This window comes from Bacillus taeanensis (assembly GCF_003318295.1).
In the GTDB taxonomy this organism is placed as follows: Bacteria; Bacillota; Bacilli; order Bacillales; family UBA6769; genus Maribacillus; species Maribacillus taeanensis.
In genome coordinates this window covers 57,672-173,014 of the sequence record NZ_QOCW01000007.1, presented here as the reverse complement: position 1 = coordinate 173,014, position 115,343 = coordinate 57,672, and the positions used below count along the sequence as shown (strand labels likewise).

Annotated in this window: 115 protein-coding genes, 1 tRNA gene and 1 pseudogene (1 of these 117 only partly in view); 34 read left to right on the top strand and 83 right to left on the bottom strand. The window is 35.6% G+C overall.

The window, feature by feature from the left end; translation table 11 throughout:
* Positions 1-89: 89 nt before the first annotated feature.
* The 5 genes from lpdA to DS031_RS09170 all read right to left on the bottom strand — a co-directional run bounded on the left by lpdA (position 90) and on the right by DS031_RS09170 (position 6,217).
* Positions 90-1,499 (bottom strand): dihydrolipoyl dehydrogenase, encoded by a 1,410-nt coding sequence (gene lpdA, locus DS031_RS09190; protein WP_113805768.1) that lies wholly within the window; start codon positions 1,497-1,499, stop codon positions 90-92.
* A 3-nt stretch (positions 1,500-1,502) separates the two neighbouring features.
* Positions 1,503-2,798, bottom strand: coding sequence for a dihydrolipoamide acetyltransferase family protein (locus DS031_RS09185; protein ID WP_113805767.1), 1,296 nt, complete (start codon positions 2,796-2,798; stop codon positions 1,503-1,505).
* Between the two features lie 214 nt (positions 2,799-3,012).
* Positions 3,013-3,990 (bottom strand): alpha-ketoacid dehydrogenase subunit beta, encoded by a 978-nt coding sequence (locus DS031_RS09180; RefSeq protein ID WP_113805766.1) that lies wholly within the window; start codon positions 3,988-3,990, stop codon positions 3,013-3,015.
* Positions 3,991-3,993: 3 nt separating this feature from the next.
* Positions 3,994-5,079 (bottom strand): pyruvate dehydrogenase (acetyl-transferring) E1 component subunit alpha, encoded by a 1,086-nt coding sequence (pdhA, locus tag DS031_RS09175; protein ID WP_113805765.1) that lies wholly within the window; start codon positions 5,077-5,079, stop codon positions 3,994-3,996.
* Between the two features lie 466 nt (positions 5,080-5,545).
* Positions 5,546-6,217, bottom strand: a complete 672-nt coding sequence (locus DS031_RS09170; RefSeq protein WP_113805764.1) for a YkyA family protein — start codon at positions 6,215-6,217, stop codon at positions 5,546-5,548.
* 297 nt (positions 6,218-6,514) lie between these two features.
* On the opposite strand from DS031_RS09170, the gene def reads away from it, so the two are divergent.
* The 3 genes from def (at position 6,515) to rnjA (ending at position 9,419) form a co-directional block, all read left to right on the top strand.
* Positions 6,515-7,063: a peptide deformylase gene (def, locus tag DS031_RS09165; protein ID WP_113805763.1), complete on the top strand. Its 549-nt coding sequence runs from the start codon at positions 6,515-6,517 to the stop codon at positions 7,061-7,063.
* A 476-nt stretch (positions 7,064-7,539) separates the two neighbouring features.
* Positions 7,540-7,749: a DNA-dependent RNA polymerase subunit epsilon gene (locus tag DS031_RS09160; RefSeq protein WP_113805762.1), complete on the top strand. Its 210-nt coding sequence runs from the start codon at positions 7,540-7,542 to the stop codon at positions 7,747-7,749.
* Positions 7,750-7,751: 2 nt separating this feature from the next.
* Positions 7,752-9,419: a ribonuclease J1 gene (rnjA, locus tag DS031_RS09155; protein ID WP_113805761.1), complete on the top strand. Its 1,668-nt coding sequence runs from the start codon at positions 7,752-7,754 to the stop codon at positions 9,417-9,419.
* A gap of 35 nt (positions 9,420-9,454) precedes the next feature.
* Here the strand turns inward: rnjA and DS031_RS09150 are convergent, their stop codons facing one another.
* The 4 genes from DS031_RS09150 to DS031_RS09135 form a co-directional block, all read right to left on the bottom strand.
* Positions 9,455-10,114 (bottom strand): potassium channel family protein, encoded by a 660-nt coding sequence (locus DS031_RS09150; protein WP_113805760.1) that lies wholly within the window; start codon positions 10,112-10,114, stop codon positions 9,455-9,457.
* Between the two features lie 107 nt (positions 10,115-10,221).
* The gene (locus DS031_RS09145; RefSeq protein ID WP_113805759.1) at positions 10,222-11,241 is read right to left on the bottom strand and encodes a cytochrome d ubiquinol oxidase subunit II; all 1,020 of its coding nucleotides are present in this window, start codon (positions 11,239-11,241) and stop codon (positions 10,222-10,224) included.
* A 25-nt stretch (positions 11,242-11,266) separates the two neighbouring features.
* Positions 11,267-12,619 (bottom strand): cytochrome ubiquinol oxidase subunit I, encoded by a 1,353-nt coding sequence (locus DS031_RS09140; protein ID WP_425451949.1) that lies wholly within the window; start codon positions 12,617-12,619, stop codon positions 11,267-11,269.
* A 268-nt stretch (positions 12,620-12,887) separates the two neighbouring features.
* Positions 12,888-13,430: a peroxiredoxin gene (locus DS031_RS09135; RefSeq protein WP_113805758.1), complete on the bottom strand. Its 543-nt coding sequence runs from the start codon at positions 13,428-13,430 to the stop codon at positions 12,888-12,890.
* A 385-nt stretch (positions 13,431-13,815) separates the two neighbouring features.
* On the opposite strand from DS031_RS09135, the gene DS031_RS09130 reads away from it, so the two are divergent.
* Entirely contained in the window at positions 13,816-14,655 is an 840-nt protein-coding gene (locus tag DS031_RS09130; RefSeq protein ID WP_113805757.1) for a mechanosensitive ion channel family protein, read from the top strand.
* A gap of 33 nt (positions 14,656-14,688) precedes the next feature.
* Here the strand turns inward: DS031_RS09130 and DS031_RS09125 are convergent, their stop codons facing one another.
* The 7 genes from DS031_RS09125 to corA all read right to left on the bottom strand — a co-directional run bounded on the left by DS031_RS09125 (position 14,689) and on the right by corA (position 21,370).
* A complete protein-coding gene (locus DS031_RS09125) occupies positions 14,689-14,931 on the bottom strand; it encodes a YkuS family protein (protein ID WP_113805756.1) in 243 nt (80 codons plus the stop codon).
* 170 nt (positions 14,932-15,101) lie between these two features.
* On the bottom strand, positions 15,102-16,226 hold the full coding sequence (locus DS031_RS09120; RefSeq protein WP_113805755.1) for an N-acetyldiaminopimelate deacetylase: 1,125 nt from the start codon (positions 16,224-16,226) through the stop codon (positions 15,102-15,104).
* A gap of 88 nt (positions 16,227-16,314) precedes the next feature.
* Positions 16,315-17,034 (bottom strand): 2,3,4,5-tetrahydropyridine-2,6-dicarboxylate N-acetyltransferase, encoded by a 720-nt coding sequence (dapD, locus tag DS031_RS09115; protein ID WP_113805754.1) that lies wholly within the window; start codon positions 17,032-17,034, stop codon positions 16,315-16,317.
* A gap of 71 nt (positions 17,035-17,105) precedes the next feature.
* The gene (locus DS031_RS09110) at positions 17,106-17,978 is read right to left on the bottom strand and encodes a transcriptional regulator CcpC (RefSeq protein ID WP_113805753.1); all 873 of its coding nucleotides are present in this window, start codon (positions 17,976-17,978) and stop codon (positions 17,106-17,108) included.
* Positions 17,979-18,012: 34 nt separating this feature from the next.
* Complete coding sequence (locus DS031_RS09105; RefSeq protein WP_245947298.1) at positions 18,013-19,542, bottom strand: MDR family MFS transporter; 1,530 nt, start codon at positions 19,540-19,542, stop codon at positions 18,013-18,015.
* Positions 19,543-19,707: 165 nt separating this feature from the next.
* Positions 19,708-20,148 (bottom strand): cyclic-di-AMP-binding protein CbpB, encoded by a 441-nt coding sequence (gene cbpB, locus DS031_RS09100; protein ID WP_113805752.1) that lies wholly within the window; start codon positions 20,146-20,148, stop codon positions 19,708-19,710.
* Between the two features lie 145 nt (positions 20,149-20,293).
* On the bottom strand, positions 20,294-21,370 hold the full coding sequence (gene corA, locus DS031_RS09095; protein ID WP_113805751.1) for a magnesium/cobalt transporter CorA: 1,077 nt from the start codon (positions 21,368-21,370) through the stop codon (positions 20,294-20,296).
* Between the two features lie 126 nt (positions 21,371-21,496).
* Between corA and DS031_RS23570 the strand changes: the two genes are divergently transcribed.
* On the top strand, positions 21,497-21,649 hold the full coding sequence (locus DS031_RS23570; RefSeq protein ID WP_181833073.1) for a hypothetical protein: 153 nt from the start codon (positions 21,497-21,499) through the stop codon (positions 21,647-21,649).
* Between the two features lie 45 nt (positions 21,650-21,694).
* Here the strand turns inward: DS031_RS23570 and DS031_RS09090 are convergent, their stop codons facing one another.
* From DS031_RS09090 to DS031_RS09055, 8 genes are all read right to left on the bottom strand, one after another.
* On the bottom strand, positions 21,695-22,102 hold the full coding sequence (locus DS031_RS09090) for an NUDIX hydrolase (protein WP_113805750.1): 408 nt from the start codon (positions 22,100-22,102) through the stop codon (positions 21,695-21,697).
* 17 nt (positions 22,103-22,119) lie between these two features.
* The gene (locus DS031_RS09085) at positions 22,120-23,964 is read right to left on the bottom strand and encodes a 2-aminoethylphosphonate aminotransferase (protein ID WP_113805749.1); all 1,845 of its coding nucleotides are present in this window, start codon (positions 23,962-23,964) and stop codon (positions 22,120-22,122) included.
* Positions 23,957-25,087 (bottom strand): phosphonopyruvate decarboxylase, encoded by a 1,131-nt coding sequence (gene aepY / locus DS031_RS09080; protein ID WP_113805748.1) that lies wholly within the window; start codon positions 25,085-25,087, stop codon positions 23,957-23,959. The genes DS031_RS09085 and aepY overlap by 8 nt, the downstream gene beginning before the upstream one ends.
* A complete protein-coding gene (aepX, locus tag DS031_RS09075; RefSeq protein ID WP_113805747.1) occupies positions 25,084-26,679 on the bottom strand; it encodes a phosphoenolpyruvate mutase in 1,596 nt (531 codons plus the stop codon). Before aepX ends, aepY begins: the two co-directional genes overlap by 4 nt.
* Before the next feature lie 181 nt (positions 26,680-26,860).
* On the bottom strand, positions 26,861-27,529 hold the full coding sequence (locus tag DS031_RS09070; protein ID WP_113805746.1) for a DUF2642 domain-containing protein: 669 nt from the start codon (positions 27,527-27,529) through the stop codon (positions 26,861-26,863).
* Positions 27,530-27,650: 121 nt separating this feature from the next.
* On the bottom strand, positions 27,651-28,664 hold the full coding sequence (locus DS031_RS09065) for an LSm family protein (RefSeq protein WP_113805745.1): 1,014 nt from the start codon (positions 28,662-28,664) through the stop codon (positions 27,651-27,653).
* A 167-nt stretch (positions 28,665-28,831) separates the two neighbouring features.
* Positions 28,832-29,428: a hypothetical protein gene (locus DS031_RS09060; protein ID WP_113805744.1), complete on the bottom strand. Its 597-nt coding sequence runs from the start codon at positions 29,426-29,428 to the stop codon at positions 28,832-28,834.
* 211 nt (positions 29,429-29,639) lie between these two features.
* A complete protein-coding gene (locus DS031_RS09055; RefSeq protein ID WP_245947296.1) occupies positions 29,640-30,641 on the bottom strand; it encodes a spermine/spermidine synthase domain-containing protein in 1,002 nt (333 codons plus the stop codon).
* 267 nt (positions 30,642-30,908) lie between these two features.
* Between DS031_RS09055 and speD (DS031_RS09050) the strand changes: the two genes are divergently transcribed.
* On the top strand, positions 30,909-31,277 hold the full coding sequence (gene speD / locus DS031_RS09050; RefSeq protein WP_113805743.1) for an adenosylmethionine decarboxylase: 369 nt from the start codon (positions 30,909-30,911) through the stop codon (positions 31,275-31,277).
* Positions 31,278-31,371: 94 nt separating this feature from the next.
* Here speD (DS031_RS09050) and DS031_RS09045 read toward each other — a convergent pair whose 3' ends face one another.
* From DS031_RS09045 to DS031_RS09030, 4 genes are all read right to left on the bottom strand, one after another.
* Entirely contained in the window at positions 31,372-32,454 is a 1,083-nt protein-coding gene (locus DS031_RS09045; protein WP_113805742.1) for a Y-family DNA polymerase, read from the bottom strand.
* Positions 32,455-32,593: 139 nt separating this feature from the next.
* Complete coding sequence (locus DS031_RS09040; RefSeq protein WP_113805741.1) at positions 32,594-33,574, bottom strand: ABC transporter permease; 981 nt, start codon at positions 33,572-33,574, stop codon at positions 32,594-32,596.
* Positions 33,567-34,478 (bottom strand): ABC transporter ATP-binding protein, encoded by a 912-nt coding sequence (locus tag DS031_RS09035; protein ID WP_113805740.1) that lies wholly within the window; start codon positions 34,476-34,478, stop codon positions 33,567-33,569. The genes DS031_RS09040 and DS031_RS09035 overlap by 8 nt, the downstream gene beginning before the upstream one ends.
* The gene (locus tag DS031_RS09030; protein WP_245947295.1) at positions 34,468-35,271 is read right to left on the bottom strand and encodes an SGNH/GDSL hydrolase family protein; all 804 of its coding nucleotides are present in this window, start codon (positions 35,269-35,271) and stop codon (positions 34,468-34,470) included. Before DS031_RS09030 ends, DS031_RS09035 begins: the two co-directional genes overlap by 11 nt.
* 198 nt (positions 35,272-35,469) lie before the next feature.
* Between DS031_RS09030 and DS031_RS09025 the strand changes: the two genes are divergently transcribed.
* Positions 35,470-35,724 carry a hypothetical protein gene (locus DS031_RS09025; protein WP_113805739.1) on the top strand — a complete coding sequence of 85 codons (255 nt, stop codon included), beginning with the start codon at positions 35,470-35,472 and terminating at the stop codon, positions 35,722-35,724.
* A gap of 49 nt (positions 35,725-35,773) precedes the next feature.
* Here the strand turns inward: DS031_RS09025 and speD (DS031_RS09020) are convergent, their stop codons facing one another.
* The 4 genes from speD (DS031_RS09020) to DS031_RS09005 form a co-directional block, all read right to left on the bottom strand.
* Complete coding sequence (gene speD / locus DS031_RS09020; protein WP_113805738.1) at positions 35,774-36,586, bottom strand: adenosylmethionine decarboxylase; 813 nt, start codon at positions 36,584-36,586, stop codon at positions 35,774-35,776.
* Between the two features lie 219 nt (positions 36,587-36,805).
* Positions 36,806-37,423 carry an SCO family protein gene (locus tag DS031_RS09015; RefSeq protein WP_113805737.1) on the bottom strand — a complete coding sequence of 206 codons (618 nt, stop codon included), beginning with the start codon at positions 37,421-37,423 and terminating at the stop codon, positions 36,806-36,808.
* A 74-nt stretch (positions 37,424-37,497) separates the two neighbouring features.
* Positions 37,498-39,612 (bottom strand): heavy metal translocating P-type ATPase, encoded by a 2,115-nt coding sequence (locus tag DS031_RS09010; protein ID WP_113805736.1) that lies wholly within the window; start codon positions 39,610-39,612, stop codon positions 37,498-37,500.
* 23 nt (positions 39,613-39,635) lie between these two features.
* The gene (locus DS031_RS09005; protein ID WP_425451952.1) at positions 39,636-39,932 is read right to left on the bottom strand and encodes an ArsR/SmtB family transcription factor; all 297 of its coding nucleotides are present in this window, start codon (positions 39,930-39,932) and stop codon (positions 39,636-39,638) included.
* Positions 39,933-40,185: 253 nt separating this feature from the next.
* Between DS031_RS09005 and DS031_RS09000 the strand changes: the two genes are divergently transcribed.
* From DS031_RS09000 to DS031_RS08990, 3 genes are all read left to right on the top strand, one after another.
* A complete protein-coding gene (locus tag DS031_RS09000) occupies positions 40,186-40,470 on the top strand; it encodes a thiamine-binding protein (RefSeq protein WP_113805734.1) in 285 nt (94 codons plus the stop codon).
* Between the two features lie 84 nt (positions 40,471-40,554).
* Complete coding sequence (locus tag DS031_RS08995) at positions 40,555-41,469, top strand: mechanosensitive ion channel family protein (protein ID WP_113805733.1); 915 nt, start codon at positions 40,555-40,557, stop codon at positions 41,467-41,469.
* A 204-nt stretch (positions 41,470-41,673) separates the two neighbouring features.
* Positions 41,674-42,072, top strand: coding sequence for an SET domain-containing protein (locus tag DS031_RS08990; RefSeq protein ID WP_113805732.1), 399 nt, complete (start codon positions 41,674-41,676; stop codon positions 42,070-42,072).
* Between the two features lie 99 nt (positions 42,073-42,171).
* Here the strand turns inward: DS031_RS08990 and DS031_RS08985 are convergent, their stop codons facing one another.
* The 4 genes from DS031_RS08985 to DS031_RS08970 all read right to left on the bottom strand — a co-directional run bounded on the left by DS031_RS08985 (position 42,172) and on the right by DS031_RS08970 (position 45,621).
* Positions 42,172-43,128, bottom strand: a complete 957-nt coding sequence (locus DS031_RS08985) for a TRM11 family SAM-dependent methyltransferase (RefSeq protein WP_245947293.1) — start codon at positions 43,126-43,128, stop codon at positions 42,172-42,174.
* 150 nt (positions 43,129-43,278) lie between these two features.
* On the bottom strand, positions 43,279-43,911 hold the full coding sequence (locus tag DS031_RS08980) for a YczE/YyaS/YitT family protein (protein WP_113805731.1): 633 nt from the start codon (positions 43,909-43,911) through the stop codon (positions 43,279-43,281).
* A gap of 677 nt (positions 43,912-44,588) precedes the next feature.
* Positions 44,589-45,152: an RNA polymerase sporulation sigma factor SigH gene (gene sigH, locus DS031_RS08975; RefSeq protein ID WP_425451951.1), complete on the bottom strand. Its 564-nt coding sequence runs from the start codon at positions 45,150-45,152 to the stop codon at positions 44,589-44,591.
* A 397-nt stretch (positions 45,153-45,549) separates the two neighbouring features.
* Positions 45,550-45,621 (bottom strand) — tRNA-Val (locus tag DS031_RS08970).
* 270 nt (positions 45,622-45,891) lie between these two features.
* On the opposite strand from DS031_RS08970, the gene DS031_RS08965 reads away from it, so the two are divergent.
* The 3 genes from DS031_RS08965 to DS031_RS08955 all read left to right on the top strand — a co-directional run bounded on the left by DS031_RS08965 (position 45,892) and on the right by DS031_RS08955 (position 47,983).
* A complete protein-coding gene (locus DS031_RS08965) occupies positions 45,892-46,452 on the top strand; it encodes a hypothetical protein (RefSeq protein WP_113805729.1) in 561 nt (186 codons plus the stop codon).
* A gap of 198 nt (positions 46,453-46,650) precedes the next feature.
* Positions 46,651-47,373 carry an alpha/beta hydrolase gene (locus DS031_RS08960; protein WP_113805728.1) on the top strand — a complete coding sequence of 241 codons (723 nt, stop codon included), beginning with the start codon at positions 46,651-46,653 and terminating at the stop codon, positions 47,371-47,373.
* 94 nt (positions 47,374-47,467) lie between these two features.
* Entirely contained in the window at positions 47,468-47,983 is a 516-nt protein-coding gene (locus tag DS031_RS08955) for a YjcG family protein (protein ID WP_113805727.1), read from the top strand.
* A gap of 108 nt (positions 47,984-48,091) precedes the next feature.
* Here the strand turns inward: DS031_RS08955 and DS031_RS08950 are convergent, their stop codons facing one another.
* From DS031_RS08950 to DS031_RS08940, 3 genes are all read right to left on the bottom strand, one after another.
* Positions 48,092-48,313: a hypothetical protein gene (locus tag DS031_RS08950; protein WP_113805726.1), complete on the bottom strand. Its 222-nt coding sequence runs from the start codon at positions 48,311-48,313 to the stop codon at positions 48,092-48,094.
* An 85-nt stretch (positions 48,314-48,398) separates the two neighbouring features.
* The gene (locus DS031_RS08945) at positions 48,399-48,911 is read right to left on the bottom strand and encodes a CotO family spore coat protein (RefSeq protein ID WP_113805725.1); all 513 of its coding nucleotides are present in this window, start codon (positions 48,909-48,911) and stop codon (positions 48,399-48,401) included.
* A gap of 139 nt (positions 48,912-49,050) precedes the next feature.
* A complete protein-coding gene (locus tag DS031_RS08940) occupies positions 49,051-49,857 on the bottom strand; it encodes a UTP--glucose-1-phosphate uridylyltransferase (protein ID WP_113805724.1) in 807 nt (268 codons plus the stop codon).
* A gap of 228 nt (positions 49,858-50,085) precedes the next feature.
* On the opposite strand from DS031_RS08940, the gene DS031_RS08935 reads away from it, so the two are divergent.
* The 3 genes from DS031_RS08935 to DS031_RS08925 all read left to right on the top strand — a co-directional run bounded on the left by DS031_RS08935 (position 50,086) and on the right by DS031_RS08925 (position 53,373).
* Positions 50,086-51,366, top strand: coding sequence for a UDP-glucose dehydrogenase family protein (locus DS031_RS08935; protein ID WP_113805723.1), 1,281 nt, complete (start codon positions 50,086-50,088; stop codon positions 51,364-51,366).
* 141 nt (positions 51,367-51,507) lie between these two features.
* Complete coding sequence (locus DS031_RS08930) at positions 51,508-51,804, top strand: alpha-helical endospore appendage domain-containing protein (protein ID WP_245947291.1); 297 nt, start codon at positions 51,508-51,510, stop codon at positions 51,802-51,804.
* 75 nt (positions 51,805-51,879) lie between these two features.
* On the top strand, positions 51,880-53,373 hold the full coding sequence (locus DS031_RS08925) for a glycosyltransferase family 2 protein (RefSeq protein WP_113805721.1): 1,494 nt from the start codon (positions 51,880-51,882) through the stop codon (positions 53,371-53,373).
* Positions 53,374-53,444: 71 nt separating this feature from the next.
* Here DS031_RS08925 and DS031_RS08920 read toward each other — a convergent pair whose 3' ends face one another.
* Together DS031_RS08920 and DS031_RS08915 are read right to left on the bottom strand one after the other, a co-directional pair.
* Positions 53,445-54,239: a GT-D fold domain-containing glycosyltransferase gene (locus DS031_RS08920; protein WP_113805720.1), complete on the bottom strand. Its 795-nt coding sequence runs from the start codon at positions 54,237-54,239 to the stop codon at positions 53,445-53,447.
* Positions 54,240-54,338: 99 nt separating this feature from the next.
* Positions 54,339-56,219 (bottom strand): glycosyltransferase family 4 protein, encoded by a 1,881-nt coding sequence (locus DS031_RS08915; protein ID WP_181833072.1) that lies wholly within the window; start codon positions 56,217-56,219, stop codon positions 54,339-54,341.
* Between the two features lie 192 nt (positions 56,220-56,411).
* On the opposite strand from DS031_RS08915, the gene DS031_RS08910 reads away from it, so the two are divergent.
* Positions 56,412-56,774 (top strand): alpha-helical endospore appendage domain-containing protein, encoded by a 363-nt coding sequence (locus DS031_RS08910; protein ID WP_113805718.1) that lies wholly within the window; start codon positions 56,412-56,414, stop codon positions 56,772-56,774.
* Positions 56,761-57,222, top strand: coding sequence for a hypothetical protein (locus DS031_RS08905; RefSeq protein ID WP_113805717.1), 462 nt, complete (start codon positions 56,761-56,763; stop codon positions 57,220-57,222). Before DS031_RS08910 ends, DS031_RS08905 begins: the two co-directional genes overlap by 14 nt.
* A gap of 27 nt (positions 57,223-57,249) precedes the next feature.
* Here DS031_RS08905 and DS031_RS08900 read toward each other — a convergent pair whose 3' ends face one another.
* A complete protein-coding gene (locus tag DS031_RS08900) occupies positions 57,250-57,561 on the bottom strand; it encodes an alpha-helical endospore appendage domain-containing protein (protein WP_113805716.1) in 312 nt (103 codons plus the stop codon).
* Positions 57,562-57,754: 193 nt separating this feature from the next.
* Between DS031_RS08900 and DS031_RS08895 the strand changes: the two genes are divergently transcribed.
* From DS031_RS08895 to DS031_RS08875, 5 genes are all read left to right on the top strand, one after another.
* Complete coding sequence (locus DS031_RS08895; RefSeq protein WP_113805715.1) at positions 57,755-58,780, top strand: hypothetical protein; 1,026 nt, start codon at positions 57,755-57,757, stop codon at positions 58,778-58,780.
* 15 nt (positions 58,781-58,795) lie between these two features.
* A complete protein-coding gene (locus DS031_RS08890) occupies positions 58,796-59,890 on the top strand; it encodes a glycosyltransferase family 4 protein (protein ID WP_113805714.1) in 1,095 nt (364 codons plus the stop codon).
* Positions 59,887-60,666, top strand: coding sequence for a HipA family kinase (locus tag DS031_RS08885; RefSeq protein WP_113805713.1), 780 nt, complete (start codon positions 59,887-59,889; stop codon positions 60,664-60,666). Before DS031_RS08890 ends, DS031_RS08885 begins: the two co-directional genes overlap by 4 nt.
* A gap of 177 nt (positions 60,667-60,843) precedes the next feature.
* Complete coding sequence (locus tag DS031_RS08880; protein ID WP_113805712.1) at positions 60,844-61,788, top strand: glycosyltransferase family protein; 945 nt, start codon at positions 60,844-60,846, stop codon at positions 61,786-61,788.
* Positions 61,789-62,035: 247 nt separating this feature from the next.
* Entirely contained in the window at positions 62,036-63,100 is a 1,065-nt protein-coding gene (locus DS031_RS08875) for a hypothetical protein (RefSeq protein WP_113805711.1), read from the top strand.
* A gap of 88 nt (positions 63,101-63,188) precedes the next feature.
* Here DS031_RS08875 and DS031_RS08870 read toward each other — a convergent pair.
* The 4 genes and pseudogenes from DS031_RS08870 to mgtE form a co-directional block, all read right to left on the bottom strand.
* Positions 63,189-63,473: pseudogene (locus DS031_RS08870) on the bottom strand (SDR family oxidoreductase); the annotation flags it as partial.
* Between the two features lie 22 nt (positions 63,474-63,495).
* Positions 63,496-63,639 carry a hypothetical protein gene (locus tag DS031_RS23565; protein WP_181833071.1) on the bottom strand — a complete coding sequence of 48 codons (144 nt, stop codon included), beginning with the start codon at positions 63,637-63,639 and terminating at the stop codon, positions 63,496-63,498.
* Positions 63,640-63,765: 126 nt separating this feature from the next.
* Positions 63,766-65,619, bottom strand: coding sequence for a monovalent cation:proton antiporter family protein (locus DS031_RS08865; protein WP_113805710.1), 1,854 nt, complete (start codon positions 65,617-65,619; stop codon positions 63,766-63,768).
* Positions 65,620-65,647: 28 nt separating this feature from the next.
* Positions 65,648-67,012 carry a magnesium transporter gene (gene mgtE, locus DS031_RS08860; RefSeq protein ID WP_113805709.1) on the bottom strand — a complete coding sequence of 455 codons (1,365 nt, stop codon included), beginning with the start codon at positions 67,010-67,012 and terminating at the stop codon, positions 65,648-65,650.
* Positions 67,013-67,316: 304 nt separating this feature from the next.
* Between mgtE and DS031_RS08855 the strand changes: the two genes are divergently transcribed.
* Together DS031_RS08855 and prpE are read left to right on the top strand one after the other, a co-directional pair.
* The gene (locus DS031_RS08855; protein WP_113805708.1) at positions 67,317-68,504 is read left to right on the top strand and encodes an FtsW/RodA/SpoVE family cell cycle protein; all 1,188 of its coding nucleotides are present in this window, start codon (positions 67,317-67,319) and stop codon (positions 68,502-68,504) included.
* A 112-nt stretch (positions 68,505-68,616) separates the two neighbouring features.
* On the top strand, positions 68,617-69,354 hold the full coding sequence (gene prpE, locus DS031_RS08850; protein ID WP_113805782.1) for a bis(5'-nucleosyl)-tetraphosphatase PrpE: 738 nt from the start codon (positions 68,617-68,619) through the stop codon (positions 69,352-69,354).
* 36 nt (positions 69,355-69,390) lie between these two features.
* Here the strand turns inward: prpE and DS031_RS08845 are convergent, their stop codons facing one another.
* The 4 genes from DS031_RS08845 to DS031_RS08830 are packed head-to-tail and all read right to left on the bottom strand — an operon-like array spanning position 69,391 to position 72,217.
* Positions 69,391-70,284 carry an RluA family pseudouridine synthase gene (locus DS031_RS08845; protein WP_113805707.1) on the bottom strand — a complete coding sequence of 298 codons (894 nt, stop codon included), beginning with the start codon at positions 70,282-70,284 and terminating at the stop codon, positions 69,391-69,393.
* Between the two features lie 46 nt (positions 70,285-70,330).
* Positions 70,331-71,125, bottom strand: a complete 795-nt coding sequence (locus tag DS031_RS08840; RefSeq protein WP_113805705.1) for an NAD kinase — start codon at positions 71,123-71,125, stop codon at positions 70,331-70,333.
* A gap of 51 nt (positions 71,126-71,176) precedes the next feature.
* Positions 71,177-71,815 (bottom strand): GTP diphosphokinase, encoded by a 639-nt coding sequence (yjbM, locus tag DS031_RS08835; RefSeq protein WP_113805704.1) that lies wholly within the window; start codon positions 71,813-71,815, stop codon positions 71,177-71,179.
* Positions 71,816-71,836: 21 nt separating this feature from the next.
* The gene (locus DS031_RS08830) at positions 71,837-72,217 is read right to left on the bottom strand and encodes a UPF0738 family protein (protein ID WP_142675762.1); all 381 of its coding nucleotides are present in this window, start codon (positions 72,215-72,217) and stop codon (positions 71,837-71,839) included.
* Positions 72,218-72,391: 174 nt separating this feature from the next.
* On the opposite strand from DS031_RS08830, the gene DS031_RS08825 reads away from it, so the two are divergent.
* From DS031_RS08825 to DS031_RS23560, 4 genes are all read left to right on the top strand, one after another.
* On the top strand, positions 72,392-72,988 hold the full coding sequence (locus DS031_RS08825; protein ID WP_113805700.1) for a CYTH domain-containing protein: 597 nt from the start codon (positions 72,392-72,394) through the stop codon (positions 72,986-72,988).
* A gap of 146 nt (positions 72,989-73,134) precedes the next feature.
* On the top strand, positions 73,135-73,527 hold the full coding sequence (locus DS031_RS08820) for a globin domain-containing protein (protein ID WP_113805699.1): 393 nt from the start codon (positions 73,135-73,137) through the stop codon (positions 73,525-73,527).
* Positions 73,528-73,542: 15 nt separating this feature from the next.
* Positions 73,543-74,466, top strand: coding sequence for a ClpXP adapter SpxH family protein (locus DS031_RS08815; protein ID WP_425451948.1), 924 nt, complete (start codon positions 73,543-73,545; stop codon positions 74,464-74,466).
* Positions 74,467-74,747: 281 nt separating this feature from the next.
* Positions 74,748-74,924 (top strand): hypothetical protein, encoded by a 177-nt coding sequence (locus tag DS031_RS23560; protein WP_181833070.1) that lies wholly within the window; start codon positions 74,748-74,750, stop codon positions 74,922-74,924.
* 37 nt (positions 74,925-74,961) lie between these two features.
* On the opposite strand, the gene pepF is transcribed toward DS031_RS23560, so the two are convergent.
* The 4 genes from pepF to mecA all read right to left on the bottom strand — a co-directional run bounded on the left by pepF (position 74,962) and on the right by mecA (position 80,574).
* Positions 74,962-76,776: an oligoendopeptidase F gene (gene pepF, locus DS031_RS08810; RefSeq protein WP_113805697.1), complete on the bottom strand. Its 1,815-nt coding sequence runs from the start codon at positions 76,774-76,776 to the stop codon at positions 74,962-74,964.
* A 206-nt stretch (positions 76,777-76,982) separates the two neighbouring features.
* On the bottom strand, positions 76,983-78,065 hold the full coding sequence (locus DS031_RS08805; RefSeq protein WP_113805695.1) for a competence protein CoiA: 1,083 nt from the start codon (positions 78,063-78,065) through the stop codon (positions 76,983-76,985).
* 101 nt (positions 78,066-78,166) lie between these two features.
* Positions 78,167-79,690: a cardiolipin synthase gene (cls, locus tag DS031_RS08800; RefSeq protein ID WP_113805693.1), complete on the bottom strand. Its 1,524-nt coding sequence runs from the start codon at positions 79,688-79,690 to the stop codon at positions 78,167-78,169.
* 212 nt (positions 79,691-79,902) lie between these two features.
* Positions 79,903-80,574, bottom strand: a complete 672-nt coding sequence (mecA, locus tag DS031_RS08795; protein WP_113805691.1) for an adaptor protein MecA — start codon at positions 80,572-80,574, stop codon at positions 79,903-79,905.
* Positions 80,575-80,955: 381 nt separating this feature from the next.
* On the opposite strand from mecA, the gene DS031_RS08790 reads away from it, so the two are divergent.
* Positions 80,956-81,630 (top strand): TerC family protein, encoded by a 675-nt coding sequence (locus DS031_RS08790; RefSeq protein ID WP_113805780.1) that lies wholly within the window; start codon positions 80,956-80,958, stop codon positions 81,628-81,630.
* Positions 81,631-81,668: 38 nt separating this feature from the next.
* On the opposite strand, the gene spxA is transcribed toward DS031_RS08790, so the two are convergent.
* The 3 genes from spxA to DS031_RS08780 form a co-directional block, all read right to left on the bottom strand.
* Complete coding sequence (spxA, locus tag DS031_RS08785) at positions 81,669-82,064, bottom strand: transcriptional regulator SpxA (protein ID WP_113805690.1); 396 nt, start codon at positions 82,062-82,064, stop codon at positions 81,669-81,671.
* A gap of 226 nt (positions 82,065-82,290) precedes the next feature.
* On the bottom strand, positions 82,291-82,419 hold the full coding sequence (locus DS031_RS24430; RefSeq protein ID WP_281269110.1) for a hypothetical protein: 129 nt from the start codon (positions 82,417-82,419) through the stop codon (positions 82,291-82,293).
* Between the two features lie 83 nt (positions 82,420-82,502).
* Positions 82,503-83,057 (bottom strand): GNAT family N-acetyltransferase, encoded by a 555-nt coding sequence (locus tag DS031_RS08780; protein WP_113805688.1) that lies wholly within the window; start codon positions 83,055-83,057, stop codon positions 82,503-82,505.
* A gap of 169 nt (positions 83,058-83,226) precedes the next feature.
* Between DS031_RS08780 and DS031_RS08775 the strand changes: the two genes are divergently transcribed.
* Positions 83,227-83,409: a hypothetical protein gene (locus tag DS031_RS08775; protein ID WP_113805687.1), complete on the top strand. Its 183-nt coding sequence runs from the start codon at positions 83,227-83,229 to the stop codon at positions 83,407-83,409.
* Positions 83,410-83,493: 84 nt separating this feature from the next.
* Here DS031_RS08775 and tkt read toward each other — a convergent pair whose 3' ends face one another.
* From tkt to yneA, 4 genes are all read right to left on the bottom strand, one after another.
* A complete protein-coding gene (tkt, locus tag DS031_RS08770; RefSeq protein WP_113805685.1) occupies positions 83,494-85,485 on the bottom strand; it encodes a transketolase in 1,992 nt (663 codons plus the stop codon).
* A 262-nt stretch (positions 85,486-85,747) separates the two neighbouring features.
* Positions 85,748-85,984, bottom strand: a complete 237-nt coding sequence (locus DS031_RS08765; RefSeq protein WP_113805683.1) for a DUF896 domain-containing protein — start codon at positions 85,982-85,984, stop codon at positions 85,748-85,750.
* A gap of 42 nt (positions 85,985-86,026) precedes the next feature.
* Positions 86,027-86,698 (bottom strand): YneB family resolvase-like protein, encoded by a 672-nt coding sequence (locus DS031_RS08760; protein ID WP_113805682.1) that lies wholly within the window; start codon positions 86,696-86,698, stop codon positions 86,027-86,029.
* Between the two features lie 12 nt (positions 86,699-86,710).
* A complete protein-coding gene (yneA, locus tag DS031_RS08755) occupies positions 86,711-87,010 on the bottom strand; it encodes a cell division suppressor protein YneA (RefSeq protein ID WP_181833069.1) in 300 nt (99 codons plus the stop codon).
* A 160-nt stretch (positions 87,011-87,170) separates the two neighbouring features.
* Here yneA and lexA point away from each other — a divergent pair, with 160 nt between their 5' ends.
* Complete coding sequence (gene lexA, locus DS031_RS08750; protein ID WP_113805679.1) at positions 87,171-87,791, top strand: transcriptional repressor LexA; 621 nt, start codon at positions 87,171-87,173, stop codon at positions 87,789-87,791.
* A 65-nt stretch (positions 87,792-87,856) separates the two neighbouring features.
* Here the strand turns inward: lexA and glnA are convergent, their stop codons facing one another.
* From glnA to spoVK, 5 genes are all read right to left on the bottom strand, one after another.
* Positions 87,857-89,191, bottom strand: a complete 1,335-nt coding sequence (gene glnA, locus DS031_RS08745) for a type I glutamate--ammonia ligase (protein WP_113805677.1) — start codon at positions 89,189-89,191, stop codon at positions 87,857-87,859.
* Positions 89,192-89,291: 100 nt separating this feature from the next.
* Positions 89,292-89,699 carry a MerR family transcriptional regulator gene (locus DS031_RS08740; RefSeq protein WP_113805675.1) on the bottom strand — a complete coding sequence of 136 codons (408 nt, stop codon included), beginning with the start codon at positions 89,697-89,699 and terminating at the stop codon, positions 89,292-89,294.
* 130 nt (positions 89,700-89,829) lie between these two features.
* Positions 89,830-91,098, bottom strand: coding sequence for a methionine gamma-lyase family protein (locus DS031_RS08735; protein ID WP_113805674.1), 1,269 nt, complete (start codon positions 91,096-91,098; stop codon positions 89,830-89,832).
* A 33-nt stretch (positions 91,099-91,131) separates the two neighbouring features.
* Positions 91,132-92,379 (bottom strand): GTPase HflX, encoded by a 1,248-nt coding sequence (hflX, locus tag DS031_RS08730; RefSeq protein ID WP_113805673.1) that lies wholly within the window; start codon positions 92,377-92,379, stop codon positions 91,132-91,134.
* Between the two features lie 212 nt (positions 92,380-92,591).
* Complete coding sequence (gene spoVK / locus DS031_RS08725) at positions 92,592-93,530, bottom strand: stage V sporulation protein K (protein WP_113805671.1); 939 nt, start codon at positions 93,528-93,530, stop codon at positions 92,592-92,594.
* Between the two features lie 409 nt (positions 93,531-93,939).
* Between spoVK and DS031_RS24425 the strand changes: the two genes are divergently transcribed.
* Positions 93,940-94,065, top strand: a complete 126-nt coding sequence (locus DS031_RS24425) for a hypothetical protein (protein WP_281269109.1) — start codon at positions 93,940-93,942, stop codon at positions 94,063-94,065.
* A gap of 6 nt (positions 94,066-94,071) precedes the next feature.
* Here DS031_RS24425 and DS031_RS08720 read toward each other — a convergent pair whose 3' ends face one another.
* Positions 94,072-94,947: a DUF4349 domain-containing protein gene (locus DS031_RS08720; protein ID WP_113805669.1), complete on the bottom strand. Its 876-nt coding sequence runs from the start codon at positions 94,945-94,947 to the stop codon at positions 94,072-94,074.
* Positions 94,948-95,168: 221 nt separating this feature from the next.
* Here DS031_RS08720 and DS031_RS08715 point away from each other — a divergent pair, with 221 nt between their 5' ends.
* Positions 95,169-96,161 (top strand): tyrosine-type recombinase/integrase, encoded by a 993-nt coding sequence (locus DS031_RS08715; protein ID WP_245947289.1) that lies wholly within the window; start codon positions 95,169-95,171, stop codon positions 96,159-96,161.
* 43 nt (positions 96,162-96,204) lie between these two features.
* Here the strand turns inward: DS031_RS08715 and hfq are convergent, their stop codons facing one another.
* From hfq to DS031_RS08635, 16 genes are all read right to left on the bottom strand, one after another.
* Positions 96,205-96,432 (bottom strand): RNA chaperone Hfq, encoded by a 228-nt coding sequence (gene hfq, locus DS031_RS08710; RefSeq protein WP_113805667.1) that lies wholly within the window; start codon positions 96,430-96,432, stop codon positions 96,205-96,207.
* 30 nt (positions 96,433-96,462) lie between these two features.
* Entirely contained in the window at positions 96,463-97,404 is a 942-nt protein-coding gene (miaA, locus tag DS031_RS08705; RefSeq protein ID WP_113805665.1) for a tRNA (adenosine(37)-N6)-dimethylallyltransferase MiaA, read from the bottom strand.
* 14 nt (positions 97,405-97,418) lie between these two features.
* On the bottom strand, positions 97,419-99,350 hold the full coding sequence (mutL, locus tag DS031_RS08700; protein WP_113805778.1) for a DNA mismatch repair endonuclease MutL: 1,932 nt from the start codon (positions 99,348-99,350) through the stop codon (positions 97,419-97,421).
* 18 nt (positions 99,351-99,368) lie between these two features.
* Complete coding sequence (gene mutS, locus DS031_RS08695; RefSeq protein WP_113805663.1) at positions 99,369-102,005, bottom strand: DNA mismatch repair protein MutS; 2,637 nt, start codon at positions 102,003-102,005, stop codon at positions 99,369-99,371.
* A 50-nt stretch (positions 102,006-102,055) separates the two neighbouring features.
* A complete protein-coding gene (locus tag DS031_RS08690) occupies positions 102,056-103,264 on the bottom strand; it encodes a putative amidoligase domain-containing protein (RefSeq protein ID WP_113805661.1) in 1,209 nt (402 codons plus the stop codon).
* 99 nt (positions 103,265-103,363) lie between these two features.
* Positions 103,364-103,933 carry an outer spore coat protein CotE gene (locus tag DS031_RS08685; RefSeq protein ID WP_113805659.1) on the bottom strand — a complete coding sequence of 190 codons (570 nt, stop codon included), beginning with the start codon at positions 103,931-103,933 and terminating at the stop codon, positions 103,364-103,366.
* A gap of 223 nt (positions 103,934-104,156) precedes the next feature.
* Positions 104,157-104,576: a YlbF/YmcA family competence regulator gene (locus DS031_RS08680; RefSeq protein WP_113805657.1), complete on the bottom strand. Its 420-nt coding sequence runs from the start codon at positions 104,574-104,576 to the stop codon at positions 104,157-104,159.
* Positions 104,573-106,123, bottom strand: a complete 1,551-nt coding sequence (miaB, locus tag DS031_RS08675) for a tRNA (N6-isopentenyl adenosine(37)-C2)-methylthiotransferase MiaB (RefSeq protein WP_113805655.1) — start codon at positions 106,121-106,123, stop codon at positions 104,573-104,575. Before miaB ends, DS031_RS08680 begins: the two co-directional genes overlap by 4 nt.
* Before the next feature lie 153 nt (positions 106,124-106,276).
* Positions 106,277-107,143 carry a 2-oxoacid:ferredoxin oxidoreductase subunit beta gene (locus DS031_RS08670; protein ID WP_113805653.1) on the bottom strand — a complete coding sequence of 289 codons (867 nt, stop codon included), beginning with the start codon at positions 107,141-107,143 and terminating at the stop codon, positions 106,277-106,279.
* Positions 107,144-108,889 carry a 2-oxoacid:acceptor oxidoreductase subunit alpha gene (locus DS031_RS08665; RefSeq protein WP_113805651.1) on the bottom strand — a complete coding sequence of 582 codons (1,746 nt, stop codon included), beginning with the start codon at positions 108,887-108,889 and terminating at the stop codon, positions 107,144-107,146.
* A 212-nt stretch (positions 108,890-109,101) separates the two neighbouring features.
* Positions 109,102-110,022 (bottom strand): dipeptidase, encoded by a 921-nt coding sequence (locus DS031_RS08660; protein ID WP_113805649.1) that lies wholly within the window; start codon positions 110,020-110,022, stop codon positions 109,102-109,104.
* Between the two features lie 191 nt (positions 110,023-110,213).
* Positions 110,214-110,474, bottom strand: coding sequence for a stage V sporulation protein SpoVS (gene spoVS, locus DS031_RS08655; RefSeq protein WP_003328863.1), 261 nt, complete (start codon positions 110,472-110,474; stop codon positions 110,214-110,216).
* Positions 110,475-110,577: 103 nt separating this feature from the next.
* Positions 110,578-111,372 (bottom strand): TIGR00282 family metallophosphoesterase, encoded by a 795-nt coding sequence (locus DS031_RS08650; protein ID WP_113805647.1) that lies wholly within the window; start codon positions 111,370-111,372, stop codon positions 110,578-110,580.
* 144 nt (positions 111,373-111,516) lie between these two features.
* Positions 111,517-113,079: a ribonuclease Y gene (gene rny, locus DS031_RS08645; protein WP_113805646.1), complete on the bottom strand. Its 1,563-nt coding sequence runs from the start codon at positions 113,077-113,079 to the stop codon at positions 111,517-111,519.
* A 293-nt stretch (positions 113,080-113,372) separates the two neighbouring features.
* Positions 113,373-114,419 (bottom strand): recombinase RecA, encoded by a 1,047-nt coding sequence (gene recA, locus DS031_RS08640; protein ID WP_113805644.1) that lies wholly within the window; start codon positions 114,417-114,419, stop codon positions 113,373-113,375.
* 116 nt (positions 114,420-114,535) lie between these two features.
* Positions 114,536-115,343, bottom strand: partial view of a DEAD/DEAH box helicase gene (locus DS031_RS08635; protein WP_113805642.1) — the 3' portion only. It continues 773 nt past the right edge of the window; 808 of the gene's 1,581 nt are visible here — the last part of the coding sequence; its start codon lies beyond the right edge, outside the window; it ends in the stop codon at positions 114,536-114,538.

The following is a 115,343-nucleotide window of genomic DNA, read 5'->3' as shown; positions in this document are numbered from 1 at the left end:
AAATCGAACCTTTAATTGTTATTGAGATACAGCATTCGAGAACTTTATATAAAAAAACCATGAGCAGACTGCTCATGGTTTTTGTGTTTTTATTTTACAATATGAATTGGGCTTCCAATTGCTACTTCAGCCGCTTCCATTGTAATCTCACCAAGAGTTGGGTGAGCGTGAATAGTAAGGGCGATATCTTCTGCCGTCATACCAGCTTCGATTGCTAAACCAAGCTCTGCGATCATATCAGATGCACTTGGACCCGCGATTTGCGCACCAAGTACTAGACCATCTTCTTTTCTCGTTATAAGCTTCATAAAGCCATCCGTATCGTTTAATGATAATGCACGACCATTTGCGGCAAAGGGGAATTTAGATGCTTTTACATCATAACCCGCTTCTTTTGCTTCCGCTTCTGTATATCCTACAGATGCAAGTTCTGGGTCTGAGAATACAACCGCTGGAATTGCAAGGTAGTCAATTTCAGCAGGCTCACCACTAATTGCTTCTGCAGCAATTTTACCTTCATAAGAAGCTTTATGTGCAAGTGCTGGACCTTCAACAATGTCACCAATCGCATAAATGTTTGGTACGCTTGTACGGCACTGTTTATCAATCTTAACAAGACCGCGCTCTGTTAACTCCACACCTACTTGCTCTAAACCAAGCTCATCAGTGTTTGGACGACGACCAACCGTAACTAGTACGTAATCTGCTTCAAACGTTTTTGTTTCACCTTTTACTTCAGCCGTTACTGTTACACCATCAGCTGTTTCTTCCACACCTTGAGCCATTGCGTTTGTAAAGATTTCAACGTTTTTCTTTTTTAAACGGCGAGAAACAAGTGTGCTCATTTGTTTCTCAAATCCTGGTAAAATTTGATCAGAACCTTCAAGGATTGTTACTTCAGTACCGAAGTTTGCATATGCAGTACCAAGCTCAGTACCGATGTAACCTCCACCGATTACAACCATTTTCTTAGGAATTTCTTTAAGCGCTAATGCACCTGTTGATGAAATAACGCGCTCGCTCCATTTAAAAGATGGAATCTCAATTGGAGTAGAACCTGTCGCAATAATACAGTTATTAAACTTATATGTTTGAGAACTTTTCTCATCCATAATACGCACTGTATTTTGATCTACGAAATACGCCTCACCACGGATGATTTCAGCTTTGTTTCCTTTTAAAAGTCCTTCAACACCGCCAGTTAATTTATTAACAACGCTGCTTTTCCATTCCTGAACTTTAGAAAAGTCAACTGTTACATTTTCAGCTGAAATTCCCATTTCATCAGAATGCTTCGCATGCTCAACGCGGTGTGCTGCGTTAATAAGAGCTTTTGAAGGAATACAACCAACGTTTAAACAAACGCCGCCTAAGTTTCCTTTTTCAACGATTGCTACTTTTTGACCTAACTGCGCTGCGCGAATTGCCGCAACATATCCACCTGGACCTGCACCAACAACAAGAGTATCTAATTCAATCGGAAAATCGCCTACTACCATTATTTACGCCTCCATTACTAGTAATTGTGGATCATTCAATAGACGCTTAATATGATTTAAAGCGTTTTGAGCAGTTGCACCATCAATAATACGGTGGTCAAAGCTTAAAGATAAAGCTAATACTGGTGCAGCTACAATTTCACCGTCACGTACGATCGGTTTTTCAGCAATACGACCAATACCAAGGATTGCTACTTCTGGGTGGTTGATAACTGGAGTAAACCATTGACCGCCAGCAGAACCAATGTTTGTAATTGTGCATGATGCACCTTTCATTTCTTCACCAGATAACTTACCGTCACGAGCTTTTCCAGCAAGCTCATTAATTGTGTTTGAGATGTTAAAGATTGAGTTGCGATCCGCATCTTTTACAACAGGAACAAGAAGTCCTTTGTCAGTGTCAGCTGCAATACCGATATTGTAATAATGCTTGTGAATAATTTCATCTGCTTTATCATCAATAGACGTGTTAAGAGCTGGATACTCACGTAATGCAGATACTAATGCTTTTACTACATATGGTAAGTACGTTAACTTAATACCTTTATCCGCAGCGACTTGTTTAAATTTCTTACGGTGTGCCACAAGTGCTGTTACATCAACTTCATCCATTAATGTAACATGTGGAGCTGTATGCTTAGAGTTAACCATTGCTTTTGAAATTGCTTTACGGATACCGCTCATTTTTTCACGAGTTTCCGGATATTGACCTGCAGGAACTGCTTGTGCTGCTGCAGGAGCCGCTTTTGTTTCTTCTGCTGCTGGGGCTTGTTTTTCTTCTGTTACAGCTGTATCTTGGGCTGGAGCAGCACCGCCAGATAAGAAGCTGTCAATATCATCTTTTAAAACGCGTCCATTACTACCAGTACCCTGTACTTGACGAATGTTAACACCTTTTTCACGCGCATATTTACGAACAGATGGCATTGCAATCACACGAGCCGACTCATCCACTTCTGCAGATGCAGCAGGTGCTGTTTTTGCTGGAGCTGTTTCTTCTGCTTTTGGCTCTTCTGCTTTTTCTTCAGCTGCTGCTGGTGCACTGCCGCTGTCTTCGTAGCCTTCTGCTTCAAATGTAACAACCACATCGCCAACAACTACTACTTGACCTTCTTCAGCTTTTACTTCAAGTACTTTTCCGTCTACTGGAGATGGAATTTCTACAACTGCTTTATCATTTTGTACTTCCGCAATGATGTCATCTTCTTTAACTTCATCACCTGGTTTAATAAACCATTTTACAATTTCACCTTCATGAATACCTTCACCGATATCCGGCATTTTAAATTCAAAAGCCAAAATGTTCGCCTCCTATTTATCAACAGTGTTTTATTCTTTCAAAGTATCATTCAAATGACTGCCTTCTATGTAATCTTTCTAAGAAGGATAGGGAAAAGAGGTTGACTTAGGTAGGGTTAACCCTCCTCAAATCCATACAAGATATCGCAGTTTTTCACAAAGAGTAACTTATATATTGTTTGAGAAGGGTCTGATCCTTTTTTAAGTCAGCCTCTTAGAAATTGATTACAGCTTTAGCTTTTTCCACGATATCTTTATAGTCAGGTAACCATACCTCTTCTGCTTCAGCAAATGGGAACACAGTATCCGGTGCTGTTACACGAAGAACAGGCGCCTCTAAACTTAAGATGCAGCGATCATTGATTTCTGCAACAACATTTGCAGCAATACCTGCTTGTTTTTGTGCTTCTTGAACAACAATGGCACGATTTGTTTTTTCAACAGATGCTACAATTGCATCGATATCTAATGGGCTTACAGTACGAAGGTCAATTACTTCTGCACTAATTCCTTCTTTTTCTAACTCTTCAGCCGCTTTAAGTGAAGAATGTACCATTGCACCGTAAGTGATGATGGATACATCTGTACCTTCACGTTTCACGTCTGCTTTTCCAAGCTCAATTGTATATGCTTCTTCAGGCACTTCACCGCGGAATGAACGGTATAATTTCATGTGCTCTAAGAAAATAACCGGGTCATTATCACGAATAGAAGCAATTAATAAACCTTTTGCATCATAAGGAGTTGAAGGAATAACTACTTTCAGCCCAGGCTGTTGTGCCATTAAACCTTCTAAGCTGTCTGCATGTAATTCTGGTGTTTTAACGCCGCCGCCAAATGGAGAACGAACTGTAATTGGCTGTGTATACGTGCCGCCAGAACGATAACGAAGACGAGCCATTTGACCAGAAATAGAATCCATTACTTCATATACGAAACCGAAGAATTGAATTTCTGGAACAGGACGGAATCCTTGTAACGCAAGACCGATCGCTAAACCGCCGATTCCTGATTCTGCAAGAGGTGTATCGAATACACGATCTTCACCAAATTCAGCTTGTAAGCCTTCAGTCGCACGGAATACACCACCGTTTAGCCCAACGTCTTCACCAAATAAGAGCACATTTTCATCGTTTTTTAGTTCTGTGCGTAACGCATCAGTGATTGCTTGAATCATTGTCATTTGCGCCATGTCTTACTTCGACTCCTTTGCTTTGTATTCTTCCATTTGTTCTTGTAAATTTTGTGGAAGTTCTTCAAACATCATGCTCATTAAATCTGTAACTTTTTGTTTAGGAGTTTGGTCAGCTTTCTTGATCGCTTCTTTAATCTCCTCTTTTGCTTTTTCTACTACTTTGCTTTCTTCTTCTTCAGACCATAAGCCTTTTGCTTCTAAATACTTACGGAAACGTACTAGTGGATCTTTCTTTTCCCACTCATTGTCAAGCTCTTCAGAACGATAACGAGTTGGGTCATCTCCAGCCATTGTATGTGGACCATAACGATATGTTAATGTTTCAATTAATGTTGGACCTTCACCATTGATCGCGCGCTCACGAGCTTCTTTTGTTGCCGTATAAACAGCAAGAACGTCCATACCGTCAACTTGAATGCCATGAATTCCAGCAGCAACCGCTTTTTGTGCAATTGTTTTTGCAGCAGATTGCTTTTCAACTGGTGTAGAGATTGCAAAACGGTTATTTTGCACAACGAAGATTGCAGGAGCACTAAATGCACCAGCAAAGTTCATTCCTTCATAGAAATCACCTTGTGAAGCACCACCGTCTCCAGTATAAGTAATTGCAACAGCTTTTTTACCGCGTTTTTTAAGACCTAATGCAATACCAGCTGTTTGAATGATTTGTGCACCGATAATGATTTGCGGGCTAAGCGCATTTACGCCTTCTGGGAATTGATTTCCGTGGAAATGTCCGCGTGAGAATAAGAAAGCTTGGTATAACGGTAAACCGTGCCAAATAATTTGCGGAACATCACGGTAACCAGGTAAAATCCAATCTTCTTTATCAAGGGCATATTGGCTTCCTAATTGTGAAGCTTCCTGTCCTGCTGTTGGTGCGTAGAAACCTAAGCGACCTTGACGGTTTAAAGAAATTGAACGTTGATCTAAAATTCGTGTATAAACCATACGGCTCATTAACTCTTTTAATTCCTCATCAGAAAGATCAGGTGCTGCGTCTTTATTAACGATTTCTCCTTCTTCATTAAGGATTTGGAACGTTTCAAATTGGCTTTCAATTTGCTCTAGGGTCTTTGTACCCATACCTTCCACCTCTTCCTTTCATAAATAAAAATTGTTATTATGATTCCAGCAATATTTCATGTATTACCTTCATGCTACATCATTAGATTAACCAATATAAGAAAATACATGACATCCTATGAATCACTATTAAGTAAATTTGTAAACGAACAGTCTTTATAACCGTGGCTTATGTACCCATTAAGTTGGATGTTAAACATGCTTTTATATAATAGATGTTCGTTTTAGAAACTGTATTATAAAAAAAAGATTTTTTATTAATACAATATCCTGTTCTATTTCATCTTACAATATACGCTTCCAATAAGTCAATGTCTTTGTTTATTTCGATTATTAAAATTTACCAAACATCTGTGATAGTACTGTATTAGTTTATTTTGTCGAACTGTATTAATATGTGTTTCATCATCTTTCCTTCTATTTAAAAGCTATAATAAATAAACAAGGAGAAGCAACCTAAGACAGGTTAGTTCTCCTTGTTTTCTTCAAACGCGACATTTAAATTCGCTTTTTGATAAAAAGTTTGTTTTGCTTGATTATATAAATTCGTATACTTAGTAAAAGCATTATTTTGCTGAATCACTTTTTCATACTGCTTATTTATTTTTTGGAGCTGTAAATCAAGTTCTTCAGCTGTTAGTTCTTTGCTTTGAAGCATTTCATATAATTCTTTATCGAACGCAATCGATTTTTGATATTCTTTGTGGAGCTGCTCATATGCATCATAACGCTTTTGGACATTCTCTTCTAATTTACCTGCTTCTTTTTTTACAGCTTCTTCATCAATTTTTTCAATTAATGGACTAACATTTTTAAATTCTTTAAATGCGAGCGTTAGGCTTTCTTTTTCTTTATCAATTAATTGTTCCCGATTCTCAGCATGTTTGAGTGCTTTCTCTGATAGTTCTTTAATTTTGTCATACTCTTCTAAAGATAGCTGAACAATTTCATTGTAAAGTTCTTGTTCTTTTTTTTCTGCTTCTACAAGTAATGATTGTTGTTCTTTAAACGCCGCTTCAAGTTCCACCGATTTTTCAAGATGCTCATACATTTCTTCTTCAGGTGAACTCGCACAGCCTGTTAAAAGCGTGGAAATAGCCATTACCGCAGCTAACATTAACATTGCTTTCTTCGTCATTACTACTCCCCCTTAGTTACGATGAATATCCATACTTTACCATGATATCGTTTTATAATACACATGACAATAATAAGCTTGTTTTCTTAACAATATTTATAATGAGATCATTTCAGAACTTTAAACACTTGTTTTATCTAAACTTCATTAGTGAACATCGTCTCTCTCAGCCCTTTAAGATGTATGGATATAATTTTTCTTACTTGCATTTTCCCTTTTATCTCCGTATGGTAAACTATACATAATTAACTACTTTCTTTTTTAGAGATGGATTAGTAAGCAAGGAGTGACTAAAAAATGATTACAATGAAAGATATTGTGAAAGATGGTACACCCGTCTTAAGAGAAGTTGCAGAAGAGGTAGCATTACCTGCTTCAGAAAAAGATAAAGAAACGTTAACAAAAATGCTTGAATATTTAATAAACAGTCAGGATCCGGAACTCGCTAAAAAATATCAACTGCGTTCAGGAATTGGCTTAGCAGCCCCTCAAATTGGCATTAATAAACGCATGTTTGCTGTTCACTTAACAGATGAAAATGGCAAGCTATACAGCTATGGATTATTTAACCCTAAAATTGTCAGTCACTCAGTGGAACAAACATACTTAGAAGGCGGCGAAGGCTGTTTATCAGTGGATGAGGATATTCCTGGAATTGTTCCTCGTTATGCACGAATCACTGTAACAGCAGTTGATCTTGATGGAAACCCTGTGAAGCTTCGTTTAAAAGGGCTTCCTTCTATTTGCTTTCAACACGAAATTGATCATTTAAATGGTGTGATGTTTTATGATCATATTGATAAAAATGATCCCTTTAAAATCCCAGAAAACGCAACAAAGTTATAATTCTTCTATAATAAGTTTTCATAACAAAGAAGCATCCCCCTAAAGGGATGCTTCTTTGTTATGTTAAAAAAGCAATTCCAATTCACCTAACGATATTCTTCATCTTACTTCTTCCACTAATTACCGGACATTTTTTTATAATTATGTAAATACTACAAATAAATAGAGAAAAGGAGGTCTTCTCTAATGATCCGGCGCTTAAAGAAAAAATTTCTTGAACGATGGAAAGATTTATTTAATAAAAATCGTCGTCCTGAATTTTAAACAACGTGAAGTTGACTTTATCCTAAAAAACTAATTTTTTAGGATAAAGTCAACTTCTTAAAATCTGTTATTAAAACTTGCAATTTTTAGATGCAAATAAGAAAATAATGTTAGTAAAACTGGAATGTTTAAATAAAAACATGAAAAACAATCCAATTTCCTTTATAATATACAAAGACAATCTTTTAGTTACAGTTAAGGAGAGGTTATAAATGATTTTTAAAGTATTTTATCAAGAAACATTAACAGAAGTGCCGGTACGGGAGCGGACAAACGCACTTTATGTTGACGGAGAGTCTGAGCGTGATGTGCGTCGAAAACTAGCACCTCGAAAATTAAACATTGAATTTGTACAAAAGCTTAACGGAAAATTTCTTGAATATGAACAAGAAAATGCAAAATTTGAATTGGAGAATTTATAATTATGAAATTTGTTAAAAACCATCATACAGCAGTATTCGCACTAGGCGGATTAGGAGAAATCGGAAAGAATACATATGCCGTACAATTTCAGGACGAAATTATTCTAATTGATGCCGGTGTTAAATTTCCAGAAGATGAACTATTAGGAATTGATTATGTGATTCCTGATTATTCATACCTTATAAAAAACGAAGAGAAAATTAAAGGACTTTTCCTTACACATGGACATGAAGACCATATTGGCGGCATTCCTTTTCTATTAAGAGAAATTAACATTCCTATCTATGGAGGAAAGCTTGCCATTGCACTTGTCCGCAACAAATTAGAAGAACACGGTTTATTAAGAAAAGCACGTCTCTATGAAATTCAGGAAGATGATGTAATTAAATTTAGAAAAACGGCTGTCAGCTTTTTTAGAACAACTCACAGTATTCCCGATTCATATGGAATCGTTGTAAAAACACCTCCAGGCAATGTTGTGCATACAGGTGACTTTAAGTTTGATTTTACACCTGTTGGAGAACCAGCAAATTTAACAAAGATGGCTGAAATTGGCCGTGAAGGGGTACTATGCCTTTTATCTGATAGCACAAATAGCGAAATCCCTGAATTTACAATGTCTGAACGTCGTGTTGGAGAAAGCATTCAAGATATTTTCCGCAAAGTGGACGGCCGTCTTATCTTTGCAACATTTGCTTCTAACATTCATCGCCTTCAGCAAGTAGTAGAAGCAGCGGTCGCAAACAATCGGAAAGTGGCTGTGTTTGGAAGAAGTATGGAAGCAGCAATAACAATTGGACAAGAACTCGGCTATATTCAAGCGCCGAAAAACACATTTATTGATGCTTCTCAAATCAATAAATTACCAGACAACAAAATTACAATTATTTGTACAGGAAGCCAAGGTGAACCAATGGCAGCTTTATCTCGTATTGCTAATGGTACACACAGACAAATTCAGATTATCCCTGGGGATACGGTCGTCTTTTCTTCCTCCCCTATTCCTGGAAATGCGGTTAGTGTAAGTAAAATTATTAACCAGCTTTATCGTGCCGGTGCGGAAGTAATTCACCATAAACTAAGTGATATTCATACATCTGGTCACGGCGGACAGCAGGAACAAAAATTAATGCTTCGACTTATAAAACCAAAATACTTTTTACCAATTCATGGGGAATATAGAATGCTAAAAATGCATACAAAACTTGCAGAGGACTGCGATATCCCTAAAGAAAACTCCTTTATTATGGATAATGGTGAAGTATTGTCATTAGGAGAAGATGAAGCATATATTGCCGGCAAAATCCCTTCAGGATCTGTTTATGTTGATGGGAGTGGAATTGGCGATATCGGAAACATTGTGCTTCGTGACCGTAAAATTTTATCAGAAGAAGGGCTTGTTATCGTCGTTGTAAGTATTAATATGAAAGAATTCAAGATTGTTTCAGGACCAGATATTATTTCGCGTGGTTTTGTGTATATGCGTGAATCTGGCGACCTGATTAACGACGCACAAGATCTATTAGCCAAACACTTAAACCGGGTAATGGAAAAACGGACCTCTCAATGGTCTGAGATTAAAAATGAAATAACAGATATCCTTTCCCCATTTTTATATGAAAAAACGAAGCGCCGTCCGATGATTTTACCAATCATCATGGAAATCTAATTTTAAAAAAGGTTGAGCATTCGCTCAACCTTTTTTTAATCAAGAAGCTGCTTTTCAAAGCGAGTAATATCTTTATCAGCACCAATAATAATTAAAATATCTCCTTTATTTATTTGTTGATTTGCTTGAGGAGATACAATCACTTCTTCGCCCCGTTTAATCGCGACAATGTTTGCACCGTAATTAGCGCGCACATCAAGCTCTATTAATGTTTTCCCATTCATTTTAGCACTTGCGATTAACTCGACAATACTATGTTCATCAGATAGCTCTAAATAATCTAAAACACTATTTGAAACCATATTGTGGGCAATCCGCTCTCCCATATCACGCTCAGGGTGAACAATTTGATCAGCTCCAATCTTTTTTAATACCTTTTCATGATAATCATTTTGGGCTTTTACAGTTATTTTTTGAACACCTAATTCTTCGAGAATAAGCGTTGTTAATATACTTGCTTGAATGTTATCGCCAATCGCAACGATAACATGCTCAAAATTACGAATTCCTAAATTTTTTAACACTGTTTCATCTGTTGAATCAGCAATCACAGCATGGGTTGCAATCGATGAATATTCATTGATTCGTTCTTCATCTTTATCAATTGCTAATACTTCCATTCCTTGACGGCTGAGCGCTCGGCAAATACTGCCGCCAAATCGCCCGAGTCCAATTACTGCAAATTGTTTTCTCACAAGTATTCCTCCAATATTTCACCTATCATTCGTGTCATACAAAATTATATCATAACCGTTCTTTCTCATGTACAAGAAAAGCTGAGCACGTACGCACTCAGCTTCTTTTACTTTCCTTTATTCCCTTTAACATAATCCGCATCAAATAAAAACAACCTCATCAGTAAAAATAAGGATGGAATCAGCAGGAAGAGCCCTGCAATAAACACCACAACAAGCGCCCAGCCCATTGTTGTATTTACAGAGGCTGAATAAATTGTAATGTATGGATAAAGAATATATGGGAGATGTGACAATCCATATCCGAAAAAAGCAAAAAAGAACTGCAGCATTACAAAAATAAAAGCTGTTCCATACCGCTTTCGGTTAAAAATAAAATACGTAGCAGCCATAAAGCAAATTAACGATAATATGAACATCCAAGCATAATTAAGTATGTTTGCAAAATGTTCAGGGTTATGACGTTGGAGAGCAACAAATACAAGAACACTTGCAAAAATGGTTGGCGCACTCCAAAACATTGCAAATTTTCTCAATACTTCTAATGCCTGTTTATCCTGTGCTTTATCAGCGTAATAAGCTAAAAAAGAAGCACTAATAAATAAAACAGATACAACAGCTAACAGAACAACAGACCAAGAATAAAAGTTTGTAAATAAATTCCCAGCCTTAAACACGACTTGATCCCCTACTTCTTCAACAAAACCGCCTTCGGAAATTGTTAAGCCGGTTGATAAAGAAGCAGGTATTAACAGCCCTGTCGCTCCATATAAAAATGAATAGATATTATTTTCTTTTGCTCCATAGTTTGCAAATGCGTAAAAAGAACCCCTTACTGCGAGAAGAATTAAAGAAATGCTTCCAGGAATAAGCAGCGCTGTTCCAAAATAGTAAGCCGTGTCTGGAAAGAAGCCAATTAAACCAACGAAAAAAAACACGAAAAATACATTTGTTACTTCCCAAACCGGTGATAAATACCGGCTTATAATCTTATTAATAAGATGATCTGTTTTTGTCACCTTTCCATAATAGCTAAAAAACCCGGCCCCAAAATCAATGGACGCTGTAATTAAATAACCATATAAAAAAATCCACAAAACGGTAATCCCAATTAATTGAAGCTCCATACGTCCTCCTCCTTTCTTCCGTCACTTAATGAAATGGTGTCTCATTATTTGTTGAATGTGAAGCTTCCTCAAATTCAACTTCTGCAGGATTATCTTTAAACATTTTTCTTAACACCGTAATACAAATCACGGCGAGTACAATATACAGCAGTAAAAACAAGATCAGCATGGTCCCTACATGATCTGCTGTTGTGGCAGCATGTCCTGTTTCCATGACTTGATATAAAATCCACGGCTGCCTTCCAACTTCAGAAAAAATCCAACCGAATTCAATCGCAAACATGGACAGCGGTCCGCCTAATACAATAAGAAAAAGAAACCATTTGTTATGAAGATTAAACCTTGTAAATTTTCTTAACACAATATATAAAAATGAAATAAACGCTAAATACATCCCAATCATTACCATTAAATCAAACAAATAATGGATAAACAATGGCGGAATTTCATTTTCTGCAAACTCCTCTAAGCCAATAACTTCTGAATTTGGATTGCCATGCGCTAATATACTTAATAACTTTGGAAGTGTGACTGCATATTTGATCTCATTATTTTCATCTAAAATCCCGCCAACAATGAGACCTGCTCCTTCTTCTGTTTCAAAATGCCATTCAGCCGCCGCCAATTTTTCTGGTTGATATTCTGCAAGGTATTTCCCTGCAAAATCTCCTACTAAAACTGTTGCCACAGCAAATATAAAACTTGCAACCATTGTAAGCTTCAATGCTTTTTTATAATAAGCTCCTGTTCGCCCTTTCAAAATAAGAAATGCCGTAATTGCCGCAAGTACAAATGCTGATGTTAAATAAGCAGTTGCTAATACATGAGAAACTTTTGTTGGTGTAGCTGGATTAAACATTGCCACAAGCGGTTGAATATCTGTTAAAACGTCATTTTCTATTTTAAATCCTCTCGGCGCATTCATAAAGGCATTTACAGTAGAAATAAAAAAGGCTGACATTGATGATCCAATCACTACTGGAATTGAGATTATCCAATGATAAATTGGCTTTTTAAACCGATCCCATGTGTAAATATAGATGCCTAAAAAGATTGCTTCAAAGAAAAAAGCAAATGTCTCCATAAATAATGGTAAACTAATAACCTGTCCTGCCACCTGCATAAAACTCGGCCACAATAATGAAAGCTGCAGCCCAATTGCCGTCCCTGTTACAACGCCGATCGCTACCGTAATCACAAATCCTCTTGTCCATCTTCTTGCTAATAATAAATAGTGAGGATCATTTCGTTTAATGCCAATCCATTCGGCAACACTTATCATTAGCGGCACACCAACTCCAAGTGTGGCAAAAATAATATGAAAGCCAAGCGTCAAACTTGTAAGCAGCCGACTAAGCATAACATTATCCAATTCCACTCTTTTCAACCCCTTTTCCCAATCCTATAAAAAGAAACATACTGTATACCTTACCCTTATTATAATCATTCATAAACGTTTGAAGAGGTAAAGAATATGACGATTTTATAGTTATACAGTGAAGACTTTGTGACAATTATCACAAAGTCTAATAAAAAAATCAATATGTATTTATTAAATTGCTGGAAAATATCGGAAAAGGTATATACATCACTAAAAAACACAGCAGAATAACCTTCTACTGTGTTTTTACTCTTACTTCATTGAATTATAAAGTATTTTGACCTGGTTTCCAGTTTGCTGGGCAAAGTCCGCCAGTTTGAAGTGCTTGAAGCACACGCAGTACTTCATCAACGTCACGACCAACATTATTGTGGTTAATTGTAGAATGCATTAATTCACCTTCAGGGCTGATGATGAATAATCCACGAAGGGCAATACCTTCTTCTTCAATTAAAACGCCATAGTCCTTTGCTACTTTATGATTTGTATCTGCAGCTAATGGATAGTTTAATTCGCCTAATCCATTGTCATCACGAGACGTGTTAATCCACGCTAAGTGCGTGTGGATTGTATCCGTGGATACACCAACTACTTCTGCATCAAGATCTTCAAACTCCTCATACCGATCACTTAATGCCGTAATTTCTGTTGGACATACGAATGTAAAGTCCATTGGATAGAAATATAATACTGTCCACTTATCATTTTTCATGTTCTCTTCAAGACTTACCTTACCAAATTCTTTATTTGTCATTACAGCATCCATCTCAAAACGCGGTGCTTGTTTACCGACCATACGCTCTGCCATATGTATATCCCTCCTATCAATCTTATCCTTTGTAATAGAGCCGATTCATATAATTTCAATTATAATGGACTAGTTATTTTTAGTCAGTCTTAAATTATAATTAGTTTAAATTACTTGAATAAGCTGAATGAATTCGATACTTTAGTAAATATACCCTTTATTTAAATTTTTAATCATTATAAGATAAATTTTATGGTTATTAATTGAAAATATTAAGATGAGAGTGTTATTACTTGAAAGATGTATTTTTTATTCGTTATACTATAAAACGTTATGCTTAATCTTTATTCTCTTCTTGCACCACATAAAAGCTCTTTCGAGGAATGCTTTTGATTAGAGAATAAGGATCATATTTAGAAAGAGAAAGAGAAGGAGATGGAACCGAATGAACGATTGGATACGCAATATTGATTGGGGAGAAATATTTGTAGCAGTTGGAATTATCGCTCTGCAGTTAATTGCTATTTTTATTGCTTTTACGATTGCAAAATCAATTGGAAGCAAGCTGATTAAAAATGCTTTTAATCGCTTTTCAGAGAAAGAAAACATGTCTGTCGGACGCGCTGAAACGCTGCAGCGTTTAACGTTAAGTATTCTTTCTTATGTATTAGGATTTATCGTAATTGTGATCGTTTTTGAAATTTTTGGATTAGATGTAAAAGGTTTAATCGCCGGTGCCGGTATTCTTGGTTTAGCAATCGGCTTTGGTGCTCAAGGACTTGTTAGTGATGTTGTAACTGGGTTTTTCTTACTGCTTGAAAAACAGCTTGAAGTTGGTGATTATGTTACAACAGCAGGTTATGACGGCATCGTCGAAGAAGTAGGCTTACGAACGACAAAAATTCGCAGTTTTGATGGAACATTAAATTATATTCCAAACCGTGAAATCTCAAGTCTCAGCAACCATTCACGCGGCAATATGCGAGCACTTGTTGATATTGGTATTTCTTATGATGATAACATTGATAAAGCGATTGAAGTGATGCAGCAAACGTGCGACAAGGTCGCGGCTGAAGAAGAAGCGATTGTAGAAGGGCCCAGCGTATTGGGTGTACAAACACTCGGTGCCTCTGATGTTGTACTTCGCGTGATTTGTAAAACAGAAAATATGCAGCAATGGGCTGTTGAACGTAAACTTCGTCAAGCCTTAAAACAAGCATTAGACGAAAATGGTATCGAAATTCCATATCCACATCAAGTAAATATTACAAAAGAGAAGGCATGATTTAAAAAGGAACAGCGTGAGCTGTTCCTTTTTTTACTGAAAACGGCTTTCAACTTGTTGACATACTTCATCAGCACTTAAACCGCGCGCATCAATAACTGAGCCTTGAGCGGCAACGTTTTGAATACCCATTACATTTTCATCTTGCCCACTTACAACACAGCAGTCACAGCCATTTGCATCTTGTTCCTGTTTTAAATCAATGACTTCATGTCCTTTGCTTTGCAGTGCTGCTTTTACTTGTCCTAGTGATTGTTCTACACCAATTTTCGCCATTATTTGTTCCTCCTTTTCATCCTTAACAGTATGAAGCGAAAGCGCTTCCTAACCGTTACTTTACCCAGGATGATTTTTTCTTATGCTTCTAGAAGAAAAGACAATAAAAGAAACAAGAGGGAAAAAAGAAGATAAAAATAAAAAGCATCTTGCCTTTCTACTAATTCACTTTAATTGGAAGCTTTTTCTGTTAAATAATGAGATAATAGGGAAACTGCTGTTTCAATTGCACCCTCATCCGGCTTTAAGCGAGATGAATGAAGACCATGTTCTGATTGAACACCTAACCAAAACATAAAACCGGGAATCTCCTTTAAGAAATAACCAAAGTCCTCTCCAGTCATTGCTTCTTTGCATTCAACAAGCTCTACATTAGATAGCTTTTTTACAGTATTCATAAATTCTCGAGTTAACTTTTTTTCATTAAAAACTTGGTAATAATTTGAGCCGTAATCAATCGCTGCCCTGCAGTCAAATCCTTGTTCAATTCCTAATACAAGAGCTTCAATGCGTTTTTTCACTTTACTCATTGAGTCACTTGATAACGTACGAATTGTTCCTTCAATCCGCGCTTTTTCTGCAATAATATTTTGCTTTGTACCGCCTTCGATTTTACCAATGGTTACAACTGCTGAATCTAACGGATCAATGTTACGAGAGATAATTGTTTGCAGCTGGGTAACAAGATGACTTGCCGCTACCACCATATCATTTGATTTATGAGGATAAGCAGCATGGCCTCCTATTCCTTTAAGATCAATAAACAGTTCAGATGTATTTGCAAACAACAGACCTTCTCTTGTTGCTACTGTTCCAACAGGATATTCAGGAGCAATATGCAGCGCAGCGATCATATCCGGCTTCCATTCTTGAAATTCTTTACTCTCAAGCATCGGTAAAGCACCGCCTGGACCTTCCTCTGCTGGCTGAAAAATAAATAATAAATCATCGTCAACAGCGTGATTAGCAAAGTAGTGTAAGACACCTAAGCCAATTGTCATATGAAAATCGTGGCCGCATGCATGCATATTTCCTTCATGTGTTGATTGAAAATCATAACCTGTTTCTTCTGTGATTGGCAAACCATCAATATCAGCACGGTAGCCAATCGTTTTCTTTGGGTTCTTTCCTTTTACTTTCACTAAAATACCGGTTTTCCATGTTTTCACTTCTAATCGCTCATTATTAAACGACTCGATTGTCTTTAAAAGGAATTGCTGGGTTTTCACTTCTTCAAATCCAAGCTCTGGAATTTGATGAAGCTCTCGCCTAATGTCAATTAAATTGAGACTCATCAAAAATCTCTCCTTTTCTATAAATAAAGTGCCAGACACCTCCTAATGGAGAAGCCAGGCACTTATAAAACAACAGCTGTATAATTAATTATTCAGCATTTAATTGGCGAAGTTCTTGCTTAATTTCAGTTTTTGATTTGGTTTTTTCATCAATTTCTTTAATAACACGTGCTGGCGTTCCTGCTACTACTGTATTTGCCGGCACATCATCTGTAACAATTGCTCCTGCAGCAACTACTGCTCCCTTACCAACTGTTACTCCTTCTAAGATTACCGCGTTAGCACCAACTACTACCTCGTCTTCAATAACAACTGGCTTCGCTGAAGGAGGCTCAATTACTCCCGCAAGCACTGCGCCCGCACCGATATGACAATTTTTCCCTACTGTTGCACGACCACCCATTACAACATTCATATCAATCATTGTACCTTCACCGATAACAGAGCCAATGTTAATAGACGCTCCCATCATAATTACAGCGTTTTTACCAATCTCAACTTGATCACGGATAATCGCACCCGGCTCAATACGTGCTGGAATATCTTTTAAATCTAATAATGGAATTGCAGAGTTACGGCGGTCATTTTCAACTACAAAATCTTCAATCTTTGCTGCATTTTCATCAATTGCCGTTTTAATTTCTTTCCACTCTCCGAACAATACGCCTGTATTTCCTTGGATAAATGATTTTGTTTTTTCACCAAAGTTAATACCTTCTAATTCACCTTTAATATGTACTTTGACTGGTGTTGCTTTTTCACTGTTTTGAATAAATGAAATAATTTCATTTGCGTCCATCATTTTCATGATTTTTTCCTCCTCTTTTTTGTCGATGTTCCTATTTTATCTTAAATAATCTTTCACGTTAAGTCCAATTTTTAAATTTTTTTTGATTCTGCTACTAAATTAATAAACGCTTTTACCTGTTTTAATTGTGTAAGCGATTCATGAGTCAACAGCCATGTTTCACGTTCGATCCGTTTTTCTTCGTCGTCATAAAGCGGAATTTTATATACGTTTGTATCGTTAGCTGTTAAACTAATTGACGGTAAAATAGCATAACCAATCCCGTTAATCGCCATCTGCTTGCACGTTTCAATTTGATCGACCACAATTGTACGTTTTGGAGACGTTTTAAAATGATTATGCCACCATTCTTGAATTTCTTGAAAATAAGTAGAGTCGCTCCGAAATTGAATAAATGGTTTATTTGTCGTTTTAATCTCATCAAGTGATTTAATCGATGTATCCACTAAAAATAATTCATCTGAAAGTAAAAAATGTTTTTTACCTCTCCACTCAGGTCTTCCTCTAATAATTCCTATATGAATATGATCATCATATAAATGTTTTAAGATTTCACTGCTCCATCCTGTAATTAATGAAATTTTCACCTGTGGATATAAATCAACATACTGCTTTAACACTTTTGGAAGCCAATACTGCCCAATAATCGAAGCAACGGCAAGCTTTAACGTGCCGTGTACTTCCGTATGAAGCGATGAAATTTGATCTCGTACTTGCTCCTCTTTCTGAAGCGTCTCATTTACATAAGAGATAATTTGTTCACCAGCGGGTGTTAAGGATAACCCTTTTTGTGAACGAATAAAAATTTGAGAAGCCCATCGCTTTTCAATCGTTTGTAACCGTTGGCTTAAAGCAGGCTGTGAGACATATAAACGCTCTGCTGCCTTTCGCATATTTAATTCTTCAGCTAAAATTGATAACACATAATATTCATTAATGCTCATCCAATGTACCTTCTTCCACCTTCATTAAGTAATCTTAACTTGTTTCGCTTTTTTCATCCTTATTTTTTGGAAGCAATATAATGAATACAAATGTAATAATGGCAATAATGGATAACCCCATATATACACTTTTTAAAGAAAGAGTAAGACCATCTTGTAAAATGGTTAACGTCTCTTCTGCTAAATTGCTTCTCTTCTCTGCATCTAACAATAAATTCGCTTGATCAATTGTTAAGGACTGTTCTGGATCATCTTGGTATGCTATAAGATGTTCTTTTAAACGGCTGTTTAAAATACTGCCAAGCAAAGCTGCTCCAATCGAGCTTCCTAAAATTCTCATAAACATATTAGAAGCTGTTGCAATCCCGCGCATTTTCCAATCGACACTGCTTTGAATTGCAACAAGAAAAGGCGTACTCGACAAACCCATACCAGCCCCAATAAAGAAGGATCCCGCTCCTGCCCATAAAGGACCTCGTTCCGGTGTTAATAATACAAAAAGCAAACCACCAATTAACAGTAATACACCACCAAATAATGCCGTATTTCGATAACCAATTTTCAACTGCAGTTTTCCGGCAATCGTTGAAGCAATCGGCCAGCCAATCGACATTGTTGTCAATGTAAAACCGGCAACTATTGGTGTTTCTTCCATTACTCCTTGAACAAAAGTAGGGAGAAAGCTTGAAACACCGATAATAATCATTCCTGATGTACATGTGGCAGCATTAGCGAGTAAAATTAAGCGATATTTCCATATTTCAAGCGGCATCATTGGCTCAACTATTCTTTTTTCCTGAATAATAAAAAGAACTAAACCACCTCCACCAATAATGGTTAAACCAACTATAGGAAGCGACAGCCAGTCCCATCGAACGCCTCCCTCAATAAGAACCAGCATAAAAGAAGTAATTGAGATAAAAAGTAAAAATGCGCCTTTGTAATCAATCACTTGTTTTTTCTGCTCTGTTTTTTCATGAAGAAACATCATCACGCCACATAACGATAATAATCCGAGGGGAATGTTCATCCAAAACACCCATGCCCAGTCGATATATTGAACAAAAATACCTCCCAGAGCAGGACCAATCACAGCAGAGATTCCCCAAACACTTGCTAAGTAGCCTTGGATTTTCGATCGTTCTTCTACCGAATACATATCGCCTACGATTGTCAGAGCGATTGGCTGTACAGCCCCTGCACCTAACCCTTGCATAAATCGAAAAAGAATTAGCTGTTCCATTGATTGAGCATATCCACATAAAAAAGAACCTATTAAAAAGACCACCACACCAAAGATAAAGATAGGTTTCCTACCAAATAGATCGGATAATTTTCCAAATATTAAAATAGTCACTGCCTGCATGAGTAAATAGCTTGAAAAAACCCAACTAAACAGCGAAAAACTGCCAAGCTCTGAAACGATACCAGGCATAGCTGTTGAAACGATTGTGCCTTCAATTGCCGCCATAAACATACTTAATATAATTGCCGTTAAAACAAGGGGCCGATATGTTTTTTTATTACGTATACTAATTAACATCATTTCTTGAAATGCTCTCATTCATGCTTCACGTTCCTTTATAATAAATATTTAAAATCATAACTCCAGCACTTCCCACCCTTTGAAAGAAGCTTTTATATTAGTAAAAAATAGACTGATTTGTGTCCCCTTACCTTTTTTATACGTACAAAAAATCTGCCGTCCTATTGACGGACGAGCAGATTGTTAGTTTTCGTGAATATAACGATTAACAAACTTTAAAATAGCGCGGCGTGTTAAAATCCCCTTAAATACCCCTTTTTCATCCACAACACATAAAAAAGCATTGTTAATGGACAGCTTTAAACCTTTAAAGAAACTTTCACTTTCTTGAATACACGGTACCTCGGTATTCATTACATCTTTCACACATTTTTTACTTAGCTGCTCTACTTCAATTCGCTCAATTCCAAGGGTTGCATCTAAAATCATTGTTGTACTAATTAATCCTTTTAAATGAAATAACTCGTCTAATACAGGAATAGCAGAGTAACCAGATTTTATTAAAACAAGCAGTGCATGTTCTAATGGATTGTTTAATTGAACATGTGCAACAATATCTGCTGAAATAATTAAATCTTGAATACTCTTTTCGTAAAGTTCTTGTTTGATTATTTCTTTTTCCATTTGTGAACATCCCTTCAGTTAATGTTCTAGATTGTTGTAAAGGCCGAGTGTGAAAAGGGGATGTTTCATCGTAAATTTATATATGTAAAAAATCCTTCTTTATTTATGATACCGTTAAAATGACCTTTCACGCAACAAAAGTGTTTTAGAACCAGTTTTTTTTACGAAAAAAAACAAGCATTCCAATTGTGATGATGACCATTACAAACAATGCAATTGGATAACTCCATTTCCATTGAAGCTCAGGCATATAAACAAAGTTCATCCCATAAATGCCTGCAATAAATGTGAGCGGAATAAAAATCGTCGAAACAATCGTTAATACTTTCATGACTTCATTCATCTTGTTACTGACACTTGAGAAATGTAAATCCAACAAACTTGATACAACTCCTCTTGTCGTTTCAATCATATCATTTACTTGAATAATATGATCATTGACATCACTGAAGAAAAACTGAGTTTCCTTTTGTATTAACGATAAAGGACGTTTTTCTAACTTATTGATTACATCTCTTACCGGCCATACTAATTTTCTTAATTCAATTGCTTGATGTTTGTACTCATAAATCATATGCAAGTCATCTTGTAAAGGATTCATTACCATCTCTTCTTCAAGTATTTCAATATTGTCATTCATCTGTTCCACTTCAATTAAATAACGATCAACTAGTGTATCCATTAATCGATACATTAAATAATCTGCTCTCTGTTTTCGTATCCCGTTTATCTTTTGCTTTATTTCTTTTCGAATGCCATCAAAATCGTCTTCTAATGTTTCTTGAAATGTAATTAAGATATTTTTGCCTAGTAAAAAACTTATTTGCTCATCTTCCATTGTATGTTTTGTTTCACTAAAAGAAAGACGCTTCATAATCGCTAAAATATGATCTTCATAAAATGAAATTTTTGGTCTATGTTCACTGTTTAAAATATCTTCAATTAACAAGGAATGAAGATTAAACTTTTTTCCAATCTCTTCAATTAATTTTTCATTATGTATACCCGACACATTAATCCAAGTTACGGTTTCTTTCTCCTTATATAAAAGAATCTCAGAAGGATGTGCTAATTCTTTTTCTTCGTAATAATCTTTGTCATAATCAATGACTGATATTTTTACAGGTTCTTCTTTTTCTTCTCCTATATATACAAAAGAACCCGGCGGCATTCCCTGCTTTTTTTCTCGACTGGACCTTCTTTTCTTCCTGACTTTGTTCATTGTTCACACTCCTTCTTATCTTAATAGCCGCTTTCCCAAAATTTCAAACATACATAGAACAGCTCATTAGATGAAATACTAGTTAAAGAAAAGAAAACAAGGAAATAAAGGAGGATGAATAATTAAATGGCTGACTACAAACCTAAAAATATTGACAGCGTCGCACAAAGGGCAATAAAAGAAGATGAAAATGCTGTCCAGGCTCAAGAAATCGCAAATCAACCAATGTTTTCAATGAGAGCGCAGCAGCAGCGGGGTGAAGCAAGTAAGGAAAAATAGAAGTTAACTGAAAAGAGGATGATCATCCTCTTTTCAGTTAACTTTTTAAAACGAAATTAAAAAGGGATGTTCTTCTTCATTTAAACAACGTAAAATTCGTTCATTGTGATTTTTCCATGTTACTTTCTGCAGTGCTTCCTCTACTGAGAAGAATCCGCTTGCTAACGTTTCACTGCTGTCTCTAAGCTTTCCTCCAACTGCTTTTGCTGTAAATAAATAAACAAATGTAGAGGATTTTAAGTCTTGATACACACCGCAAAATTTCGTGATTTCCACTTCAATTCCCGATTCTTCTTTTACTTCACGAACTGCCGCTTTTTCAATTGGCTCGCCGATTTCCACATAGCCGCCCGGAAATTCCCATCCTCTCACATAGCCTTTAACAAGCAGTAATTTATTGTGATCATTTAATACAGCAACCGCTGCTGCGGTCTTATGTTTTGGAAATCCCATTTCACTTCCTCCAACAATTAATTATTCAAAAGATCCAATTTCTCTAAATATTGTTTGAGATGATAAAGAAATAATTCAATCTCTGTTTCCTCAAGCTCCCCAATATTTGCGATGCGAAAGGTGTTTAAATCAGCTAGTTTACCAGGATAAATTGTCACCCCTCGTTCATATAAATAGTCGTGGAGTTCATTAAAATGATAGCGTTTATGGCTCGGTTCAATAATAGCTGTAATAAGTTTTGCATGATGTTCTTCTTTAACAATGTGATTTAATCCAAGTTCTGTTATTCCTTTTATTAAAAGATTCCACAGCTTTTTATAACGGTTATAACGATTTACAATTCCTTCTTTCTTTGCTTCTACAACCGCCTGCTTCATTGCATAAAGAGTTTGGACAGGAGGAGTAAAACGCATTTGTCCCGTTTTCTTAAAATACTCATACTGCTCATAAAGATTTAAATAATAGCTGCGCGCTTTTATGTTTTTAAGCTGTTCGAGGCACTTCTTATTTGCAATAACAAAACTAACACCTGCCATGCCCTGTAAATTTTTATTGGAACTAGCAGCAAGATAATGAATATTCATCCTCTCCATAGCAATCGGAACAGCTGCAAATGAACTCATTGCATCAACAAGAAGCTCTACATCATAACAACGACATAATGATCCGATTGCTTCAATATCATTTAACAATCCTGTTGTTGTTTCATGGTGCACAACTGCTACGTGTGAAATTTTAGGCCACCTTTTTTTTATGATAGCCTCAAGCTTTTTTAAAGAAAGAGGATGATCCTGTTTGCTTTTATACTCAATATAGTGAATCCCATATGCATCTGCAATTTGACACATCCGCTTTCCGTAAGCCCCATTGTTTATAATAAGAAGTGTATCTTGATCAACGATTGAACTAATCATTGCTTCAACCGCCGCTGTACCCGAACCTCCAAACAATATTGTTGTGTAATCAGCTCTGTTTCCGACAATCGAAGTAAGCTCCTCAGCCGTCCACTTCATCACCGCACCAAATTCCTTTTCTCTTGGACAAATATCTGGTACAACTTGTGCATATTTTACCGTATTCGAAGTAGCTGCAGGACCAGGATTCAATAAAATTTTCTTTTCGATCACTCGATCTTTCATATTCTCTTTTATTTGCGGGTAAACCGTTTCAACCGCCCGTTTTAAGTGAACTTCATTATCAATTTCACACCACGCTAATTCTTTTACTTTATGAACAGCAATTGGCTTTTCTGAACAAAGTTCTATAAGAGCCCGCTCGTAGTCAAGTTTTTTATTTTTTTGAAGTTCCTTGTCTGCAAAATAACAAAGCGCTTGAAATGTTCCATAAGATAACTTTGTAATGCCAATTAGCTCACCATATATGTTAAATAACCGATTTTGATCTTTTTCCATATTTACAAGCTGATTCTTGTCATCTACTTCAATAAACACTTCATCGTTTGTATCGGTTAATTCACTCGCTAACAATACATCAGGATAATGATGGTATTGTAAGATCGTTAATGCGGCTTGATCATAAAGTAAATCTGATTCTAACAGTAAAAAATCTTCTTTGACGTAATTTTTAAACTGAAATAATGTGTACATACTTCCTGTCACGTCGTACTGCTCATTCGTTACACAGGTGATTTCTTTATACCGCAAGGCGAGTTCCTCGTAAAATTCTTTTAAGTACCCTGTACCAATATAAATACGTTCAATTCCTGAAGAAAGCAGGTGAAGAATAGAATGCTCAATCAGTGTCTTATCTCCTATTTCCAAAAATCCTTTTGGCTTTTCTTTTGTTCTCTTCCCAAGTCTCGATCCCAGTCCTGCTGCTAAAATAACGGCTGCTTTAACCATTTAAAAACACCTGCAATCTTTCTTTTACTTCATGAGGTTTAATATCAGGTCTAGCAAGCGGATTTTTAGAGCCTTTTGCAATTTTCATATATAAAAATGTAAGCGTATTGTTTTCTTTCCATTCCTTAATCCGCTCTTCTAATTCCTTTAAATGATGAACATAATTAACCTTTGAATAGCCGCATGCGGAAGCAATATCAATAAAATTAACATTAGGAGAGACTGTTGTCTGCCCCCCTGTTGAATCATGGGTACTGTTATCAAGTAAAATATGAAGCATATTTTTTGGACTGTAATACCCGTTTGTTGCAAGACTTCCCATCCTCATTAAAAGAGAACCATCACCATCAATAACAACAACTTTCTTCTCATCTTTTACAAGCGCTAACCCTAATCCAAGTGAACTGATACATCCCATAGAGCCAACCATATATAAATTATTTGGTGCATCTTCGACTTCGTATAACTCCCTTCCCGTTTTTCCAGTTGTGGCAAGCTGAACCGTGTCTTGATCTTTTAATGCATTTATTGTTTGTAATGCTTCAAAACGTGTTGGCAGCTGGTCGTCGTTTTCTTTTAAAGTTTTTACATCGTTTGTACGCTTGTGAAGAGGTTGATCACGTAACTTTTCTTCCGCAAATGTTCCTTTACGAATCACGAAGAAGAAGGGGATATTCTGCTCAATAACACTATCGGCAAGCTGAAGCTGTGCTTTTGCTTCTGACCAATCATGCGATAAAATTGTCCACCGTACATTCATATCTTCTAACATGCTTGTTGTAATTTTTCCCATTAATTCATGCTGCGGTTCATCTTGTATGCCTGTTTCACCTCGTAAACTGACAAAACCTAGTATCGGTATTTTAAAAGGTTCATTTAATGAAACAAGCGGTGACACAGCATTTGTTAAGCCTGAATTTTGCATTAATACAACTGATTTTTTTCCGCCAAGATAAGCTCCTGAAGCAATGGCAACAGCATCTCCTTCATTTGCTGCTGCTACATATTCACAATCATTAATCGCATAATTAATCATATACTTTAAAAAAGAACAAGGCACCCCGCTAAAAAAATTAAATCCTAAACGTTTTAGCTCTTCACCGAACCTTTTTGTTTGAATCATGAAAGATCACCAGCTTTTTGCAGATCTGAAATCGTATCAATATCGAGCCAAGAACCATTAATATATTTTACTGAAATAGGATGCGCCTTCGAAATTTCATTAAACAAATCAGAAAGTGTCATTTCTTTAAAATTGTTATCTTTTGAAAGCTTCTCTAAAGCTCTTCTTACAATTTCCGCACCCTTTTTTGATACTTTCCAAAGACCGATAAACTCTCCATTGATCTCATCTTCTTTAAAATCGCTCGACATCTCTTTAAAACGCACCGGCTTTTCATACAGCTTTCGAGAGTAAGGAGTTTCTGTTTTTACAAAGTCTTTATTGACTCCTTCAAATTCAAAGCTTGCATCAACAACAAGTGTAATATCGTTTAAATCGTGAAGAAGATCATGAAGCACATACGTTTTAAACATAATGTCTCCAAAGCTGATCACTGTATTTTCTTTAATTTGATTTTTTGCTAAATAAAGCGAATAAAGTTCTTTTGTTTGAGCATATGCATCGTTATCACACACTTTAAAATTTGTTGGTGTAATGTTTTCTTTCCCAAATCCCCTGACAACAAGAATATCTTTAATCCCCATTCGGTTATAATCATCAATTTGTAAGGAAAGAAGAGGCTTGCCGTTTACTTTCAACAATGTTTTAGGGATATTTCTCGTTAATTCATTTAACTCTCCCTGACTTGCTGCTAAAATAATCGCATTCACAGTCTTCCCTGAAGTTGGCAAATATTTCTTTTCAGCTTGTGCTAACTCATCTGCCCCCTGCAGTCTAAATACTTCTTTAACGGGAACAACTTTATTTTCAATATTAATTAAACTGTTATCTTCATAAATTTGTTTTGTTGTTTTTTGCATTGCACTAATTGCTGCACGAAGGTTATGATTCGCCCAAATCGCAACACTAATTCCCAACTCCTGCATTTTTAATGTAGGCACAGAATAATATTTTGTTGGTACAATAATGACCGGTAAGCGGTTATCCCACTCTTTCATAAAAGCTTCAATTTCACTAATGTCTGAACGTTTGCTGTGAATGAGTACCGCATCTGTACCCGCTTTTCGATACGCTTCAGCTCTTCGCAATGCTTCACTTAGTCCCCATCCCGCAATAAAAGCTTCTACTCTTGAGACAACGACAAAATCATCATCTGCTTGACTATCTTTCATTGCTTTTATTTTTCCGCAAAACTCATTGATATCAGCTAACGGCTGTGCTTCACCGCTAATAAATGAATTTGTTTTTGGAAATAGCTTATCTTCTATACATACACCAGCCGCATTTCGCTGTTCTAATTTTTTAACAAGACGCCTTGCATTATTAAAATTTCCATAACCTGTATCGCCATCTAATAAAATCGGAATCGTTGTTACATCGCTCATAAATTCGACCACATCTAATACTTGCGTCCATGATGCTTCATTATTATCTCTTACGCCCATTGCTGCTGAAATAGACAATCCGCTTGCCCATATTCCTTTAAAACCTGCTTCTTGAACAATTTTTGCAGATAATCCGTTATGAGCCTCCATCAGCAATTCAAGATTATTAGAAGAAATTAAATTTCGTAATTGTGTTGTTTTCTTCACTCTTTATGCCTCCCTACCCCATTCATCAAATAAAGCGACTTTGGCACATTATAAAAGCAGTCATGAAATCGCTTCTCATCCATAAAGAAAAATGATTCTTTTTATCATATGTAACAACAAAGTAGGCGTTCCTGAAAAAATAAAATTGACAGCATTAAAAAGATGCTGTCAATTCATTCAATCATGTTGGTAAATGAACGGTTTTAATATGATGAATATTTAAATAAATAACTTTTTCCCTAGCACTTATAAGATGAACAAAATTATTTTCAATCATCTGCAGCTGACCAATTTTAGCCGCATTTCCCCCAAGGTCAAATACAACAATTTTTCCAACTAACTTCTTTAACTGTTCATCAAATGTTCGAGCTAACGTTAAATTAGATGGATTAACTAAAAAATGTTGATTTGTTAATTTATACGGAGTTTGATTTTGATTATAAGGAATAAGCCATTTCAAATGATTTAATGGGATAAACATTGTTTGATAAACAGGTGAATAAAATACAAAGTAGTTGTTTAGAACACTTGTTACATAGCCATGAATTGATTGATTACCTGTCACAAATATTTCCGCAAAAACCCCTCTAGCATTGTTTAATACTTTCCTAAGTGAGATTTCTTCAGATTGTTTATTAATAGGGGCTTCACCTGTAACTTTAATTTCTTCATTTTCTTCTGTATTCAGCTGGAAATTTTGAATGTGAACAAACGGAATATAAAGAAAATCTTCTCCATTAAAGAGAACAATAATGTCTGAACCGATATCAACAAGAACTCCTTTATGTCGAGATTTTCCCGATACTTCTAATTTCACTTGTTCACCTATATAATTACGCATACTTTTCATCAGCTAATGTGTCACCCCTTTCCTAGAAGTAAACAAGACTGCTCCATATAAGAGTATTAAATGATGCATCACACTCAAAAGTATCACTATCTCTTCACTTAACACTTATATCGTTATACTATTAAACAGCTTTTCTACTACGCCCATAAATATTTCTATATCTTGCAGAGCCTTTTCTTCTCCACTGCGAATATTTTTTATACTCATCCGTTAATAACGGGGCTTGTTGATTTTCCGGCTGTACCATTTCTAACTCTTCTTCTACTTCAGCTTCTGTTGTAGAGAGGATAGATTCTTCATCATTCTCTTCCAAACTATAAGACTCAGGAACCTGCTTTTCTTCTTCTTCTGATTCTGAGGCAAGTGAGCGATGATTGACCAGCTTTTCTCTCATATAGAAAAAGCGATCTTTTTCTTCTGATTCAAATAACTCGTCATCATCATCTTGAACAGCAATTTCCTTTTCCTCCACGATGACGTTTTGTTGCTGTGCTGCTTTCTTTTCTTCTAATCTTACTTCCTCCTCTTCTTGTACCTCCTCTTCTCCTTGTACTTCCTGCTCTTGAACAATAATTTCTTCCACTTCTTCAATTACAACTTTCTCTTCTTGAACAATGGTTAATTCTTTTTCCACTTCTTGTTCTGTTTCATAAACCAATTCTTGTTTAATCTCTGTATCGTCTGTTGGCTGTGATTCATTTTTCAACTCTTCTAAGCTTCCTTTATAAACATGTTTAATATGATAAACCGGAATATAAATAAGCTCTTCATTAGAGATAAGCATAACCGAATCGTCTAATACTTTACACAGCACTCCTTCAACATTGTTTGGCCCTCCGCAGCTAATCTGAACCCAGGTAAGTCTTAAATGATTAAACAGATCATTATATCTTTTTACATCAATGAATTCTTTTTGTTCAACTGATAGTGGTGCTTCTTTAGAATCTTTAACCATTTTTTTAACATGATGCCGCTTATAATAGGAGATGGTGTGATCTTCATTATTATAAAAGACAATATGATCATCTTTTACTGCCAGCAATCGACCGACAAGTTTCTTTTTTCCACCAATATGAATTTGTACTTGAAATCCGATAAAGTACTTAAATTCATTATCAGGCAATTGATCGAGCATCTTTCTTCTCCTTTCTCTTTGCTGTTTTAGGTAGTGAACTAATAGTAAAATTGGGGCCGCTTCATAATTTCTTACTCAAGCGACCATATAGGAATTTATACAGAAAAGTTCAAAACCTGCAGCTGCAAATACTTTCTATTCGCAACTTTATACTTTAGAATAAGATTTTATTTTTTTACAGTTTCTCCTTCTAATGTTAATGTTCTTTCTGTTTCAACATTTTTGTTTTTTGATTTACTGCTTTGTGTTGATTGATTTGATTGCTTCGCTTCAGATTTATTGTCTTTTGCTTGATTTTCATTTTTATTTTGATTATCTTCATTTTTATTTTCTGGAACCCCTAAGCTGATGTTGCGGATATGATACATGGAAAGACGAATGACTTCATTGTTTGATACAAGTACTAAGAAGTCTTCAGTTACACTTTCCACAACACCTTCGACTTTTTCAGGGCCTCCGCGGTTAATTCGTACCCAGCGATATTTCATATTTCTTACAAGCTCGATAAAATTGCCACCTTCGATAAGCTCTAACTCATCTGTAACTTCTGCATTTATTTTCAACGTGTTTTTTACGTTTTCTGTAATACTTTTACAATGCTGCACACGGTAGTAAACAACACCATCTTGCTCTGTTAAAATTGTAAAATGATCTGAAGACACATCCAAAAGTAATCCTGTTCTTGATTCAGGACCTCCACGATCTACTTTGATTACTTTACCTTTTGACATTTCTAAATTAGTTAACATACTTTCTTTACTCATTTTGATTACTCCCCTCGCCCTTTACTAGGTTAATTCACTGTATATATATGTATCACGGGGTGATAAGGTACTATAGTAATCTGCCCATTTTATAAATACTTTGGGGAATCCGCATGAAATCGCCTATTGGACAAATAAAAAAGGTTGAACCTTATAAAGGTCAACCTAATTTCTTTACTATTGATTTATAAACAGCACTTTAAAGCGCCTCTTATTTCTCCGGCATTTCCTCATTATAAATCTCATGAAGAATGAGGTTATCCAGACTATTTACAGCACTGTTTCCTTTTTCTTCCCTTAGCTCTTCCGGTAGAGTAAATAATTTCGATAAATCTTTCGGCAGTGTATAATGTGGAACAGACACAGTACTTAATTTTACTTTTCCTTGTTTAGATGCAATATGAAAACCCCAGTCTCCAAAAGAAGGAACATATACTTTATATCCTAATGAATAGAATCCTGCACTTTGCATCGTTAAACCAATACTCCAAAATACTCTTGGTGCGTCTTCAGGAGAGTGTGCCTGACAAACAAGGATCCCATCATTCATAAGATACATGGCCATCTTTCTAAAAAACTCTTTCGTATACAATTTACTAATGACTGCATCCGCTGGATCTGGGAAATCAACAATAATCACATTATAAGAAGGAATAGTGGATGTAAAATAATTTTGCGCATCCATTACATGAAGCGAAACACGCGGATCTAATAAGGCTCCTTCGTTGTAATTTCTTAATGGCTCTTTTCGAGCTAAATTCAGCATTATCGGATCTAGTTCTACAAGATCTACTTCTTTCACATCGTCATACTTTAATACTTCCCGTAATGCAAATCCATCTCCACCGCCTAAAATCAAGATACGACTGCGGTCTTTTGCCATGGTCATCGCAGGATGAACAAGTGCTTCATGATAAAAGCGCTCATCTAATGTACTAAACTGCAGCTGTTCATTCAAATACATTCGAACATCTATCGCTCTAAGCATGACAATATCTTGATACTCACTTTTATCTTGAAAAAGAATCTCGTGATTGCTTTGCAGCAAATGTTTTAGCATTTCTTGATCCCATACATCACCTCGAAACGTATTCCGAGCATTTTGCTGTTGGGATTTTTTTGAGAAATACTCCATATTATTTTTAAAAAACTTCGGGTTCTCTCGATTATTCTTTCGATCCCCCTTATTATAGTCTTTATCTTTTCCAGGCAAATCGCTCACCTCTTTTTTTATCATAAAATAGTATAGTATTTTTGTTTTTAACTTGGTTGGGTAAGTGCCGTATTTCTTATAAAATCAACGTTTGTCCTAGAAACGTAACAAACAATTTTTTGTGTAGGTATTTATCTCTTAACGCTATCTGTCATTCTAGTAGGATGAATCATTTTTATTAAAAACCCGCATTTTTACTAGATACTTACAAAAACATGTTCCATACGCTATTAAAAAGCAACATCAGACAGGAGCGTGGTTGCTGTAATGACGTATTTAACATATGGCAGACATATTATTGTTGACATGTGGGAAATAGATTTTGAACTCCTTAACGACCTTGACTATTTACAAAAACATTTAAAAACTGCTGCTGAAAAATCTCATGCAAACGTTTTGTCGGTTGAAGGTAAAAAATTTGATCCTTCAGGAGTTACTATTCTTGTTCTATTATCCGAAAGCCATCTTTCTATTCATACGTATCCTGAAAAAGGATTTGCAGGAGTCGATTGTTATACATGCGGAAAAACAGTGGATCCCCAAATTGCCATTGATTATCTCATTTCCGTTTTAAAACCTCAAAAAACGTATGCAAAAAAATTGATCCGCGGATCAGGAATTATTGATATTACATGAATTTAAACACTATGATTAACCTGTAAAGAAAGTTTATTATTCATAAAGTTATATAAATCATCACTAATAACCAAGCAAACAGTTTGCTTGGTTATTAGTATTTATCAAAAAGCGTTAACTGCACAAATGAAGAAGTATCAAAGTTACTTAATCTTACTCCAAACAGCCATAACGGCAAATCAATAAGATGTGCTTCATATAAACGTTCGACATGATTATAAATCACTCCAGGATTTGAAACAGGCTCCATTAATGTAATGCTTTTTGAATGACTTCCCTGTCCACTTTCCTTTTTATACACAATCGCAATTGTTCTCGCTTTTAACCGTTTATCTTCAAGCCTTTTCGAAAGCAGTTTAACCATACTTTTTCCTATGTTTAAAATCATATCCTGGTCATCTGTTGGCTTTGGAAATGTTGTTTCTTTCCCAATCGTTTTATCACCTTTACGTCGATCTGCATTTACTTTATTAGATGATAAACCTAATGCAGCTTTTTGCAGTACTTCCCCTCTTATTCCTAAAATCATTTTTAAATGAAACGTATCAGCTCTCGCTAAATCACCAATTGTATAGAGAGAATGAGAATTTAATTTTTCTTCGGTTTTTTTACCGCATCCATGGAGAACCTCTAATGGTAAAGGGTGGAAATGATTACAAAATTGTTCTCTATTAAAGAGCGTACAGCCCATCGGCTTTTTCACATCTGCCGCCATCTTTGCGATAATTTTGGTTGGCCCAATTCCAATGGAAGATGGAATACTGAGCTTTTCCCATACCATTTTTTGAATATAGAAAGCGATTGATTTAGGTGCATTTCCGGCTTGTACCCGCTCTGTAATATCAACATATGCTTCATCAATTGATGCAATTTCTGTATCACCGATCAAACGTAAAAAAGCCATAATTTTTTGACTGTACGCATTATAAAGCGAATGATTTCGCTGCACTACAACGGCATTTGGACATTTTTTTAATGCTTCATACATACTCATTGTCGTATAAATTCCATTTTCTCTTGCCTCATAGCTCGCTGCAATTACTTTTCCTTTCATTTTATTATGAGGCGCTCCACCGACAATGACTGGCTTACTTTGCAATGACTCATCTTCACTTTGATGACAGCTCGCAAAAAACGAATTCATATCCGCAAGTAAAATAACCTTTTCTTCTTTCATGTTTCGACATCCTTATCCGATCAATTCTTCTCCACTTTGTTTTTTTATTATAACAAACATTTGTTCTTAACCAAAACTTTATTTCTTCAATAAAAATCCTTTACAGAAATGGAGGATAGACCCCAATTTCTGTAAAGGATTAATACACATCTCTTTTTGTAAATACAATAAAAGAAACAAGCAGTCCAGCAAGTGCCCATATTGTGAGCACGATCATAGAAAAGCCGAGATTCATACCGTTAATTGGAGGAGCCATGCCGCTCACATAATCCGTTAATCGTAAATTAACCATAAAGAGATATTTTGCTGATTCCCATGAAGAAATCATGTTCGCTAAAATCGCTCCAGCAATTAATGCAGCAAGCATAACACCCATAACAGCTGCCGTGCTTCTTATTAAAACAGAAAGCATCAATGTTAATGTGCCGACAATAACGGCAACAAACCAAACGAGACCAAGTTCCATTAAAATATACTGCCACTGATCAATTAAATGAACATTATCGGTTATTAATTCTTCACCCTGCACAGAAAAGCCAGTTAAAATCGGCATGTTCCAGCCGCCATATCCAAATATCACTCCTGAAATAATATATGACAATAATCCAACACCTAATATAATAAGCGATATGGAAAGAATAAGCGCAATATATTTGCTCATCAAAATCCGCCATCTTTTTACCGGCCTTGTAAGAAGAAGCTTTATTGTGCCGCCGCTTGCTTCAGAGGAAACAAGATCAGCGGCAATAACCATTACCATTAACGGAATTAAAAGGTCAATTGAATTTTCAACAAATACTCTCATAAAAGTGGGCGCCCCAGGTGCCGTCGGATTAACGTCGTGATCTAAATAATACTGCTGCTGACTGAGACGAATTTTTAAATACTTTCGCCATTCTTCAGATATTCCGCTTGAATTTAAACGATTTTGCGTATTAATAATTTCCTGCTGAAGCTGGGCGCGCCAATCATTTGTCCCTAATTGTTCCTGCAGTGATTTAACTTCCTTCATCTGTGCATATGTAAACAGCGCCGCAAGCACGGCAATGATCGCAAGAATAATAAACAATCTCTTCTTTCTGACTATTTTAATCATTTCATTGTGTACTAAGTTAATCAATCGTTTCACCTCCCGTTAGCTCAATAAATAAATCTTCAAGCGTCGGAAGCTTTGTTTGAATTTCACTCACTTTTACACCGGCCTGAACGAGCTTTTCATTCCACACTGAAACTTTTTCTTCATTGTAATATGTCATTAGAAAGCCGTCTTTTTCAGAAAGAATCGTTGTTTCTTCAGCAAGCAGTGCTTTTCCTTTTTCCATTGGATTTACTTTCCAAATAATCCGTTCCTGCTCAGCCAAAAGATGTTCCACTGTATCAATTCGAATAATCTCACCTTTTGAAAGAATCGCCACACGATCACACATTAATTGAATTTCGCTGAGTAAATGAGAAGAAACAAGTACACTCAGTCCTTCTTTTTCTGCTAAAAATCGAATAAATTCCCTCATCTCGCGGATTCCCACTGGATCCAGTCCATTTGTCGGTTCATCTAAAATAAGGATTTTCGGCTTCCCAAGAAGCGCCTGGGCAATTCCTAGACGCTGCCGCATTCCTAGCGAATATGTACGAACCCGATCATGAATCCGATTTTGCAGTCCGACAAGTTCAATTACTTCAGTAATCCTCTTCTCAGGTATTTCAGGAACCATTCTCACAAAATGCTGTAAATTTTCATAGCCGCTTAAATAAGGATATAATTCAGGATTTTCAACAATACAACCGATATTTTGAATAGCTTTTGAAAACTGACGGTGTAGATGATAACCGGAAAGCGAAATGGTTCCTGAAGTTGGCTTAATTAACCCAACAAGCATTCGAATTGTTGTTGTTTTCCCGGCGCCATTTGGTCCTAAAAATCCAAACACTTCTCCTTCTTTAAGCTCAAAGGACAGTCCTTTAATGATTTCCTTTTTACCGATTTTTTTGCGCAAGTTTTTCACAACAAGGGTCTCACTCCTCATTCGTATCTTCCCCTTCACTAAATGTAATTAATGCTGCAAGTCGTTCTCCTATTAATTGATAGCCTTCTGAATTTGGATGAAATTTGTCGCTGTATAAATAGTTATTTACATGCAGTTGAAATAAATCAAATGTCGGGACAAAAACAATGTTTTTATACTTTGCTGCTGTTTCAGCAGAGTCAAAGTTCCATTCCCGAACAATCTTTGATGTTTCGCTTGCGTCTGTCAAATCGTTAAACGGATTATACAGCCCGATATGAAAAACAGCCGCTTCTTCGTTTAGCTCTCGAACCTTCGTAAAAATAGATTGTAAATTCTTTAAATAAGCGGTTCTTGCTTCATCAATTTGCTCAACCGAAAAATTCCCCAGCGCTTGTCCGCTTTGAAATAAATCATTGCCGCCGATCGTCATCACAATAATAGAAGCTTGTTTCAGCTGTCTTTGAATTTCCGGCTCCTGAAGTTGATCGATAAGCTGTTTTGAAGTTTGCCCTTTAATCGAAACATTGGATAAATGGATTTCTTCGTCTGTTTTTTCCTTAAGATCGTCCATTACATAGCCTATGTAGCCTTCTCCTGATACGTCACCAGTGCCCCGTGTTAACGAATCACCAAGTGCGATAATCTTTAAATTCTCTGCATGTTGTATCGTCTCATTCACTGCTTCTATTAGCTCAAGAGCTTCTGTTTTCTTAAAAAATTGATCATTCACTATCCATCCTAAACCGATGATCCATAATAAACTTGCCGCTAAAGCAAGTACCATGATCCCTTTCACTGTATAAGTTTTCACAATTTCACCCTTTCAAAGGCTGTTAGTAACAATACTTTAACCCAATTATATAATATAGCGTTAATTTTTTCTGTAATGTAACTTACAAAAAATATGAAATCGTTTAGAGAAGAAAGTTCTTTAAATAGAAGGAAGTTTTTTTAAGAATAAAGAATATTATATAGTAAGCAAACAAATTACAATAAGGGGGTACGCTGTATGTCTGAACATTGTAATGAGGCAATGCCGTTATCTTCATTTGAACAATTTTTAAAATGCTTAGAAAACGGAAATAAACCGGTAATGGAATTTAGCGGAGGAAGAATGCTGTATGAAACAATCGAAAATGATATTCTTGCTTATTTGTACAATGATTCTTATGAAGATGTAAAAACATACCGATTCCCAAGAGAAGTGATTCGTGAACAGTTTAAGCTTGGCCACAATTTTTTCTACTATAAGGAAGAAGCATAAAATAATGAATAAAACCAGCGCACGTTATATGAATAGCGCTGGTTTTATTTTACTCATGCGTAATATTTTTCCCGTAAAAAATCTCTTCCATTTCAATTTGCAGTCTTTTTGCAATTGATTTTTGTTCGTCTTCCGGCAGTTTTTCTTTTGAATATCCGAATAAATAGTTATCTAAATTAAACTGCTTTAGCTTACATTTTGTATGAAAAATATTTTCTTGGTAGACGTTTACATCAATCATATCATAGGAATTCTGCACATCCTCAGGTATGTAGTTTTGGATTGAATTAATCTCATGATCAATAAATAATTTATGCCCTGTTACATCTCTTGTAAAGCCCCGAACACGATAATCAATCGCCATTACATCTGTTTCAAAAGAGTGAATTAAATAATTTAATGCTTTAAGAGGTGATATTTCACCACATGTGGAAACATCAATATCCGCTCGAAACGTGCTGATGCCGTCGTCTGGATGATATTCCGGGTACGTATGAACCGTAATATGACTTTTGTCAAGCGCTCCAACTACAGCGCATGGAATTGGACCAGGTGATTCTTTAAAAGATTCAATGGGTGATTCATCTACCGGTCCTTCTGACACTAATACTGTCACACTCGCTCCTTGGGGCACATAATCCTGCTTTGCGATATTTAAAATATTTGCGCCGATAATTTCTGTTACATGTGTTAAAATTTCTGTTAATCTTTCCGCATTATACTGCTCATCTATATAATTAATATATGCTTGGCGTTCTTCTTTTGTTTTCGTATAACAAATATCATACATATTAAAGCTTAAAGACTTTGTAAGGTTATTAAATTCATGCAGTTCAATTCTTTGTTTTGGCGTTAAACCCATTTCATATTCCCCTTTCTATTGCCCTCACCTTTGCTGCTGCCTTTATTTATCATCATTTACGATTCTCTTTAAGCCATGCCACTATATCTTTACCCTTTTTTTATTATTTGTATGCATCTAAAAAAGCACACCTAAGCTTAGTTAAAGTGTGCTTCATTGATAATTCGCTATTTACATGTTATAGTGTCTGCTTTAGCACTTTTCGTTAAACCATTACCATTATTCTGCTGCTGGCTGTACGCGCACTAAGTTTTTCACTTCTTTTGTAATCGTTTTAACATCATTTGTTTCCGTTCCACCCGTTTCATAGTCCCCACGAATGCGGCCTTTTTTATCAATTAAATAAATTTTAGAGATATATGTATCTTGACCTACCTTTTCATCACTCGCTGCGCTAATTTGTTTTTTGACCTTCTCTAATTCTTCAGAAGATCCCGTTAAAAACTTCCAACCATTAGAATCAATATTATGATTGCTCACATATTTCTTAACTTGTTGTAAGTGCTTCTCTTCTGTATTCATGAGCAGTGAAAGAAGTTCAACATCTCTTCCTAGTAACTCTAATTCGCTAAAGTTATTTTGCAATTGTTCCATAACCGTTAATGTGTTTTGACAATTTTCATTACAATCGGAATCATAAAACATTACAAGCTTTAACTTATCATTCTTTGGTTGATAGTCTTGTCCTTCCACTGTTTCCAGCGTAAAGCTTTCAATTTCTCCTAGTACCGGCAGTGCAGTCGACCTTACCCATAACCAATAACCGAGAGCGCTGAAAAAAACGACACCCACTAAAAGTATTAAGACGAGAATATTGCTTTTTTGTTTCGTGCTCATGACTTTTTCTCCTTTTTAAAGCATCTCATGAGAATGGACTCCATAGAGGCGAGGCCTAAGCTTTTGAGCCAGCCTCATGAGCTTTGTAATTTCGTTTTCCCTGCAGATTGCTGCACTTTTTCTTTTCTCTGCCATAAAACTGTTAGACTTATTAACGTCACCAAGATTGTCGCACCCATATCAGATAAGATTGCAATCCACAACGTTAACAGTCCTGGAATTGTTAACAGCAGCGCAATTAACTTTAATCCTAAGCTAAGCATAATGTTTAGTTTAATAATACGATTCACTTTTTTTGAAAGCGAAACAGCTGTTGGAAGTTTTCCAAGATGGTCCTGCATTAAGACGAGATCCGCTATTTCAATTGCACTATCTGTTCCTTTTCCCATTGCAATGCCTAAATCGGCTGTAGCGAGAGCTGGTGCATCATTTATCCCATCACCAATCATAGCAATTTTCCCCTGCTTTGTTAACTCTTTTATTTTTTCAACTTTTTGTTCAGGAAGAAGATTGCCGTAAAATTGTTTTACGCCCACTGCATTTGCAACTTTTTCTGCAGTTTTTTGATGATCGCCTGTCAGCATGACCGTATTCTTAATTCCCGCTTCATGAAGGGCAGCAATCACTCTTTTACTTTCTTCACGAATTTCATCAGAGATTCCAAACATCCCGAGCACACGATGCTGATCTGCTGCAAGCACAAGTGTTAATCCTTCTTCTTTTAATGCTTTAATATCTTTCTTCACTTTCTCTGACAACGATAGGTGACTCATGCTTTTCTCACTGCCAATAAAATATTTCTCACCGTTTAATACAGCAGTGATTCCCTGTCCTGATATCGTTTCAATCTCTTCAGGCTCCAATATATTCAACTGATATTCATTCACTTTTTTCATAACTGCTTTTGCTAACGGATGGGAAGAAGATTTTTCAATCGATGCTGATATTGTTAAGAAATCCTCTTTTTGATAAGCAATCATTTTTTCGACATGAGGCTCTCCTTTTGTTAAGGTGCCTGTTTTATCAAAAGCAATAGTATCAATTTTTCCAAGCTGCTCTAAAAAGACAGAGCCTTTTACAAGAATGCCGTTTCTTGCGTTGCGGGTAATTCCTGAAATATTTGCAATCGGTGACGATAAAATAAGCGCACACGGACAGCCGACAATCAGAACAGCAAGTCCTTGATAAAACGATTCTCCCCATTCTCTATTAAACAATAATGGCGGTACAACCATGACAAGCAGTGAAACCATCATAATAATCGGCGTATAATATTTCGAAAAACGATTGATAAACAGCTCTGTCGGTGTTTTTGTATCCTGTGCATCTTCTACTAAATGTAAAATTTTCGCAAGCGAAGAATCTTCATAAACTTTTGTAATTCGCACTTTTAATACACCTTCATTATTAACGCTTCCGCCAAAAACACCTTCACCGCTTTCTTTTTCAACGGGAAGCGATTCACCCGTAATGGCCGCTTCATTAACAGAGCTTTTCCCTTCGACAACAAAACCGTCTGAAGGAATTTTTTCACCTGCGCGCACAAGCACAATGTCGTCTACTTTAAGCGACTGAATTGAAACAATCCGTTCAATACCGTTTTCAATTAACACTGCTTCTTTTGGTGCCACGTTTAAAAGTTTCGCCATTGAATGACGCGCTTTTTCCATTCCAAGCCCTTCAAGGTATTCATTTAGCCCAAACAAAATCGCAACCAATGTTCCTTCTCTCCATTCACCAATGGCAATTGCTCCAATTAAGGCGATCGTCATTAACGTTTCAATATTAAATTTCAATTGAAATAAATTTTTGACACCTTGAGTAAATGTGCCATATCCGCCAAGCACCATTGCTGTAAGATACAAGCCAACGGCCGCAAATTGATAGCCAATGCTTTCAACAAAGATCGCTAAAGCAAAAAGAATGACAGAAGCTCCTAATAAAAGCTTCATTTTTGAGCCGCCATGATGATGGTGAGCGTGCAAAGATTCTTCATTTTCAATAATATTAGCACCATCTGAAGCAAGAATTTTTTTTACTTCGCTTATATTTATTTTTTCATCAACTTTTAATTTACCAGAATTGTATAAGATGCTTGCTGTTTCTCCGTGCTCTAATTGATGAATGTGTTCTTCTAAGCCTGCTGCGCAGTTTGGACATGATAAGCCTTTTAAACGATATTCCTTCATACTACTCTCTCCCTTACAGCTCATTAATCATGTAGTGCGTGATTGATCGTTTGTTTTAATGTTGTCATTACATGCTGATCTTCCGGAGAATAATAAATAGTTGTTCCCGATCTTCTAAACTTTACAAGCCGTAAATTTTTCAAAAAACGAAGCTGATGAGAAACGGTCGATTGCAATAACCCTAATTCTTCGGCAATTTCATTTACAGAACATTCTTTTTTTGATAAAAGATGTAAGATGCGAATTCGTGTTGGATCAGACAATGCTTTAAAAGTTTGTGAGACGATAAAAAGCGTTTCTTCATCCAACTCACCATAAATTTCTTCTTCTCCACTATTTTTTTCGTTATCTAACACGTTCATTCACTCCCTACTATCCTTATATTAAAGTATATGTACATATTCTCATATAGTGAATAAAAAATCTTAGTTAGATTGTATAAAATAGAGAAATTCCTGTCAAATAAGATTTAAAACGAGAAAACAATGACTTTCTAAAATCCAAAGAATCATGTTTATACTCCTGCTTTTTCAGGTAATAAACTAGAAAACGCATTTAGAAAGGAGAATGGAAATGGCAGCTGTAACAGCGGGATTTCAAGTGATGCCAAACGGTAAAGATGTAAATACAGATGGCGTCATTCCTGAAATGATTAAAGTTGTGAAAGAATCAGGTCTAAACTACGAGATTGGCCCGATGGAAACTGTTGTAGAAGGTGATTTTGATGAAGTAATCCGCGTGATTAAATCAGCGCAGCAGGTTGGAATTAATATGGGTGCAGATGAAGTGATGACAACGATTAAAGTTCATTATAAACCGGACGGCGTTTCGATTAAAAATAAAATGACAGGTGTGTAAGAGAGTTAAAAGCAGAAAGAGAGCTTCCCATCTTTCTGCTTTTTATAATGATTTACATACACTTTAGTGATGAGGAGGTTTCATATGGAAGAAAGTATCAATGTTCTGCTGTCGAACTTATTATTAACGAAAGTGGTCATTCTTTTAGCAGGCATTACTGCTATTATCCTTATTACACGGTTATTACAACGAAGTACGAGTAAATATGTAAAAGATCAGGATAACCGCTATAAAACGAGAAAAATGATTAATATTTTGGGATATGTGATTGCGCTTATTTTTATTGCAGTCATTTACAGCGACCAGCTTGGCGGCATTACGATGGTGCTCGGTGTTGCCAGTGCCGGAATCGCTTTTGCTCTGCAAGAAGTGATTATTAGTACGGCTGGTTGGATTTCAATTTTAGTAGGAAATATTTTTAAAACAGGCGACCGTGTTAAAATGGGCGGCATTAAAGGTGATGTGATTGATCTTGGCGTTTTACGAACAACAATTATGGAAGTAAATGAATGGGTTGATGGCGATTTATATAACGGCCGCATCGTAAAGGTTGCGAACAGCTTTGTTTTTAAAGAACCTCTTTATAACTATTCAAGCTATTTTCCATTTCTATGGGACGAAATAAAAATCCCGATTAAATACGGCAGCAGCTACAGCGCCGCAAAAGAAATTATTTCAAATGTTGGAAAAGAAGTAACAGGTAATTATGCAAATAACGCAAGACAGCACTGGAATGGAATGGTGAAGAAGTTTTTAATTGAAGACGCGAGCACACAGCCGATGGTAACTGTTGCCGCAAATGACAACTGGGTTGAATATACACTTCGCTATGTCGCGGAATATCGAACACGCAGAACAACGAAAGATTTGTTATTCACAAAAATTTTAGAGGAAATAGACAAAAGTTCAGAAAATATTCAATTTGCATCTGCTACATTTGATATTGTCGAATTACCTCCTGTTGATGTAAAACTTAAAAATCAGAAATCGTTTGAATAAAAGTTTGTAACACTATTATAACAACGATTGACTGGTAAAATCTTCTCTTTTTAGGACGTTCTCTTCTTATTCTGTTGAATAACGGCACCCTTACCCCTCTGTAACTGTTAATCTTTTCCATTTGTCGCAGGATCAATATAGTGTTACAGTCAGATAGGGAAAATATAAGAAGATAAATAAAAAAAGAATATGCAGGTGACAGTCATGTTAGAAATAAAAACTTCGAAGATTAGTGACGGGGAATTCAATAGAGGGGTATTTGCAACACGAGATATAAAAAAAGGAGAACTTATCCATGAAGCTCCCGTTATTCCTTATCCCAATGTACAGCATCAGCTTATTGAACATACGGTACTCGCTGATTACGTGTATGAGTATGGCATTAACCATAGTGCGGTGATTTTAGGTTATGGAATGCTGTTTAATCATTCCTATGAACCGAATGCCACATATGATATTAATTTTGATAATCACACATTCGATTACTATGCTTATACCGATATAAAAGAAGGGGAAGAAATTCTTATTAACTATAACGGCGAGATTGATGATCACACACCGCTTTGGTTTAATAAAAATGAAAATAATGAAGAAGACAAGTAAAGCTGTCTTCTCCATTTTTAACTTAACCTATTCGTTTGGCGTTCTCTCTTTCAACAGAGATAACGCTTTTTTAGAACTAACATACATGCTCATCACCATTTATTCACACACAATCACTTGCCTCGTAAATCTCCCCTTTTTAGCTACAGAGCGGTCAACAATTACAAACCCTGCTTTTTCAATTAAATCATCAATTGTTTCAACTGTTACAATAACGACTTTCTTCGCAAATTTCCGGGCACTTTGAAGCATCTCAAGCTGTTCTTCAGGAGCTAATACAGAGCAGAGGTTATACGGCATGTCAATAACCGCAGCATCAAAGCTGCCTTTTACGTCTCGTATATCTCTTAATAGTACTTTGCCTTTAAAACCAAAATAAGCCATGTTTTCCCGTGCACCAATTGCAGCAAATGGATTAGTATCACTTCCAACAATATCAATTCCCATTGATAATGCTTCTATTAAAACCGTCCCAATTCCACAGCAAGGATCAATTACCTTTATGTCGTTTACATTAGGAACAGCGATATTCACGACTGCTCGCGCTACACGTGTGCTCAGCGCAGTAGAATAATTTTGCGGCTTTTTTTGATGATGCAGCCAAACGGGCTTACTTTTTAAACAGCTGCCAAATACCCATCCTTCCCTTCCTTTCATTATTCCAAACAACTGTTCAGGATTAACTAAATCGACCTTTCCCTCTATCTTTAAACCAATGTTTCGCTCAATCATGCGTCTTTCTTCAAAACTTACCTTTTCACTATCAGCTAAATCACTATTTTCAATCATTATTACTTTAAATGTTCTGTCAACAATTTTTAAGTTCTTAACCTGCTCAACTATGTCTTCTAAGCCGGTGCCCTTATAAATTACATCAATTCTTTCTTTTATAAATGGACTGCGGCTCGGATCAATGCATATTGAACTTTCCAGTACAGCTGATTCTGTATCAAAGCCAAAAAATGAGCGCATTTCTAGGCAGCATAAGAAACGTTCATCCTCATGACACGAATATGTATAGATATAATTCATCTGCTCTTGGTTATACTCAACCAAGCTTCCCCACCTTTACTAATCAATTTACTTTATCTACCCATTATAAGTGAAAAAAGCATCTTTTCTAGCTGGAAAATATATTTCTATTAAATCTTTAAAGCTCAAAACAAAAAAAGTAGAGCAAGATCCTCTACCTTGCTCTACTTTTTGCTAGTTAATATAGCGGGTTTTATTAATAACAATTAAATGATTATAACGGTCAATTAAAAAGCCAAGTCCAAGCATAAAAAGAATTGTCCCTACTCCAAGGCCTGTTAAATGATGTTGAAAAAGAAAAATGAACATACTAATTGATAATGGAATCGACATACAAAAGATTGTTCCCACTGTATAGTTTTGCTTTAATTTCGCAAAAGCCTGCAGCAAATAATCACAAGGTAAGTAAACTGCGTGAAGTTGAAAATAAATACATACGGCAACTGCCACAAAATTTATCCCTATAAATAAATATAAACAACGAAGCCAAATATTGTCCGGTATATAAATAATGTGATGCATATAAACAAATACGTCAATAAAAAGACCAAAGATAAAGGCTAAAGACATACTTTTTATAACGGTTGCGAGCGTAAATTTTATTTTCATTAAACCGCTAAGTATAAAGGCTACACAATTTAAAAGAATGATGCATATGCCAATTGAAATAGGTAAGATTGAGGCAAGGTTTTGTCCAGCAGATGTCCAAGGAGCACTTCCAAGGTTTGCAGCGATCATGAAACTGTTCCCTAACGCATTTAATGTAATCGAAAAAACAAACCATAAGTTTACATGTGTGTTTCTCATCGTAACCCTTCTTTTTTAAAAAGTTTTTATATGTATGACAGGTAACTCTTAAAAATAAACTACGTTCATTTTTATACCTTACTCTTCATTACCCATTATTTTCTTTATCCTTCCACCTTTTTTATATCTTATAACCTTTTTTATAGCAATTTTCATTTTCACTTGTTTTTGTTTAAATTTTTATTAATCACCTCCTAAAAAACGCTTACATTTATTATTTTCATAGAAATATGCATAAAGGCTTCTAAATTTATTCATATTTGATATTCGTTTTTTGAAAATAAAGTCAGCAGTATGACTGTGACAGATATCACAGTGAATGATATCACTTTCTCTTACAACGTCATTAATCATTAAACTCAATATAGAATTTGCACTTAATGAGTCTTCAATTGTCGCTATTACTGATAAAAAAAGAATTATAAACTATGTTTTTGTAAGATTTCAAAGTATCGTGAAGAAGAACTAATTGGGCAGGACCATAAAATTATAAACGCCGGCTATCATTCGAAAGCATTTTTTAAAAAGATGTGGCAAACAATCGGCAGAGGAGAAGTGTGGCAAGGTGAAATAAAAAATAAACTTATAAACTCAAATAAGCCGTTCTATCTACGTATTTCATAATAAATGCGTAAATAGAACAGCTTAATTTTAATAATGTAACAGAAAAAACTTCATTATCTCCAGCTATTGTTTAGTTTTCTTTTGATTCGCTGAAGGGCATTGTCAATTGATTTTACAGGGATACTTAATTCTTCAGAAATTTCTTGGTATGATAGACCGTCCATATACAAGGCTAATACACCTCTTTCTAAATCACTGAGCAGTTTTGCTATTTTCAGTTCCATATCACCAGCTTTTTCCTGATTGATTAGTAATGTTTCTGGATTCATTATTTTTTCTCCAGGAATTAAATCCATCAGTGTAGCATTTGAATCGATATTATTAATCGGCTTGTCCAAGGAAATAGATGAATTTAAAGGCACATGCTTTTGACGAGTAGCCGTTTTAATCGCCGTGATAATTTGCCTTGTAATACAAAGTTCCGCAAAAGACTTAAAAGAAGTCACCTTTTCCTCTCTGAAGTCACGGATCGCTTTATATAAACCAATCATTCCCTCTTGAATAATATCTTCTTTATCTGCACCAATTAAAAAGTATGATCTTGCCTTCCCGCGAACCAGGCTCTGATATTTGTTAAGTAAATAATCTAATGACTCGCCATCCCCATTGCGACACATTTCGATTAATACGCTGTCTTCTAATCTCGTATTCTTTTCAACTAGTTTTACTTCACTATTTAAACTCACTTTAAATACCCCCACCGCACTCAGTTGAGTTTTAATATTTAATAACTAACTCAAATATAGAAATAATGTTTTCATTTTTAACATACTTCGATACACTCTGAAAATTTCTTTAGTCAAATAAAAGTATAAAGCACGAAAAATGCAAACGCTGTCGAAATATGAAAAGTAGAGGTGAGAATCTAAAAATATTTTATATCTTTTTGAAGAGAGGAAAACGTTATATCTAAATTAGCTTTTTAATGATTCTAGCTTGATTTCCTTCGACTGTAATATCCAGCAAAATGAAAAAGGCATATTCCCCTGTTAGAATATGCCTTCAAACTATTGATGATCTGAGAGGGATTCGAACCCCCGACCCCGTCCCTGTCAAGGACGTATTCTCCCGCTGAACTATCAGATCGCACTCTAAAATAACCGCCTGTCATTTTGTAATATTATTATATATGATGAGACCTAGTATGTGCAATAAAAAATTTTAAAGCCTTTTCATAATCCGAACTGAAATTTTTTCTATTACCATTACCTAATAATTCCTTTCATAATACGATTAATTCGTTTATCATAAAATTATACAGTTTTGCATTTTAGCAGTTTGTACTTATCGTTATTTTTATTAGAAGAAACATCCTTCTTATTAGACTGCAAGCTTTTCAAAAAAGGGGCATACATCATGAAAAAATGGATTGTAAATAACAAGATTCTTCTTCTTATCAGTTTGGCTGCTGTTCTTTTATTAGGATTGGCTTTCAATCAGTTTCAACGCGGACACGTTCCGAAAGAAGTAAAAGAACAAGCAGCAAAGCTTTCAACAAACACTTCCACAAAAGAAAATGCTCATGGATATAGCGTAGGTGAAGTTAAAGGCAAAATTAGCGTCATTCATGATTATTTAAATACCAAGCTATGTTGGGGACGATATCAAGCATTTGATAAAGGCAGCAAAAACTGGGGAGAGATCGAACCTACAGTTAATCGTTTTATTGAAAATCTTGATGAAATGATTGCTGCGACTGAAGGGAATGAGAAACTTCAGGCAGATTTAATGGTTGCCCGTCAAGCTTTTACATATGCTCTTGAAAACGAAGATAAGATTACACTCGTTTATTTGCATCGTATTTTTCACGATTTAGATGGTGAAATAAACGACGAAACCCTTGATAAATTTGGTTATGCATCTTATGCAAATGGAGACATTTCCCGTGTTTGGAATCACATCACTATAAAAGAATAACTCTCATACAAAAACGTTCTTCATATATGTATTTGCTTTCTCATAACAATTGCTCCTTTCATGATGAATCCACCTTAATTGTTTGTATTCTCTGGTTTAGAAGATTTATAATAAAGATGGCTGTTAAAAAACTTCTACATCATAGTATTTATACCCTTCTTTTCTTTACTAAAACATATGTATATAGGGGGAAAACTTATGGAAAAGGGAAGGACCGAAGAAACCACGATATACAGTGAACGATTAGGCGAAGAAATAACAATTATGGTTTATTTACCACCAAATTATTCAACGTTTCTTACATATCCTGTGTTAATCGCTCAAGATGGCAAAGACTATTTTCAATTAGGCCGAATTGCTAGTACAACAGACCGACTGATTAATGAAGAAAAAGTAAGAGCGTTTATCATTGTTGCGATTCCTTACAAAAGCGTAGAAGATCGGCGAAGAAAATACCATCCTGATGGTTCGCAAAATCAAGAGTATATTGAATTTCTTGCAGAAGAACTGCTTCCTTTTATTAATCAAACATATGCTGTTGAATCGATTGGAACAGAGCGGACGCTTATTGGTGATTCACTAGGAGCAACTGTTTCTTTATTAACAGCACTAACCTATCCGCATACATTCAGCAACGTAATCATGCAGTCACCTTATGTCGATGAAACTGTCATTAATAAAGTTAAAAATAGTCATACATCAGCGTCTCTCTCAATTTATCATGTGATTGGGATGAAAGAAACAGCTGTTAAAACAACCAATCACAGCACAAAAGACTTTTTAACACCAAATCGAGAATTGAAAGCTGTAATTAATAAGAAAGAGTTCCATTATTTTTATGAAGAGTTTGAGGGCGATCATACATGGAAATACTGGCAGCCTGATTTAAAACGAGCGCTTGAACTTCATTACCTTAAGTAAGTAAACACCATATAAAAGTAAGCCAAAATTTGCTATAATATACTTACTGTCAAAATTTTTTCTATTCATTTTAAATTTTAGGAGGGACTATTCAATGAAATATGGAGTTGCTATTTTTCCATCAAAAAAACTGCAGGACTTTGCAAATTCATACCGAAAACGCTATGATCCGAATTACGCGTTAATACCTCCACACATTACCGTAAAAACGGGGTTTGAAGCCTCGGAAGATGAAATTAAAACGATTGTACAAGAACTAAGAACCATCGCTAAAAACGTCGCTCCTTTTTCGATTAATGTTTATAAAATTAGTTCCTTTCATCCAGTTAATAACGTAATTTATCTAAAACTGAAACAAAATGAAATCCTTCAAAATCTGCATGAAAAGCTTTATGCCGACCGATTAAAGACAGAACGTGAATATGCTTTCGTCCCTCATCTTACAATTGGCCAAAAACTTTCAGATGAAGAACATCATGATGTATTAGAAAGCCTTAAAATGATGGATATTCATTTCGAGGAAACAATTGACCGCTTTCAACTGCTCTATCAACTTGAAAACGGTTCCTGGACTGTCTATGAAACATTTTTACTTGAAGGAGAAAAGTAATCCGACCAATCGAAATGGAAGCTGCTGAAGCTAAAAAGATAATAAGAAAGAGTAAGGACACTGCTGTGCACTGTCTTTACTCTTCTTCTACTTCCTATACTAAAAAGGTTACACCCAAGACCAGCCTTTACCCTCTTCTTTCTTCTCATCACTTGATTCTTCACTTAAAGATTCAGAACTGCTTTCTTCCCGTTCTACTGGTCTAAAAAATCCCCAACTATCCGCCTTACGATCATCTTTTTTTTCTTCATCTACGATAATAACTTTATTAGCTTTTATAATCACTTTATCAACATGAATAACCTTTGGTTTACGTTTACCATTCGACATGTGTGTTGCCCCTCCTATTTTGTCATTTATATAATCGCTTTAGTTTATGCAGATCATTCAGGCAATGTTTGGGCAGCTTGGGAAGCTAAATAGTCAAGATATTAATAGAAAGAATGTCACTTGAGTTAACGAACACTTCCTTTTCGCTTTCAGTTAATTGAATTGTTATTTTTCCATCTTTTACAGCGATCACACGTCCCTTATAGCTAGAAGCAATGGTAATAATCTCACATTCAGGCTTCGGGATAAAAGTTGGAAAACTATTTAAAAAGTTCAATTTATCTGTTATATTTAGTTTTTTAAAAGGCTTTTTATTTCTTTGCTTTCCGACCGATTTTTGTATAGGAATACGTTGTTTTTCATCCTTTTTTAGTTCACTAGATTTTGCTTCTGAAACACTTTCGTTTCCTTTTCCGCTTTTTTGAGCAACCTCTTCCTCAAATTCATCTAACACTTCATTTACTTTCTCTTGTTTTTCTTCACCCGTTTTGTAAATATGATACACCTGCTGAACATTAACAGCGGCCGGTTGAATTTTTTGATTGGCAATATACATTAAAGGCGTGCTTTTTTTCAATTGATGATTTTTATTCGTCACTTTCGATCCCCTCCATCTGCAATTACTTTCTATAATTATGTTATGCACGACCTTATAAAAGACATGTTTAAAAGTTTGCAAAAATAAAAGCCTTAAATGAGAGTACACTTCTCTCCCTCAAGACTTTTGACAACAATTTTTATTCACTCATTTTGTTAATGATCTTTAGATAGTCTTTCGAATTACCAATATCGTACCGATCTACCAAAAGCTCTTTTCCAAACACACTTTCGTCTTTTAATAAGTGTTTAATGGCATCTGTTAACTGCATTTCTCCCCCGACTCCTGGACTTATATGTTTAAATGCTGAAAAGATTGATGGATTCAATATATACCTTCCGATAACAGCTAAGTTAGAAGGAGGAAACTCTTTTGGTTTTTCAATAATATCATTAATATTATATTCATCGTCTTTTATTTTACTGCCATTGATTACACCGTAGTTTTGAAGCTTCTCATATTCTACCTGCTTTAAACCTAGTACATGACCTTGAGTATTTTCATAAACATTTATAAGCTGCTGTAATGCCGGCTCTTTTTGCGACAGGAGGATATCATCAGGAAGCAGCACTGCAAATGGCTCCTTTCCAACAAAACGCTCTGCTAACCAAATCGCATCCCCCAATCCTTTTGCATATGGCTGACGCACAAATTGAATATGAATGGAGGGAATTTTCGTTTTTTCTATTAAATGCAGTTTGTTTTTTTCTGTTAAAAAAGCTTCTAACTCCAATGAACGATCAAAATAATCAAGAATCATGTTTTTATTTCTTGAAACAACAATTAATACTTCTTCAATACCTGAAGCAACAGCTTCTTCTACAATATAATGAATAGCCGGCTTTCCTGCTATAGGAAACATTTCTTTTGGTAAGACTTTTGTAATCGGAAGACTTCTTGTACCATATCCTGCCGCGGGAATAACTGCTTTTTTGACCCTCTTCACCACTTTTCCCCCTTTTTAATTTTACAATCTATTCATTCTATAATGGGGAAGGAACATGTCCTAATGAAAAACCTCAAATGCCTACCCTTATTTTTAGCACCGTATAAACCAACTTTAAATACGATATATATAACTTCAACTTAATTTGTGGACATCATGTTGATGTCGAATCATTAAGGTGAGTCTATATAAGCTGCTGAAATGATTGATTGGAAAGGAGTTTTTATAATGAATGTTGGGATTATTGGAGCAGGATATGTTGGATTGACAACTGCTGCTGTGTTATCTGATTTAGGTCATCATGTTGTATGCATCGATACCGATTCTAAGAAAATCTCTACACTTAACAGTGGAATATGTCCAATTTATGAAGAAGGTTTAGAAGCCTTAATACAGGAAAACATGAAAAAAAAACGACTAGTTTTTACAACTCCAAACAAAAATAACCTCGAGAACAGTGAAATCATTATGATTACAGTAGGAACACCTCCAAAAGAAAATGGAGAACCAAACCTTTCCTACTTAGAACATGTTATTGAAGATGTTAGCCGCTCTCTTTCTTCTTATAAAATTATTGTCACAAAAAGTACGGTTCCACCGGGGACAAATGAGTGGATTCACAGTACGTTACTAAAAAAAGGGCTCGATTCCTCGTTATTTGATGTTGTTTCTAATCCCGAGTTTTTACGGGAAGGCACCGCTCTTTATGATACACTACACCCTGATCGGATTGTAATTGGTGTAAATGGAACTAAACCGATTCCTATTATACAGAAGCTTTATCGAAACATTAATGCTCCTTATATTATTACCAGTTTGTCGGGAGCTGAAATGATCAAATATGCTTCAAATGCCTTTTTAGCAACAAAAATCTCCTTTATTAATGAACTTTCAAGAATTTGTGATGCTTATGGTGTTAATGTTGAAGATGTTGCACTTGGAATAGGAAGTGATAAACGAATAGGCCATCACTTTCTTAAATCTGGATTAGGCTATGGCGGCTCATGTTTACCAAAGGATATAAGCGCCTTACAACGATCTGCCTTTAAAAAAAATATTTCTCCATCACTATTACAAGCTGTTCAGGATGTTAACAATACACAAATTGATTTTTATTTAGAAAAACTGTTTTATAACCTGCCGTCAAAACAAAACTTGAGAATTACAGTGCTAGGGATTGCCTTTAAACCAAACACAGATGATATGCGCTTCTCTCCTGCCCTTTCACTTATTAATAAACTTATCGAAAAAAAGATCGATGTTCATGGCTATGACCCAATCTGTAAACCTACCCTAGCAAACTTTACGCTTCATAACGATTTATATGATTCTATTAAAGATAGTGATGCCATTATCATTGCAACAGAATGGCAAGAATTTCAAAAAATCAATTGGAAAAAAGTGAAGAATTTAATGAAAGGATCGCTTCTGCTTGATACGCGTAATTGCCTTCGTCCAAAAACTGTCACAGCTAACGGTTTAACTTATATAAGCATCGCGAATCAATAACTCTAAAAAATGCTAAGGCAGCTTTTTCATCCTGGCTTAGCATTTTGCTATTTGATACAATCTTCCCTTCCTTTAGGCTGAAGCCAATACTAATTTTAGTCATGTACATATGATAAATTAGCAATGAAAGGAGGAACCGCATTGTCATTCCCAGATATAGAGAAAATTCTTTCAATTACCCGCTTAGATAGAGAAGATGCGATCAATTTATTATTAGTTTCAATCGCAATGGAAGAAATTAGTCTATCTCATATTTTAAATGCTGAGGCAAAAAAAATAGACACAGCTGTTCAAAAAGATACGGTTACAATTCGTCAGCTTCTTGCCATAAACCGAAGTGTAGAAAAAGTTTTAAAAAACGTTATAAAAAAAGAAATGATTTTACAATTTAAACTTGAAAATATTCTTGAACTTGAAGCAGACGAAAACTTTTCGTAATCATTGAGAAAGGAGCCTTTCCTTTTATGTGGTTCCTTTTTTATTTTCTTTTTTGTATATTGGAGGGCTATTGTAATGACAACACCGCTTGTTTCTGTTATTATACCAGCATGTAATGAAGAACATACCATTGGTGAAGTAATCGAAGAAGTAACGAAATTAGAATATAATCTAGAAATTATTGTCGTAATTAACGGTTCAACCGACAATACGGAAAAAATTGCGAGACGCTTCCATGTAACCGTTCTTTTATATAAGGATCCTTTAGGACACGACGTTGGCAGAGCAATCGGCGTTAAACATGCTAAAGGAGATATCCTACTTTTTCTTGATAGTGATTTTGTCATTCAAGCTGGTCAGCTCACACCTTTTATTGCTGCTGTTCATGAAAAAAAAATAGATATTGCTCTTAATGCTTATCCTAAAACAATTACAAAGCAAAACATGATTACGTCCAGTGCTAAATCATTATTAAACAATATGTTAAACCGACCCGATCTTGAAAGCTCTTCTATGACAAATGTACCGCACGCCATCAGCAGAAAAGCATTAGAAATTATAGGTGAAAAATCACTTGCCATTCCTCCACTAGCTTTAACAAAAGCAGTAATAAATTATTTGAATGTTGAGAAATCAGCTTATGTCCCGCTTCACAAACTAAATAAAAAACACAAAAGAAACAGCAGTGACCCTCTTATTCATTTAGTAATGAGAGACCATTTAAAAGCATTTAAATTTTTATTTCAACAAAAAGAACAACAAATGGATTTTCAACACACTTCTTTCAGTGGAAAATCGCCAACTCTATCACCTTCTCCTCAAAAAGTTACAGAGTCACCCTTACCTGATGAAGACGCCAAACATTTTCAAACAGCCGCTCTTATTTTCACTTCAAATTCTGAAAAGCCTTTACTTCCAATCATTCAAAAAATTCGTCATGAAGGAATTGTTAATAATATTATTGTCATTGATCTCAATTCAAATAATTACACATATATTACTGATAAAGATGACACAAAAGTATTTTTCCTCTCTCAATTAACTTACCATGAAATAAAAGAAGCTCTTTTACTAGAATTATTTAAAAACCGCTATTTTCTTGTTTTAAATACCGATTATTCAATATATATAGATGATTTATCTAAACTGCTTTCACCTTTATTGACTGGAACATATGATATGGCAACTATGTATATTAAAAACCTTTATGAAAAAAACAGCATACCGTATTTAGGAAATATCTATTTACAATACTGTTTACGTCAAGACAAAGCGCTTTTACAGCTTCCATGGTTTTCACCGTTTATGTTAACAAAACATGCGCTTCAAAAAATAGGGCTGCAGCATACAGCAAATCCTTTTAAATTATACACATTCGCTGTAATCCATCAATTAAAAATAAAATCAATTAAACATCACATTCCCATAGATATAAATTCGTTTAAAGCTTCAAATCAATTATCACAATTATATATAAAAGATTTAAGCGGCTGCATAGCTGAATTAATCGAACAAAAAGGTACGGAAGGACTTTATACCCCTGCTTTTCGAGCGATTGATAAAATCTAAAAACCTTTTCAAAAAGGAGAATGCAAAAGGAAGCAAGATCTTGGAGAATGAGCTTGCTTCCTTTTGTCATCCTACATGTTCATAATTCGGTCTATTCCTATTACATATGTTAGCCATGTATCTTCTACAATTTCATTCGTAATAAAACTTTGCATACCTGAGCCTATATCTACCGCCACTTTTCCATATTTTTCAGCAATGTGTGAAGCAAGAATAACTGCGTTTGTTCCGGCTGCTAATAAACATAAATCAAAATCATATGCTGCGATTTTCTGCTTCACTTCTGGAATATCTTCATATTCATAAATTGGAATGGTTCCTACAATATTAAAATTCAATTTTTCTTTCCACTTTTTATTCAAAGCATCCTTTGCTTCTTCGGCAATCGAACTTATTAAAAGAATTTTCTTATCACTTAACATTTTTTCAAATTTCTTTTGCTGTGAAAACATTATCACTCTTCGAAGGTTCGCTTCAAATACGTATTTTGGACAAATATTGTATGCCTCAAACACTTTATCAGTTAATTCACCTGCATTCATATCATAAACAATTATATTATAGCCGATAATATGGGCCTTTTTCACTGCATCGATTAGTTCGTCACGAGCTTTTATGTTTGGAAAACGAATCCCTCGGTGATGAAATCCACTTTTTATCCCTTGATTGGCAATCCTTGCTTCAGGATGGCTCATAAACTCTTCTTCTAATAGCACCCTATACTGCGCCATTACAAAAGATTCAGTCGCACCAACTGATACAACTGCACACGGCAGCTTTTTTTCTAATGCCGTATTTATATGATCCATTACCTTACCGCTCGATAATACGTTACGCTTTTTTTCAGGATGTTCGATCGTTTTCACCCCTTCTTTTCATAAGCTTTAAATAGTGAGATATATTATGATAAAAATTTAAAATGTGCCTCACAAATCCAGCACTTCTTCCAATTAATTTAATAAGTGTTACTCTTCTAAAAAAACAGCATTCCACTCTAAATACGCTTGAATATTATCTATTATGCTATTTTGTTTACAAACATGGTCTCGTTCCTGTTTTCCAATTTTGTCATGTAATTTTTGATTATTAATTAACATACTAATTATGGATACAGCTTTACTTCCATTTATTAATGGAAACGTAAATCCCGATACACCACCTTTTACCACTTCCCTACTTCCACCAATATCTGTGCACACGACTGGGCATTCACATGCTTGTGCTTCAATTAAATTATATGGATAACCTTCTGAATAGGAAGTTGATAATAACACACCGCCGGATTGAGCCACTGTGGAGTAAAAGAGCGGCATTTTTTCATAAGGTAAATTTGCAAGCACGCGAAAATCATTAAACAAACCATAATTAAAGGCTTTTTTATAAAAATCATGAAGCTGTGTGCTTGTTGAAAGGTCACTCACAATTAATAGTTTTACTTTTGGATATAGTCGCTTTAACCTCTTAAAAATACGCAGCAGAAGCTTCCAATTTTTATTAGAGTCAAGCCGTCCAACCCATCCTATTATCGGACAATTCTTCCAATAATCTGGTAAAGGTTGATGATCACTTATACCGCTTGACTTTATTTTTTTAAAGGTTTCTGTATCAATCATATTGCGCGCGATTATAATATTAATATCATTACGATCTTTCAGTCCATCTTTTGCTACTTCTGCTACATATTCACTTGGAACAACGACCGTTTTAATAAATCCTTCATCCTTATAAGCGTTTATTTTCTCAAGTTCTTCTAAAATACTCTTATTACAGCCATGAAATTCAAAACATACTTTCCCTTTATAAGAAATCTTTTGTAATTGATCAAGGTTATACAAAGTATTAACAAAGGTGACCATATCAAATTGGTGTTCGTTAATATACGCCCCCAAATCTTCTGCATTGTTAGATATATAAAATGGAATTGTTTTATAGTTTGTTAATCCAGCTCCGCCATAATAAAAATATGCGTGTGACTTTGCCCCCAACATATTCAATGTTTTTAAACGATAATAAATCGCTGTTTCCAGCCCTCCTTGGTAACACCCCCACATTACCGTAAGAGAGGACGGAATCTTTTGCTTTTTTTCTGAAAGATATTGTCGTGCCGGATCACTCATCACACGCTCAATCGGATGAACAAAATAAATATCTGATTGATACATTGCCGTTTTTATCTCATCTACACTTAACGACTTCCATCTTACATAATCTGTACAAGACGTAGGATATGAGCGATAATGAGCACCACAATAAACAGCTAATGTAGGATAAAGAACTTCTTCTAATGCATACACCTCTGTTTCATCGATTAACTTTTCTAGAAGCTTCTTATTCATGTTTGCAACCATTTTTTGCACAATTTCATAACGATACACCTGCATCGAATTTAAACTTCCACAAAAATAACCTTCTTTAAAAACATTTTTCCATTTATGCCATTCCTGCCACATTGTTTGACCTGGATACCAGTGGGGCACATCATCTGGAGAACGCTGTACACCCATATTAATTCCCATACAATCATATCCGTTCATCGTTTGATTTAAATAATATTCAAACCCCGCCTTTACATACATTACATCAGAATCTAGATTGATTAAATAATCATACTGCACCTCTTCTTCTGTTAACCAACACATCACATCCATAAAAAAACGGCCGAGCCTTCCCTTCTTTAACGGTTGGCTTTTAGGACAAATAGGTATGTTTAAGTTTTTTCCAAATTCTTTATTTTTTCCACCGTTATATAAAACAACTTTACAATTAGGGTTGTAATATTTTAAATTCTCAACTTGATCTTGAAGAATTTCTTCATTTTCATGAGCTAAAATAGCAAAACAAATCATTTGCATTCCCCCCTAAATCGTTCCGACTTTTCAACAAATTGCGTTACCTTTATCGTTTCACTATATGCAGTGTGCAAAGGAATTGGCATTAATCAAATGATGTTGTGATAAATCTTTACAAGTACTAATAGTAATAGATAATAACTTATCATAAAATTGTTAGTGAAACTTCTACACTAAAGAGGTGAAAAAATGACTTTTTTCAATCATTCATCTGAAACAGAAAAAACATATAGTGATGCCGTTCATAAAATTGTTCATTCGATTGTAGAGACTGAACTTTCTTTAGCAAAACTCATAAATAAAGAAGCATCCGAACTACACTTCCTTATAAAAAACCATTTTTCTCATTCTGATACTAGCCTTTCTCAACACGCTTTTGACTTACTTAAATCTCAAAGCACAATGATGAATACGATTCTCATGAAAGAGTGGTTGTTAACAGCAAAATTAGAACTCTTAATTCCAAAAAATATTAGAATTGATGATGTTAAAGATTCTATTCATCCTGAAGAAAATGAATGGAATGATGTGATAATTGATGAAGAAGAATAAGCATGAAGAACAATTAAGAGAATCATTAAGTCACTCTCACCACCTGCTATCAAGTGCTGTGGCAAATTATATTTCTTCATTGCTTTCTTTATTGGACATTTGCTTCCAAAGCACGATGTCAAAAGAAGAAAACATTTATTGCAAGGTACAAATCTTATCCATTTTACAAACTTCCCTTCAAATTGATAGGGTTTCACATAGAAAAAAACTCTTGTTTACAACAGATCTTCACTCTGAAGAAAGTATGGATAAGGAACTAGATCAGCTGATTGATTTAATCGATGAATACAAAGAGGAGGACCCTCAGGCTTTTTTAACTAACATTCGCCGCTCACTCTACCAGAAAGTCGACCGTACGGAAGAGAGACAAAAAAAAGCCATTAAACATATTTCCACTGGAAACTCCCCGCCTCCATGGATTAATCAAAAAATGAATAAGAAAAAATAAAAAGGCACTGCAGAGCAGCTGCCTTTTTTAATAATGTTCTTTCCCCTTATATTCTCCATTTAATTCAATTAATTCTAAAACGTCCGATAGCTTAAACAGCAGCAGCATTTCTTTTTTAATAATATTTCGCAAGATTTGTTCGACACTACGGTTTAGCGCAAGTAATTCATCAATACAGTCCATTTTTTCTAAGCCAACTTTAATTTTTTCACCTTCTGCTGAAATAATATGCGCTAAACCAAGCTCTTCTTGAGCAATCGATGCAAGCAATAAATTAACAGCATCTTCTCTATCTATACTTATTTTCGGATCAAAATCTGGAATATCTGATAATGACATTTTCATACCTCCTTTTCATTACCTTATTACTATATCCACTACTGCCTATTTTCGTCCCTCCATTCTTCCTATATATAAGCCCATTTTCAATTTTCCAGTCTCAGACTAGGCCAAATAACAAACAAGCTGAATCTAAATTGCATTTACTATATATTAAGAATTTGTTAAGGAGAATAGAAAGAGGGGGATTTTATTGAAAATAAAGGATCATAATAATGACCTTAACTACAAAGAACTTCAAAAAAATATAACAAAAATTTCAGTTAAAGTACTAGAGAACAAGGATGTTGAAGTTGTAAATAACTCCTCCCTTTCCATGATCGGTAAAGGAAGGCAAGGAGCTGTTTTTAAGGTAACGGAAGATATATGTGTGAAAGTCTATGGAGATTCAGAAGATTGTGAACGTGAATACTACGCCCTTTCATTAGGAAAGGATAAACCATTGTTTCCAAAAGTGTATTGTAAAGATAAAAACTTTATCGCAATGGAATTTGTTAAAGGAATTGATTTAAGAGAGTATCTTCTCTCGCAACCTTTAACAAAAGAACTTTCCTATAAATTAATTGATATGCTGATTATTTTTAAAAAAATTGGCTTTGAACGGATTGACCATCATAAGAGGCAAATCTACTTACAATTGGACGGTCATTTAAAAGTGATTGATGTATGCCGCTCTGTTTGGCGTAATCGCATTTACCCTTATCCTCGAAAACTGCTTAACAGCTTAGGAGAAAAAAATAAAAAGCTGTTTCTTGAGCATGTACAGGAAATGGCTCCAAAACTTTATCAGGAATGGAAGCATTACATGGACTTAGAAGACACAGCTCTTAACTGTTTAGAAACTCTTTCAAATAAGAAAATCCCTGAAAGCGACACAATAAAAACAGCTGTAAAGCCCCTTCTTACCAAGGAAAATCCAAATGATTATTATTCAAAAATTGAAGATTTAATACAAAAGGTATATAAGGAACATTGGGTGAAACAAGCGATTGCAAATGGAATGGAACCCGAACTTCTTAAAAAGAAAATAAAGAAATTTTTACAAAAGCACGATGATTTTAACAAACTATTTGAAGAGAATGATTCTAAAAAAAATAAAAAGAAAGATAAAAAGAAAAATAAGCACAAAGAAATAGAGAAAATATGTAAACAAGATAACAATCCAAACTTTGTTTACCTTTCAACAAGACTGTCTTTTCGCAAACGGCGTTATCAATAAGGAGGAGGAGGCACTTTGAAAATTCTTGTAATATGGCGGCTTTTAACAGTCGGGGGCGTAAATGCAGGCTGGCGTAACAGAGCGATTCACTTAAAAAACCATGGGATTGCAACTGATTTTCTCTATACAAAAGATCTTGGCGGAATGCATATGATGCAGGATATCGCCAATGTCTACTTAACAAAAGCTAAGCTTGAAATTATAGATATTATTCAACAAAACAACTATGATGCCGTAGTTGTCGTTGATACAGGTAAAGCTTATAAATGGCTCGCAAAAGCACGATATAAAGGACCAGTTATTGTTGAATCGCGTACACCTGAATTAATTAAACTTAAACCTCATATTGAAGATTTTGATAAAGTTAAGCCAAACCTTATCATTGTTCCTTCTACTTATCAAAAACGGATCACCTCCATTCTTATAAATGAAGACCTTCCCATTCAAGTCATTAACAATGGCATTGATACAGAATTCTTTAGACCGTTAGCGGAAGATCAATTAAATCTAGATTCAGAACCAGTGTTCCCAGAAAACAAAAAAATTATAGGCTGGATTGGAAGAGTGGATAAACGAAAGAATTGGCGTCTATTGCTTGAGATCGCTAAATTAATTAAAAAAGAACGAAATGATATTGAATTTTGGTTAATTGGCGGTGCAAAAAGTGTGGAACGAGAACAATTTAAAGAAGCATGGAAAAAAGAAGGATTAACTGACATCATCAAATGGTTTCCTGTTATCCCCTATCAACAAATGCCTCATGTTTATGGAAAGATAAGAAAATCAGGAGGATGCACGCTGGCAACAACAAAAGAAGAATCATTTGGCAATACATTTATTGAGGCGATGGCATGCGCAGTACCTGTTGTCGCTCCGCAGATTTCAGCTATTCCTGAAATTGTAAAGCATGGGAAAACAGGGCGTCTTTATCGAGAAGAACATGTAAGAGGTGCGGCACGGCAAATTTACCGCATTATTGATAATGAAACACACTATGAAAACCTATCAAAAGCAGCAAGAGAGACGGTCATGAAGCACTTTTCTCTCTCAACATGTGCTGAAAATTATGTTCACCTCTTAAAGAAACTGGTTGGAGGGGAAAAACAATGATTCAGCCGATAACTTATCTTAAATTATATGACAGTAAAAACGCTCATTTAATTTCATTTGATGACGGAAATGAGTACATTGTGAAATTTTTTCAACCAGATGAGCCAAAAATACTTTGTAATGAATGGATTGGCTATTGTTTCGCCCGCTTTCTGGGACTACCGATACCGCCGGCAAAAATCGTTCAAATTCCAAAAGATTTTTATGAGAAGATGCCGACTTTTTCTCATTTAAAATACACGCCCCATCAATTTGCAAGCCTTTATATTCCAAACTGCCGAAACGGTCATCAAACATCAATTACTCATATTCGCAACACCAATCATTTAGCCGCTATTATTTTGTTAGATTATTGGATTTACAATACCGATCGTACAAAGAAAAATATTTTACTAAAGGAACATAAAGAAGACACTCATTATTTATACATTATTGATCATGCAAAAGCATTCGGTTCTACACGCTGGAGTCTTTTAGATTTAAGCCATTTAAAACAAAAAGTAATTAAAAGTGCTACGCACAGCTTAATGGCTTCTTTTATTATTGATGAAAAAGATTTTAAAGAACAAGTAAAAATCATTCAATCCATCCCTCGGCTAATGATCGAAGAAATCGTCTCCTTTATTCCAGCTGATTGGGAACTGCTTGCAGATGAACGAGAAGCTCTTATTGATATACTTGTCTATAGACGTGATAAAGTACTGCCGTATTTAGTTCATAAATTTATCAAAGATGTTTATTGGCCGCTTCATAAAGAGAGCAAAAAAACTGAGTAAGAAAATTGCCGATCAGACTTTCATTATAATCCTAATAAAATATCGATCATAACTGGTTACTTGCAGTATTAAATCGATTATCAATTAGTATATCCTCACACTACTATCAAACATATCATATGTTATTTTAAATTATTCTGGTCTATATTTCTATTAAAAAGATTGGGTGGGAAATGTATGAAAAAAATTAAACTTCTTGTTACAACGGGAGATTTTAGCCGTTATATTTCTCCAGACTTTCATTATTTATTAACAGAAGTTTCTAAACTGACAGACTTAATAGTTTGGCATAAATCAGGTGATATTCACGAAATCCTAAACACGCTTAATGTACGTCCAGATTTTATTTTTATAAACGAATTTGGTGAATCAAACTCACCTACCATTACCGGACTTGAATCATTAGATATACCGTACGCTGTCTATTTATACGATATTCACCATAGGTTAGAAGAGCGAAAATCTGCATTAGATCGTATGAATGTAAAATATATTTTTTCTCATTATCGAGATAAGTTCTATGAATGGTATTCTGAATTCTCCGATAAAATGTATTGGCTGCCACAGCATGCCAACACGAAAATATTTAAAGATTATGCATTACCTAAAGAAATTGATTATCTTATAATGGGAGCAGTTCACCATCGAGTATACCCACTTCGATACAAAATAATCGAAACCATGCAAAATAAACCAGGTTTTGTTTATCATCAACACCCTGGTTATCGAAACATTGAAGAACATGAAAAAGGAAAAGTATTTGCAGGGGAAAAATATGCAAAAGAAATCAATAAAGCAAAAATCTTTTTTACTTGTGATTCCCAATATAAGTATCCAATTGCCAAATATTTCGAAGTCCCGGCATGTAATACCCTATTATTAGCATCATCTTCTAAAGAACTTATAGACTTAGGTTTTGTGCCAGATGTTCATTTTGTTTCCATTAATGAAGAAAATTTTGAAGAAAAAGCAGCTTATTACTTACGTAATGAAGAGAAACGAAAGAAGATTGCTAAAAACGGATTTCAACTAGTACACCGGAAACACTCTACTTCCCAACGTGCGCTTGAATTAGTAACTATGATTGAAAAGATTTTAAAAAATGAGAGAAAGAAAAAATAAAGTTAATCAATAGTAATAATTTAATGGATAAAATTTTATATGCACTAAAAAACTGCTCGTTCATTTCTGTTGGTCGAACAATGGTCTTTGTCATATTACAATATTACAAATAATACAGTCTTTTTTCTATGTCGAATCTCTATAGTGAATCTCTATAGTGAATCTATATAGTGAATCTATATAAAAAGTATTGTTATCCAGATATTATCATGGAAATACTGAGTTGGTTCTAGGAGGAAAGTGAATAATGAATTTAGAGTCTATACCTAAAATAAATACAACTCAATTAGCGCAAATTCTTGGTTTTAAAGAAGTAGAAATCTTAAACCGTGAATCGATTCTTGAACATAAAGAAAAAATTATTGAACGAATCGATTGGAAGAGACCTTCATCAAATCATATTCAAACTATGTTTATTAAATATGGAAAAGGATTATATTTTGCCCGAGAACTATTCTTTTATGATGCTTTATCCACACCAGTAAAAGATCAAATCCCAGAATTAATCACATGTCAAACAAATCCTGATTTATTAGTATTGGTAATTGAATGGATTGATGGATATAACCCAGATTTTAAGGATAAAGCAGTTGTAAAACAAACGTTTAAGAACTTAGGGATTTGGGCAGCCCATTGGGAAAAGCCGATACAAAACTATATGAATGGAGATAAAAATGCTCTTACTATAAAAAACAGTCATTATGGTGAGTGGAGTACTGACGACTTACTAAACGGCTTGAATGCAAAAGATAAAATATATTGGATATTTACAGATACCGCCGCATCTGTAAAAAATAATCAAGATATCGTAATGGATTTAGGGGGTAAGCATTTAGTTAAGTTTTTTCAAAAACTTAATAGTGATTTACGGCAGTATTTAATTGATAAAATCTATTCTGTTCCGCTAACACTGCACCCAGGTGATGTGTCGAAATATAACACTTTAGTAAGAAAATCAAGTAAGCAGATTTATTTTGTAGACTTTGAAGGAATAAAAATTTGCCCAATGAGTGTGTTAATGGAATTTATTGGTGAGTCTTGGGAGTCAGTTCCCCAAGGTTCATTAGCAACAGTTGCTCTCGAATCCTACTTCAATGCATGGAATAAGTATAGCAGCACAACACCTATTACATGGAACACTTTTATTGATAGCTATATTTCCACAAGAATCCTTCATAAATGTTATCTTATAAAATGGTGGATTAGTAAAAATGGATCCGTTAATCCCGAAAATAGAACTCCTGAAAAAGAATGGGTAAAACAACATGCTTTAGACTTATTAGATCTTATTAAAAAGCTGGAGAAACAATAAAAACAATTAAATTATAAGTCAATAAAAAAACGAGGCTAACTCAAAATCAAAGGATCAAATCCTTATGAGTTAACTTCGTTTTTTTGTATTATTGTCCTAAGATATTATAGCCGCTGTCAACGTGAATATTTTTACCCGTAATACCGCGGGATAAGTAACTCATTAAGAATAAAGCCGTGTCCCCTACTTCTTCTTGTGTGATTGTACGGCGAAACGGCGAACGCTCTTCGATATCTTTTAAAATTGAGTTAAAGTCGCCAATTCCTTTTGCCCCAAGCGTACAAATCGGCCCTGCAGAAATGACGTTTACGCGAATTCCTTCTTTTCCTAAATCATTCGCTAAATATTTTACACTTGCATCTAAAGAAGCTTTCATCAATAAGGAAGTGACTTCTTCAGCCTTTGCTTGTTTCAATATTTCTTATTTCATACTGACACGAAGAACATTTATAAATGACGTTTTGATTGGATTGAGCCGTTAATACGTTTTCTAATGAATCTTCACGTTGACATTTTGGGCATACAACTGTTGGAACCAACCTTTTTCCTCCTTCACAACATTACTTTACTACTAGTATGAACGATGTAAAGCCCTGTTCATTCATGAAACCATAAGTGAAAGGGTCAGGCACAACAATTTGTGCCTGACCCTTATAAATAACGATTCAGCTGTAATAGCTAAGTAATTCTCTTAATTCTTCTACACTTTCCCTACTTCCTGTTACAATAATCCGGTCACCAATTTTTAACTCTGTATCACCATGAGGAACAATTGAATCTTTCCCTCTAAAAATCCGAACGATAATCGTATCTCCTAAATACGGGAAATTGCGGAGAGCGATGCCGTCATAATCTGTATTGTGCATATCAATTTGGAAAAGCGCATTTTCTTGTTTTGTAAAAATGTTCATTACACTCGGTGATTCGATTAATGCTTTTAATAATGCTTTAGACGAGAAGAAAACAGAAAATACTTCAATACCGATTTCTCTTAATGACTCTCCTAGTTCCGGTGTTTCCGTACGAGCAATAACCCGTTCTATCCCATACTCTTTTGCAAAAACGGCAATTTCTGCATTCGTTTGATCATTACCTGTAGAAATAACAACAATATCTGTTTCAAACACATTCGCTTTTTTTAAATCAGCTACTTCATAGCTGGTAAGCTCTTGAATGGCAAATGAATTTGCTTGACGATCTTCACTCACTTTATCCTGCTTTGTATGATACAAACACGTTTTATAATCATTAGGGTTTAATTCAAGTGATAAAGGAAGTGTTAATTGATTGGCCCCAATAAAGGAAATAGACTTTACATGATGACTATCTTCCTGCTTAGGGAAAATCTTTTTAAAAGCAATTGGACCAATTACACACGTTATAACAGCTACAAGAATAAGTGCAGAAGACATTTGCGCTGAAATCATGTCCATTCTTTCGCCAATTTCAGCTGCCGCAATGACTAAGGAAAGCGTTGAGGTTAATAAAATTCCTGATCCTGCAACAGTTTTCCAATCATACCACTTACTTAAAATAACAACTGGAATAATTTTAGATAAAAATAAGCCAACTAATAAAAGCGGAATTAATATAATAACTTTCGGATCTGTAAACAATGACCAGATATCAAGCTCTACACCAACCATAACGAAAAAGATTGGAATTAAAAAGCCGTATCCGAACGAATCAAGTTTATGCACCATATCAGGATTTGGTGAAAGAAGCGAAACAAGCGCACCAGCTAAAAAGGCCCCTAATATATTCTCAGCTCCAACCGATTCAGAAAGCCCGACAAACACGATAATTAATGTAAACACTGCTCGTGTGCCAATTTGAACTGTTCCTTTTGACATCGTCTCAATAAATGATAAATTGCGCAGTTGTTTTGCAAGGAAATAAAATAATACCCCTGCTCCAAAAAGAACAAGTAAGAGCCATGTATTTGTTTGTTCACTTGAATAAAGCGAAACAAATACTGCTAATAAAATCATCGTTGCTAAGTCGGCAATAACCGCTATTAATAAAATCGTTTGTCCAATGCCCGTCTTCATTAAATGGGCTTCTTTCAAGGTCGGTACAACAACCCCTAATGAAATCGTTGAAATAATAAGTGTCATTAAAAAGGCATTGTCAATAAAGCCCATCCAAACGAATAATACCGATAAAAGGTAAGAAAGAACTAAAATAGCGACAAAAACAAGGGTAGAAACAAATAATCCGTTTGGCTCTTCCTTTCCATTGGGAAGCTTTTTACGTTTTTGATTTCTCGCAAATAATGAGAAATCAATTTCAAGTCCGCTTAAAAACATAAGAAAAATAAAACCAAATAAAGAAAGTGTTTCTAACCAAACATCTTGGTGAACAATATTAAAGCCGCTTTCACCGATAATAATTCCAGCGATAATTTCAGCGACAACAACTGGAATGACCTGCAGTCGAAAACGATGGAGCAGGATTGGAATTAAAAATGCGACTAATACAACAATAAGCAATGATGAGACGGATGCATGTGCTTCCATAAACTCCCTCCTTTTTAGCAAAAACTCGTTACAATAAATAGTTCATAAACGCGGTCGCCATTCCAAAATAAATTAAAATACTAATAATATCATTAATAGTTGTAATAAAAGGACCTGAAGCAACCGCTGGATCAATTTTAAATTTATGCATAACAAGCGGTACTAATGCGCCCGCTAATGTAGCGACAACCAAAGTACATAATAATGAAAAACCGACTAAAAGTCCAAGAAAAAAATTCCCCTTCCAAAAATAAACAATAAATGTAACTAGAATACCGCAAACCGAGCCTGAAATTAACCCTGTTCCTGCTTCTCTTATAATTAACTTTAATTTACTTTCCCCTTCAAAATCACCGGTGGCAATTCCTCTTACCACAACAGCCAGTGCCTGCGTGCCTGTATTCCCTGCCATTCCTGCGATTAATGGAATAAATACCGCTAAAATCGCTACCTTATTAAGCGTCTCCTCAAAACGTCCAATTAAGCTTGCCGTCATCATCCCTAAAAACAATAGGATAACGAGCCATGGCAACCGTTTGCGAGCGGCGGAAAATGGATTATTATCGACTGTATCAACATCTGAAATAGCAGCAAATTTCGAGTAATCTTCGGAGGCTTCTTCTTCAATAACGTCTACAATATCATCGACCGTAATAATACCGAGTAAATGATTTTGAAAGTCGACGACAGGGAGTGCAAGAAAGTCATAATCTTTCATTGTTTTTGCGACTGCTTCTTGATCTTCTCCAACTGAAACAGAAACCACACGATCACTCATTCGGTCTTTAATATATTCATCCTCTTTCGCAATGATTAAGTCTCGAAGCGAAATAACTCCTACAAGTTTTTTTTCTCCATCCACAACGAAAATATAGTAAATTGTTTCCGCATCAGGTGCTTCTTCTCTTAAAATTTGCATCGCTTCTTTAACTGTTTGATGTGTGCGAATCGACACAAATTCAGTTGTCATAATACTGCCGGCCGTTTTCTCTTCATAATGCAGTAAATCTTTGATTTCTCTTGCTGCATCATCATCCATAATTGTTAAATAGCTTGCTACTTGCTCTGCCTCTAATTCATTTAAAACGTCTACTGCATCATCAGCATACATAGAACCAAGCATTTCGGCTGCATAGCTTGGAACCATTTCAGAAATAAACAACTCTTGTTCTTCTACTTCTAAATTTTCAAAAATACCAGCCATTTCCTCAGGCGACAAATATGTATATAACTGCATTCTACCATTTTCATTTTGAGTGAGAAAAAACTTTGCTTGATCATAAGGATGAAGATCTAAAAACTTTTCGCGAAATAAATCAATATCCTCATTTTCAATCGCTTCAATAATTTGCATATAATATTCTTTTTCTTTTTGTTCTGTTTCAAAAGTCATCTAAATCCCCTCCCCCATATTCAATTTTTTATTTCTTTCTATTACGATTACTTTCTTATTTATTAGGGATTTTTAAGCGCACGATAACAATAACTTATCTTTTTTAAATGCGCAATAGATTAATATATAATTTTACTCCTTTTATAATGATAAAAGGGTGATATAATAATATATTGTTTTAAAATTCTATCTCATGAATCATTTGCAAACCGACTTTTTTTCGATAAACTATTAGAGGGCGGAACTTATATTGTACTTAAGTACCCACTATTAATTAAACTGTTTTGTAGGAAGGAACTCTGTTATGAATAAAGATAATAACTCCCCATGGCAACAAATTGATTATACATTATTATTTCTTATATTTCTTCTTCTTTGTATTAGTTCAATTGCAATTTATAGTGCGCAATTTTCACTGCCAGTTCATTTACGCGAAATAAATTTTGTTCTTAGACAAGTAATGTGGTATATGATTGGCGCGGTTGCTATATTAGCAACAATGATCCTTGACTTTGACCGCTTTAAACAGATTTCATGGTATTTATATGGGTTCGGAATTTTTCTGTTGCTTCTGCTTCGTTTTAGTCCGGAGTATATCGGAAGCTATGAATTGGCGCCAATTCGCAACGGTGCGAAAAGTTGGTTTGTTTTACCAGGTCTTGGTTCGATTCAGCCGTCTGAATTCATGAAAATTTTCTTAATTATTTCATTAAGTCATATTATTATTGTCCATAATGAAAAATATGCAGTACGTGAACTACGAGAAGACTTTATTTTACTTGGGAAAATATTGTTAACATCTCTTTTACCGATTGCGATTGTAATGGAACAACCTGACCTTGGAACGGCGATGGTTCTCTCAGCGATTGTCGCAAGTTTAATCCTTGTTAGCGGCATTCGCTGGCGAATATTATTTGGAGCAGCATCAACATTTTCACTTGCCATTTTTGTGCTCGTTCAAATTTATTTTCGTTTTCCGAAGTTTTTTGAAGATTATATTTTAGACAGCTACCAGCTTGCTCGTTTTTACGGTTGGCTTCAGCCTTATGAATACGCAGGAAGCTATGGCTATCATTTAATTACTTCTTTAAAAGCAATTGGCTCTGGACAGCTTCAAGGAAAAGGATTTAATAACGGGACTGTTTACTTTCCCGAAGCACATACAGACTTTATTTTTACGGTTATTGGGGAAGAATACGGCTTTATTGGAGCAAGTATCGTTGTCTCAGTCTTTTTTATGGTAATTTATCGCGTTATCCATATCTCAATTGAAAGCCATGATCCATTTGGTAGTTTTCTTTGTGCGGGCGTTATCGGCATGCTTACATTCCAAGTTTTTCAAAATATTGGCATGACCATTGGTCTTCTTCCAATTACAGGTATTCCACTGCCATTTGTAAGCTATGGAGGAAGCTCCCTTTTAACGTATATGATTGCAATAGGCTTAGTCCTAAACGTTGCCTCGCGTACAAGAAAATATATGTTTGACTAAAAATATAAACAACTTTAAACGGGGTTGGCTTCAACATGTCTACCTCGTTTTTATTATTTTTTAATTGGGTACGATATAGGAAGTATACATAAAAAAAGAAGGTGAAAATATGGTGCGCTATGACATTATTGGGGATATTCATGGTTGTTATGAGGAATTTGTTCAATTAACAAAGAAGTTAGCCTACAGCTGGGAAACCGGCTACCCTATCCATCCTGCTGGCAGAAAATTAATTTTTCTTGGTGATCTAACAGATCGCGGTCCACTTTCGATTAAAGTAATGGAAACAGCCTATACACTTGTTCAAAATAAGCTCGCTCTTTATACGCCTGGAAATCACTGTGATAAATTATACCGCTATTTTCTCGGCCGTAACGTGCAAATAAAACATGGACTAGAAACCACGGTTGCTGAATTTCAAGCACTGGACAGCGCAAGACAAGAAGTAGTGTCCGCTCAATTTAAAAAACTTTATGAAGACGCTCCTCTTTATATAACAGCTGATAATCAAAAACTTATTGTCGCCCATGCCGGAATAAAAAGAAGTTATATTGGAAGAACGGATAAAAAAGTTAAAACATTTGTACTGTATGGTGATATTACCGGCGAAACCCATCCAGATGGAAGACCTATACGAAGGGATTGGGCGAAAGTTGATGAAGGAGAATCGTGGATTGTATATGGCCATACTCCAGTTAAAGACCCGCGCTTTTTAAATCGTACAGTTAACATTGATACAGGATGTGTGTTTGGCGGTAAATTATCCGCTTTTCGCTATCCTGAAGCAGAAGTTGTCTCTGTTCCCTCTTCAATGCCATATGTCGAAGAAAAATTTCAAAACTTTGATTAAAGATCATTAAATAGGTGAAGGGGCTGTTCCCTTCACCTATTTAATGATTAATTGCTTCATGTCCTCAGGTAAGGACGCTTTAAAAGTTAATACTTTCTCTAAAAACGGATGATAAAAAGTAAGCGTATGACTATGCAGCGCCTGCCTATTAATAAAATCTCTTCTTCCTCCATATAGTGTATCTCCTAGTAATGGGTGTTGTAGAGAAGCCATATGGACACGAATTTGGTGAGTGCGTCCGGTTTCTAATGAAAGTGCTAGTAGTGCGTACTGTTTCCACTGCTCAAGAACCTGATAATGAGTAACCGCAGCTTGTCCATCTTCACGAACTTCACGTTCAATAATGCTGCCCTCTTTTCTGCCGATTGGACGATTAATTTTCTCTTTTCCTTTTTCCACGATGCCGTGGACAAACGCAAGATAAGTGCGCTTCATCGTTTTTTGTTTTTGCTGTTTTGATAAAAGATCGTGCACATAACGATGTTTAGCGATTAAAACAAGTCCTGATGTATCGCGGTCAAGCCGGTTTACAACATGAATGGTTGATGGAATGTGATGCTGTTCATAATAATAAAGAACAGCTTGGGCAAGCGATACATTCAGTTCTTGTCTTGATGGAATGGTTGTAATATTTGGCGGTTTATTAACTAATAAGAAATGATCATCTTCATACACAATCGTAAGCGGCAGATGGATAGGCTTCATTGTTTCACTTCTTTGTTCTTTTGGAAAATAAACTTCGATCTGATCGCCAACATTGACTTCATAACGCACCCGCTCTTCTTTTCCGTTAACAACGATTTTACCGCCTTTAAATTTAATATCGGTTAACAGTGTTCTTGAAATCTGCTTTTCATGACGTAAAAAATCACGAAGGAGTAACCCTTCGTGCGCTTTTTTTACAGTCCATTTTATAACAAAACAGTCCATTCTTTCTTTCCTTTCCTCTAAAACCTATAATGAACAAGCAGCAAGGTTAATCTTTTACAAACGACTCTTTTACTCGCTTCCAAAACGGAAATGGTCTAAAACGAGCAAAGCGAATTTTCTCCTCTGCTACACGACATTGAATTGACTTCACTTTTTTATGCAGTAAAAACAAATGATCAATCGTAATTCTAAAGTCTACATCATTAACAGGCTTCAGCATACACGTATGATGCTGAGGCAGTACAAGGGGTGAACCGACAGTACGAAAGACCCGATTATTAATAGAAGCCATTTCAGATAGCTGCAGCGATGGAAGAGAAGGATGAATAATGGCACCGCCTAATGCTTTATTATAAGCCGTACTTCCTGAAGGTGTTGAAATACATAAGCCGTCACCACGAAACGTTTCAAATAATTCCCCTTTAATTTCAACATTCATTACAAGAGAACCTTCATCACTTTTTACCGTACATTCATTTAAAGCTAAATAACGGTTTTCCTTTCCTCCATCTAAATAGCGAACAATCACCTCTAAAAGAGGATATTCAACAATTTGAAACGGTGTGCGCGCAATATGAATGACAAGTTTTTCAACTTCATCTGGCACCCAATCTGCGTAAAAACCTAAATGGCCTGTATGTATACCAACAAATGCTGTTTCCTCTAAACGATCTGAATATTGATGAAAGGCATATAAAAGAGTGCCATCCCCTCCGACAGAAATGACGATGTCTGGTTCGTGATCATCGTACTCTAGTTCAAAATCTGTTAAGTACGTTTTAATTCGCTGCTGCAGTTTATTTGAAACTTCATCACCTTTTGACATGACTGCAAATTTCATAGTATCAACACCTTGCTTTTTAAAATTATGTCTGTATGAAAAAAATCATTTTTACGTGTCTGACTCAGACTGTTCCTTTTCTTCCTTCTTTCTCATAAATTCACGCTGTGCTTCTTGAATTTCATCACGGATTTGTGACATTTCCTCGTCTAATCGATAAGCTGCTTCTGCTGCTCGCTGCAGACGATCGGCTATTTCTTCCGGCATAGCACCTTTATACTTATAATTTAATGAGTGCTCAATTGTCGCCCAAAAATTCATCGCAAGCGTTCGAATTTGTATTTCAACAAGAATTTTCTCTTCTCCATTTATTGTTTGAACAGGATAAAGCAGCACAACATGATAAGAGCGATAGCCGCTCGGCTTTTGCTTTGAAACATAATCGCGTTCTTCTACTATTTCCATATCATTACGCTTTCTAAGAAGAGCAATAACTCGATTAATATCTTCAACGAATTGACACATCACCCGCAGTCCTGCAATGTCCTGCATTTCCTGAAGCCGATCGATTGCAATATTTTTTCTTACAGATTTCTCTAGTATGCTCGGTATTGGCTTCACACGTCCTGTAACAAACTCAATTGGTGAGTGATCTGAAGTTTTTTCATATTGTTTACGTATTCCTTTTAATTTAACCTTCAGTTCGTCTACCGCTTGCTTATATGGAGCTAAAAATAAATCCCAATCCATTTCACACCACCGCCAACAACATTATTCATTTAGGAAATTCTTTTCAACTTCCTTCATCATTTCCTCACCATAATTTGTATTTCCTTCAATATTATGAACTAAATATTGAAGTTCTTGTTTGATTGCACTAAGTTTTATGACCTCATTATTTTCTGCCTGTAATACGGCTTCAAGGTCTTTATCAAGCATTTCCTTTAAAGAAGACCATGTTTGTTCCGGGAAATCAATGTATACAAATCCTGCTTCACTATCTAGTATGTATATAAATGATAGGTTATCTGAATCAACAAGCATTCGCTCACTGTCACGAAGGCCGTTAAAATTTTTAAATACCTCTGTCATATTAAAATATAGGATGTTGTCATTAATTGCTGCTTCACTTGCTTTAAATCGTTGTGTCACCATTATTTCCTCCCTAATGTTTCTATGTAATAACCATACTCATCCACCTTTAGTTTATCACAACTCGGCAGATTTTTTTAGAATTAGAAAAAGATCAATGAATATGAAATAATATTATTTGATTTTTACATTGTTTTCATTTAATTTTATTATTTATGAAGGAGTGTTTTTTAAATGAGTCAAGAAGTTGAAATTGAATTTAAAAATTTATTAACGAAAACAGAATTTAATACATTAAAAAAAGCATTTTCACTTACTAATCAGTCATTTTTTTCTCAGATAAATTATTACTTTGATACTAAAAGTTTTTCACTAGCGGGACAAAAATCCGCATTAAGGGTCCGAAAAAAAAATAACAACTATGAATTGACATTAAAACAGCCTCATCCTGATGGGCTTCTTGAAACAAATCAACAAATTTCAAAAGAACAATTTCAAACATTAAAAGATGGAGTTTTTCCAGATGGAGAAGTAAAAAGCATCCTTTTGTTACTGAATATTTCTCCAAATACACTTATATTTTTAGGAGATTTAACAACAAATCGGGCTGAAACACGCTATAAAGAAGGACTTCTTGTGCTTGATCACAGTTTTTATTTAGGAAAAGAAGATTATGAACTAGAATATGAAGTAAAAAATGCAGCAGTTGGAAAAGATGATTTTAATAGGCTGCTTCACATCCATCATATACCAATGCGCAAAACAAACAATAAAATCAAACGTTTTTTTGATGAAAAAAAGCGCCAAAAAACCTTTCATAGCAATGAATAGAAACTTTACAAATCACATTGTTTGCCCGAGTTTATCAACACTTGCTAAAATAAAGTTAACTTCCTTTTTAAAACTTACTTATTCTTAATACAATCATTTCTTTTTTAAAAAAAATAATTGCGATTGTCTAAAAAAGGAGATTCGAAATGACCGATAAAGATCAAACCCCTTATATGGCCATCGGCGGCCACGAGGCATTAAAAAAGCTTGTTAACGTGTTTTATGATAAAGTTAGTAAACACCCAGACTTAGCACCAATCTTTCCAGATGACTTAACAGAAACAGCTCGAAAACAAACTCAATTTTTAACACAGTTTTTAGGAGGCCCGCCGATTTATTCTGAAGAACATGGACATCCTATGTTAAGAGCAAGACATATGCCGTTTGTGATTACACCAGAACGTGCTTCTGCTTGGCTTACCTGTATGAACGAAGCATTGACTGAAGTCGGTATCCCGAGTCCTTGGCGTGAACAAATTTTTTCAAGACTTACGTTTACAGCCCATCATATGGTGAATCACGCTAATGAACTTGATTAGAAAGGAGAAATAATCGTGATATTTTTTGAAGCTGGGTCTAATCCAAATAGTCGATTAGAAAACAGAGAACTGCCCGAACCGTCAAACATCTCCCAGCACTGTTCTTCCAAAAAACCTATTGAAATTTATACGTTTATCGATCCTCTTTGTCCGGAATGCTGGGCATTGGAACCGATTGTAAAAAAGCTCCAAGCCGAATATGGGCATTATATTAAATTTATTTATTTAATTGGTAGTAAGCTCGATCATCTTAATACATTTAAAAAGAAGAATTTAGGCATTCACCGCTGTGAAGATGTTGCAATAAAATGGGAAAAAACCGCAAACCGTACGGGAATGTCATGCAACGGTGATTTATGGCATGAAGATCCAATTTCTACCCCTTATATTGCATCCATTGCGATTAAGGCTGCGGAGCTTCAAGGAAAAAAAGCCGGCGTACGATTTTTAAGAAAAATGCGTGAATTTTTATTTTTAGCAAAACAAAACATTACGAGAGAGCCGGTTATTATGGAATGCGCCAAAGAAGCTGGATTAGATTTAAAAGAATTTCAAAAAGATTTGCATTCTGAAGGAGCACTAAGAGCGTTTCAATGCGATTTAAAAATTTCTTGTGAAATGGAAGTTGAAGAGCTCCCAACACTTGTTTTCTTCAATGAAAGAGTTGAAGATGAGGGCCTTAAAGTAACCGGAAATTATGCATACAATGTATATGTTTCAATCTTAACAGAAATGTTAGGTGAAGCACCTAAAACAGAAGAACCTCCTCCCATTGAAGAGTTTTTAAAAAATTATAAGTTTGTTGCAACAAAGGAAATATCCGTTGTTTACGACGTAACATGTACAGAAGTGGAAAGAGAAATGAAAAAGCTTGTCTTAAAACAAAAAGTAGAGCGCGTTCCCGTCAAATATGGAACATTTTGGCGTTATATTGAATAAAACATGATAAAAAACTAGGCCGTAATAAGCCTAGCTTTTTTATTTATAAAGGGGATTGGAGAGTTTCCACTAAAGGGGTTTATGGGAAAATCTTCATAACAGCTTTCTTTAAACTACTCAACACCCTTTATCATCTCTTCACAATTTTGTCAATTTTTTTATGGTCACATGCTGTTAACAGGCATCTTGGGTTAACTATATTACTTATAATAAACCTTCATAAATGTTATATTCCTTCATATACTAAAAATACGAATTACATTAAAATTGCGGGGAATTTCATGAAAAAAAGCTGGATTATTGTAGGTCTCGTGTTGATTATGATTACCTTTTGTTTATTTATATTAAGCTTATTACAGCTATTTCCTCGTCTTCTCGGTGGCCTTTTATTATTAAGTGCTGTGGTCTTTACCCTTCATGCTATTAACAACCAAAACCGGTTTAAAGGATTGTCATAATAAAAAACAGGCAGGTATCATACCTGCCTGTTTTTTATTATGACAATAATTTTTCCATCTCTACTAATGTTTCTTCAAATACTTTTAATGCATCTTTAATTGGTGCTGAAGAAGTCATATCAACTCCTGCTTTCTTTAATACTTCAATTGGATAATCAGAGCTTCCAGCCTTTAAAAATTCCATATAGCGTTCTACTGCAGGCTGACCTTCTTCAAGAATTTGTTTTGATAAAGAAGCTGCCGCACTATAACCTGTCGCATATTGATACACATAAAAGTTGTAATAAAAGTGAGGAATGCGCGACCACTCTACACCAATTTCCTTATCAATCACAATGTCATCACCAAAGTATTTTTGATTAAGTTCATAATAAAGATTTGTTAACAATTCAGGTGTTAATGCTTCTCCTGCTGCAGCCTTTTCATGAATGAGCTGCTCAAACTCCGCAAACTGTGTTTGACGAAACACGGTTGCTCTAAAGCCATCTAAAAAATTATTTAATAAATAAAGCTTTTTCTTTTTATCCTCTGTTACTTGTAATAAATAATTGTTTAATAATGCTTCATTACAAGTTGAAGCTACTTCAGCAACAAAAATTGAATAATTAGCATAAGGATATGGCTGTGTTTCTCTTGTATAATAACTATGCATAGAGTGCCCTAGTTCATGTGAAAGGGTAAATAAATTATTCACATTATCCTGCCAATTCATTAAAATATAAGGCATTGTCCCATATGTGCCGGAAGAATAAGCACCACTTCGTTTTCCTACATTTTCATACACATCAATCCAACGTTTTTCAAAACCATCTTTCACAATATTTACATACTCTTCTCCTAACGGTTTTAACGCTTTTAAGATTGTTTCCTGTGCTTCTTTATAAGCAAACTCCATCTTTACATCTTTTACAATCGGTGTGTAAAGATCATACATATGAAGCTCATCAAGTTTCAGTACTTTTTTACGAAGCTTCACATATCGATGAAGCAAATGCAGGTGGTCATTAATCGTTTCGACTAAGTTGTCATACACTTTTTCGGGAATGTTGTTGTTATCAAGCGCCGCCTGACGTGCAGAATCATATTTTCGAACGCGCGCATTAAAATTATGATTTTTAACCGAACCCGATAAGGTGCTTGCAAAAGTATTTTTAAATTTATCATATGTGGAATACACTGCTTCAAATGCAGACTTTCTCACATCGCGGTTATCACTTTCTAAAAACCGAATATAACGTCCATGTGTTACTTCTGCTTCTTCTCCATGTTCATCTTTAATAGAAGGAAACTTTAAATCAGCATTATTTAACATTCCGTATGTTGTGCTTGGAGAACTTGTTACTTCACTTACCCCTGCAAGCAATGCTTCTTCTTCTTTTGATAGAATATGGGCGCGCTGTCGATTTATTTCATCTAAAGCATGTTTATAAAGTGCTAACGGCTCATATGAAGTAACAAATGATTCAAGCGTTTTTTCTGGAATTGATAACAGTTCCGGTACGATAAACGCACATTCACTGCTGTATTGTGTCGCAAGGTTTGCTGCACGATCATTATAACCTTGATAGTGGGAATTAGTTGTATCTTGGTCATAGCGCATATGTGCATATGTATATAGCTTTCCTAAGCGCATGGAAACATTATTTTGTGTTTGTAGCATCTCATATAGTGTTTCAGCTGATTCACCTAACTTACCTTGAAAGGCTGAAATAGATGGAATCATTTTTTTTACTTCGTTAAATTCTTTTTCCCAGTCACTATCTGATGGAAAAATATCTTCTAGATTCCATGTTTGGTCAACTGGAACCTCATTTCGTTTCGGTAAAGCATTTTGTTTATTTTCTTTCGTCATGCGAACACCTCCATTAATTTATGAAATATTTTCCTAACATTATTTTAACGTACTATCCTTATAATTTCATCTTTCATACTTCTTTACCCATCATTCTTTATAATGAAAGCTTTATTGCCTCAATGACTTGTTGGTCTTGAAGGGTAGCTTCCTCTATCGATGACGGAATTGGTACCTCGCGAATTTTTTGAAAGAAATGATTTTTTTTAATAATTAATCCATATTGAATTAAAAAATGTAAATATTCTTGAAACTGCAGAAGTGAAATGTTGATTTATGATGAGGGGAAGATTTCTAATTATAAATAATTCCTTATGAATCATCTTATTAAAACAATAGCGAAGATTGGAAAGGGAAAAAGTAGAACCTAAAGGTAATGGGTGTAAGAAATGAAGGAGAATCCAGGTTTGCCAAAGGAAACATGGCGTTTTCAAACAAAATAAATGGCGACCCGGAAGACCAGCTAATGAAGGGAAATAAGAAAGTGGAATGCCGACAGATTGGCATATTTTTCTTATATACTGATAAATAGGGGTAGAAGTTCGCAATGCAGAAAATCGCCAATGCTTTTTTTGTTCGAGCCACTGAGGAATATTAAGCGAAAAAGGAGCAATACCCTTTCCATAAAGAATCGTCTGGATCTTCATTGAATGAAGAGGGATATACTGAATTTTTGCACATACATTAGAAGGTGAAATAGGAATAAGAGATGATAAAATGGCGAAGCATTTTGTTTCTGGACAAAAATATAAAAGAATAGGAGAAGAAGATTGATGAGGCATTCGAAGGGACAACCAATCCATTTCGTGCACTTTAAAAATTGTATGCGTGACACGCCTGAGCCGATTTCCTCCCAAAATCCATAAAGGATTTAATTGCAAATTTTGAAAAGCAATCGTTCTTTTTTGAAAGAGAGTTAAATTCATTGCTGCACATTGAAATTCGAGAGGATAATAGTGATGGGTATGAATTAGGAGGTCAGGACGCTGCTTAATTGAGCGGATAAAAGGTTCAAGCGCTGTTTTTATCCCTTGGTTTTTGAGCCAATGATACAATAACGTTTTTCCTTGAATATGATAAAGAGATTCTCCTTCGCTTTCGACCTGGCAATTTGCGTTGGCGAGATGTGCAAAATGCCACTTTTTACTGTTACCAAGCTTTAACTGAACGACCAATTTGCAACCTGGGCAATAAAAGGTCGTTTCTTTTCGCAACCGCTCAAGCGCCTTCTTATCCCATGACTCGAGGAGCGAAATTCTTTCTCCATTCTCCCTATAAGCGACTAACATTTATTCACCTTCTTTTTATTAGATTTCTAAGTTTATTTTAACGAGCGCTCAACCAAATCACAAGCACTTCTTCAGCTAAAAAAGCAGCTTAATAGCTGCTTTTATAAAATTGGTGATAATAATCGTGATAATGATTCCACAATGCGCTGAAATAACGATCTTTGTTTAAAGTCATTAATATGAATTTCTTTTGAAACAGTTAAATCATTTTCATAGTCCTGCACAAGGGTTCTTGTACTCACTGTTCGATATAAAAAAGCATTAACTTCAAAGTTTAAATGAAAGCTTCGCATATCCATATTTGAGGTTCCAATTGATGCAAGCTCTTCATCAACAATCATAATTTTACTGTGCATAAATCCTTTTTGATACGCATAAATCTTTACTCCGGCTTCAAGAAGCTCTGGGAAATAAGAACGAGATGCATAAAAAACAATTCGTTTATCTGGACGCGCTGGAACTAACAAACGAACATCAATTCCGCTTAAAGAAGCTACCTTTAAAGCAGTTAAAATATCATCATCAGGAATAAAATATGGCGAAGCAATCCAGATTGATTTTTTCGCTGAGACAATCATGGAAAAAAATAAATGTTTAATAATTTCCCACTCATGATCAGGCCCTGAAGCAATCATTTGAACACCACCGAGTGAATCTGATTGATCATCATTAGCAATTTTTTTAGGAGATAAATATTCCGCCGTTAACAGCTTTTCATCCGTCATATAAAACCAATCGAGCAAAAAAATTAACTGCAATGTTCGAACAGCCTCACCTTCAACTAAAAGGTGCGTATCTCTCCAAAATCCAAAATACTTATTTTTCCCTAAATATTCATCCCCAATATTTAAGCCGCCGACAAACCCATACACTCCGTCTACCACTACAATTTTCCTGTGATTTCTAAAATTAATTTTGTTATTCAACAGCGGAATTCTTACTGGTAAAAAAGGTACCGTCTTTACACCGGCTTCTCGGAGCTCTTTTATATAATGTTTTGATAACTTCAAACTCCCTACCGCATCATAAAGAAATCGCACTTCTACTCCTTCTTTTGCTTTTTCCATAAGAATGGTTTTAATGTGGTTTCCTAACTCATCATCACGAACAATATAATATTCTAAATGAATATGGTGCTTTGCTTTCTTTAATTGTTCAATTATTTTATTAAAAGTCTCTTTTCCATTTGTTAAAACTTCTGTATTTGTATCAAAAGAGATTGGGCTTTTTCCAAGATGATGAGCTAATCGAAACAGAAGCTGCTGATGATCGCCCATATTTCCCATTTTTTCTTCATCAACTAACCGATTTCCTTCAAACTCCATAAATGCCTGTTCATCTTGTACAGCTTTTTCCCGAAACATTCTTCTTCTTCTGTAACTTTGCCCAAATAATATGTAAATAATAAAGCCAACAACAGGAAAAACCACTAAAACAATTAACCATGTAATCGTTTTAGAAGGATGACGATTTTCTAAAAAAATTAAAAAGGCAATAAAAAAGGCTGTCACAGAAAACAGAATACTTAATCCGCCTAACAACCAATTTTCCCAATACGGCTTTATGATGAACATGATTGCTGTAATTACTCCTAGTACTGCGATTACTTGTATTCTATTCTTCATTCTACATGCTCCTCATTTGCATTATATATCGCAACTTCATTTATGAACACCGTGAATGGATGTCCAATCTTTATGGTGAACTTATATGTATTATCCCTTTTTTTAATGCAGTTCAAACTAGATCGAAACTTCCCTGCTGTAATCTTTCGGAAAGATCTCATAAAAGAACCGACCTTCACAATGGAAAATCGGTTCATTTTTTAAAAATTCAATTACAATGAAAAATGCTTTTTTACTTGCTCTAATGCAGCCTCTTTCATAATCACTTTTCCATATTCTTCTAACATATAGATTGTTAAGTTTGATTCAAATCCATATTCAAGAAGCTGACTTAATTGATCATCTTGATATTTCTCAGAGCTGTCCTCTTCAAATGTAACATAAAGATAATAAGAGTCTTTATATACATATAAAGAGTTCACAACCTCTTCGCCATTAAAATGATGACTTAAGGAAATTACATCTTCAAAATCCTTAAAACCAATAAGAAATGATAAATAATCTTCATTCTCAAAATCAAATTCTTCTTCCTCGTTTTTCTTTTTAAACTGTTGATCTAATAATTTTTCAATATTATCATCAACAGGAAGATCTACCTGTTTGTCCTCTCCAATCGGAAGCTCAAGTTTTGATCCATCATTTGAAAGCTGTGCTTTTGTTACAATGATTTCTAACCCTTTATCAAGTGCTTGTACTTGTATCCAAAGCGGTCCTTCTAGAGGGAACTCTTCTTGATGATGAGCCTCATCCATCATTTCCCAGAATAATTCTTCACCGCGCTCACGGTTATACCATATTTCTTCTTTATCAAAACCACGATCTTCAATATCTCTATAGGTGATAAAAAATTTAACTGTATGTTCGTTTACTCTCTCTATATCCATAAACAATTCGCTCCCTTCTTTCTATTTAAACTCGGAAGGGGCCATTCTCTCCGAGCATTTCTCCTAACCTTGTTTCTTATACTTATTAACAAGGCGCTTTCTCTATGCGTTGAACCAGCTATATTTACATATTTCCCTTATTTTTTATTGAGAAACATGCTTTATAGTGTAATTCTATTCTATGATAAAACCTACTATAATGGAAATAAAAAAGGCTTCTATCATAAAATTTCTACATATATTTATTATATCCTTGTAAAATTCGCTAAAATTATCTTTATATCTCTTTTCTACTTTAAATAACAAATGCCGGCATGAATAAAAAATGCATGCGTAAGATTAAACATATAAAGTAGTTTTAGAGAGGAGTTAAAATAAGTGATTTTTGATGCAGACTTTCTCATTTCTCTTCTTACCATTATTGCAATTGATATTGTTTTAGGTGGTGATAATGCCATAGTGATAGCACTTGCAAGTCGAAATTTACCTGAAAAGCAGCGAAATAAAGCAATTGTGCTTGGAACTGGACTAGCTGTTGTCGTCCGCGTCTTCTTAACAGCTGTTACAGTATACCTTTTACAAATTCCTTACCTTTTATTTATAGGAGGTATCTTGCTTTTTTTTATCGCCTATAACCTTTTAGTTGAAGACGATAAGGGAGAAAATATAAAAGGGGAAACCACGCTATTTAGCGCTGTAAAAACAATTGTTTTCGCAGACATTGCAATGGGTTTAGACAATGTGTTAGCAATCGCCGGAGCTTCACACGGAAATCTACTTCTTGTGCTTATCGGATTGCTTGTGTCCATTCCCATCATTATTTGGGGAAGCAAAATGATTTTACTACTAATGGAACAATTTTCTTTTCTTATATACATAGGAGCGGGAATTTTAGCGTACACAGCGTCAAGCATGATTGTGGAGGAAGAGCAGTTCCTTAGAATATTTGAATATGACCCCCTTCTCAAATATGGTGTACAGGCAGCAATCATTAGCGCTGTACTTCTTGCCGGGTGGATGACAAAACGCCTTAAATCAAACCGTGTGCACTTATAAAAACAAAAGCCTCTGCAGCATCAGCCGCAGAAGCTTTTTTAATTTACAAGTCGTTGTGCTTCTCTTAATTGGAACGTGCGTACTCTTCTTGGTAAAAAACGGCGAATTTCATCTTCATTGTATCCAACTTGGAGGCGTTTTTCATCAATAATAATTGGACGACGAAGTAAACCTGGATGTTTAGAAATTACTTCAAACAAATCATGAAGCGGCATAGAATCTAAATCAAGATTTAATGCTTGAAATGTTTTTGAACGTGTAGAAATAATTTCATCTGTGCCATCTTCAGTCATTCGTAAAATCTCTTTGACTTCCTCTAATGATAATGGTTCCGAGAATATATTTCGTTCCACATAAGGAATATCATGTTCATTCAACCAAGCTTTTGCTTTTCGACAAGAAGTACAACTTGGAGATGTATATAAAGTTACCATAAATGGTACACTCCTTTCAAAATTAAAACAACTTTAGTTTCTTACTAAAAGTTATTAATTTATATGTATTATACTATAAAACTGACAAGATTGATAGGACTTTCATGAAATCGCCACTATTGCTCTATCTACTAAATACCCCATATTTTAAAAGATAACCCTATTTTAAAAAAAAATAAAAAAATACAGGAAAACAACATGCTTTCCTGTTATAATTTGTAAATCATTATGCTGATGATTTAGATGAAGATGCTGGTTCTTTTGGAGATGGCGCGCTCCATTTTTTTAATTTTTTCTTAAGCAAATCTTTTAACACCTCACGCTTTTTCTTACGTTTTTTGTCTTTTTGCTTCATAAAGCATACCCTCCTTTCAATAAAACACAGCATCTTATCTATTTCAATATTTTATAAATCTTTGTTTGCTTTATTATACACATTTACTCTTCAATTGGTTCTTTCATAACAAGCACGTCTTCTACATCTTGATATGACGCTCCATATAATTCAATATCTTTATACGTATGAATATTTTCGTACGTATGTTTCATTTTATTAAAAATACTTTCTTCCGGTTCATTGCTTGGAGACCAGAATAGAATTTCCATTTCATTAATTTGATTTGTAGCTAATGATTTTCTTCTATACCCAATTGATTCAGCATTCTCAAAGCCTTCTCGCTTATAAAAGCGCTGCCTTTTTTGTGTATCTGCTTCATCTTCATCCACAGGCTCTACTTCCAAAATAATTGGTTTCCCTTTTTTCTTTAAGTTATCAAGCAATTGATGACCGATACCCTGACCTCTAGCACTTTTCGAAACAAATAAATAATCAATAAAGAGAAAATCTTCAAACTCTGCAAACATCATCACATGATGCGGTCCTTCGCTTTTATGATAGATATCTCCTTTTTCCTGAAGCAAAAGCTCCATATGCTCTTTCGATTTCATTTCTTCCACTGGAAAGTACTGATTCAGCTTTTCGTACCAATTCATTGATCTACCTCTCTTTTTCTTATATTATAACATAAATTTTATGTCTTTTAAGAATAGTCTGATTTATCACACATATTTCATCTCTTTTATTAGTATTCCCGCTTTTCTTTTCTTGAAACATTCGTTAAAATAAAGGGTGAAATTGCTTCAATAAGGAAAGGATGGTAATATGGGTGCTTTTTTTGGAGATTTAACATTATTAGCCATTTTCATTATTGGTTCAACAGCATTTCTTGGTATGATTTCCTTTGGAATTGGTAGGATATTCAAAGGAAAAAAAGGTGACGAAAGCTTCTTAAAGTCAACTGATTTACAAGGCGGATGGATAAGTGTTGACCGCAGGAGATCATAAATACTACTGTCTTATACTTTTTGAAATTTAAAAGAAACCTTCAACAAAATAGTATGTTGAAGGTTTCCATTTGTTAAAAGACGTTTAGCTGTTTAATAATGCTTTGACTTTATTTACTACATTCTCAACCGTGAATCCATACTCTGTGATAATTTTTTCACCAGGAGCTGAAGCGCCAAAGCGATCAATTGCTAAAACATCACCGCGATCTCCCGTGTATTTATGCCAGCCTAATGAAACGCCCATTTCAATCCCAAGACGAACGTTCACTTCTTTTGGCAGTACACTTTCCTTATATTCTTTTGATTGTGCTTCAAAGCGGTCCCATGACGGCATACTAACTACATTTACAGAAATCCCTTCTTTTTCTAATTGTTCTTTTGCTTTTACAGCTAAACTGACTTCAGAACCGCTCGCCAGTAATAAAGCTGCTGGTGTTTCTGTTGTTTTATCTACAATGTAAGCTCCTTTTTCTACTCCTTCAAAATTAGTCCCTTCTAATGTTGGAAGATCTTGACGAGTAAGAACAAGTGCTGTTGGTGTGTTTTTGCTTTCTACCGCTAAACGCCATGCTGCAGCCGTTTCTTTTGCATCTGCAGGGCGAATAATAGATAGTCCCGGCATTGCTCTTAGCGCCGCCAATTGTTCGACAGGCTCATGTGTAGGGCCATCTTCTCCCACTGCAATGCTGTCATGTGTAAAAACATAAACAACTGGAAGCTTCATTAGCGCAGCTAAACGGATAGCAGGACGCAAATAATCTGAGAACACAAAAAATGTTGCTCCAAAGACTTTTACGCCTCTATGAAGGGCCATTCCATTCACAGCAGCTCCCATCGCAAATTCCCGTACTCCAAACCAAATATTCCGCCCTTCATATCCATCAAGCGCATAATTCTTTTCAGATGAAATAAGCGTTTTATTAGATCCTGCCAAATCAGCGGAACCACCAATGAAAAACGGTACCTTTTCAGCAATTGCGTTTAATACTTTTCCTGAAGACGCTCTGGTTGCAAGGCTTCCGCCTACTTCAAAATTCGGCAGTGCTTCCTGCCAATCTGGAGGAAGTTCCCCTTTAATCGCATTTTCAAACTGCTCAGCAAGGTCTGGATACTTCTGTTTATACGCTTCAAACTGCTTGTTCCAATCTTCTTCTTTTTGCTGGGCTATCTCTCCGAAGCGCTCAAAATTCTCAACTACTTCGTCTGGAACATGAAAATCTTGTTCAAATGTCCATTGATAAGCTTCTTTTGTAAGTTTTACTTCATCAGTTCCAAGCGGTGCACCGTGTGATGCAGACTTTCCTGACTTATTTGGAGAACCGTATCCAATTCTCGTTTTTACCTCAAGTAATGTTGGGCGGCTTGTATCGTTTTTTGCTTCTTCCAACGCTTTGGAGATTTCATTAATATCATTGCCATCTTCAACACGAATGACCTGCCATCCGTATGCTTTAAACCGATCTTCTACACTTTCAGAAAAAGATAAATTCAAATCACCGTCCAATGAAATATCATTTGAATCATATAGAACAATTAAACGACCTAACTTCAAATGTCCTGCTAAAGATGCCGCTTCGGCAGAAACACCTTCCATTAAATCTCCATCCCCACAAATAGAATAAGTAAAATGATCAACAATATTAAACTGATCACGGTTATAAACTGCAGCTAAATGACGTTCTGCCATTGCCATTCCTACGGCCATTGCAATTCCTTGCCCTAAAGGACCTGTAGTCGCTTCCACCCCAGGTGTATGACCATATTCAGGATGACCGGGTGTTTTGCTGTCCCACTGTCGAAAATTTTTTAAGTCCTCCATCGAAACATCGTAACCGAATACATGCAAAAGGCTGTAAAGAAGCATAGATCCATGACCTGCTGATAATACAAAACGATCGCGATTCACCCAATCAGGATTTTTAGGATTATGATTCATAAATTTAGCCCATAATGTATATGCCATGGGTGCTGCTCCCATCGGCATACCAGGATGACCAGAATTTGCTCTTTCAATTGCATCAATTGACAGTGTACGAATCGTATTAATAGATAATTGTTCAATCGAAGTTGACATCTTACTTACCCCTTCCTTTTCACAGTATAGTGGTTTAAGCTTCACTTTTCATAATAAACGCTATACAAGGATTAAACAAATCGGAAACCATAGGACGGTTGTATTGTGTCCATTTCTGCTTTTACCCATACTTTTAATAGTAAAAACACAGCGAGTATTCATAAACTCTTTGTTCTATTATGCAAAAAACCTTACACATTGCTGATTAGGCATTTGTGTAAGGCTTCATTGTCAAAAAAAACTGGAATAGGAATCAAAACAATTAGTGAAGATTATTTTGATTTCTTTTACTCACTTTCAGCTTTTTTGGTGTCACATCATTTCCTTCAGGATCCACTACTTTAATACCATGAAGATGCTTTTTAAACCCTTTTCGAAACGTTTGCAAATATTCTTCTCTAAGCTTTTGCTGCTCGATTCTTTCTTCAGGATTTAATCCTTCGCTTTTTGATTTATGTGCTAGCTCATTAATTCGCTGTAATTTTTTTGAAGATAACATTTGGAAAACTCCTTGTCTAAAACATTCTTTTCACTATCGTAATCAAAATTCATCATTTGAGCAAGCTTCATGCTCACTTTGATTTTCCATATGCTCTAAATAGCGTCTATGAACAGTTGCTTTACTAACATTATAACCAAACCCTTTTAATGTGGCCGCAATTTCTTTAAACGTTAAATTCAGCTTCCTTAAACGAATAATCTCTTCGATCGGAACTTCTTTTCTCTCTCTCCCGCTGTTTTCTGATCGCTTTAAATGCCGGTGCGGTTTATAGCCATTTTCTACGGCTTTTTTCATTCCGCGTTGAATTTTCATATTATGAATTTTCCTTTGAAATTCTTCCACAAGACTAACAATCTCCATCACCATCGAATCCGCTTCTGAAATCTGGAGCTCTCCCTGATGACTAATCGTATAAATTTTTATGCTGCACTTGGCAAAATAATGAAGCAAAGCTAATTTGGCATTTCCTCTCCCAAGCCTTGTTTCATCTTGGATCAGTAAAATATCAAAAAGCTGATGTTTGGCGTCATCCAATATTTCAATCATTCCATCACGTTCTATATCATAACCGCTCACCTGCTCTTCAATAATTTTGACGATTTCAAGATTTTCTTTTTCAGCGAGCTGTATTAACTCTTCTCTTTGTCTTTTTAACGAAGAAACTTGAGCCTCTTTTTCTGTACTAACTCGACAATAAACGACTGCTCTCATAACCATTCCCCTTTACTTCTTTTCAATTGGCAAAACAATGGTTTCTCCAGGCGTAAGGTTTTGATGATGAATGCCATTTACTTCTTCCACCCAACTAATAAACTGCTGATATGTATAGGAATGATCCTCTTTATATTGATCGGCTAACTGCCAAAGTGTGTCTCCATATTGTAAGGTTACTTCTTTATACTCACTTTTATTAACAGGTTCTAATGCTGAGACAATTGAAGTCATTGTAAAAATTACTGCAATAATGAATACTAAAATAAAAGACCATTCGATACTAGTAAATTTTCTAAGATTTGTCAACATGAATACAACCCCCATTTGCGAATGTTCGTTCTTATATTTAGTTTTATTATATCTGGAACTAATGTTCTTATCAAGTGTTTTTTTCGAACTTATGTTTGTCTATTATCTATGATCATGCTATAATTAAAATAAGAAAATAAAAGGAATCGAGGTGTCTTAATTGACAAAACTATCAAAGAGGCAGGAAGATATACTAGATTTTATTAAGTCAGAAGTTCAGAAAAAAGGGTATCCACCTTCAGTACGAGAAATAGGGGAAGCTGTTGGCCTTGCTTCAAGTTCTACCGTACACGGTCATCTCTCCAGGTTAGAAAAAAAGGGGTTAATTAGACGAGACCCTACTAAGCCAAGAGCCATTGAAATATTAAGTGAAGAATCCACCTCTTACATTCCAAAAGCTGAAGTAGTTAATATTCCAGTTATCGGAAAAGTTACAGCAGGTCAGCCAATTTCAGCAATTGAAAATATTGAAGAATACTTTCCGCTCCCGCAACAATTTGTGTCAGATGATAACGTCTTTATTTTAGTTGTAGAAGGAGAAAGTATGATTGAAGCAGGTATTTATGAGGGTGATATGGTGATTGTCCGTCAACAACCAACAGCCAATAACGGCGATATTATTGTAGCAATGACAGAAGATGATGAAGCAACTGTTAAACGCTTCTTTAAAGAAAGTGATTATATTAGACTTCAGCCTGAAAACAGCACAATGGAACCTATTATCGTTCAAAACTGCTCTATCCTCGGAAAAGTGATTGGTGTCTTTCGTTCCATTCATTAATTAAACTAAAAAAATTATAAATAGAAAGGACGGCAGGAAATCCCGCCGTCCTTTCTTCTTTAGTATTAATATACTGTTAGGTACTGTTCGCGCTCCCAAGGATGTACTTGTGTACGGAACATATCCCATTCAATTTCTTTTGCTTCAATGAAGTGTTCAGCAGCATGTTCACCTAATGCTTTTATTAACACTTCATTTGTTTTTAATTTTTCTAACGCATCACTTAATGTTGCTGGTAAATCGTTAATACCTGCTTTTACGCGCTCTTCTTTATCCATTACATAAATATTGCGGTCTGTTGCAGGTGGCGGCGTTAATTTGTTTTTAATTCCATCTAATCCTGCTGCAAGAAGTGCTGCCATTGCTAAATAAGGATTAGCTGCTGGGTCTGGGCTACGAACTTCAATACGAGTACTAATTCCTCGTGAAGCCGGAACACGAACAAGCGGACTGCGATTTCTTAAAGACCATGCAACATAACAAGGTGCTTCATAGCCTGGAACTAAACGCTTATATGAGTTTACTGTTGGATTCGTAAGAGCTGTAAATGACTCAGCATGCTTTAATATCCCAGCAACGAATTGACGCGCTGTTGTACTTAACTGCAGCTCATCATTTTCATCATAAAACGCGTTTTCGCCATCTTTAAACAATGACATGTTTGCATGCATACCTGATCCATTTACACCAAATAATGGTTTTGGCATAAATGTTGCATGTAAACCATGCTTACGTGCAATTGTTTTTACAACTAATTTAAATGTTTGAATATTATCACAAGTTGTAATAGCGTCTGCATATTTAAAATCAATTTCATGCTGACCTGGTGCAACTTCGTGGTGAGATGCTTCGATCTCAAAGCCCATATCTTCTAATTCAAGTACGATATCACGACGGCAGTTTTCACCTAAATCTGTAGGCGCTAAGTCAAAATAACCACCTTTATCGTTTAACTCAAGTGTTGGTTCGCCTTTTTCATCCATTTTAAATAAGAAAAACTCAGGTTCTGGCCCAATATTAAAATCATTAAACCCTAATGCTTCCATATCCTTTAATACACGTTTTAATACTGAACGTGGATCTCCTTCAAACGGTGTACCATCAGGATTATAAATATCACAAATTAAACGTGCTACTTTTCCTTTTTCACTTGTCCATGGGAATACTACCCAAGTATCTAAGTCAGGGTATAAGTACATATCAGATTCTTCGATACGGACGAAACCTTCAATGGAGGAGCCGTCAAACATCATCTTATTATCTAGTGCTTTCGTAAGCTGATCAACCGGAATTTCTACGTTTTTAATAATTCCTAATAAATCTGTAAACTGCAAACGAATAAATTTAACACCTTGTTCATCAGCTAAACGTAAAATATCTTCTCTACTATACTTTGACATGCGTATGTATTCCTCCTTTAATAATAAAAAATATCTATAGGGAACCGACATCTTTTTAAGGATGGCGGTACACCTCATATTTTATACAAATTGGTCTTTTTTAATGAAAAAAGCGAGAAAGTTCTCCTTGAATAAGAGAAGCTTTACCCAATTTGTTTGATTGCATAATTTCTGCCTTTAATAGTTTGCGCAGTTCTTTATCACTTAATTCAGGTTGTGGTACCGCTTTCTCTTCTGGTGGTTCTGGTTCAACAGGCTGTTGACCTTTTTGCATGTCAAATACTTGTTTAATTCCTGCTAAATTAATGCCTTGTTCAATTAGCTTTCTAATTTCGAGAAGTGTATCCACATCGGTAAAAGAGTACAAACGGCGATTCCCTTCCGTTCTTGCTGGACGAATTAAATTATGTTCTTCATAATAGCGAATTTGCCGAGCTGATAATTCTGTTAATTCTTTTACAATCCCAATTGGGAATAAGGGCATATTGCGTCGAATTGTATCACTCATGTTTACTTTACCCCCTTTCGCTATTACTTTCATCTTACATGATGAAAGTTTTGTTGTCAATAAATGTTATAAAAATTAACATATGCCCTTTAAAGCTCATTGAAAAAGAAGAAATTCTCTTTTATCTCGTTTAAATTTGCACTAATCCTTCAGTTAAAAGTTTATCTACAGCAGATAATATGCCAATTTTCACATGACTGTATGTTAATCCTCCCTGCACATAAGCTGTATATGGGGGGCGGATTGGTCCATCAGCTGATAGCTCAATGCTTGCTCCTTGAATAAAAGTACCTGCCGCCATAATTACATTATCTTCATAGCCCGGCATATAACTCGGATAAGGCGTTACATGAGCATTAACAGGGGAAGCATATTGAATGGATTGACAAAAGGCAATCATGGCATCTTTATGATCAAATTGAACAGATTGTACAAGATCTGTTCGCTCTTCATACCAGCTCGGGTTTGTATTTAATCCGATTTCTTCTAAGAAGCTTGCAGTAAATACAGCTCCTTTTAATGCTTGCCCAACAATATGAGGAGCTAAAAAGAAGCCTTGGTACATTTCCAATAAGCTGTTTAAAGAGGCGCCCACTTCGCTTCCTAATCCTGGTGATGATAAACGATAGCCGCACTGTTCTATTAATTCTTTTTTCCCTACTAAATATCCTCCTGTTTTGGCAATGCCACCGCCAGGGTTTTTTATCAGTGAACCAGCTATTAAATCTGCTCCAACGTGACACGGTTCTTCTTCTTCAACAAACTCGCCATAACAATTATCAACAAAAACGATCACGTCTGGTTTAATATTTTTTACAAACTTAATCATTTCTTTTATTTTTTCAATAGAAAATGATGGGCGATTCGCATACCCTTTTGAGCGCTGAATACCAATTACCTTTGTTTTGTCACTAATAACCTCTTTGACACCTTCAAAGTTAACAGAACCATTCTCTAATAAGTCAACCGTTTGATAGGTAATACCAAATTCTTTTAGTGAACCATTTTTACTGCCGCGTATCCCAACAATCTCTTCAAGCGTGTCATATGGTTTACCTGTAATGTATACTAATTCATCCCCTGGTCTTAACATGGCAAATAGTGCAGTTGAAATTGCATGTGTTCCTGACATCATTTGCGGTCGAACAAGGCCAGCTTCCCCGCCAAATACATCCGCATACACTTGATCTAATGTATCCCGACCAACATCATCATATCCATAACCTGTTGAAGGTGTAAAATGAAAATCGCTTACCCGATGGCTGCGGAACGCTTCCAGTATACGAAACTGATTGTTTTCAGCCGTTTCATCAATTTTATGATGAACTTTTCTAATCTTCTCTTCTACGTTTATTACTTTTTCTTTTAACTGATCTCCGAATTTAAACTGTCCGTACATAATTAATCCCCTTTTATTTCTATTCTTTCGCTTCTAACCTTTTAAAAGTTCATTCATAAAATGCTCGGGTGCATACCCCTTAATATGAAACATTTGTTTTTCATCGTCCCATCTTTTCTGCTCAATTATTGTGTTCGTATCCATTAATGCCAATTTTTTACCGCTGCTTGGCGATACATGAACTTCAAAGTAGGAAAGCTGCCTTTTCATCAAGCTGATCACTTTATCCGTTAATTTCATAATATCTTCTTTTTCATAAGCCGATATTAACAGCTGTTCTTCCCCTGCCCCAATAAACGGTTTTGTTAATTGATCTTTTTTATTATAAATGGTTAAAGTAGGAATGTGATCTGCTTCAAGATCTTTTAATACCTGCATCACCGTTTTTTCATGTTCAACATGATTTTCAGCAGAGGCATCTACAACATGAAGAATAAGATCAGCTTCTCCTGCCTCCTCTAATGTAGAGCGAAATGCCGCAACTAATGAGGTGGGCAAATCTTGAATAAATCCAACTGTATCGGTAATTAATGTTGGCAATCCTTTAATATACTCCCACTGCCTTGTTGTTGGATCTAATGTAGCAAATAATTGGTTCTCTTCATAAATTCCCGCTTCGGTAATTCGATTAAAAATAGTTGATTTACCTGCGTTTGTATACCCAACAAGCGCAATTTGAAAAACATTATTGCGCTTTCTTCTCTCACGATAACGCATGCGGTGGCTGACAATTTTATTTAAGTGCTGTTCAATCTCATTGATTCGGCGGCGAATATGGCGGCGGTCTGTCTCAAGTTTCGTTTCACCTGGTCCCCTTGTTCCAATTCCGCCTCCAAGTCTTGAAAGAGCTGTACCTTGTCCAATAAGCCTCGGAAGCATATATTTTAACTGTGCGAGTTCCACTTGAAGCTTTCCTTCTTTTGAACTTGCCCGTTGTGCAAAAATATCGAGAATAAGCTGAGTGCGATCAATAATTCTTGCATCAAACTGTGCTGATAAATTGCGCACTTGACTTGGTGATAATTCATCATTAAAAATAATTAAGTCAGCATCATGATCCTCAGCTGCCGCAAGAATTTCCTCAACTTTTCCTTTTCCAATATAAGTCGCTGAATCTGCACGCTGTCTTTTTTGAGAAAATACAGCTAACGGTTCTGCTTGTGCTGTTTCCGTAAGCGCCTGTAATTCCTTTAGAGAGTACTCAAACTGTTCATCATCTTTATTTTTAAATTGACATCCGACTAAAATCGCTTTTTCTTTTAATTCCTTCGTTTCGTTCAAAAAAACACCCTACCTTTTTCAGAATCTTTTTATCATTAACTGACATATGTACACGCTCTGTCACAATTATTTTAACGAATTCAGCACAAACTGCCTACTTTTTCTTCTTAACTTCTTTTACTATTTAGTAATAAACCAAACTGTTAAAAGGTAAACCTATTATATAAAGAAGAGAAAACCATGAACGTTATGTTCATGGCTTCCGGTGATGATTAACTTTCCAAGCTAAAGTCTTCACTTGTAAGCAGCATTAATTGAGATTTGTTATATACATTACTTCTTAAGAGCCTAATTGCTTGTGCACGAATGGCTTTTTCAATAATATTGCGCACAAAACGTCCATTGCTAAACGATTTACTATGAATATTGTCCTCTAAGTATTGTTGAATGTAAAGCTTTAACTTTCTCTCTGCTTCAGTTGATAAAATATACTCCCGCTCTGCCACCATTTTTTTCGCAATTTCTAAAAGCTCCTGTACCGAATAATCAGGAAAATCAATGATTAACGGAAAACGTGACGGCATACCTGGATTTAATTCAAGAAAACGATTCATCTCTTTCGGATAACCCGCAAGAATTAAAATAAAATCTTGATGAAAATCTTCCATTCCTTTTACGAGGGCATCAATAGATTCTTTACCAAAATCTTTTTCTCCGCCACGCGCTAAAGAGTATGCTTCATCAATAAACAATATTCCGCCTTTTGCCTTTTTAATTAAGTCTCTTGTTTTCTGTGCCGTATGTCCTATATATTCTCCAACAAGATCCGCTCGTTCTGCTTCAATTAAATGCCCTTTTGTTAATACATTCATCTCAAAGAACAGTTTTCCAATTAAGCGTGCTACCGTCGTTTTCCCAGTACCGGGATTTCCTTTAAAAACCATATGCAGCGCTTGTTTATCTTGTTTTAGTCCATAATCTTTTCGACAGTTATTTATATAAATCCATGCATAAATTTCTTTAATTACTTTTTTTATTGAATCCATGCCAATGAGTCCGCTCATATCCCTTTGAATTTTTTCGAGTGGATAATGTTTTTCAAGATCCATATCACTTATTAACGTATCTTCATTTGCCCTGTGCTTCAATTCATTGTGTTTTAATACAACATTTATTTGGCCTTTAGCACGTTGAGTGATTGAGTCCTGCATCGAACTTCACCTCACTTCTCTCTTTTCCTTTACTAGTATACGTCTTAATATAAAAATTGTGACAAATGCCTAATATCTAGACAAACAATTTATATAAAGCATTCGCATTTTGTGCTTTTTAGTGATAGGACAAATCGTTCCTTTTGTATATTGAGATAATACCACAAGCGTTACCATTTCATTCAAGGGGGAATTCGCTTGGACAAAAATGTTGATTGGCAGATGATTACCTTTGTTTTTACGACACTCATCCAAGAATATTGGGTTCATATCCACTTACCACAAATATATTATTGGGACCTTCAAAGAAAATTCCCAAAAAAATAATGTGAAAAAATCGTCGATCTTCCTTCTTTCCCTGCATATTTTTTGTGATTTAAAGCATCCTTATAATGTGGGGGTGAGCGGTATGACGAAGAAACAGCATAATGAAAATAAACAGCAAAAAACAAAGTTCGATGTTGAGTTTTCAAGTGAACAAAATGCAAAGAAAAAATACAAAAAAAATGATAAACAAAAGAAAAACACCGACTGAGAGCTCTCAGTCGGTGTTTTTCTTTTTATAACGCCAATAAATAAATATTACCACACCTATAAGAGGAAGAAGAACTGGCGATAAACCAATTGTAATGATAATGGCCCCTGAGAAAAATCGAATTAAAATATTAATAGTATCTATAAATAACTGCTTAGAGCCTTTCCATACATGCAGCCCATTGTTATTTGAAATTTCTGCAGGAGAATTTTCAATCATCGTAATGGTGACCATGGAATAATCTGTTTGATTTTCAATATAATTTATTTTTCCTTTTAACTGTTCAATTTCCTCTTGGACAAAAGAAAGTTCTTTGGAAATGTTTAATAAGCTTTGCGTATCAGAAGCTTTTTCTAAAAATGCATACAATCTCTTTTCAACTGCCTGTTTGGATTTTAAACGCGACGTTAAATCTACATACTCCTCTGTTACATCACGCCCATTCATCGAACGATGGGTAACATCTCCAATTTGTGCAATTTCATTTAAAGCTGTTTCAAACTTTTCGTGAGGGATTTTGGCTATAATTGTTCCTTCTTTTCTGCTTTTCTCTTCATCATATAAGGTGGATTCGACAACATATCCATTTTTAGCTTTTATTAATTTTTCTAACTCTTTTTGATTTTCTTGAAAATTTTCAAATTCAACCGTTAAATAAGCTTCATAGATAATTTTCCGCTCACTTTTATTAGTTAACTGTTCTGTCTCTCCTTCACTTTCTTTATATATTTCCGCTTTTTTATTTTCTAGATTTCCACTCTCTTCGCTAACAGCCATATCCATTTCTGCTGATTCATTTTGTGTATTATTGCTGCATCCAAAAAGGAGCAATAAAGAAACAGCGAATAATATTGTTTTTATGAAAAGAGTTTTCTTCCTCATAGCGCCCACCCTTTCATATCCGATTCTTTTTTCTATACAATTTTATTTAGCTCAACTACAATTAAGACAAACAATGTGAAGAAAAAGTTTCAAGTTTATGATAAAAAAGGGAAATAGCAAAAAGAGAAGAATTGATTACATAAGAGGGAAAATTGTCCAGACGTATTGAACCATTCACATATTACATGACCCAATTTTATTTTAAAAAGGGGGAGAAGGTTGTGAGTAATTTATTTCAACAAGAACTGCCTGATTATGTAGAGCAATTTCTTTATTCATTAGAAGCAAAAGGAAGACAGCCTTCAACAATCAAACGTTACCGCTATGATTTAGCAGATTTTTTACAATGGATGCGCATCACAAAAAAAGAGCGATCATTTAAATGTTTTCAATCACTTACTGACGAAGAAGTTGCTCAATATTTTCATGTATTAACAATAGATCGCCAATACTCCTACCGCACGTTAAAAAGAGTTTTAACGGTCTTAAATCAACTTTATCTTTACTATCGTCAGCTCGGAAAACTTCGCTATAATCCGCTGTCATCTTTAAGTGTAGATGTAGAAAAGTTTGGACCTTTAAAAGAAGAAGATTTTATTTCAGAAAAAGAGCAAGCTCGTTTACTTTTTATTCTTAGTTCTGCAGAAGGTTTAACAGAACACCAATTAAAAGCCCGTCATTTCTTAGTGGACAGAAATATATGTATTGTGTTATTTTTCCTTCATTACGGTCTTACCCTTAAAGAACTTGTGACAATTAAAATGAAGGACATTCACTTTGAAAGAAATGAAATCGAGATTTCTTCTATTTCAAGTGTATCACGAATCATTAAACTTACCGAGGAAGATAAAAAGCAAGCATATAAATACTATCAGACCATTCCAAAAGCAGTACGACCTCGCTATCATAGTCATGACCCTTTTTTTGTTGCTTTCGATTTTCAGCGCAATACATTTCGTTATAATTACGAAGTTGAACAGCCAAAAGCGCTTACTGAAATTGCCATTCAAAAAATGATACGAGAAGAAGTGAGCCGGGCTGGGCTAAGAAAAGGGATTTCTGCGCAGCATATGAGACGAACCGCGGTTTTAAATGAACTGCTTTCCGGTCAATCACAAGAACATATTCAAGAAAAATTCGGATTTAAAACCCCGCTTTCATTAAAGCGTTATGCAGAATTTGCCGCAGAGATTAAAGAAGCCGCTAAACAGTAACCCCCCCAATTATAAATAAACTGGGGGGTTTTTCAACGATCATTTAGCTTTCAAAATTAATTTCCACGTTGCGGCTTGGAGCAAATGTTGAAATCGCATGCTTATATATTAACTGCTGCTTGCCTTCAGATTCTAACACAACCGTAAAATTATCGAATCCTTTAATGAGGCCTTTTAATTGAAAACCATTTAACAAATATACTGTTACATACGTATTTTCGCGGCGTAGCTGGTTTAAAAACTGATCTTGGATATTTACTTGCTGCTTCATTTACAGTCCTCCTCTATTGGCATTCCACTTTTATTCTTCGCTTTGCTGGCGCAACTTTCCTGCAACAAAATCAATTATTTCTTTAATTTTTTTGCCCGCTTCATTTTCCATATTAAACCACTCAATATCCATTTGGTTGCGAAACCACGTAAACTGCCTCTTTGCATAACGTCTTGAATTTCGCTTTAAAAGTTCAACCGCTTCTTCAAATGTTACTTTTTCATCAAAATAATCATACATCTCTTTATAGCCAATTGCTTGCACAGCTTGGGTATTTCGAATCCCGCTGTCATAAAGACGCCGTACTTCATCAATAAGTCCTTCTTTTATCATTAAATCAACGCGCTCATTAATTCGTGCATAAAGCTTCTCTCTTTCCATCATTAAGCCAATTAAGACAGCATTATACGGTGAATCCCCTTTTTGCATTTCTTGATATTCACGAGCTGTTTTACCTGTTGTATGATAAATTTCTAGTGCCCGGATAACACGGCGAACATTATTCGGATGAATTGACTGGTAGCTTTCCTTATCAATTTCCTTGAGTTGTTCATGAAGCGCTTCTTGCCCTTGCTTCCTTGCAAATAATTCCATGCGCTCTCGAAACCCTTCATCAGATGATACATCTGAAAATTGATAATCATTAATAACCGCTTTTATATATAAACCCGTGCCACCAACAATAATCGGAAGTTTGCCTCGTTTATTAATGTCAGTAATTAATCTTTTCGCTTCCTTCTGAAAATCAGCAACAGAATAAGATTCTGTTGGATCTTTTATATCAAGGAGGTGATGAATCACGCCCTGCATTTCTACTTCTTTAATTTTCGCTGTTCCAATATCCATTCCCTTGTATACCTGCATTGAATCTCCGCTAATCACTTCACCGTTTAACGCTTTTGCTAGTTCAATGCTCGTTCTGGTTTTTCCGACTGCCGTAGGTCCGACAATTGCTGCTACTTTTTCTTTCATTTTACGCACCTCTTCTACATTACCCGCTTAAACAGCTTTTCCATATCGTAGGTGGAAAAGTGAATAAGTATCGGTCGTCCATGAGGACATGTAAATGGATCAATTGCTTTTCGAAGTGATTCTAAGAGTGAAAAAATTTCATCATCCCTTAAATAACGATTTGCTTTAATTGACCCTTTACATGACATCATAATGGCCGCTTCTTCTCTCATTTTCTTAACATCGACCTTTTTAGCTGCAATCACTTGTTCAATCATTTCTTCGATTGTTTCTTTTTCTTGCCCGCGCGGAAACCACTGCGGATGAGAACGAACAATATACGTATTACCCCCAAATGGTTCAAGAAAAACACCAACGGATTTCAATTGTTCAAGATGCTCTTCAATAATCGCTGCTTCCGCCTTACTAAATTCAAATGTGAGCGGCACTAAAAGCTCCTGCACTTCAGCATGAACCTGTCCAACTTTCTCTCGGTAATACTCATATTTTAAGCGCTCCTGTGCAGCATGCTGATCAATAATATACAAGCCGTTTTCATTTTGAGCAAGAATATAGGTGCCATGCATTTGACCAATTGGATATAATGGAGGGATTCTATGTTTCGGTTCCTCCTCTTCCTTTTCATGTATATCCTCAGCATATTGAATAGGCTCTTCATATGTCGTGTCCTGCTCATCTCCTGCTTGTTCATCATATTCTTCAAAGACTTCAGGCTCTGTTTTACTGCTTGTACTTTTAACTTTCTCTAAATCTTGTAAATCTCTTAAGTCATTATCTTTCTTTGCTTCGTTAAAAAGAATACTCCTAACCAGCCCTTTTTTTTCTGCAGTCGTGTCCTGCTCTTCATTATTTATTCTGTTAAATAAATGCTGAAATTGAATGGACTGCTGTTCGGGTTTTTGCGAATTTGCAGCGATCTTTTTAATTTCCTCACGTGGTTTTACAGGCTCGGGAATAAGCTGTATTTTTTTAAATGCCGCTTTAATGCTGTCTTCAATAAGCGCAGTTAACTCTTCTTCTTTACTTAACCTTGCTTCTAGTTTAGAAGGATGAACATTTACATCGATTAGCGTTGGATCCATGTTTATATTAAGAACCGCAATTGGGTATCGTCCAATTGGAAGAAGCGTATGATAGCCTGCTTGAATCGCTTTAAAGATCGGATAATTTTTTAAATAACGGCCATTTATAAAAATAGAAATATACTGCCTTGAGGCTCTTGTAATTTCCGGTTTTCCAAGAAAGCCATCAACTTCAAAATCGAGCGAGCGCCCTGAAATAGAAATCATCTGTTTTGCCGTTGAAATTCCGTAGACTGCTGCAATAACTTGGAGCAAGTCTCCGCTGCCATTTGTTTGCAGTACTCTTTTTCCGTTATGAACGAGACGAAATGCCACTTCAGGATGGGCAAGTGCCTGCCGATTTAAAACATCTGTAATATTGCCTAATTCAGTTTGGACAGTTTTCATATATTTTAGACGTGCTGGTGTATTATAAAATAAATTCGTAACGGTAATTTCTGTTCCTTTTCGGCTGCTTGTTGTTTTTACTTCTTTCCAAGTTCCGCCTTGAATTAATACGTACGTACCAGGACCGTCTCCTGTACTCGTTTTTAATTCAAGTTTTGAAACAGAAGCAATACTAGGCAATGCCTCCCCACGGAATCCAAGTGTTCGAATATGAAACAAATCATGCTCGTTTTTAATCTTACTCGTTGCATGGCGATGAAAAGCAAGTTCACAATCTTCTCGGTCCATACCCTCTCCATTATCTGTAAGACGAATTAAGCTTAATCCACCGTCTTCTATTTCTACTTCTATTCTGGTACTATTTGCATCGATGGCATTTTCAACAAGTTCTTTTATAACAGAGGCAGGCCGCTCTACAACTTCTCCCGCTGCAATTTTATTGGACAGGTGCTCGTCCAACTTAATGATCTTGCCCACTGCCATCACCTCTTCCTTTTATTTTTTTACTTTTTTTTGAAGTTCATATAGTGTATTCATCGCATCAAGTGGGGTCATATCTAATAAGTTAATGTCTAAAAGAGCTTTCCTAAGCTGCTCTTCTTGTGAGCTGTATTTCTTTTTCACGCTCTTATCTTCAGCTTCAAACAATGAAAGCTGCGCTGGTTCTTCTGCAGTTTGGGATGCATCTTTTTCAATAGTATCTTCTTTACGATTGCTTTCTTCTGTTTGGATGTGTGGAACAGGAGAAAGCTCTTGTTTACCATTTTCAAATTGAATTAAGATCTCCTGCGCGCGATCGATTAATTGATCAGGAAGATCAGCAAGCTTCGCAACATGAATGCCGTAACTTTTATCTGCAGCTCCATCATGAACTTTATGCAGAAAAACAACTTGTCCATTTTCTTCGACTGCTTTTACATGGACATTTTTTAATTGGTTCAGCTCTTTCTCAAGCGCCGTTAATTCATGATAATGCGTAGAGAAAAGCGTTTTACAGCCAATCTTTTCATGAATATATTCAATAATCGCTTGTGCAAGCGCCATTCCATCATAAGTGGATGTGCCCCGACCTATTTCATCAAGTAAAATCAAACTGTTTTGCGTTGCTTTTGACAACGCGTGTTTTGTTTCAAGCATCTCAACCATAAACGTACTTTGTCCGCCTACTAAATCATCAGCAGCTCCTATTCTCGTAAACACTTGATCAAAAACCGGAAGAACAGCTTCCTCGGCCGGAACAAAGCATCCAATTTGAGCCATAATCGCCGTTAGTGCTAATTGACGCATGTACGTACTTTTACCAGACATATTAGGACCTGTAATTAATAAAAGCTCGCGTTCCTCATTCATATATACATCATTTGCTACATAAAGCTGACGATCCATTACTTTTTCAACAACAGCATGACGACCTGAAATAATTTGGATTTCTCGCTTTGAAAACTGCGGTTTCACATATTGCTGTTCTTCACTAATTGTCGCAAAGCTTTGCAGAACATCAAGTTCGCTGACTTTTTTGGCAATCTCTTGTAAGCTTTGAATATATGTTTTTACTTCTTCTCTTATTTGCATAAACAGTTCATATTCTAAATCAACAATTTTTTCCTCAGCTTCTAATATTAATGTTTCTTTCTCTTTTAGCTCAGGTGTTATATAACGCTCGGCATTTGTTAATGTTTGCTTTCGTTCATAACGTCCCTCTGGTAAAAGATGCAAATTTGCCTTTGTTACTTCAATGTAATAGCCAAACACTTTGTTATAGCCAATTTTAAGCGATTTAATGCCTGTGCTCTGTTTTTCCTGCAGCTCAAGCTGAGCAATCCATGTTTTTCCATTACGGCTTGCATCACGATATTGATCAAGCTGTTCGTTAAAACCATCTCGAATCATATTTCCTTCTTTCACAGATAAAGGAGCTTCTTCTTTTAAACCTCTCTCAAGTAAAGCAGCTAATGGCTCACAAGGATCAATCGCTTCCGCTAAACGTGTACAATAAGGATTATTAAGCTTTTTCACGGTTTCAATAATAATCGGAAGCTGTTGGAGAGATTTTTTTAATTGAATAAGATCGCGTCCATTTACGTTGCCGAATGCTACTTTTCCTGCTAAACGCTCTAAATCATAAACCCCTTTTAACAGCTCGCGAATTTCCTCTCGCTCAAAAAACTGTTCGATGAATGTTTCCACTACATGATGACGCACGGTAATAACTTCACAATCTAATAGTGGACGTTCAATCCAGTGTTTTAAAAGTCGTCCGCCCATCGCGGTTACCGTTTTATCTAAAAGCCATAACAGCGAGCCGTTTCTTCCTTTTGTTCGAATCGTTTCTACTAGTTCTAAATTGCGCTTTGAATGAATATCAAGCTTCATAAATGCTTCCGGCTGATAATATTCAGCAGCCTGAAGATGTTCTAAAGATCGCTGCTGTGTACGCAGTAAATAATTGATTAACCGCCCAAATGTAATGGTTAACTTTTCCTGCTCCAGTTTTTCTACAAGCGGCTTTAATCCGTCTGTCATTGTACTATTTTCTTCATAGGATAATGTCACTTGAAATCTTTCTGTTAAGTCTTTTTTATACGTATCATCCAGCCCAGGTTCAAGAATGCATTCCTTTGCCTGCGCTGCAGCAAATTCCTGAAGAACATCCTGCCATTCTCCTGTAAGGAGCGTAACGCGTCCTTCTCCTGTGGTTAAATCACACAATGCAAAGCCAAAGCTTCCATCTTTAAAATCTGAGATCGAAGCAATGTAATTATTTTCTTTTTCTTCAATAAGCGAGCCGTTCATTACAGTCCCTGGTGTAATTAACTGAACAACCTCTCGTTTTACAACACCTTTTGCCTGCTTAGGATCTTCCGTTTGCTCACAAATTGCAATTTTGTAGCCTTTGGCTAATAACTGTTGAATATAGTTTTCGGCAGAATGATAAGGTACTCCGCACATTGGGATGCGCTCTTGCCCTCCCCCATCTCTGCTTGTTAATGTAATTTCTAGTTCTTGTGAGGCGCGTTTTGCATCCTCAAAAAACATTTCATAAAAATCCCCTAAACGAAAAAATAAAAAGGCATCTTCGTATTGTGCCTTAATTTGAAGATATTGCTGTATCATAGGCGTATACTTTGCCATAATGTTCCTCCAACATTGTTTATTTCTAATCTTTTTGCACCGCTATTATATCACAGATTGTTTTTATCATTCATTGATTTCCTTCGATACAAAAGTTCTATCCAGTCATAAAAAGGGCGAACAAAAGAATCATAGTCTTTCCTTTGAATATTATCCTTCATAAATTTCCTACATGTCCTTAAATAGTAAAACAGCTCTTTTCGCTGATGCTGATAATAGGCAAAAATTATAGAAAGAGATGGTTTAAGTAAAGGAAGTGCAGCTGCATTTTCGTTTATATAAGCGAACATCTCAAACAATGGTTTCGACTCCAGGATATGTTCGCCAATCGAAGATAACGTGCGGTATTCAAATCCGTTAAAATCATTTTGACGAACGGCACCAAGCTGACCAAATGCTACCCTTCTAGAAGTTGGATCATTATAATCGATAACGGCCATTGGAAGACCTATATAAGCATCCAATAATGCCGCATGTTTAAATGTAGGCGGTTTATTCCCTATATGAAGGTGACTCCCTAAGAAGAAATATTTATAAGGATTAGCTCCTCCAATTAATTTCATTCCGTTTTCTTTTAACAGAATAGAAAAGGGCTTGTATAATTGAAGTAAATGGGTAAATAATTGGGATGCTGATATGCCCGGTTGGGGCCTTAATTCTAAAATAGGGTGAACAACTTTTTGTTTTTGCATCACAGCTGCTGCATCCCAACCAATGTTATGATCTTCTGCTAATAACGCACTTGCTGCAATCCACTTGTTTCGTTCTTTATGATACACCAGCCCCTCAATATCCGCTCCATATGTGAGCTGCTTGGATTCTTGATACCGATTAATAAATGCAATAATAGTGTTTTTTTCATAAGACGTTACATTGTAAAGAAGCCTTTCTTGTACACTATACACTGAAAATTTCTTGCCATCCATTCGCTGAAGAACACACTCTCCAAGCGGTATATTTAAATAATATAAAATTCTTAAAGCTTGTTCGATTCCTTCTTTCAAACCATAAAGTCCACTGCAATTAGCTGCTTTTTGCCAGTCTATCTTTCTTTTTATAGATGTTGCTCCATCCGGTATATATAGAAAGACTTCAAGTGCTTCAAAATGAAAATTTCTTACTTTAATTGCTACTCTTTTTGAATCAAAGTTTTTTATGATCGAACACTGATGTGCTTTTAATGCTGAAAAGTTTATTTCAGTGCTCTTTTCATAGTGAAGTATTTCATGAAAATTCCCCATTATTTTTTGTATTTCCATACAATCACCGCATTTCCAGCAATCTTGAATAAATCGAGTGAGTTTACGCACGATAAAAATTAGGAAGAAGGTTTCCCTTCTTCCCGGTAACAAAAACTATTATTCCTCAAGCTCACCTAATAAAAAGTCTGGCTCTAAATCTTCAAATTCTTCATCTTCCACATCATAGTCCCACTGCTTATCATCAATGTCGCTGATGCATCCTTCAGGATTTACATAAACACATACTTTTGTTTCACCAATTACCTCCGCCTTAAATTCTCTTTCTACCTGCACAACAATTTTATGACCATTTGGAGCGATGGTTGCCTCAAGACAATTTGGCTGTTGAATCGCACGAACAATTACATCTAACTCATCTTGAATACAATTTTCATCATGAATGGTTAACGGAATTAAATCTTTATACTTGACTGTTTCCGTGACAACTTCTGTTTTCGTATTCTTGCTGTAAGAGTACCAAATGTTAATGTCATAGCTTCCTTCTACCTCAACACAATCCCCGTGTTTTCCTGCTTTATATGCATGATTAATAATCCAGCACCCTAAAATACTCGTTGGTTTATGGGACGGTGTAATCGTATGTGTCGCTTGAGAAAACTTGCGACCTTTTCCACAAACTGCTTTGGTGATAATCTCTCTGTAATTATCATTGTCTATAAAAGACATTGGATCATACCTCCTTTTCAACTCTTCATTGCCATCTTATGCAGGACAAATGACTATTGTGCGAATAAGTTTTATCATGCCTATCTCTATCCTATGATGAAGAGTGAAAATGGTTTACGGAAATTTTTTATTTTTCCTAATATTTTAGTATATGAAATTTTAAGGTTATACAAAAAAAGCTGATGGCATCATATGATACCATCAGTGAAATGAAAGATTCTTTTTATAATCCGCAGCCGTTTGATTGAGCAGAACCCGTCTTACCCTGCAGAATGTTTCCGCCGGTTGATTTAATAATTTCATCTGTTACCGTATTAGAAACTGTTGAAGCGACAATCTGAAGGATGTCATTTACATCAGTTTGAGACTGTTTAAATTCTCTGACAACCGGTATTTGATCTAGTTCTTCTTGAAGTTGATCAATTTTTTCTTCTACTTGTTTTAAAGCTTCATGCTTTTTGTAGTGCTGTAAGTTTACTGCTTCTTTTTGATATTTTTTAATTTTAGAGATTAGCTGCTGCACTTTTGCATTTTGATTAATTTGTTCTTCTGCACGTTTAAAAAAGTCTACCTCTTCTGTTGCTGCAATCATTTTAGCTAAATCCTGTGCTTTTTCGATTATTTCTGCGCGTGTATATGTCATAGTGTCACCTCAGCCTCATCTTTCACATATTCACCGTCAAGTGTCCACGTTTTTGCTTCTGTAATCCGAACATTTACTAACTCGCCAATGAACGATTTTGGCGCTCTAAAGTTCACTACTTTATTGCCGCGTGTATGACCTGTGAGCACTTCTGGGTCTTTCTTACTTTCACCTTCTACAAGCACTTCAACAATTTGACCTTCATATTTCTTATTTTTCTCTAGTGCCATGTTGTTTACAAGTTTGTTTAGGCGCTGCAGGCGTTCTTTCTTCACTTCCAGCGGTACATTGTCTTGCATTTTTGCAGCAGGTGTTCCTTCACGCGGTGAATAGATGAATGTATAAGCAATATCATAGCCTACTTCTTTGTATAATGAAAGCGTTTCTTCAAATTGTTCTTCTGTTTCATTAGGGAAGCCGACAATAATATCTGTTGTTAAAACTGCATTTGGAATTGTTTCTTTAATTTTATGAACAAGCTCTAAATACTGTTCTCTCGTATATTTACGAGCCATTAATTTTAAGACATCAGAGTTGCCGTGCTGGACCGGCAAATGAATGTGCTCAACAAGATTTCCACCTTTTCCAAGCACTTCAATTAAGTGGTCGTCAAAGTCTCTTGGATGACTTGTTGTAAAACGAACACGAGGAATATCAATTTTACGGATTTCATCCATTAAATCGCCTAATCCATACTTACCTTCTAGATCTTTTCCATATGCGTTTACGTTTTGACCTAGCAGTGTAACTTCTTTATAACCAAGACGAGCGAGTTCTCGTACTTCCTCAATAATATCACGAGGTTCACGACTGCGCTCTTTTCCGCGTGTATAAGGAACGATACAATACGTACAGAATTTATCACAGCCATACATAATATTAACCCAACCTTGAATATTACCTTTACGGGCACGTGGAAGGTTTTCAACAATATCTCCTTCTTTTGACCATACTTCTACAACCATTTCTTTACTGTACATTGCCTCTTTTACAAGCTGCGGCAGGCGATGAATATTGTGCGTACCGAAAATCAAATCAATTTGCGGATGTTTTTGTAAAATTTTATTAACAACCGATTCTTCTTGAGACATACATCCACAAACACCGATAATTAAATCAGGGCGTTCCCGCTTCATTGGCTTTAAATGACCAATTTCACCAAATACTTTGTTCTCTGCATTTTCGCGAATGGCACATGTATTTAATAAAATAATATCGGCTGTTTCGGTGTCTGTTGTTGCTTCATATCCCATTTGAAATAAAATCCCTGCCATTACTTCCGAATCATGATCATTCATTTGACAGCCATACGTGCGAATATAAAACTTCTTTCCTTTCCCAATGTTTTTCATATCATCAGGAATCAAAAAATCACGATGAATTTGTACTTCTTCTTTTCCACGCCTCTTTGCATCTTTTAAAGATGGCTGTTGATAGGTACTTTCAAAATATTTCGCAAAATCAGCCGTAGTCTTTTGACTGGATTTTTTGTCCAGAGACTTTTCAGCCGAGTTGCCTGTTTGATGTAAACGTTGTTGTTCGTTCATTTATTACCTACTCCTTTCATTTATGAATCACAGTTTCATATTATAACATAATTATTTTATAACAAACATTTCGTTTTTTACAAAGTTATTACTATAACCAACGCTTGCAAAAATTATCCCCCTAACATAAATGCTAGGGGGATCTTTTACCTTTTACATAAACTCTGAAACTAACTCATTAAATTTATCTTCTTGAAGCGTTAAATCTGCATGCACCAACGGTTTCTCACTATAACCATGCGCAAGTTCTTGATAAGACTTTTTCGTTTTATCTTGATAAATAAGTCCTTTGACAAGACCATTGTTTTCCATTAATGTTTGCATCGCTGTGATGCGGTTTTGTGGATCATAGCCGTCAATCTCTGCCAGACTTGTTAAATTCTCTTTAAACCAATCATATGTGTTCACTTTATTATACGTCACACACGGACTGAATACATTAATTAATGAAAAACCTTTATGCTGCAGACCTTGTTCAATAAGAGCTGTTAATTCTTTTAAGTCACTTGAAAAGCTTTGAGCAACAAATGTTGCACCAGCAGTAAGCGCCATTTCCATTACGGAAAGTGCAGACTCGACTGAACCTTTTGGTGTACTTTTTGTTTTAAAACCCATCTCACTTCTTGGTGAGGTTTGCCCTTTTGTTAATCCGTAAATTTGATTGTCCATTACAATATACGTAATGTCAATATTACGGCGGATTGCATGAATGGTATGCCCCATTCCGATAGCAAAGCCGTCACCATCACCACCCGAAGCAATAACAGTTAAATCACGGTTACCCATTTTTACACCTTGGGCAATTGGTAATGAACGCCCATGAATGCCGTGAAAACCATAGGAATTAATATAACCAGAAATACGGCCAGAGCAGCCAATTCCTGATACTACTGCCAAGTCTTGGGGTTCTAAACCAACATTAGCAGTCGCACGCTGAATAGCAGCTTGAACGGAAAAGTCACCGCATCCCGGACACCAGTTAGGTTTTACTTTGTTACGAAAATCTTTAAATGTTGCCATTTAGAACAGCTCCTTGCATTTGTTATGAACTTCTTTTGGTAAAAACGGATTACCATCATATTTTAAGAGGCTGTGAATTTTTTCAGCATTTCCAACATTCATCTTGATAAGGCTTGCAAGCTGCCCCGTCGCATTGTTTTCTACCACAACGACTTTTTTCGCTGAATTAATCAGCGGCTTTAATTCATCGCTTGGGAACGGATGAATGAGACGAATATGAGCATGATTTACTTTTAAACCATCTGCTTCTAAACGCGGCATTGCCTCTTCAATAACGCCTCTTGTGGAAATATAACCTACTAGTAAAATATCTGCTTCTTCATGAGGTGCATTTTTATAAACAGGTGTTTCAAAGCGCTTTTGAACGTTATTAAGCTTACGCATCCGTTTATCCATTTGCGCTTGACGGTTTGCTGCTACTTCTGATGGTTTACCAGTTTCATCATGCTCCACCCCTGTTACATGGTGAATACCATTTTTCATTCCTGGTACAACGCGTGGTGAAATCCCGTCTTCTGTTACTTCATAACGCTTAAAGTATGCTTTGTCTTCACTTTCTGGAATTTCAAGATTTAAGTCAAGCTTTCCGCGTGAAATATCTATTTTACTGTAGTCTAACGGTTCTACCGTTTGTTTACCAAGTGAAAGCTGCAGATCTGTTACAACAATAACAGGACATTGATACTCTTCTGCTAAATTAAAAGCCTGAATTGTATCATAAAACGCTTCTTCCGCTGTACTCGGCGCCATAACGATTTTTGGAATTTCACCATGAGTTCCGTAAATCATCGCCATTAAATCAGATTGTTCCTGCTTTGTAGGAAGCCCTGTACTCGGACCGCCGCGCTGTGTATCAATGACAACAATTGGCTGCTCTGTCATTCCAGCTAAACCGAGTGCTTCCATTTTTAATGAAAGTCCAGGTCCTGCTGATGCTGTAAAAGCACGAACACCTGCATAGTTTGCACCAATAGCCATTGTAGCTGCCGCAATTTCATCCTCTGTTTGAATAACCGTACCACCAAACTCAGGAAGCTTTTTAATAAGGTATTCCATAATCTCAGAAGCCGGGGTAATTGGATATGCTGCCATAAAACGAGAACCAGCAGCAAGAGCTCCTAAACCAATTGCATCATTGGCAATCATAAACATACGTCTTTTTCCGTCTGCTTTTTCTAATTGAAGTGCTTCAATTTTTCCGCCTGCTTCTTTATTAAAATACTCGGCACCTTGACGAATCGCTTCCATATTCTTTTCAACAATTTTTTGTCCTTTACGGCCAAATATTTCTTCAACGACTTCAAGATATTCTTCAGGATCAAATCCCAATACTGCACTGGTTGCCCCAATTGCTACCATGTTTTTCATCAGTGATGTACCGAGCTCATTTGCAATTTCTGTAAATGGAACCGCATACATTCTCGCTTTTATTTCATCTGACTTAACTGGATTAAATTTTGCGTCAGCAATAATAATGCCTTCCTCATGAAGCTCGGGTGCATTCACATCAATTGTTTCTTGGTCAAAGGCAACTAAAATATCAAGATCATCTGAAATCGAACGCACTTGTTTTGTACTTACACGAATTTTATTATTTGTATGTCCACCTTTAATTCTTGAAGAAAAATGACGGTAACTGTATAGGTAATAGCCCATGCGGTTTAATGCAATTGCAAAAATTTCACCTGTACTATCAATACCTTCCCCTTGTTGACCGCCAACTTTCCATGAAAGTTGATCTACCATGAGATCTCCACCCCTTTAGTTCTTTAGTCCAACCTCAACAACAATTAGTCTAGCATTTTAATTCCATTTTTTATACGATTATACATTTTGCTTTAGTAATATTTAAGAGTTTTTATTTACTAATCGAATACAATGATAATCCTAATAGGGCAAAATTTCAACCCTTCTGCACAATTTTTGAAGGAAAAATTTCATTTTTTTATTTTTTCAAGCTATTGAAAACGTTTTTTGAAGTTTTCATATAAAAATCCAACAACAAGTTTTTCAGAATAATGTTTTAACAGTTCTTCAATAAGCCGCTCATAATCCCGATAATGTTTTAAATCAATTAAGGTGTTTTCAATTCCATCAAAATCTGAACCAAATCCAAGCTTCTTCTCCCCTCCAAGCGCGCAAATATGATCAATATGTAATAAAACATCTTTTATACCTGCTGTACCTCCTTCTTTTAAAAATTCAGGTACAAATGTTACTCCTATTGAAGCATCTTTTTTTAGAAGCGCATCTATCTGTTGATCCGTTAAATTTCTTGGATGATGGCAGAGCGCTTTTGCATTTGAATGAGAGGCAATAACATAGTCCGCTAACTCTATCACATCCCAAAATGCCTGTTCACTCAGATGCGAAACGTCTGTCCATACATGATGAGCATTATTTTCCTGTACAACATGCCTTCCAAACCTCGTTAGACCTCCTCCTCTAGGCTCTAGAGCTCCATCTGCAACCGCATTTGAATAATTCCATGTTAATCCTACTGAGCGAACTCCTAATCGAAACAACGTACGCAGCTTTGTAAGGTCTTGTCCAATTGCTTCACATCCTTCTAATGTTAGGACTGCTCCAATTTCACCATCTTTTAACTCCTCAATATCATTTCTATTTTGAACCAATTTAATAAGTTTTTTGGAAAGGATTTTTTGATAAAAAATATCGATCATTTCAAGTGCTGTTTGAAATTGCATTTGTTCATGAACGCTTTCTGGAATATAAATTGCAAAACATTGAATATTTTTTTTTCCAGTATTCAGTAAACTCTCATAATCAACATGCAAACGCTGATCGTACTGAAAGTTAATTTTTTTATTTCTCCACATTTTATAGAGAACATCACAATGCGCATCAAAAATATTCATTGTTTATCACCTTCCCTTTTTAAATTTATATGAAAATAATAATGACTTTTCTTTGATACAAAAAGCCTGTTTGTTCAGTGTGAACAAACAGGCTTTTGTGAAAGATATGCGTATAAGCTTTTTGTCCAGCTTCAAGCACCATCAGCTCGAGGTCACAAGCCGATAAACGGGTGCTTTGCGCTTTTCTTAATTTATCTTGGTTCTACAATTAATTTAATTGCTGTTCTTTCTTCACCATCAATTAAGATATCAGTAAAGGCCGGGATACAGATGAGGTCAACGCCACTTGGTGCTACAAATCCTCTCGCTATCGCTACTGCCTTAACGGCTTGATTTAATGCACCTGCTCCAATTGCTTGGATTTCAGCAGCACCACGCTCACGTAGTACTCCTGCAAGTGCACCGGCTACAGAATTAGGGCTAGATTTTGCTGAAACTTTTAATATTTCCATTTTATTAGTACCTCCTTAGTGATATACTCCCTTTCCTAACTATATTCACGATTGATTTCCGTATTCCTTCTACCATTAATAAATTTTCTTAACATTCAGTTATTCAGTCAAAGAAAGGATAATCTTCATTAATTAAGATTCGTTTGATAGAAGACGCCGCACCTGTTTCCCGATTTACTGTTACTAAAACACCACTTAACTGTTCCCGTCCTTTTGTTACTTCAAACCTAACTGGAAGATTTGTTAAGAACTTCTTCATAACAGCCTCTCGTTCCATACCTAAAATCCCATCGTATGGTCCAGTCATTCCAACATCTGTTATGTATGCAGTTCCTTTTGACAGGATTCGGTTATCTGCTGTTTGCACATGAGTATGTGTTCCAACAACCGCTGTAACACGACCATCTAAGTACCAACCCATTGCCTGTTTTTCACTTGTTGCTTCTGCATGAAAATCAACAAATATGTAAGGGGTATGTTTTTTCAAAGCCGATATACACTCATCTGCTTTTTGAAACGGACAATCTAAAGGCGGCAAAAATGTCCTTCCCTGCAAATTAACAATTCCAATTTGTATATCATTTATTTTTACTAGAGTTGCCCCTTCACCCGGTGTGCCTTCAGGAAAATTAGCCGGTCTTATCATATTTGATGCCTCATCAATAAACTCAAAAATTTCCCGATTATCCCATGCATGGTTACCGAGGGTCACCGCTTGCGCACCAGCTTGTAAAAATTCTTTATAAATTTTTTGGGTAATCCCCCGTCCCCCCGCAGCATTCTCGCCATTGACAATTGTGACTGTTGGATTATATTTCTTTTTTAATTTCGGTAAGTATTCATTTATCATTTTTCGACCAGGTGATCCAACCACATCACCGACAAATAATATTTTCATAATTAAGCTCCAATCTACGAATCATTTCTTTAGTATGTTACCCTTTCCTGCTGACATAAACCATTATGGTCATCTATTCAGGTTCAGCAAAAAACTTTGCTTTATTTTCTTGATATAACAAAATAAAGTGGTTAATTAACCACTTTATTTTGCATACTCTACTGCCCTAGTCTCACGTACAACTGTAACTTTTATGTGACCTGGATAGTCAAGTTCATTTTCAATTTTCTTTGTAATTTCTCTAGCAAGACGATAAGATGCTAGATCATCAATCATATCAGGTTTTACAATGATACGAACTTCTCGGCCAGCTTGAATTGCATATGATTTTTCTACTCCCTCGAATGATTCGGAAATCTCTTCAAGCTTTTCTAAACGACGAATATACGTTTCCAATGTTTCTCTACGCGCGCCTGGCCGTGCTGCAGACAATGCATCTGCTGCTGCTACTAACGTTGCAATTACAGACGTTGCTTCTGTATCACCATGGTGTGAAGCAATACTGTTAATAACGACTGGATGTTCTTTATATTTCGTGGCAAGTTCCACCCCAATTTCAACATGACTTCCCTCTACTTCATGGTCAATTGCTTTTCCAATATCATGAAGCAGTCCAGCACGGCGAGCAAGATTTACATCTTCACCTAATTCTGCCGCCATTAATCCTGTTAAATAAGCAACTTCCATTGAATGTTTAAGAACATTTTGTCCATAACTTGTACGATATTTTAAACGACCTAATATTTTAATTAAGTCTGGGTGAAGACCATGAACACCAACTTCAAATGTTGTCTGTTCACCTACTTCACGTATATATTCGTCAACCTCTCGGCGTGATTTCTCTACCATTTCTTCAATACGCGCTGGGTGAATTCGCCCATCTTGCACAAGCTTTTCTAACGCGATTCTCGCAATTTCACGTCTTATCGGATCAAAACCAGATAAAATTACTGCTTCAGGAGTATCATCAATGATTAAATCAATGCCAGTTAACGTTTCAAGAGTCCGAATGTTTCGTCCCTCGCGTCCGATAATTCGACCTTTCATTTCATCATTTGGAAGGGTAACAACAGATACTGTTGTTTCTGCAACATGATCTGCTGCACAACGTTGAATAGCTAGAGAAAGAACTTCTCTTGCTTTTTTATCCGCTTCTTCCTTCGCACGGTTTTCCATTTCTTTGACCATAAGCGCTGTTTCATGTGCCATTTCTTTTTCAACTTCACTAATAATTGTTTTTCTTGCTTCTTCACGAGTTAATCCTGAAATGCGTTCCAGCTCAGTTTGATGCTGGGTTAACATTTCCTCCACTTTGCTTTCCATCTCTTCTATTTGCTGTTGTTTTTTGGTGAGAGATTCTTCTCTTTTTTCTAAAGAGTCCTCCTTTTTGTCTAAGGATTCACTTTTGCGATCAAGAACCTCTTCTTTTTGTACCAAACGATGCTCTTGTTTTTGAAGGTCGTTTCTGCGTTCACGAATATCGTGTTCAGCATCAGTACGAAGTTTATGGGTTTCATCCTTCGCTTCTAATAATGCTTCTTTCTTTAACGCTTCTGCCTCACGCTTTCCATCTTCAATGATTTGTTGCGCTGCATGTTCTGCACTGGAAATCTTCGCTTCGGCAATTGATTTGCGTACAAGATATCCAACAACTGTCCCAACAAACACAGAGACAAGCACAGTGGAGATGATAATTACTAAGTCCATCTATTTCACCTCCTCTAGCTATCTACTTGTTGGTTCTCTACAACGATTGCTGTTTTGTTTTTAAAATGAAAAAGTTTGTTATTCATACAGCACAAGCTAAAACATGTGACATTTTCAATTTCTTGAATTTCTTAGAAATTAAAAATCTACAATCTTATTTTATAGTTCGTAAAAAAGCTTGTCAAGGCTCCTTATTTGACTTACAGCCCTCAACGTCCTATATCCGCCCCATTTCTTTACATTTATAGAAAAATAAGCACCTACTAGGAGGTGCTTATTTTAGAAATAATATATTATTCTTCTAACAATGATGCAGGTTCTTCTTCAGGAGTCTCTTCTGCCACATAAACTTCCTCATCCAGGTTATGATGAGTACGAATTTGAACAGCAATCGCTTGTTTTACTTGTGGATTTTCTTTTAAATACTGTTTTGCATTTTCACGCCCTTGTCCAAGACGTTCACCTTCATACGAATACCATGCACCACTTTTTTGAACGATATCTAGATCGGAACCGATATCTAAAATTTCACCTTCTTTTGAAATTCCTTCGCCATACATAATATCTACTTCTGCTTGTCTAAATGGTGGGGCTACCTTATTTTTTACAACTTTAATTTTTGTTTTATTACCAACCATATCGTTGCCCTGCTTTAATGTTTCTGCACGGCGTACTTCAAGACGTACAGATGAGTAGAACTTTAACGCACGTCCACCTGGAGTCGTTTCAGGGTTTCCGAACATAACTCCTACTTTTTCACGGATTTGGTTAATAAAGATCGCCATTGTTTTAGACTTATTAATCGCACCAGAAAGCTTGCGAAGTGCTTGCGACATTAAACGCGCTTGAAGACCTACGTGAGAATCTCCCATTTCTCCTTCAATTTCAGCTTTTGGTACAAGTGCTGCAACAGAGTCAATAACGATAATATCCACTGCACCGCTTCGCACAAGCGCCTCTGCAATTTCTAACGCCTGCTCACCTGTATCAGGCTGAGAGAGCAGCAGTTCATCAATATTTACACCAAGTTTTTGTGCATAGACAGGATCAAGAGCATGCTCTGCATCAATAAATGCCGCTTGACCGCCATTTTGCTGTACTTCCGCAATCGCATGTAGGGCAACTGTCGTCTTACCAGAAGATTCCGGTCCATACACTTCGATAATACGACCGCGCGGATATCCTCCTACACCTAATGCGATATCTAATGCTAATGAACCACTTGACATTGTTGACACTTTACGGTCTGTTTGCTCGCCAAGCTTCATAATTGACCCTTTACCAAACTGCTTTTCTATTTGTCTAAGCGCCATATCTAACGCTGCTTTACGATCACTCACAACATTCACTCCTTTTTTTCAACTATCACTATCATATCTTGTTTTTGACATTTTGCCAATAGTTTTTTACGAACATTTATTCGTAAATTTTCCAAGGGTGAATAACTTGACAAATGTTAGCGAGTTTCTTGAGGTTTAGCAGGCTCTAAGTGAACTCGAATCCCGTTTAATCGCTCCTGCCTTAATACCTCATAAACAAATGGAGCGGCCTCTTGAGAAACTTCAAAGAATGAAAATCTTTCAAAAATATCAATTCGACCAACTGCTTCTGGCAAAATACCTGCTAAAGTTGAAAGTTCTTCAACAAGTTTTTTAGGATGAAGATCAACATTGCGTCCCACATTTAAAAAGAAACGAACCATTCCTTTTGCCCCGCCTGTATTACCAAATTGATATTCATTTGGTGTATTAGGTTGATCTTCGATACGAAGCTGCTGTTCTAAGAGGGCTGCTACTACCGCTGATGCATCTCCTGCTTCAAGGAGCTCAACTGCCATTTTTTCATACATAGAATCAATATCGCTTGATTGAACAGCTTGTTTAACAGCATGCTTTAATTCCTTGTATTTTCGATCTATGACAGATTCTGCATTTGGAAGAATCTCTTCAGGTATTGTACTCTGAATTTTTGATTCAATTGAATGCAAGAACTTCATGTCCTTTGGCGTGACAAGAGTTAATGCTGCACCTTTTTTACCAGCACGGCCTGTTCGGCCGATGCGGTGTACATACTGCTCAGGATCTTCCGGAATATCGTAGTTAATAACATGAGTAACATTTGCTACATCAATTCCTCTAGCTGCGATATCTGTCGCGACAAGAATATCAATTTTCAGCTGACGAAATAAACGCATCACATGCAGGCGCTGCGGCTGTGTTAAATCTCCATGAAGACCTTCTGCTTGATAGCCGTTTGCTTTTAAA

Coding starts and splice junctions, on each gene's coding strand:
- DS031_RS09035 (WP_113805740.1), bottom strand. CDS start 34,478: ATGAGGAGTGAGACCCTTGTTGTGAAAAACTTGCGCAAAAAAATCGGT.
- DS031_RS24430 (WP_281269110.1), bottom strand. CDS start 82,419: ATGAAGCAAAAAGACAAAAAACGTAAGAAAAAGCGTGAGGTGTTAAAA.
- DS031_RS08915 (WP_181833072.1), bottom strand. CDS start 56,219: ATGATTTGTTTTGCTATTTTAGCTCATGAAAATGAAGAAATTCTTCAA.
- mgtE (WP_113805709.1), bottom strand. CDS start 67,012: ATGACTTTTGAAACAGAACAAAAAGAAAAAGAATATTATATGCAAATT.
- DS031_RS09070 (WP_113805746.1), bottom strand. CDS start 27,529: ATGAAAAGTATGCGTAATTATATAGGTGAACAAGTGAAATTAGAAGTA.
- DS031_RS09085 (WP_113805749.1), bottom strand. CDS start 23,964: ATGGTTAAAGCAGCCGTTATTTTAGCAGCAGGACTGGGATCGAGACTT.
- yneA (WP_181833069.1), bottom strand. CDS start 87,010: ATGTTGACAAATCTTAGAAAATTTACTAGTATCGAATGGTCTTTTATT.
- DS031_RS08660 (WP_113805649.1), bottom strand. CDS start 110,022: ATGAATATTTTTGATGCGCATTGTGATGTTCTCTATAAAATGTGGAGA.
- DS031_RS09010 (WP_113805736.1), bottom strand. CDS start 39,612: ATGAAGGAATATCGTTTAAAAGGCTTATCATGTCCAAACTGCGCAGCA.
- DS031_RS24425 (WP_281269109.1), top strand. CDS start 93,940: ATGACGAAGAAACAGCATAATGAAAATAAACAGCAAAAAACAAAGTTC.
- DS031_RS08825 (WP_113805700.1), top strand. CDS start 72,392: ATGAGTCAAGAAGTTGAAATTGAATTTAAAAATTTATTAACGAAAACA.
- spxA (WP_113805690.1), bottom strand. CDS start 82,064: ATGGTAACTTTATATACATCTCCAAGTTGTACTTCTTGTCGAAAAGCA.
- DS031_RS09125 (WP_113805756.1), bottom strand. CDS start 14,931: ATGGCGAAAATTGGTGTAGAACAATCACTAGGACAAGTAAAAGCAGCA.
- DS031_RS09025 (WP_113805739.1), top strand. CDS start 35,470: ATGTCTGAACATTGTAATGAGGCAATGCCGTTATCTTCATTTGAACAA.
- DS031_RS09160 (WP_113805762.1), top strand. CDS start 7,540: ATGATTTTTAAAGTATTTTATCAAGAAACATTAACAGAAGTGCCGGTA.
- hfq (WP_113805667.1), bottom strand. CDS start 96,432: ATGAAGCAGCAAGTAAATATCCAAGATCAGTTTTTAAACCAGCTACGC.
- DS031_RS09090 (WP_113805750.1), bottom strand. CDS start 22,102: ATGGGATTTCCAAAACATAAGACCGCAGCAGCGGTTGCTGTATTAAAT.
- DS031_RS08840 (WP_113805705.1), bottom strand. CDS start 71,125: ATGAAATTTGCAGTCATGTCAAAAGGTGATGAAGTTTCAAATAAACTG.
- DS031_RS08670 (WP_113805653.1), bottom strand. CDS start 107,143: ATGGCAACATTTAAAGATTTTCGTAACAAAGTAAAACCTAACTGGTGT.
- DS031_RS08720 (WP_113805669.1), bottom strand. CDS start 94,947: ATGAGGAAGAAAACTCTTTTCATAAAAACAATATTATTCGCTGTTTCT.
- DS031_RS08680 (WP_113805657.1), bottom strand. CDS start 104,576: ATGACATATACACGCGCAGAAATAATCGAAAAAGCACAGGATTTAGCT.
- DS031_RS09065 (WP_113805745.1), bottom strand. CDS start 28,664: ATGCTCGATCAATTGCCTGATAATGAATTTAAGTACTTTATCGGATTT.
- DS031_RS09180 (WP_113805766.1), bottom strand. CDS start 3,990: ATGGCGCAAATGACAATGATTCAAGCAATCACTGATGCGTTACGCACA.
- pdhA (WP_113805765.1), bottom strand. CDS start 5,079: ATGGGTACAAAGACCCTAGAGCAAATTGAAAGCCAATTTGAAACGTTC.
- DS031_RS08980 (WP_113805731.1), bottom strand. CDS start 43,911: ATGAGAAACACACATGTAAACTTATGGTTTGTTTTTTCGATTACATTA.
- DS031_RS08900 (WP_113805716.1), bottom strand. CDS start 57,561: ATGTCATTATCAGATATTCCAGATTTTGATCCGAAAATAAGTATAGAT.
- DS031_RS23560 (WP_181833070.1), top strand. CDS start 74,748: ATGAAAAAAAGCTGGATTATTGTAGGTCTCGTGTTGATTATGATTACC.
- miaA (WP_113805665.1), bottom strand. CDS start 97,404: ATGAAAGAAAAAGTAGCAGCAATTGTCGGACCTACGGCAGTCGGAAAA.
- aepY (WP_113805748.1), bottom strand. CDS start 25,087: ATGATTCAAACAAAAAGGTTCGGTGAAGAGCTAAAACGTTTAGGATTT.
- DS031_RS09120 (WP_113805755.1), bottom strand. CDS start 16,226: ATGAGTCTCAATTTAATTGACATTAGGCGAGAGCTTCATCAAATTCCA.
- def (WP_113805763.1), top strand. CDS start 6,515: ATGATTACAATGAAAGATATTGTGAAAGATGGTACACCCGTCTTAAGA.
- corA (WP_113805751.1), bottom strand. CDS start 21,370: ATGAACAAAGTCAGGAAGAAAAGAAGGTCCAGTCGAGAAAAAAAGCAG.
- sigH (WP_425451951.1), bottom strand. CDS start 45,152: ATGTGTCGCAATGGGGATGGCGAGTCATTAGATTATTTACTTAACAAA.
- DS031_RS08665 (WP_113805651.1), bottom strand. CDS start 108,889: ATGGTAGATCAACTTTCATGGAAAGTTGGCGGTCAACAAGGGGAAGGT.
- DS031_RS09130 (WP_113805757.1), top strand. CDS start 13,816: ATGAACGATTGGATACGCAATATTGATTGGGGAGAAATATTTGTAGCA.
- DS031_RS08905 (WP_113805717.1), top strand. CDS start 56,761: ATGAAGAAGAATAAGCATGAAGAACAATTAAGAGAATCATTAAGTCAC.
- DS031_RS08875 (WP_113805711.1), top strand. CDS start 62,036: ATGAATTTAGAGTCTATACCTAAAATAAATACAACTCAATTAGCGCAA.
- DS031_RS23570 (WP_181833073.1), top strand. CDS start 21,497: ATGGCTGACTACAAACCTAAAAATATTGACAGCGTCGCACAAAGGGCA.
- DS031_RS08935 (WP_113805723.1), top strand. CDS start 50,086: ATGAATGTTGGGATTATTGGAGCAGGATATGTTGGATTGACAACTGCT.
- spoVS (WP_003328863.1), bottom strand. CDS start 110,474: ATGGAAATATTAAAAGTTTCAGCAAAATCTAGCCCTAATTCTGTAGCC.
- DS031_RS08650 (WP_113805647.1), bottom strand. CDS start 111,372: ATGAAAATATTATTTGTCGGTGATGTGGTTGGATCACCTGGTCGAAAA.
- DS031_RS08685 (WP_113805659.1), bottom strand. CDS start 103,933: ATGTCTTTTATAGACAATGATAATTACAGAGAGATTATCACCAAAGCA.
- DS031_RS08845 (WP_113805707.1), bottom strand. CDS start 70,284: ATGGACTGTTTTGTTATAAAATGGACTGTAAAAAAAGCGCACGAAGGG.
- DS031_RS09000 (WP_113805734.1), top strand. CDS start 40,186: ATGGCAGCTGTAACAGCGGGATTTCAAGTGATGCCAAACGGTAAAGAT.
- lpdA (WP_113805768.1), bottom strand. CDS start 1,499: ATGGTAGTAGGCGATTTTCCGATTGAATTAGATACTCTTGTTGTTGGT.
- DS031_RS08910 (WP_113805718.1), top strand. CDS start 56,412: ATGACTTTTTTCAATCATTCATCTGAAACAGAAAAAACATATAGTGAT.
- DS031_RS08690 (WP_113805661.1), bottom strand. CDS start 103,264: ATGGAAATACAAAAAATAATGGGGAATTTTCATGAAATACTTCACTAT.
- DS031_RS08880 (WP_113805712.1), top strand. CDS start 60,844: ATGAAAAAAATTAAACTTCTTGTTACAACGGGAGATTTTAGCCGTTAT.
- cbpB (WP_113805752.1), bottom strand. CDS start 20,148: ATGGAAAAAGAAATAATCAAACAAGAACTTTACGAAAAGAGTATTCAA.
- DS031_RS08865 (WP_113805710.1), bottom strand. CDS start 65,619: ATGGAAGCACATGCATCCGTCTCATCATTGCTTATTGTTGTATTAGTC.
- DS031_RS08955 (WP_113805727.1), top strand. CDS start 47,468: ATGAAATATGGAGTTGCTATTTTTCCATCAAAAAAACTGCAGGACTTT.
- DS031_RS08820 (WP_113805699.1), top strand. CDS start 73,135: ATGACCGATAAAGATCAAACCCCTTATATGGCCATCGGCGGCCACGAG.
- DS031_RS08765 (WP_113805683.1), bottom strand. CDS start 85,984: ATGTTATCTTCAAAAAAATTACAGCGAATTAATGAGCTAGCACATAAA.
- spoVK (WP_113805671.1), bottom strand. CDS start 93,530: ATGCAGGACTCAATCACTCAACGTGCTAAAGGCCAAATAAATGTTGTA.
- DS031_RS08780 (WP_113805688.1), bottom strand. CDS start 83,057: ATGAATTGGTACGAAAAGCTGAATCAGTACTTTCCAGTGGAAGAAATG.
- DS031_RS08960 (WP_113805728.1), top strand. CDS start 46,651: ATGGAAAAGGGAAGGACCGAAGAAACCACGATATACAGTGAACGATTA.
- mutS (WP_113805663.1), bottom strand. CDS start 102,005: ATGGCAAAGTATACGCCTATGATACAGCAATATCTTCAAATTAAGGCA.
- DS031_RS08965 (WP_113805729.1), top strand. CDS start 45,892: ATGAAAAAATGGATTGTAAATAACAAGATTCTTCTTCTTATCAGTTTG.
- dapD (WP_113805754.1), bottom strand. CDS start 17,034: ATGAAAATGATGGACGCAAATGAAATTATTTCATTTATTCAAAACAGT.
- mecA (WP_113805691.1), bottom strand. CDS start 80,574: ATGGATATAGAGAGAGTAAACGAACATACAGTTAAATTTTTTATCACC.
- DS031_RS09110 (WP_113805753.1), bottom strand. CDS start 17,978: ATGAGCATTAATGAATATTATGTGTTATCAATTTTAGCTGAAGAATTA.
- rny (WP_113805646.1), bottom strand. CDS start 113,079: ATGGACTTAGTAATTATCATCTCCACTGTGCTTGTCTCTGTGTTTGTT.
- pepF (WP_113805697.1), bottom strand. CDS start 76,776: ATGACGAAAGAAAATAAACAAAATGCTTTACCGAAACGAAATGAGGTT.
- speD (WP_113805738.1), bottom strand. CDS start 36,586: ATGGGTTTAACGCCAAAACAAAGAATTGAACTGCATGAATTTAATAAC.
- DS031_RS09015 (WP_113805737.1), bottom strand. CDS start 37,423: ATGAGCACGAAACAAAAAAGCAATATTCTCGTCTTAATACTTTTAGTG.
- yjbM (WP_113805704.1), bottom strand. CDS start 71,815: ATGGATTGGGATTTATTTTTAGCTCCATATAAGCAAGCGGTAGACGAA.
- DS031_RS08885 (WP_113805713.1), top strand. CDS start 59,887: ATGATTCAGCCGATAACTTATCTTAAATTATATGACAGTAAAAACGCT.
- DS031_RS09060 (WP_113805744.1), bottom strand. CDS start 29,428: ATGAGTAAAGAAAGTATGTTAACTAATTTAGAAATGTCAAAAGGTAAA.
- rnjA (WP_113805761.1), top strand. CDS start 7,752: ATGAAATTTGTTAAAAACCATCATACAGCAGTATTCGCACTAGGCGGA.
- DS031_RS08775 (WP_113805687.1), top strand. CDS start 83,227: ATGGGTGCTTTTTTTGGAGATTTAACATTATTAGCCATTTTCATTATT.
- speD (WP_113805743.1), top strand. CDS start 30,909: ATGACGTATTTAACATATGGCAGACATATTATTGTTGACATGTGGGAA.
- DS031_RS09135 (WP_113805758.1), bottom strand. CDS start 13,430: ATGGCAGAGCGTATGGTCGGTAAACAAGCACCGCGTTTTGAGATGGAT.
- DS031_RS08990 (WP_113805732.1), top strand. CDS start 41,674: ATGTTAGAAATAAAAACTTCGAAGATTAGTGACGGGGAATTCAATAGA.
- cls (WP_113805693.1), bottom strand. CDS start 79,690: ATGAAGAATAGAATACAAGTAATCGCAGTACTAGGAGTAATTACAGCA.
- miaB (WP_113805655.1), bottom strand. CDS start 106,123: ATGAACGAACAACAACGTTTACATCAAACAGGCAACTCGGCTGAAAAG.
- DS031_RS08925 (WP_113805721.1), top strand. CDS start 51,880: ATGACAACACCGCTTGTTTCTGTTATTATACCAGCATGTAATGAAGAA.
- DS031_RS09045 (WP_113805742.1), bottom strand. CDS start 32,454: ATGAAAGAAGAAAAGGTTATTTTACTTGCGGATATGAATTCGTTTTTT.
- DS031_RS09145 (WP_113805759.1), bottom strand. CDS start 11,241: ATGGAGCTTCAATTAATTGGGATTACCGTTTTGTGGATTTTTTTATAT.
- glnA (WP_113805677.1), bottom strand. CDS start 89,191: ATGTCAAAGTATAGTAGAGAAGATATTTTACGTTTAGCTGATGAACAA.
- DS031_RS09170 (WP_113805764.1), bottom strand. CDS start 6,217: ATGACGAAGAAAGCAATGTTAATGTTAGCTGCGGTAATGGCTATTTCC.
- DS031_RS09105 (WP_245947298.1), bottom strand. CDS start 19,542: ATGAGAGCATTTCAAGAAATGATGTTAATTAGTATACGTAATAAAAAA.
- DS031_RS08805 (WP_113805695.1), bottom strand. CDS start 78,065: ATGTTAGTCGCTTATAGGGAGAATGGAGAAAGAATTTCGCTCCTCGAG.
- tkt (WP_113805685.1), bottom strand. CDS start 85,485: ATGTCAACTTCGATTGAACAATTATCTATTAATACGATTCGTACACTG.
- DS031_RS08855 (WP_113805708.1), top strand. CDS start 67,317: ATGAATAAAGATAATAACTCCCCATGGCAACAAATTGATTATACATTA.
- DS031_RS08950 (WP_113805726.1), bottom strand. CDS start 48,313: ATGTCGAATGGTAAACGTAAACCAAAGGTTATTCATGTTGATAAAGTG.
- DS031_RS08995 (WP_113805733.1), top strand. CDS start 40,555: ATGGAAGAAAGTATCAATGTTCTGCTGTCGAACTTATTATTAACGAAA.
- DS031_RS08735 (WP_113805674.1), bottom strand. CDS start 91,098: ATGTACGGACAGTTTAAATTCGGAGATCAGTTAAAAGAAAAAGTAATA.
- DS031_RS08740 (WP_113805675.1), bottom strand. CDS start 89,699: ATGAGTGATACAATTCGACGCAATATGCCCTTATTCCCAATTGGGATT.
- DS031_RS08760 (WP_113805682.1), bottom strand. CDS start 86,698: ATGAGAGCAGTCGTTTATTGTCGAGTTAGTACAGAAAAAGAGGCTCAA.